This is a genomic window from Citrobacter sp. Cf072, from assembly GCF_030334485.1.
GTDB lineage: Bacteria > Pseudomonadota > Gammaproteobacteria > Enterobacterales > Enterobacteriaceae > Citrobacter > Citrobacter freundii.
Genome location: NZ_JAOWDX010000047.1, coordinates 689,673 through 805,015, shown reverse-complemented (window position 1 = coordinate 805,015; position 115,343 = coordinate 689,673). Strand labels below are relative to the sequence as shown.

Below are 115,343 nucleotides of genomic sequence, written 5' to 3'. Positions count from 1 at the left end.
CCGACAAGACCCGGTTTGGTCATTAACTCAATTGCAATATCCTCGCCAATTTTGACAAAATAAGATTCAAACCCAGGGTTGGTTTTACTGCAGTATTTCTCGTTGATCTTACCGTCAAAAAATGAGACCCAGAAGCGAGCTTGCTGCTCGAGATTCTGTGTCCATAACGCCATATGCGCAATTTTCATAGCTTACCTCTTTCCGTTGTATCCAGAATAGTACGGTCCCTGTAAGGGATGTTGACATCGTTAATCATAATGCACGATCATGCACTTTATTGCTCGATTTTTATTTTACCTGGAGTATCTATGCTCGATTACGCCGCATTCCCGGAACAGCGCCAGGCGCTTATCTATCAGATCCTGCAAGAAAACGGCAGAGTCATTTGTTCTGAACTCGCGAACCGATTAGGCGTTTCTGAACATACAATTCGTCGTGACTTGCATGAATTGAGCAAAGATGGCGTATGCAAGAAGGTCTATGGTGGCGCGGTAATTGCACTCCCTGAATCCGAAGACATTGCCGTGCGCAAGGGTATTAATGTGGCCAAAAAGAGCAACATCGCGCAGCGATGTGCCAGACTGGTCAAATCCGGAAGCTGTATTTTTATCGACACGGGTAGCACCAATCTGGCGATGGCAGAAGCTCTGCCCGCCGAACTGGCGTTAACCGTGGTGACAAATTCACCGGAGATTGCCGCCGTTTTGCTAAAAAAACCGCTGTTTGAGGTCATTATGCTGGGCGGAGCGGTACAGAGATCTTCAGGCGGGTGTGTGGGAGCTTCCGCCATCGCGCAAGTGCAGGACATTTTATTCGATCAGGGATTTATTGGCGGCTGTGCGATGTCGCCTGAATCCGGCTTAACGGGGTTTGATTACGCGGATTGTGAGTTCAAAAAAGCGGTGATCAAACAATGTAATGAAACTATCGTCGCGCTAACCGCTGAAAAAATCCCAGCCGTCGCCCGATATGTCGTTACCGAAAGCAGCAATATTGATGTGATTGTTGTAGAGGACAACATCAGCAAAGAGTACGCCACAGCATTCCAGGCGCACGACATTCGGATTTATACCGTCTAACCGTGTCAGGCTCTCTGAAAACTTACTGTGCTAAACGTCGCTCCTGGCGTCAGCGCGGTGATAGCTGACAGACAATCCAAACGGATTTTTTGCTGATTTTCAGATTGCCCCACTACCAGAAATTCTTCTTTTTCCACGGTGGTACACGTCGTCAACGCTTTAGCATCAAAACATGTGCCATCCGTTAGTTCAATGCGCAACCAATAGTGGTACATGCAGGCGATTTCCAGATAATCATGAAGATCGCAATCTATCGGGTGATACTCTTCGGTCGTTTTCATCGCGTTACCTTCCCCAACGTCTTGTATATTCGGGAAATCGCCAACGCAACTTCCCGAACTATCCAGCTATTTCAACGCTTCAATGGGAGCGCCAAAATTAATATGCAGCACATTGCCGTCAATCACCAGCGCCGGAACAGATTTCACGCCAGCCACTTCAGCCTCGGTAACCCGATCAGGATGCTCTCCCAGGTGAACCACATCGATTTCAACATCCGCAGACAAGTGCTGCAGAAGAGCTTGTTCTGCGGAAACACAAACCGGGCAACCTGCATGATAGAAACGAGCTTTAGTCATGATACATCTCCTTTAAATTATAGTATCGACTCGATACTATAATTTATAGTACGTTGCTTTTATTCTTTGTCAATATAGTTTTCAATCGATACTATATGCCGAGGAGGATTTGTTATGCCCGACATGTCACTTTTCGACGTACTTGACCGGCTTTCCAGCCTGACACGGATGTGGTTTCGCCAGCATCCTTTACTGGTGGATCTCCAGCCAGTACAACTTAGTGCGTTAATGTATCTGGCCCGTTGTAACCGTTATTCCAATACGCCGCTTGGCGTGACAGACTACCTTGGTCTCACCAAAGGTACCGTGTCGCAATCGCTGAAGCTGTTGGAAAACAAAGGGTTGATTGTTCGCAAACCGGATGACCGTGATAAACGTAGCGTCCATCTACACTTAAGTGAGTCGGCCAATACCTTACTGGAAGCCCTGCTGCCCCCCACGTTTTTAGTGGAGGGTGAATCGGCAATGGGTGAACGGGCGAGCGTACTCAGAGAGCTGCTGTTAGAACTGTTACGCGGGATCCAGAGGACCAACAATGTGCCTGGCTTTGGTCTTTGCCATAGCTGTCGGTTCCACCAAAAAATTGATGGTCAGGGATTTTGTAATCTGACGAAAGATAGATTAACTGAAGAAGATTCGTCGCTGATTTGCCGTGAGCATCAACCGCCGGAAACGTAATGCGGTTAACAAAGGTTAACGAGAGGTGCTGGCGCTGAAATCCGCGCCAGCTCTGGTTTTAGATGAGGTTAACGAAGGTTATCAGGAGAGTGTATCCAACTAGTGCTTGGTTATGTACTCGCTCTGTAACAACATGTCTGATAATGGTTTTTTCTTATCTGCAAAAACTGATACCGACATTTTTACCGTAAGGAAAATAGTTTTCCGTTTTGTGATCTAGCAACGCTTTCAACAAAACGCTTTAGTCCATAGAGATAGCGTCACAAATACCTTCCAGCTCCGGCCAAAAACGGAATGCGTCCTCACGAATAAAGGCAAGAATGATACCTGGGTGCCCTGTTGCTCTCTCAACCCGAGGATAAACACCAAAAAGCCGAAGCTCGAATTACGATTGCGTGTGTCGTTCCCCTCATTATCCCATAACTTACACCGGTTACCTTCCCGACACTGAGTTAAACATCACTCATGCTTTACGACAACTGTCTTACGATCCCCTATTAAGATACACAGGAATGCAATGCCAACAGGGATAAGTGAACCCCACAATACGGCATTCCAGCCATAAAGATTCAGCAACGCACCGGATGAAAACGACCCGACAATCATTACGCCAAATACCACAAAATCATTCAGGGACTGCACCTGAGTCTTCTCTTCGGAGCGATGATAATCAATGATCTTCGCTGAAGCGCCGGTAAAACCAAAATTCCAGCCAACTCCCAGTAATATCAACGAGAGCCAGTAGTGGAAGATATCTGTTCCGCTGAGCCCGGCAAGAACAGAACCAGCCGTGATAAGCAATCCAGTTGCTGAAATCCGCATAGCGCCGAAACGGTTAATCAGCCTGCCGGTAAAAAATCCAGGACCATACATAGCAATAACGTGCCATTGAATCCCCAGATTGGAGGCTTGTTGAGAGATTCCATGCATATGCATTGAAAGGGGGGCGGCGGTCATCAGAAAATTCATCACCATATATGCAACTGCGCCACTGAACACGGTCTTCAGGAAACCCGGCTGCCGAACAATTTCCTTCAGAGAACGCCCTCCTGATTTGGCTGTCACAGTTGGCTCAGCGGGAATCACGCCCTTAAGACTGAAAGCTGAAATAGCTGCTACCAGAGCCTGAGCTATAAAGGTAATAACAAATGTGTGTGGTGGCAGAAGATTCATTGTTCCCGTCACCAGCATTGGCCCAATGACACCTGCTACCACGCCGCCCCCCATTACCAGAGATAATGCACGGGCTCGCCTTTCTGATGTCACTCCATCCGTTGCAGCAAAGCGAAAACTAAGTGCCACTGCAGCGTAAGCCCCTCCCAGGAAAGCGGCAAGGCAGAATAGCAAAAATGAACTAATAAAAACCGCAAGGGCAGCAATCAAGCCAGTAACCACTCCGGCCCCCGTCCCGACCATAAATGCGGCTTTACGTCCCTTTTTTTTCGCCAGTGCGCCAAAAGGAAGAATGCAGGCGGCCATGCCCAGGACAAACATGGTGATGGGGAATGTGGACAGAGCGCCGCTGGGAGCTATGGCATTACCAACAATGGCACCGGTAGCGTAGAAGACCACAGAGTTAGCCCCGGCAAGCGCCTGAGCCGCAGATAAGCGAATGATATTATTATTCTGCGCAGCCACTGGCAGTGTGTGTTCCAATGTCATTAGTTTAATTACCCTGATTCATGGTGAGTACAATCCGATAGCGTGCCTTTCCTGCTTTTAGCCTGTTAAGTGCGTCATTTGCCTGTTCGAAAGGTATAAGCTCAGTAATTGGCAGAGCCTGAAACAGATGGCTGAAATGTAATGCACGCTCAGTTTCCGCAGGAGTACTGATAAAAGATCCAGAAAGAGAGCGCTCAGCGCCAATTAACATACCAGGCATTATCTGCATTGGCTTTCGCCCCGTACCAAGGAGAATAACTTTTCCTTGTGGTGCCAGGGCAGGAACCAACAACGAAATGGTTTCTGAATCAGGTGCTGTAGCCACAATAAAATCTGCTCCTCCCAGACTTTTCAGTCGTTCAGTCACATCCTCACGGTGGCTATCAATATAGTGATGACTACCCAATTCCCGCGCCACAGCTTCCTTTTCATGCCCACGGGCAATGCCAACAACTTCAAACCCCATTTTTCGCGCATACTGAATTGCCATATGCCCCAGACCTCCAATACCCAGAATTGCCACTTTGTCGCCTGCTCTGGCCCCCGACTTTCGCAGTGCATTAAAAGTTGCAGTCCCCGCGCAGAGGACAGGTGCGGCATGGACTGAGGACAATTCTGAAGGTATGTTAATCAATGCGGTATGCCGAATAACGACATACTCCGCATAGCCGCCATCACAGCTGAGACCGGGTGTTACCTGGTTTTCACACAGATGAAAAAACCCGTTACGACAGGGCTTGCAATACTGACAGTAGCCGCCCAGACGCCCCACCCCCACGCGCTGTCCAATATTCCAGTGCGCCGGTACGGCCTCGCCTTTACTAGCGATATGCCCGATAATTTCATGTCCTGGAATGCGTGGAGGGTTTAAGCCTTGTTGTGTTTTTTCACAGTCACGAAGATCGGCTCCACAGACACCGCATACATCAATTTTAATCAGTACTTCATTGAAACCGGGAATTGGCATCGGCCTTTCAACCAACTCCAGCATCCCAGGAGAAGCGATCTGCATAGCACGAAAAGTTGTTTTCACGAAAAGTTACCTGTAGCGCACAGTTCTGACAGTGTTGTTATATGGCGAGGGCGACGAGAAAACGTGACACCATGTTATAAGCGGCAACAGTTGCAACAGCCTCTACCGTCTCTTTTTCACCCAGCCGTTTTTTGAGCCCTTCAATAACCCCTTCTTCCACAAAAACATCATAGGTGGATTGATCGGTAAGACTGATTAACAGCGACTCTGTCTCATCAAACAGAGATGAAATATCTGCTAACTGCAACGCATTCGCTTTTTCAGGTGTACCACCCGCATCAAGATAGGCCGGATAATGCACATTCCATTCAAACTCAGCTTTATTTAGCCATGCCACGCGCAGCATGATTAGCTCTCTGTATTCAAGATTCAGAGAAAATGCCTGACGGACACGGACTAGCAATTCATTCCAGCCGGTCGCAAGAGGAAAGCTTTTCAGTAATACACGATCAATACCAATTAGATTACCGCCGGGGCGACGCGCCTTTATCGCCTCGAGAAGTGCCTGCTCTACAGGTTCTCCGTCTTGCCAGGGTATAACGCGAGGGGTCGTCATAATGTGTTCCTATTTTTATTTTGAGTACAATGGTCATTGCCTCAGATCAGAATTAGGTCGCCTTCAATCGTCATGTTTTGTGCCAGAAGCCATCTGTTTGGAGAAGCACTAATAACCCGGCAATGGATCTGCTCAAACTGGCGGATATTTCCATTTCCACTGACACGAATAACGTATTGCAGCCTATCAGAGCTATTATCTGCGGATGATTGGCAACGCGCGGATATATTTGTCATGAGTTCTCCGCACGTCTGAATTTCAAGATACGTAAGGATGATCCCAACCTGCTCTGCCTCATGAGCAAAAGCAGTTGTCATACAGGCATTAAAAGCAGCCAGCATGAGTTGCTGAGGATTCGCAGCCAGCCCTTGTCCGCCCAGCATTTCAGGTTCATCTGAATCAATAACATAATGTGAAGAGGGTTGAATTTGTTCCCCGATAATGCACGATCGGCAGCATGTTTGGCTGGCTTTGCCCCCCTTCCACGTCGTTACAAGATCATATTTCGCAACGTCGTGTTCCATATAACCTCCTGCGCCGCACACGGTTGTCCGCGTGCGGCATTGTTATCAGGCGTTACGACCGGCCATCACACCACCGTCGATATCCCAAATCGCGCCAGTAACCCAGCCTGTCTTGTCAGACAGCAGGAATGCTACCGTTTCAGCTATATCAACCGGTGTCCCTACACGACCAATCGGATGGAAGCTATCGAAGCTGTTCATTACATCCTTCACATCGTCTTTAGGGATAAAACCTTCGTAAATCGGTGTATGTACGACCGCAGGAGAAACTGCGTTCACACGAATCCCGTTGCTGCCCAACTCAATCGCCAGATTTTTAGTCAACGCATGAAGACCCGCTTTTGCCATGGAGTAAGCTGAAGAAGGTGTAGCGCCTATAGCTTGCTGTGCCCACATAGAGCCAATATTGACGATAGATCCCTTGATACCTGCCTCAACCATATTGCGCACAACATCACGGGTAATGAAGAAAGTGGCACGGTTAATGCTCATATACATGTCGTAATCGGAAGCTTCATGCTCGGTAAACGGTTTCGGGAAGAACACGCCAGCCGCATTCACCAGCAAGCTAACGTCTTTATGCTCTGCATTGATGGTATCCAGCACATGTTTCATTCCTTCTTCGGTCATCAAATCGGCAACAATAATGGCAACCTGACCTTCTGCCGCAAGAGCCTGACGGGCTTGCTCTGCTTTGTCCTGGCGATTGCCAATCAGCACCACGCTACCACCGTTTTTCAATACCAGTTTCGCTGTTTCGAAACCCATACCGCTGGTACCACCTACTACTAACAATTTTTTACCTGTAAATAATGCGCTCATCGTTAACCTCTTGAAGGATTGATTACTGCTTTTGTGTGAACGAATGATGGCATCAACGACGAGGACTGACGAATCAGAAGATTTTGCTGGCCGCTAAAGAAAATCTTTCTCGCAATTAGCAACATCTAAGAGCCAGATTATCTCTTAGATGTTATACCGTTTAAGGACTTGTAAAACCTTTATTTTTCAAGGAGCTTAAATAATGGTGATACAACCAGCATAAAGCCCATAAGCGATACGAAAATCACCGCAGGGGATTTATATTTTTGTAAAGATGGCACTCGCCAGATCAGGTAGCATGGAATAAGGCAAGAAACTAACCCAAAGGTTCCCACAGTCCATTGGAGTAAAGCCATTGTAGACACATCGGCAACAACCCATCCCCAAAGAAGAATGATCGCAGTAAGTGTAACCAGATAAGGGAGAAAATTATTAAATTTCTTACCACGTACAATGAAGCGGTCTGCAATATTGATAATAATTCCTGATAATGCATCGTAAAAACCGAGATAAATACCGAAAAAAGAAGTTAAAATAGCAGAAATACTTAATAAAACTGATAGTACTGGTATAAATCCACCAGTGTTTTCAGGGATAATCTTTGCCATCAGCGCCAGAGCTGAGGTATTTTGAGAAATCCCCATCTCTGCTTGCTCAGGTGTGGTCGAAAACATAAATGAAAACGCAAAAAACAGGACAGACACAACAAGGATAATATATGCTATTCGACTTGCCCGGAGAGCGCGAAATGTAGCGATTTTAGGGTCTGATTCAATTTTTCTGAATGCAATATTCATTGGATTAAGAACCTGAATAAATACAATCGAAAATAATGCAAAAGGGAGAGAAACCAAAACATCTCTCATTAAATCAATTAAACTGTCAGGGCTTGTCATACTGACATTATTGATGTTCCAATAAGGGACCATCAATGCACCTAACACAATTATAACCATGAGTTTAAATACAATAAATGGCCCAGAAATTTTAAAGAGCAAACGTTCCCCACGAGAGGCAACCAGAACCATTGCTACCAACAATACCAGAGGAAACCATAACGTATCGGATAGTGAATGTTGAGTAACACCAAAACGCTGCAAATAACTCGATGTATCATTAGTTATAGTAGCCGCATAACCCAACATCCCCTTCAATATTGTAAAAAAATAGAGAAAGCTCAAAAAAGCCCCCCAGTTTCTCCCTAAATATTGCGTTATAGTTCCCGCATAATCTGTCTGTTGTGTTTCGGAAAGAGAGGTAATATACAATTTTGTTAATAGATAAACTATAGGATATGTAATGAGTAATGCAATCGCAGTTGCCCAAAAACCTTTAACACTCATTTGCAATGGCATAAATACAATTCCGGAGCCAATTGCCATGCCGATACACATGATTACCCAACCGACATCATAAGAAGTAAATGGGATTTTATTTTTTCCAACATTTTCCTTAACATTGTCTAATGCCATTTCTTGTTTCATTTATTAATAAACTCCAGGACAGATGTTCAGTAGGCAAAGCTTTATATTAGATCTTATTACTTAGATCATATGGGAAGAAAAGATTCTGCTATCAGATCTATTTCCCCCATACTATTTAATTAGCAAAAATTTATTTTACCAATACTTATTTTTCACAGATGGTTACTATATTCATCCGTTTTTCGGCATCTTTTCTAAGTGTCATACCAAAACCGGGGGTTACAGGAACAGCAATTTTTCCATTTACTGGCTGTAAATCTTCTTCAAACAACTCCCGGTTACAAGATTTAAGATTAAAAGAGTGGTGCTCATGGATCTCAAAATTTGGAATAGCTGCTTCAAATTGTAATGCCATCGCGATAGCAAGTGGCGAACCACAATTATGCGCCTGAACCCCGACGTCAAAAGCATGTGCCAAATGAGCAATCTTCATACCTTCTGTGATACCACCAACCAGGCCAATATCAGGTTGAATCATGTCGATGGCACCTTGTTGAAGATACGGCAGGAATCCCCATCGGGTATATAATCGCTCCCCTGTTGCAACAGGAATGGATGATTCCCTGGAGACTTTTATTTGCGCCTCTGGACTATTGTAGTGGGTAGGTTCTTCCATGAACAAAATATTTAAATCAGAAAAGTGATCGGCAAGCTGTAACGCTCCGGAAGTTGAAGTAAGTGAATTCCATTCAATAATGATGTCACACTCCTCACCAATTCCTTCACGGACCGCCTCCATACGAGAACGCGCCAGTTTGCGTTCGGCTGGAGTAAACACCCCCCGTTTACGAATACGTTCCCCATTAGCATCAACATAAACAGGGCAAAGCTTCACGCAATCATAGCCTTCAGCTCGCGCAATTTGTGCTGTTTCTCGAAATTCAGCAGGATCGTTAAGCATCAATGATTCATCGGTCCAACCAAAGTGAAGCTGGCTCGCATAGCAACGCAAAGGTGCTGGTGTTTTTGCTCCCAGCAGGCGATGAACCGATAAGCCTGCGGCTCTGCCTTTTATATCCCAAAGTGCCGCATCCAAAGCGCTCATAGCCCCAAATATCACGGGTCCTCCCCCTAAGGCCCAAAATGAACGCTGTCGCATGATTTCCCATAGCGTTTCAGTATCATTAGGGTCTTGTCCCAGAAGAAAACGTTCAGCAAGTATACGAATCATCGGAGCAATAGCCTCTGATGCCGTACCATAAGCAAGGCTCGCTTCCCCCATACCAGAGATTCCTTCATCAGTATGTATTCGCACGTAAATTGGTCGCCACAAATCAAGTCCATTTTGCCCGGACAGATCAATTTCAAGTGTTTCTATCTTCGTAATCTTCACTCTAAAAACTCCTTTAGATAAAAATTTTCATCTGGCCGAATTTATCGCCCTGACTTTTGTTATTACTGAGTTCTTTCATTTATATATTATTTGGTACCGGAAAATTCTATACGCCCAATAGCTACTTTGTCATTTCTAAAAAAAGACAGATGATGTAGAGCAGCCGCCATTTATGTTACAGCGAAGAATATAAAAATTAACATACTTATTCAGTGAGTGAGGCAAGTCACATTTATAAAATAAAACTAATACCTTTTCTTCATATAATCCAGAGGAGCATGTCCCATAGTAAGATGAAATGCATAAACAAATGCAGAACTAGAGCTATATCCTAATTCTATCGCGGTTTCTGTTACTCCTTTACCACAGTCGAGTAACTCAATAGCTTTCATTAACCGCAGACGTTTTTTCCAGGAACGTAAACTCATTCCTGTTTCGATAGTAAAACGTCTTGATAATGTACGCTCCGACATTCCCAGTTCATGGCACCATTCTTCCTGTGATCGTGTATCCGAAGGGTTTTCGCATAATGATTCACATATTTTTACCAATGATCGATTTTGAGGCCAGGGTAAAATAAATTGAGCACTACGAACATTTTCCAGATGGTATAAAATTAACTGTATTAGTTTCTCTATATAATCTTCATCATTTATTCTTCTGTCTGATATTTCTAAGATAAGCGCCTTAAGGAATGGGGAAACATCAAAAATGGTGGGTTCCGATATGTCAAATTGATTGTGAGCATCGTTAGCTATCCATAAGCTATTAAAATAAGCTCCTTGTGATGAGCCGACCTGATGTTGAGTTCCCGCAGGCAACCAGACAGCCTGTGATTTCGGTGAAATCAAAAATGATTGTTCAATTGTTTTAACCATTAAATCACCTGCTGTCGCATAAACGACCTGATGCCATTTGTGCTTATGCTCAGGAAAACAATGATTTGCAGGTATAAATTCTTTCCGTATGGTTAACGGATTCGGAGCGGTGATATGGTGCGCTATATTCAGTGAAGTCCATTCCATAATATCGCCTAAAATATAAAATTATTACATTAAATATACTGTCACTGTTAATGAATGCACACCAATGAAAAAACATTTCAACATCAAATAGAATAAATTACTTGACAGATAAAGCAAAACACGATAATGAGATTTTTATATCAGCATCACAGATGCCAGAAAAAAAATCATCATAAACAAAGAAATAAATCATCAGCTTATTATTTTATTCAAGATAAGCAAAACAACGTTTATTCGGTTCCGAATGAGTATTTAGATTGAAAATTGAGGAAGAAAATCTATCTCGATCACGTATACTAGTTCCATCGTATGAGATGGAGAATAAAATGCGTTCGCTTAATCGCTTGAAATGGCTGCACGCTTTCGAAGCAACTGCGCGTCATGGTAGCTTCACAGGTGCAGCCAAAGAGCTAGGCGTCACCCCAGCAGCCGTAGGACAACTGGTTCGAGCACTTGAAGACTGGGTAGGCCACCCCCTTTTGCACCGAACACGTTCTGGTAAAGAAAGGCTCACGCTCGTGACTGAGGCTCAGGATGCGCTTAAAGAGATCACTCAAGGGCTCGATAGCCTTGAGTCAGGACTTAATAAACTGCGCGGTCGTCAGGCTCGATCCGTCGTCATCCTCACGGCCTCACAAGTTCTGGTGATGAACTGGTTAATGGAAAAATTAAATCGTTTTTCCGAAACGCATCAAAATATCGAGCTACGCCTGAATGTGACGGAAAAACTCATGGATGTGGCTCACGGAGAGGCAGATATTGGTGTTCGTTGTGGCAAAGGAGACTGGTCGGGGGTAAATAAGACATGGTTAATGGATGAGGAAGCTGTTCTGGTATGCAGCCCACGCATTGTACCGCCTGAGAAAATTACGTGTGGCGAATGGCTGGCAGAACAAAAACTCATTCATGATGATACCCTGCACCCTGGTGCAAATTTTCCTTCATGGGAAGAAGTCTTAGCAGCAACGCAAGCTCCAGCTACGCGTTATACAGGATTGCATATTAACTCTACCTCAGCGGTTATTATGGCCACGCTTAGCGGCCAGGGTGTGGCAATTGTCCGCCGTGCGTTGGTTGAACAGTTAATTGCCACAGGACAACTGATACAACTTCATCCAAATATACGCTGGCCGCTAACATGGTCCTATTACATTGTTACACCACAAAAAGCAGTGATGCGTCCTGAAGTAAAAGTTTTTCATGACTGGTCAATTAATGATATTTTGATTAAAAATAGCCCAACCTCCTGAATTTCAGGAGGTCATCCTTTTAATTTTAGTGACAAAAGCCATCAAAGGCTATTTTTCATACACTTAAGATAGAAAATCTTTACTGCCACTAAAGTTTATCTCCCTTGCCCGTGACATTATCCACTTCGATAATACCCACAATGAAGTAAAGGGTTCGTTTTCAGAATAGAGAAAAATTTGAATTTTACTCGTCAGGTAAATAGCTCAAACTTTCTTCGCCCTTAACTCAAATATATTATATAAAACCAGCCTAATGTTAATTAATATCATTCATTATTACACAAAAATGAATATTGATATTTTAACACTGGCTATTTTTGTATGCTTTTCAAACAATGTCATAATAACAGGTGAACGTAATGGATCGTTGCGAGGAAGAACGGTTAATCGAAGTTCCTGTCTCCCGGAGAAAGCTAATTCAGGCTGGGGCAACAACAGGACTAATGGCCGCAGTGGGAGGATTATCATTACCATTCAGTTTCACAAGTCAAGCCGCGAACAAAACCGCTATCGTCGAAGATAAGGCCGTCTGGAGTTCCTGCACAGTAAACTGTGGAAGTCGCTGCCTGCTTCGATTGCATGTAAAAGATGATTCTGTTTACTGGGTAGAATCTGATACCACAGGCAACGATGAGTACGGAAACCATCAGGTCCGGGCCTGCCTTCGTGGACGCTCCATTCGTCGTCGTATGAATCATCCTGATCGATTGAAATATCCCATGAAACGCGTTGGTAAGCGCGGAGAAGGTAAATTTGAGCGGATATCCTGGGATGAAGCACTGGATACTATCGCGGATAATCTGAAACGAATTATTGCAAACTATGGCAATGAAGCAGTACATGTTATTTACGCCACAGGTGTCGCTGGCGGAAATATTACTAAATCATCAATGCCCTTCCGCCTGATGAATTCCTGCGGTGGCTTTTTAGGTCGTTACGGAACCTACAGTACTGCACAAATCACAGCGGGCATGAATTATCTCTATGGTGGCAGAAGCGGAAACAGCCCGGATGATATCGCTAATACTAAATTGGTTGTAATGTTCGGAAACAATCCAGCCGAAACACGTATGAGCGGCGGTGGTGTTACCTATTATGTTGAACAAGCGCGCGAACGCTCCAATGCGCGGATGATCGTTATCGATCCTCGCTACAACGATACCGCAGCCGGACGAGAAGATGAATGGCTCCCCATTCGTCCAGGAACGGACGCCGCCTTAGCTGCAGCACTTGCCTGGGTTCTCATCACCGAAGATATGGTAGATAAACCCTTTCTTGATAAATATTGTGTAGGCTATGACGAGGTTACGTTACCAGCAAGCGCACCAAAAAATGGTCATTATAAAGCTTATATACTCGGCGACGGTCCGGATGGTATAGCAAAAACACCTGAGTGGGCAGCTCAAATCACAGGTATTCCGACAGACAAAATTATTAAGCTGGCACGTGAGATCGGCCAGGCGAAACCAGCTTATATTTGCCAGGGATGGGGGCCACAGCGTCAATCAAACGGAGAACAAACGTCAAGAGCCATTGCAATGCTCGCCATTTTGACCGGCAATGTCGGTATTTCTGGCGGCAACTCTGGCGATCGAGAAGGCACCTTTGATCTCGGTGTTGAAATGTTTTCCCCTCTAAAAAATCCTGTTAAAACTGAAATATCCTCCTTTACCTGGACCGAAGCTATTGAGCGCGGAACTGAAATGACCTCTACTCGTGATGGCGTACGAGGTAAAGACAAACTGGATGTGCCAATAAAATTCATGTGGTGCTACGCCAGCAACACGCTGATAAATCAGAACAGCAATATTAGTCGCACACATGAAATTTTGCAGGATGAAAATAAGTGCGAAATGATTGTCTGCATTGACCATTTCATGACCGCCTCAGCAAAATATAGCGATATTTTACTCCCTGACCTGATGCCTACTGAGCAGGAAGATCTTATCCCGCATGAAGAGGCCGGTAATATGGCATATGTTATTTTGGGGCAACCATCAACATCGCCAAAATTTGAACGCAAGTCCATTTACTGGACAATGAGTGAAATAGCAAAACGTCTTGGACCTGATGTTTACCAGACCTTTACCGAAGGCCGTACACAACATGAATGGGTTCAATATCTTTGCGCCAAAACGAAAGAACGTCATCCCGATATGCCGGATTATGAAGAGATGAAAACGGCAGGTATTTATAAACTTAAATGTCCGGATGAGCATGTTGTCGCGTATAAGGATTTTCGCAAAGACCCTATTGCCAATCCCCTTAAAACACCATCGGGAAAAATAGAAATCTATTCTGAGCGACTGGCCAATATCGCAAAAACATGGGAACTGAAGCCTGATGAAGTCATCGATCCTTTACCCATTTACACTCCAGGCTTTAATGGCTGGGAAGATCCAGCTCGTCGCAAGTATCCATTGCAAATGACCGGGTTCCACTTTAAAGGCCGCGTACATTCAAGCTACGGCAATATTGATGTTCTGAAACAGGCCTGCCGACAGGAGATTTGGATAAACCCCATTGATGCCCGGGATCGTGGAATCAAAAACGGAGACACCGTTCGGGTATTTAATCAGTATGGCCAGACGTTGATTCCCGCAAAAGTCACACCGCGTATCATGCCTGGCGTTACTGCTATGGGCGAGGGAATGTGGCTGAATGCCGATATGTTTGGTGACAAAGTCGACCACGGTGGCTCAATTAACATCCTGACAACACATCGCACTTCACCGCTGGCAAAAGCTAATCCTTCGCACAGTAATCTCGTTCAGGTCGAAAAGGCATAAGGAGTAACCGATGACAACCCAGTATGGATTTTTTATTGATTCCAGCCGTTGCACCGGTTGTAAAACCTGCGAACTGGCCTGCAAGGACTACAAAGATTTAACCCCGGACGTCAGCTTCCGTCGCATTTATGAGTATGCGGGTGGTGACTGGCAGGAGAATAACGGCGTCTGGCATCAGAATGTCTTTGCCTATTATCTCTCTATTTCATGCAACCATTGTGCCGACCCGGCCTGTACCAAAGTCTGTCCGAGCGGAGCGATGCACAAAAGGGAAGATGGTTTTGTAGTGGTGAATGAGGAGGTATGTATTGGCTGTCGCTATTGTCATATGGCCTGCCCATATGGCGCGCCACAGTACAACGTCACCAAAGGTCATATGACCAAGTGCGACGGTTGCCATGACCGGGTGGCGGAAGGCAAAAAACCGATTTGCGTGGAATCCTGCCCACTGCGTGCCCTGGACTTTGGCCCTATCGAAGAATTGCGCAAAAAACATGGCGATCTTGCCGCTGTTGCACCTCTACCTGGGGCACACTTCACCAAACCGAGCATAGTGATTAAACCCAATGCCAATGCACGTCCGTGCGGCGATACCACTGGCTATCTGGCCAATCCGAAGGAGGTGTAAAATGGGAAATGGATGGCATGAATGGCCGCTGGTACTATTTACGGTACTGGGACAGTGTGTAGCGGGTGCGCTGGTTGTCAGCGGACTTGGTTGGCTGGCGGAAAAAAACGATCCGCCCGCCAGGCAGCGTATTGTACGCGGTATGTTTTTTCTTTGGGTGGTGATGGGGCTGGGCTTTCTGGCGTCAATCATGCATCTGGGTTCACCCATGCGGGCGTTCAACTCGCTCAACCGCATCGGCGCGTCCGGATTAAGTAATGAAATTGCCGCAGGGTCGATCTTTTTCGCTGTCGGCGGTTTCTGGTGGCTGGTGGCTGTTCTGGGGAAAATGCCAGAAACGCTTGGTAAACTCTGGCTGCTGTTCAGTATGGTGCTCGGTATAATCTTCATCCTGGCGATGACCCGTGTTTATCAGATTGAAACCGTCCCCACCTGGTATACTGGGTACACGACTCTCGCCTTTTTCCTGACAGCAATCCTCGGCGGCCCACTGTTTGCCGCACTCCTGTTCCAGGCGTCCAGAGTCCCCTTTAACAGCACGATATTTGCCAGCATCAGCTTACTTGCTCTACTGGTCTGTATTGCTGTCATCGCATTACAGGGTATGGCTCTGGCCAGCATTCATAGCTCAGTACAGCAGGCCAGCAGTCTGATACCGGATTATGCTGTATTGCAGGTCTGCCGTGTGGCGCTTCTTGTCATCGGCCTGGGCTGTTGGATCTGCCCATTGGTGCGTCGCAAAGAGCCACATATCGTTGGGTTACTACTGGGTCTTATCCTGGTGCTTGGCGGCGAAATTTTAGGCCGCGGCCTGTTTTATGGGCTACATATGACTGTCGGTATGGCAGTGGCAGGTTAACAAATTAGTGCGGGGAAACCCGCACTTTACGGAATGGTTTTATGACTGATTTCACACAACGTGACAATTTTTCCATGACGGCACGCGTACTGGGCGCCCTCTTTTACTTTGCGCCAGAGAGTGCTGAAGCCTCTCCGCTGGTTTCAGCATTCACATCTGATGAATGGCAAACACAATGGCCGCTGCCGTCGGAGGAGTTGCCTCAACTTGCAAGAATGTTTAAAGATGGCGGCGATGACTCTCTTACTGAGTCCTTTCAGCATTTATTTATCGGGCCTTATGCCTTACCGTCACCGCCATGGGGCTCCGTCTGGCTGGATCGTGAGAACGTTTTATTTGGTGAATCCACACTGGCGCTGCGCCAGTGGATGCGGGAGAACAGTATTCAGTTCGAGATGCAGCAAAATGAGCCAGAAGATCACTTTGGTTATTTATTACTGATGGCGGCCTGGCTTGCAGAGCAGAGTCGGCACAGCGAATGTGAACAGTTACTGGCATGGCATCTGTTCCCATGGTCATCCCGTTTCCTCGAGGTGTTCATTGAGAATGCCGGACATCCTTTTTATCTGGCTTTGGGAAAACTGGCGAGTTTAACACTGGCAAAGTGGCAAACCATGTTATCAATCAATACTAAAAACCTACCTCTCCACCGCTAATATTGCCTATACAAGGGGCTTTGTTCAAAAAAAATATTCTAATGAGGCCCCTATATTCCAGCCCCCCAGGTGAATTAAGTCCTCGTCAGCACAATACACAACATAGAAAATCTTCTCCGCCACACAAGAATATGTGATTTGTTAGATCAGACGGTCATGTTGATAATTCCCCTACTGTCATTCGTCAATGACTGTGAATACTTTGCACATCTCGGTCCCTTTTGAAGGAGAATACTATGGCTTACTTACAAATCACGCTTAATATCAGCAACCACAACCGCCCTGCCGCAGCAAATGTTTATCAAAAATATAAAGCGCCATTTTTAAATACCATTGCCGGAGCGACCTCAAAAGAATTGCTTATTCGGGATGAAGATGTGCAAGTTTTACATGGCTTTGAAACTACTGCTCAAGCGCAGGCGTATCTTACCAGTGAATTATTTACAAAAGATGTTGTGGAAGAATTAAAACCTTTTCTGAACCAGGCACCAGGTATTCGCATTTATGATGTAATCTGAATACACAATTCTCTAATATAAAACAGGAGCAGATATGCTTTCAAACTGGAATGAATATCGTAGTGGCCTGCTGGCTGCCATTGGTAAATTTGCAAAATTACAGCCGGAGTTCATGAAAGGCTTTCAGCAAATGGACAAGGGGACTTTAGAAAATGGGCATCTGGCCCCCAAAACACAGGGATTGATTGCGCTGGCCGTGGCGGTTACTACCCGTTGCGATGGTTGTCTGGCAGTGCACGTCGATGCGGCCGTGAAACATGGCGCAACCCGGGAAGAGATTGCTGAAGCATTGTCCGTGGCTATAAAAATGAATACTGGGGCAGCCCTCACCTACACAGCGCGCGCACTGGATGTATACGACAACCTGCCGAATAAATAACCCTTCATACGGCATCCAATGGATGCCGTCTAATGGCAACATATGATGCAACTTAATTCTGATTTCTCACAGCACACTATCGTCACGCCAAATAATTACCAGTGGGTTTGCTCACCTCGTTCGGGTATAAAGCGAATGATGTTTGACCGGATAGGCAATGAACAGGCAAGAGCAACAAGTCTTGTCAGATATGAGCCAGGTTCAATTTTTCCAATGCATAATCATCCCGGTGGTGAAGAAATTCTGGTATTAAGCGGCATCTTCACTGAATACAACACTGACTATTCAGCAGGATGGTATTTGCGTAGTCCTGACGGTTCTTCACATCAGCCCTCCAGTAAAGATGGGACGACCATTTTCGTAAAACTTCGTCAGATGACTGCTGAAGAAAACCAGTATGTCAGGATAGACACTAATGACCCCAAAAACTGGCATTACTATGCACAAGGTGAAGTATGTCCTTTGTATAACAGTGTCCGTGAATGCGTGGTATTACTAAAAGTCAAAGCTGGAGAACGTCTTTTTTGCTCACCATTGAATGGTGGAGCCGAAATTCTTCTTCTGGAAGGCGAATTGACAGATCCATTTGGTCGTTATGAAAAGGGAAGCTGGCTCAGGTTACCGCCAGGAGATATGCCCTCCCTGATAGCATCAGCATCAGGCGCTAAATTGTACTTAAAAACAGGACATTTGAGTCCAGCGACGTTAACCGGAGCTATACCATGAGTAAAAGTAAAGTTCTTATCATCGGAGCTGGGGTGAGTGGACTCTATGCTGCCACGCTTCTCGAAAAAGCAGGGATCGATTACCGACTTCTTGAAGCACGGGAGCGTGTTGGTGGTCGCGTATTGTCGAGCCAGATTTTAGATGGTACCCATATCAATACACATATTGATATGGGCGCTACGTGGTTCTGGCCTGATATTCAACCTGATCTTTCTCATCTGATTCGACAACTTGGTATTCCGATCATTCCTCAAACCAGAGCTGGGGATATGCTCTTTGAACGTCAAAATAACGTTGCTCCTGAACGTTTTCCTGCCTACGCATCCGCACCAGAATCATTCAGATTAAAAGGCGGCATGCAGGCATTCACGACCCAACTGCTGCAGTTTTTACCGGCAGAACGCATCCTGCTCAATGAGCAGGTTGATGCAATTACCTGTTCCGGCGAGGATATTTTGGTCAGAACATGCTCTAATGAGGGTAAAAACACAATCTTCACCTGTGGACATGTCTTTATAGCAATGCCTCCAGCACTTGCAGCCGGAATCAAATTTACGCCTGTATTACCGGATGGTCTCCAGTCGAACTGGGAGAAAATACCGACCTGGATGGCCCCCCAGGCTAAGTATGCCGCTATTTACCAAGGGGATTTTCTCACAGGAAAGAATCTGTCCGGGGATGCCAGTAGCCGGACAGGACCAATGGTAGAGATACACGATGTATCAGAACCTGATACCGGATTTACTGCAATATTTGGTTTTATCGGTGTTCCTGCAAAAACACGATGGACTGTTTCCGAAACCGAGCTTAAACAACTGTGCCGCAATCAACTCATACGATTATTTGGGCCTGAGGCTTCGGACCCTATTGCAGAATTTATCAAAGATTGGGCATCAGACCCATTAACAACAACAGATTTTGATCTTTTGCAGGAGGCCAGCCACGTCTTACCATTCCCGGCCCCAAAACAAGGTATATGGAAAGGTAAAATCACGTGTATTGCTAGCGAGTGGTCTCCAGGATTTTCCGGGTATCTTGCTGGCGCTATTGATTGCGCATTCGAAGGTGTTCAAAACTGGTTGTTGCATTCCAGATAGTAATGAGTGCAAATTAAATTTCACCGATATAACTGGCAGCCAGCCCACAGATTGCCAGTTAATCTGCTGTCAAATCTATCCTGGCAGGCTGCTTCGTGTCGGGAGCCGACATGACTAATTTAGGGCAGAGAGAATAGTCGAAACAAGTCAACTAAGAAATCATGTCCAAAAGGGATAAGTGGTTAGGAATGTTTAGATGACTTTTCGGGTGAACTGTTGCTCAGTAATAGTACTCCCCCACTGATCGCCATCCCATTCTTTCGATAATTCAAATCCGAATGATTCATACAATCGTCTTGCCACTGTAAGTTTGTTGAATGTCCACAATTGTACCGAAGTGAACCTCTGCTCATCACAAAACTTCATCGCTTCTGCAATGAGTCTCCTGCCCAATCCGCTACCACGGCATCCATCGTCAAGGATGAACCACCGCAGATGCGCCTCATTATTTCCCAAATCCTCACCGTCGATTGCAACTGAGCCGACGATGCGCTCGTTAACCATTGCAAGCCAAATCTGATTACATGGTTTGTCCAGACGTCCTGAAAAATCAGCAAGGCCTGCTGCAACCTTCCCTTCAAAAAAATGGCCGAAGTTATGCTCTCTGGCGTAATAGCCACCATGCATTTCAGTAATGCGTCCAATCATACCTGCATGATAACCCGTAACAATTTTGAAGCTGTTTCGCACTTTGCCTTCGATGTTTTCGCGACAGGCTTTCAACGCGCTGGCATAAGAAGAAAGGCCCCGTGATAAAACTTCCTGGGTAAACGGATCGAGCTGACCAAGTGCTGCTGACACACGTTCGTCAGCGTAAGTATTTATGCTATGCACGGTCTCTGTGCCCTTCCCGGTGAGGCTTAGCTGTTTCGTCCTCGCATCTTCAGCGGAAGGGCTTTCTTTGAGTTCTCCTGCTTCGACAAGTTTAGCGAGCATGCGGCTGACGCTGGACTTCTGCTTTTTGTTGAATACGTCAAAAATACCGTCAGAAAAGTGATGTTTTCTGCTGTGGCGGGTGATGGTCAGAAGGAGAAACTGGCGCTGCAAGCCGCGCCAGTTCTGGGTTTAGCCATGGTTATCTTGCGTTAACAGGCAACCGGTACTGATTAGTGCTTAACGATATACATTGTGCGGCTATAGGCCACATCTTCAGGGTTAGTAATCGGATACCCTTTCAGCCACGGTTTAATTAAACGCCCATTAGTGTACTGATAGATCGGCGCAATAGGCGCCTGTTCCATCAGAATTTTCTCCGCAGCGTTATAATCAGCATTCCGCGCTTTTTCTGTATTCTCCAGAGTAGCCTGGGTCAACACTTTATCGTATGCCGGATTATTAAAGCGGGAGATATTGCCCGTATGGGTCGATGTTAATAGCGACAAGAACGTAGAAGGTTCATTGTAGTCACCCACCCAGGAGGCACGGATCACATCAAAGTTGCCGGTATTACGACTATCAATATAGGTTTTCCACTCCTGGTTTTGCAGTTTCACGTCAACACCAAGGTTTTTCTTCCACATAGAAGCCACTGCGATAGCAATCTTCTGATGATTTTCTGAGGTGTTGTACAGCAGCGTCAGTTTAAGCGGTTTCTGTGGACCATAGCCCGCCGCACGCAGCAGCGTTTTCGCCTGCGCATTCAATTCTTCCTGACTCATTTGCTCAAACGGTGAAGGTTCAGGCACAAATCCTGCCGTTACATCCGGCGTAAAATGCCATGCAGGCTTCTCACCGGTACCCAGCACCTTCTCCGCCATCAGGCGACGATCGATAGTCATGCTGAGCGCCAGACGCACGCGTGAATCGGCAGTCGGTCCCTTCTGGGTATTAAAGGCATAATAATAAGTACCAAGCTGCGGCGGGGTGTAAACCTGACCCGGGATATCCTTCAACAGTTTCTGGTACATATTTTTCGGGAAGGATTCCGTGATATCAATATCACCAGCAAGATAGCGCTTGGTCGCTGCCGATTCCTGGTTAATTGGCAGGAAGGTAACTTTTTGCAGCACTGTTCTGGCGTTGTCCCAATAATGCGTGTTCGGGACAACTTCCAGTTTTTCGTTCACGACGCGATTTTTTAGCACATAGGCGCCGTTACCAATCAGGTTACCCGGTTTGGTCCACTCTTTGCCGCTCTCAACGTTGGCTTTTTGTACCGGATAAAATGCAAAACTCGCCGTCAGATTGGCAAACCAGGGCAGCGGTTTATCCAGTTGAACTTTCAATGTCCGCGCATCGACAGCACTAACGCCAAGTTTATCAGGCGTTGCTTTGCCATCGATAATAGCCTGAGCATTATTAATACCCGCCAGCGCAGCAAACCAGGCAAACGGCGACAGCGTTTTTGGATCAACCAGACGCTGCCAGCTGTAGACAAAATCCTGCGCCGTTACGGGCGTACCATCCGCCCATTGCGCATTGTCGCGCAGCGTAAACGTCCAGATGCGGTTATCGTTACTCTTCCACTGGGTAGCGACGCCAGGTACGATCTCACCCTTCTCATTCTGGTTGACCAGCCCTTCAAATAAATCACGAATTACCTGAATCTCAGGGAGCCCGACGGCCTTTGCCGGATCAAGCGACGCCGGTTCGTCTTTTATATGACGCACCAGTTCTTGTTTCTCTGCCAGTACCGTTCCGCTGGGAACATCAGCAGCCCAGGATAAAGAAATGCTGCTAACCAACAACGCACAACAGGTTACTGAAACAGAATGCTGCATAAGATACCCTCGATTCCGGCTACTAAGTGAATGTGTAATTATTTGTATCGCCAGCAGGAAATGCAATTAACTTCCGACAAGAAAGTGATATTACACCTGAAAAGATAAGTGTGTGAAAACGATTTGATTATCCATACATTTTGCACAACACTGCGAGTAACAATCCAAGCATTCAGAGATGACTATGACCGTTACCCGTCCCCGTGCCGAGCGCGGCGCATTCCCACCTGGAACCGAACATTACGGACGTTCATTGTTAGGCGCACCGCTAATCTGGTTTCCTGCACTGGCAGCCGATCGTGAAAGCGGCCTGATACTGGCGGGAACGCACGGCGACGAAAACTCCTCGGTCGTTACCCTTTCCTGCGCATTGCGTACGCTTAACCCTTCCCTGCGTCGCCATCATGTGGTGCTAGCCGTAAACCCTGACGGTTGCCAGCTTGGGCTGCGCGCAAATGCGAACGGCGTCGATCTTAACCGTAACTTTCCCGCCGCAAACTGGAAAGCAGGCGAAACGGTGTATCGCTGGAACAGTAGCGCAGAAGAGCGTGATGTGGTGTTGTTGACCGGCGATCATCCGGGCTCGGAACCAGAAACCCAGGCATTGTGTCAGCTTATTCACCGAATTCATCCCGCCTGGGTAGTCTCTTTTCACGATCCACTGGCCTGTATTGAAGATCCCAGAAGCAGCGAGCTGGGCGCGTGGCTGGCACAATCGTTTGAATTGCCTCTGGTCACCAGTGTAGGTTATGAAACGCCCGGCTCTTTTGGTAGCTGGTGCGCAGACCTAAACTTACACTGTATAACCGCCGAATTTCCGCCCATTTCCTCGGATGAAGCGAGCGAAAAATACCTGCTGGCCATGTCCAATCTCCTGCGCTGGCACCCTAGAGATGGAGCTGCCCGGTCGTAAAATGCAGGGCTGGCACCGCATCGGTGGCAAGCCACGTTGGGCCATCAAGATCGGCAAAGCTAACCAGTGGCGTAAGGGGTAATGCCGCGCCGATCGCCCGGGAGGTACACAGCATGCAGCCCAGCATCAGCGCAAATCCCTGCTCGCGTGCTTCGGTTGCCAGCGCGAGCGCTTCCGTCAGGCCGCCTGTTTTGTCCAGTTTGATATTGACCATTTCATAGCGTCCGTGCAGCGCTTTCAGACTGCTACGGGTGTGGCAGCTTTCATCTGCGCAGATGGGCAGCGGATGTACAAAATTCTCCAGCGCGGCATCATCCTGCGCCGGCAGCGGCTGCTCCAGCATCGCAACCCCTAAATCAGCCAGCAGCTGACAGCGTGCCGCAAGGCCTTCTGCCCGCCAGGATTCGTTGGCGTCGACAATAATCGTGGCGTCAGGAACAGCTGCACGAATGGCAACCATTCGCTCACTAATCAAGCGAGCATCCAGTTTAACTTTCAGCAATTTCGCGCCATTTTCCCACAGCGCAGCCGCGCTCGCAGCCATTTGTTCCGGCGAGCCAATCACTACGGTTTGCGCCGTAGTCACCACTTCCGCCAGTTCACTTCCCACTAATTCCGCCAGCGACTGCTGCTGTTGACGCGCGCTTAGATCCCACAACGCGCAATCCACGGCATTACGCGCTGCCCCCGCTGGCAGCTGCTTTTGCAGCTCTTCACGCGTCATTCCGTTTTCCAGTTGTGGCGCAATGCTCATAATTTGCGCCAGCACTGAGGCATCGCTTTCACCGTAGCGCGGGTACGGTGTGCACTCGCCTATACCTGTGACGCCGTTTTCTTCCACTTCGACAACCACCACATGCGCTTCGGTCCGGCTCCCACGGGCAATGACAAAGGGAGTGTGCAGCGGCCAGGCTTCCTCATATACCTTAACTGTTCTCATTTGTTTTCCTTAATGCAGTCCCTGAAGCGGATATCCGCAAATAGCGTTTGCCGTGTTAACTGCTGATGGCATAAACTAGCCTCGACGTTAACTATATGTAAACAGGAAGATAACCATGTCACAAACCGTTCATTTCCAGGGCAACCCGGTTGCAGTTGCCGGCTCTATTCCTCAGGCTGGAAGCAAAGCTCAGGCTTTTACCCTTGTGGCTAAAGACCTGTCTGACGTTACGCTGGGCCAGTTCGCAGGCAAGCGCAAAGTGCTGAATATTTTCCCAAGCATCGATACCGGCGTTTGCGCGGCATCGGTACGTAAGTTTAACCAACTGGCGACAGAAATCGACAATACCGTCGTACTGTGCATCTCAGCCGACCTGCCATTCGCCCACTCTCGTTTTTGCGGCGCGGAAGGTCTGAGCAACGTTATCACGCTGTCCACCCTGCGCAACGCAGAATTCCTGAAAAACTACGGTGTTGAAATCGCTGAAGGCCCACTGAAAGGCCTGGCCGCACGTGCCGTGGTCGTTATTGATGAAAATGATAACGTTGTTTTCAGCCAGCTGGTCAATGAAATCACCAACGAACCAGACTACACCGCTGCGCTGGACGTACTGAAAGCGTAAGCTGCGTCTGCATACAAAAATGCCTCCACATGGAGGCATTTTCATTTACGGCATTACTCTTCGCTTTTTTTCTGCTGGCTCAGTCCATACTCACGCAATTTGTTAGCAATCGCAGTATGCGAAACACCTAGGCGCTTGGCCAGCTTGCGCGTGCTGGGATAATTCATATACAGCTGCGTCAACACGGAGCGTTCAAAGCGGCTGGTGATTTCATCCAGCGACCCTTCCATCACCTCTTCTCCGACAGCAACCGTTGCCGCATCGTAATCCGGCAGCAAAATATCCTGTGGTCGCAGCTCATAGCCTTCTAGCTGGGTCAGAGCCCGGTAGATCGCATTTTTAAGCTGACGCACGTTGCCCGGCCAACCATAACGAGTTAGTACCGTGCTGAGATCTGCGGACAGTTTCGGACGCGGCACGCCCTGCTCGTCGGCAAAACGCGCCACAAACAGTTCGGTAAGCGGCATAATATCTTGTGGGCAATCGCGCAGCGGCGGCAGGTTTAGCGTTAGTACATTCAGACGATAATAGAGGTCTTCACGGAAAAGTCCTTTCTGCACCAGTTCCACAAGGTTCTTTTGCGTTGCGCAAATCACGCGAACATCAACATGAACTTCGTGATCTTCTCCCACACGACGGAACGTGCCGTCATTGAGAAAACGCAGCAATTTGGTCTGCATACGCGGCGACATTTCGCCAATTTCATCTAACAGAACCGAACCGCCATTCGCCTGCTCAAAGAAGCCTTTTTTACCTTCCGGCGCATGGCCAAACAGCTCGCTTTCAACCGCATCTTCAGGAATTGACGCGCAGTTCAGCGCCAGATACGGTTTCGACGCACGCGGACTTGCCAGGTGGCAGGCATGAGCAAAGAGATCTTTGCCGGTGCCGGTATTACCTGTAATCAGCAGCGGCGCGCTCAGCGTCGCCAGCTTGCGCGCCTGTTCCACCACGTGTTTCATTTTGGCGCTGACGGCAATAATCTGGCTAAACGCGCTGAGATCCTGCGTAGTCATATTTTGCAGCTGGCGTCCCATTCGGATAGTGGAGCGCAACATCACCACCGCACCGGTCAGCATCTGCTCCTGATTTTCGCCCTGCAAATGGACAGGCGTAATTTCCATCAGGAAATTCTGTCCGTTAATCACGACATGTTCACTATGGGAATCCTGCGGATTGCTTTCCAGCCAGCGCTGGAAGTTAAACCCATTGATTAACTGGGCAGCGGTATGATTGCGCATCCGTTCCTGACTGTGGGCGAAAAGCTGACAGCTCGCAGGATTCGCCATCTCGATTTTGCTTTTCATATCCAGAGAAAGGACCGGTTCTGGCAACGCTTCAAGCAGCGCGCTCAGCGCCAGATGTTCACGTTCGGAAGGCATCCAGGGTACAGTACGCACATCCGTAACGCCTGATATACGGCGGATTTCAGCCATCAGACTGCTGAAGTTGGTGAACTCCAGCTCCGCAAAATTAAGGTAAATTCGCCCGATGGGGTCAATCTCGATACCGCGTAAATCAATGCTTCTCAGCACCAGTAAATCGAGCAGTTCGCGGGTCAGACCAAGACGGTCTTCACAAAAGACTTCCAAACGCATAGGAACCTTCACCTGGACAAGGGATTATGTGTTAAATGATAAGCCAGTATTTGGTTTGCAGGAAGAACTCTGTCAACAAATATTGACAGCGAGCTGGAAAATTGGGCGCCGGGGCGTAAAGTTAAACGATCGGCGCCTGTTTTATAGTTAACTTTCGCGCGGAGATTTATTCTTTTGTAAGGTCTCTTTCACCTGACCAATCAGTTGGCGGCGGAAATCGCCCAGCCGTGGCTTATCATCATCGATCCACGGCAATGGTCGGCAAAGTTCCATAGCTTTAATGCCCAGACGCGCCGTTAATAACCCCGCGCCAATGCCCTGAGCTGCACGCGTTGATAAGCGGGCGGCTAAATCCTGCGACATCCAGTCCATTCCTACTTCCCGCACCAGTTCACTGGCCCCGGCAAAAGCGATATTCAACAGCACCAGACGGAACAAACGCAGGCGGCTGTAATAACCCAGCTCAATGCCATACAGCGAAGCAATACGATTAATCAGCCGCAGATTGCGCCAGGCGATAAACGCCATATCCACCAGCGCCAGCGGACTGACGGCAATCATCAGTGTGGATTCTGCCGCTGAACGGCTAATCTCACGCCGGGCTTGCGCATCCAGCACCGGCTGCACCAGATGGGCGTACAGACTAACCACTTCACGATCGTTCTGCGTTTCATGAATTGAGGCATACCAGCGCTGCAATGCCGGATGAGACTGATCGATGCCCGCCCGCTGCGCCAGCTTTTCACAAAATGCACGGCCTTTTCCGGTTCCATGGCTGTGGAGCAGATCTCGCGCTTCATCGCGCTCGTGCGCGCGCTGACGCAATCGCCATAGCCGACGCCATTCGGTCGCCACCGATCCAACCCCTGCACCGATAATCAATGCGCCTGCGGCACATCCTCCCAGCGCGACCCAGTCCTGAGTCTGCCAGGCATTCATGGTCCACTGCACACCCTGAGCGACAACGCTCACGCCAAACAGCGCCAGGCCACCCATCACCATCTTACGCCACAGACTACGTTTAGGGCGAAGGGCCGCATCAATAACGGCTTCTGCCTGACCTTCGTCTTCCAGTGGTTCATCCACTGTAGCCGGAGAAAAAGTTTGCGCCTCCGTTTCGTTAAACATCTGCTGCGCTTTAAACGCCGCATTTTGTTCCACGTCCAGCGGACCTGAGAAATCGATACGCGGTTTTAACGGCTCGCTCATCGCAATTTATCTCCTATTAAAAACTCCAGCGCGGCATCAAGACGGATATGCGGTAAGGGCTTATCGACATCCATAACCTGCGGGCGAAACGCCTCAAACTGAAAGCCCTGGTTGTCCCAAAATGCCTGTCCAGGTAAACGCGCGGGCACTTCCCCCGGATAAACGGTTAGCGGTTCGCCATCGCTCAGACGATTACCACGCAGCGCGGGGATCTTTTCACCTTTCACATCGATAAGGCCGCTGGTGGTTGCCTGCACCGATGCCAGGCCCAGACAATCCATGCTGATACCTTCGAACGCAGCGTTTTGCCAGGCATCCTGGATCAACTGCTGTAAAAGCGACACCATATTGGCGTGCTGATCGACCGTAACATGGTCAGCTTTGGTGGCGGCAAACAGCAGTTTGTCGATCACCGGAGAAAACAGCCGACGAAACAGCGTGCGCTGTCCATAATGGAAACTTTGCATCAGTTGGGTCAGCGCCAGACGCATGTCGTTAAACGCCTGTGGCCCGCTGTTGAGCGGTTGCAGGCAATCGACCAGCACAATCTGACGATCAAAGCGCAGGAAGTGATTCTTATAAAATCCCTTCACGACTTTTTCACAATAATAATTAAACCTGTCGCGCAGCATGCCCGCATTGGTGTGTTTATCTGCCTGCGCCAGCTTCGATTCTCCCCAGGCATCGACGTCCGGCCACGGGAAGAATTGCAACGCAGGCGCGCCCGCCATATCTCCTGGCAGAACAAAACGGCCCGGCTGAATAAAGTGCAGTCCCTGCTGCTTGCATTGATGCAGATACTCCGTCCAGGCAGCAGCAATTTCCGCCAGACGGTTTTCGTCAGCAGGTGCCAGTGGATCCAGCCCGTGGCTTAACTGCCGCCATTTTGCCGACCATTCGCCACGCTGACCCTGTAATAATCCGGTCATTTGTCGCGACCAGCTCAAATAATCCTGGGCCAGCATCGGTAAATCGAGCAGCCACTCCCCCGGATAATCGACGATTTCCAGGTACAGCGTGGAGGTGTCTTTAAAGTGGCGCAGTAATGAGTCATTAGACTTGTAACGCAGTGCCAGACGAATTTCACTCACACCACGCGTTGGTGTCGGCCAGGTCGGCGGAGAGCCATACAGCTGCGCCAGTCCTTCATCATAGGTAAAGCGCGGAATACCAAAATCGCGTTGTGGAACCCGTTTCACGCCAAGCAGACGCTCTTCGCGCACGCAACTGAGCAACGGCAAACGCGCACCGGCATGAATATTGAGTAACTGATTAACCATTGCGGTGATAAACGCCGTCTTACCACTCCGGCTAAGTCCGGTGACAGCCAGGCGCAAATGCCGGTCTACGCCACGATTAACCAGCGAATTGAATTCATTTTTAAGTCGCTTCATCGCCATCCCGTTTTGCTGAAGGAACCGAAGAAATTATAACAAACAGGAAGTAAAGATAGGGGTCAATTCTTACTTATCAACTACCTGAGCTGTATCAGGCGGCATTATTCTTACCGCCTGTAGCAGAATGAATGTGGGCGGTTTATTTATTCTCTACTTTAGGAAGCGCTATCTGATTGATGCCACCTTCGTTGGTCACCTGCGTGTAGCCCATTTCAGTCAGCATATCTTTCGCCTGCCCTGATTGACGCCCGGAGTTGCAATAGAGCTTCACGGTATCGTTCTTATCTGGAACTTCAGTTACGATACGCGCCTTGATCTCTTTTAACGGGATGTTGACAGCCCCCTGAATATGCTGCTGTTGGTACTGTTCAGGAACGCGAACATCAATCCAGTGCTCGGCAGCATAAACCGGCATGCCAATAACCAGTGCCAACGCTAATACGCTTTTCTTCAACATAATATCTTCCTGACTGATAGTTGGATTTAACCCTTACACTATACGCCAGTTCTTAAGAAAATATTGCGACCGCATTATCACCGTCCGCACCCGTGTACGCTTGTTCCTCAGCACGCACATAGTGCGGTTAGCCTTTTGATTTTCCTACTCGCATTCCGAGATTGTTGTCATTCGCCACTTAACTCCATAATATGTCCGCCATTGACTCTCGGACGGAGCTTGGGATCTATGTCTCCTACCATTTATGATATTGCACGAGCCGCTGGTGTATCAAAATCCACAGTATCGCGCGTGCTTAATAAGCAAACCAACATCTCGCCGGAGGCGCTTGAAAAGGTGCTGCGCGCAATTGATGAGTTACAGTATCAGCCTAATAAACTAGCTCGCGCGCTTACCTCTTCCGGATTTGATGCAATAATGGTGATATCTACCCGTTCTGCAAAAACAACTGCCGGTAATCCGTTTTTCTCTGAAGTATTGCATGCAATTACTGCCAAGGCTGAAGAAGTCGGTCTTGATGTCATATTGCAGACGTCGCGAAGCACCGAAGATGATTTACAAAAATGTGAGAGCAAAATTAAGCAGAAGTTGATCAAAGGGATCATTATGCTGAGCTCTCCTGCCGATGAATCATTTTTTGCTCGGTTGGATAAATACAACGTCCCGGTTGTGGTTATCGGGAAGGTTGAAGGTGACTACACTAATGTCTATTCTGTAGACACCGATAATTATCGCGACAGTATTACGCTGACAAATGCACTGATTGAGAGTGGCCACCGTAATATAGCCTGTTTGCATGCACCGCTTGACGTTCATGTTTCTATCGATCGCGTTAACGGTTATAAAGCCAGCCTTCAGGCACATAACATTAAAATGCGCGATGAGTGGGTTATTGACGGGGGGTATACTCATGAAACTGCCCTACTTGCTTCTCGAAAATTACTGAGTCAGCAACCGTTACCCGATGCCGTATTTGCGACAGACAGCTTAAAGTTAATGAGTTTATATCGCGTAGCGGCCGAGAAAAACATTTCCATCCCAAAACAACTTGCCGTTGTAGGCTATAGTAATGAGCTACTTTCTTTTATGCTCACACCAGTTCCTGGTGGAATTGATGTACCTACTCAGCAGTTGGGTGAGCAAAGTTGTAATTTATTATTTAATCTGATTGCAGGTGAAAAAGGATTACAGAATATCACGGTGAGCACGCAAATATCGTTGGCGGGCTCACTGGTGTAAAAACAGGGGCATAATAATGCCCCTGTTCATTTTTAGAATGCGTAGTTCACGCCTATGCCAGCATAATGGAACCTGTCGCTTTCACCTTCGTCATGATCTTCCCATTCATAAGCATACTCCAGAGACATTGATAAACCGTTCTGGAAATCATACGCATACAATAAACCGAGGCGATTGAAATCATGGCCTTCGCGTTCAGGATCATCCTGCCAGTCCCAGTTTGACCAGCGATCAAGTCCGATACGGGTATACGGCGTCAGGGTTGTATTGCCGAAGGACAGAGGCAGATAAGCCCGAATTTCCTGGGTTGAGAACTCACCATTATTACGCGAATCTGCCAGATTAAAGCCGCGTTCAAGGTAATAGTTGACCGTTAACCCTATTGTTTCGTTAAACGTATAATTCAACCCGCTCTCACTTTCGACGCGGCTATCAGAGTAGCCAGTGGTGCTCAAATCATTAACGAATTGATACATCGCAAACCAACCGCTAAAGCGTAGGTCATCGGTAAGTTTAACATCCCAATCTGGCTGCACTTTCCAGCGCTGCATATTAGCTGTGTCTTTTCCGGGTTCATTGACATAGTGATAACCGTAATTACGGAAGCCACCGGTCAGGCCGAAATTAACATTCTCGCTTTCAAGGAATTGATAGCGGACTTCCAGTTCAGGGCGGTCAAACCACGTACCGCGCTTACCCTCGCTGTAATCAACCGGTCCTTCCTGGTAATAGGCCAGTGATATTTTCCACGGTCCATTGGACGCATTAAAATAGACGGACGGCTCAGCCAGTCCATCCATATCTTCGCCCTGACCTTCAACGTTTTCTATTTCGTACATAGCTCCGATATTAAAGTGCCAGTCATTCTTTTCAGCAGCCTGCGCGCAGGCCATTCCTGCGCTCATAATCAGCGCAGTCGCGGACAGTAGGGTTTTCATTATTATTCCTTGTTAAAATACTCGCAAAAATGCCCCAAGGCTTGGGGGGGATATCCCCCCGAAATTTTATTGAATAGCCACTTCAGTTTCAGCATCAAAGAAATGGCATTTCGCCATATCAAAATGAATAGTGATATTTTCTCCTGCGTGATAATCATTCACTGCACCGGCACGGACCACCAACTCATGCCCCCCAACAATGGTATAAAGCATAAATTCAGCGCCAGTGAGTTCTGCAACGCTAATTTTTGCCGATACACTATTTTCATTATTAAGCTGCGGATGGATATCCTCAGGGCGAATACCCAGCGTGATCGCCTGATGTTCATAACCCTGCGTTTTTAATTGTGCTAATTTATTCTCTGGAATCGTTAATTTTAGTGTTTCAGTAACAAACTTATCACCGTCAATCGCGCCACGAATAAAGTTCATGGCCGGTGAGCCAATAAATCCGGCGACAAACATATTGGCTGGGTGGTTATAAACTGTTTTCGGCGCACCAACCTGCTGAACAATACCATCCTTCATAATCACAATACGCGTCGCCATCGTCATGGCTTCTGTTTGATCGTGGGTAACATATATCATGGTGGTATTGAGTTTCTGATGCAGCTTGCTTATTTCTGCCCGCATCTGTACGCGAAGTTTGGCATCGAGATTCGATAAGGGTTCATCCATCAGGAAGACCCCTGCCTCACGAACAATCGCACGCCCAAGTGCCACACGTTGACGCTGACCACCGGATAACGCACCCGGTTTACGTTGCAGATAATCGCGCAGGCCAAGGATTTGCGCCGCCCAGTTGACACGTTCCTCAATCACTGCAGGGGCAATTTTCTGCATTTTCAGGCCAAACGCCATGTTGTCATAGACTGTCATGTGCGGGTACAACGCATAGTTCTGAAAGACCATCGCAATGTTGCGCGATTTCGCCGGCACATCGTTCATCCGTTTACCGTCAATCAGCAGATCGCCACCGCTGATCTCCTCCAGACCGGCGATCATGCGCAACGTCGTTGACTTCCCACAGCCTGAAGGGCCAACAAAAACAATAAACTCTTTATCTTCAATTTCCAGATTGAAGTCTTTAACGACGTGTACCTGGTTGTCGTAAATTTTTTGAATGTGTTGCAACGAAAGCTGTGCCATGTTGAATCCTTTACTTGTCGTGTTGCCAGAGAGCCGATAAGCACGGCCACGTCAGAAATTCGGTTGAAGGAAGTTGCAAGCTTGCTCCGTTCAGCCCCGTACCAATGCCAACAGAGAGCATGCCGCAGGCGTTGATCGCATCAATACCCGCCTGAGCATCTTCTATGCCAATGCACTGCTGCGGGTCAGCGCCAAGGCCCGCACAGGCTGCCAGAAAAATCTCCGGATCCGGTTTCGAGCGAGAAATTAACGCGGCATCCGCACAGAAATCAAAATAAGATTTAAGATCAAGCGCTTGTAAAATCGCAGGGGCATTGAGCGACACAGAGGCCAGCCCCACCGGAATCCGTTCTTCCCGCAACGTCATCAGCAGCTCACGTATTCCCGGCAATACCGAGTTCACCGTCAACTGGCGCAAAGAATGGACATATAGTCTGTTTTTTCTCTCGGCCAATTGTGCGCAAACCTCAGGTGTAAACTCCCCCGCTTTCCCGCCATATTGCAAAATACGCTGTAGCGATTCGCCGCGACTAATCCCTTTCAGGCTGTCATTAAATGCCTCGTCAATCGCAATCCCTATTTCACCGGCTACCTGCCGCCAGGCGAGAAAATGCAGATGTGCAGTGTCGGTAATCACGCCATCTAAATCAAAAATGATGGCCTGTGGTTTGAGGATCATTCATCACCCCTTTCTGTGGTAGCGGTCCCATAAGTGGGCGAAATAATGGCGTCATTGCAGATAACTATCTCCCCCTGAAAAGAGATCTTTTCCCCTTTTACCCAAAGAGTAATCTGCTCGGCGCTGTTAATGCGGATTTCAGTTGCATTGATGGTTACCTGCAAATCGATACCCTGCCAGCGCAGTGGGAAAGACAGTGTTTGCCAATGTTCCGGTAATGCAGGGGCAAGATGTAACTCCCCATGGCGAACATTCACTCCGGCAAATCCCTGGATAGCGCCCAACCAGATTGCGCCCGTTGCCGCCGCATGAATACCATCATCGCAGCTGTGCGGGTCATCCCCGAGATCGATTAGCGAACCTTCGCGCCAAAACCGATACCCCTGAGCCGAATCACCACAACGCGCAGCCACAATCCCGTGAATCGCCTTACTCAAAGAGGAGTCGTGAATCGTACGTGGCTCGTAATAACGCAGGTTAGCCAGACAGGTTTGCGGGCTAAATTGCTCCGGCAACATGTAGGTCAGCATCACGACATCAGCCTGTTTGAGAATTTGCATCTCATTGACTTCTGCACGGGAGTAATCGAGCAAAATGGTCTGCTTGCCCGCTTTGGCTTTGTACTGCGACAGATCGATAACCGGTTTGTTCAGGAAGGTATCATCCTGAGGAAGCACGCCATCGGGCTGCACTTCCGGTCGCCAGAGATACTGTAAAAAATGCTCTGCGCGATGAATAAACGTGTCATCGCCACAGCCCAACCGACGGGCAAAACCCAGCGCCTGCTCTACGTTGTACCAGGCCATGTAGTTGGTGAACGCATTGTTGTTCACATGCTCAGTGTATTCATCCGGGCCAATCACATCGTGGATCTCTAAACGATCGTTGACCATGACAGCCCTGCTAATCCAGAACTTCGCCGTTTCCAGCAGCAGCGTCATGCCCTCACGGGTCATGAAGTTTAGATCCCCTGTGGCATGCCAGTAATTGATTACCGCCCAGGCAACATCCGCCACGAGGTGATGTTCAGCCTGTGCGGAGGCCACTTTTTGCCGCAGCCCGGTACGGATGTTGATCGCCGCGAATTCAGGCGTTTCCTCATCACCGCTGCGAGCGCTTTCCCACGGGAACAACGCGCCCTGCCAACCGTTACGGCGGGCTTTCTCACGCGCGCCCGGCAAATTATGCCAGCGGTAACGCAATAGACCTCTCGCGGTTTTCGGTTCGGTAAACAAGTGAAACGGTAACAAAAAGACCTCAGTATCCCAGAAGATGTGGCCTTTATACCCTTCACCCGTCAGACCTTTGGCCGCAATACTGCTGCGCTCATCATGGTCTGGGGTCATCACACGCAGATGATAGAGCGCATAGTCCAGCGCGCGCTGATCGCTAATATCAGAGCTGGTAACCTGAACGCGACGAGTTTGCCACCAGGCATGCCAGTTGGCGCTCGACTCAGCCAACAGAGCGTCATATCCCTGTTTCGCGCATGCTTCAATGTTACGCAGCGACTGGCGTCCCCAGGTCTCAAGCGACAGGTTGCGTTCGCTCGTCCAGTCAACCCAACTCATTTTCGTCAGCGTGACGCGCTGCCCGGCTTGCGCCTGCACGGTGTTGTGTTGTAACAACCGACGTTCTTTCGCCGTGAAGCAGCGCTGCGCTGCGCCGTCGACGTCACAATATGAGGTGATCGCGATATCGTTGCGATTGTCCTGGGTTGTGTAAATGCCCTGCAGAAGATGCTGACCAAATACTCTAATCTGTGTTTCATCCAGATGCTGACGACCATGATTGGTGATCGTGGCATCAATACCGGTTGAGATACCAATGCTGGCATCGGCATCCAGTGGCGTTACGACCACTTCCATAGCAACCAGCGGCAGCTTCTGTGCCGAGACAAACCGCCGACTCTCAATAGCAAAACGCGCCCCGCCAGGTGCATGCCAGATAAACGCACGGCGCAATTCCCCGCTGGCAAAATCCAGTTCGCGATGCCAGCTTTCAATCACGCCGCTGGTTAGCGAGAAAATCTCGCCATTAAGCGTGATCTCCACTCCGACTACATCGGGTAGATTAACCAGTTCATTAATTTCGCCTTTACCCGCACGGTGATACAACCCAGCCAGATACATGCCACGAGTCTGTAAGGTGTAAGCTTCCTCGTGGCTGGCGCGAATTCCCATATACCCGTTACCGGTCGTCATGAGTGACGCATATTTATTCAGGCTGTGTGGGCAAAAAGCCGGTTCAGTTAGCATTACTGGCTTCGTCATAAGTCTACGTAGATCCCTGTTTCAGCCGATTGGTACAGTGCGGCAACCAGTTGTTGAATAACGACGCCCTGCTCTGCGTCAGCAATAGTGACAGGCTCGCCCTGGACATGGTTAACGAAGGCTTCCATGCTGCGATAATGACGGTTGTCATCAGCCATCTCGCGCGCAAGCAGCACGTCAAGCGTACCATCACGGTCGGTGTAAACCTGGGCCGGGAATAACGTCGCCCCCGCCAAATCGCCGCAGAAATTAACGTTCATAATCGATTGTTCAGGAATATTCAGCGCGAAAGAGGTTTCCAGGCGCAGGATACCGCCGTTATGAAATTCAATCGTGCCGAACAAAGAATCCTCCACGGTATATGTAGTGGGATCCCATTTCCCAAACTGACCGCTGTTTTTAAGCGTGCCAATGCGTTGATAGCTGTGCGCGTTAACACGCTTTACCGCCGGGAACCCCAGCACATACATGGCGGCATCAAGCATATGAATACCGAGATCAATCAGCGGCCCGCCGCCCTGCAGTTCTTTGTTGGTAAACACTCCCCAGCCGGGCACGCCGCAGCGGCGCAAAGCGCGGACATTGGTGACATAGATTTCACCAAGAATACCGGCCATCACCTGCTCACGAAGCAGTTGCGTATCCAGCGCAAAACGATGATGAAAATCATAAGCCAGTACTTTTCCCACCCGACGCGCCGTTTTACACATTTCCAACGCCTCGTCTGGCGTCATTGCCGGAGGTTTCTCGCACATCACATGGCATCCAGCGTTCAATGCCAACATGGTGTGTTCATAATGAAAGCGATTGGGCGAGCAGATGCTGACGATATCTGGCTTAGCTTCGCGTAACATCGTTTGCGGATCGTCCCAAACCTGCGGATTACCGTATTTTTCTGCAAACAACCGCGCCTGTGACAGGCGGCTGTCGCAGACAGCCACCAGTTCCAGATCGTTGCGAGTGCAGTAGTACGAAGCATGAACTTTATCCGCCACCTGCCCGGCACCAATAATGGCGACACGTAACGGAGCGCTTGTCAGTGCACTTTTCACGGAAATCCTCTTAGCAAGTACGCAGCCAGGCCAGTGACTGACGATACGCTTCCGGCAGATTCTCTGCTCGTACGCGCCCTTCGTACACAACGTAGCCCTGATAATTATCTTCACGTAACTGGTCAAACAGTGCAGTGAAATCCAGCGTACCGCTTCCCGGCTGATAACGATGGTTATCCGCAATATGGACGTGACCCAGCAGATCGCGATTGTCGTGCAGCGCCTGTGCCATATCGTCTTCTTCGATATTCATATGGTAAAAATCACCAATGATTTGCACATGCTTCAGATTATTTTCCACGATATAGCGACGGGCATCCGCCAGGGTGTTGATCATATGATCCTGATAGCGGTTGAGCGGTTCCAGATACACCACCGTACCCGTACGCTGGGCAACTTTATCAAGATAAATCAATGAATCACTGATAGCTTTACGATCGCCTTCCTGGCTACGCGGAGAGGTCATCGGCGGTAGGCGGAAGGTAAACATGCCCCATGCAGCAGGTACAATAATGCCTTGTCCGCCAACTTCGGCCAGCGCTTCGAGAATGCGGGTAATCTGCCGCAACCCGTTTAAACGACGCTCTTCGATAAAATCACCGATCCAACCGTCATAGCCGCCGCAGACAGTAGTAACGGGCAGGCCCGTTTCTGCGATCGCCGCTTTTACTTCCGCAAGATTGTTGACCAGCAATTTGCCGTCAATTTCAAAACCGTCGAATCCCATCTCTTTGATGTAACGGAATTTCTCGATAATATTTTCCGGGAAAAAAGCCTGATTCTGTGTTCCAATTTTCATCTTCTGCATTCCTTAATTAAAACGTCACGCCCATTTTGATGCTTTTTTCCGGATGGCGATCGACATACTGCATATAGCTTTCCGGGCTGTTGGCGAAAGTCACTACCGGGTCAATGAGTTCTTCACAGTCCAGGTAACCGTTCATCAACAGTTCCCAACAGGTTTCCTCGATGCGCTTGCGGCTCCAGCGCGGATAATCTGGATTAGGTTCACTACCAGCACGTGAGAAGACAATTTTGGCATTGTTGAAGTGCGCTTCACGCCCCAGGTTGAAACCTTCAGCAAAAGGTTTCGCGAAAGCGACATAGGAAATGGTTCCACCATAGGCCAGACCGCGTAACGCCGACTGCAGCGCATCTGCATAGCCGCTGGTTTCGATGATCACATCTGCGCCCTGCTTACCGGTCAGCTTCTTAATTTCCATGCCTACATCGGTGCCAATCGGATTCAGGCAGAAATCCGCGCCATGGCGACGCGCGATATCGCAGCGATGGGCAATAGGATCGACGCCGATGACCACTGAGGCTCCCGCTTTCTTAGCCAGTTGCACGGCAATCTGGCCAATTGCGCCTAAGCCCACGACGACCACAAAGTCACCGACGCGCACATTGGCGTCGCGCACACCGCTCATGGCGAACTGTGCCGGGTCATAGCACACGGCATTTTTCCACGAACTGCCTTCAGGCATTTTGCGTAGTTTGTAGTTGTTCACCGCATTAAAAATAACCGTTTCTGCCAGAGGACCGTAGCCGCAAACTGAATCGCCAACGGCGTATTCGGTCACATCGCTGCCACACTCAATAACATCGCCCACCACCATATTGCCAAGCTGGAATTTACCGAATTCGATCCCGCGCGGAGCCCCTTCCGGACGCGGCATAAACATTTGCCATTCACCGTTAAAATCTTCGTCAATAAACGGGCTGGCAGCGCGAAAATCGACCACTTCCGTGCCATGTTTCGGCGCGCCAAATTTAACGCGAACTTTAACTTCATTGGCGGATACCGCTCTGTCTTCATATTCCACCAGCGCTGCAACGCGCGGTTCTGTGGCAACTAACTTCTTCATTTACAACTCCTTAATTAAACTGGCCGCTTAGCCTTTCACGCCGCCAGCGGTCAAACCACTTTTAATAAAACGTTCGGAAAGCGCATACATAATGACCACCGGCAATGCAGTGACTAACGATGCAGCCATCATGCGTCCCCAGATATAGTCAGGTGTACTGAACAGCGCGTTCAGACCGACCGGTAAGGTAAAATTGCTGGCGCTGGAAAGGAAAATCGAAGCAAACAGATAGTCATTCCACGCCACCATAAAGCAATACACAAAGACCGAAACCAGACCAGACATTGCCAACGGCACGGTAATGCGAAAGATGATCTGCAGACGATTCAACCCATCCATCATCGCGGCTTCTTCGATCTCGTCCGGAATGGTGTCGAAATAGCTTTTCAACATGAACACTGCGGTCGGCAGCGTCTGGGTGACCATAGTGATAATCAACGCCATTTCGGTGTCGTAAATGCCGAGTGCCGTAATGATCTTGAATAACGGCACCACCAGCAGGATCCCCGAAAACATGTACACCGTGTAAAAACTGGCATTGATGGTCATTCGTCCCTTAAAACGCAGGCGGGAAAGCGCATACGCCCCGAGCACGCCCAGAAATACCGCCACCACCGAAGAAGTCACCGATACCACCAGGCTATTACGGAAGTAGTCAACAAACGGGAAAATCATCGGGTTGAAGATGTCGATGTAATGTTCCAGCGTCCATTGCTGCGGTAACAGCGTCGGATGCAGCGAAATCGCCTCTTTTGCGCTTTTAAATGAGGTCATCAGCATCACAAAAAATGGAAATAACGTGATGCCCAGGAAGACAATTAATCCACAGTAAAAGCCAATGCGGCCAAGCGTGCGCTTATTTGTTGCCATTGAGGTTCACCCGTTTTCTGGTCAGCAGGATAACAGCGAAAATGATGACGAAGAGGACAACAGAAATCGCGGCTGCTTTACCTAAGTCATTAAATGCAAACGCTGTTTTATAGAGATAGACCCCGAGAATATCGACTTTAGTGGTCAGCAGATAAACATCGGCGAACATATAAAACATCCAGATCGTACGCAGCGTGACTACGGTCGCCAGTACCGGCATGATCGCTGGCAGCGTGACGATGCGAAACCGTTGCCAGGCGTTCGCGCCATCCATTTCTGCCGCCTCATACAACGATTTATCAATAGTCTGTAAAATCGCCAGAAACGAGATAAAGGCATACGGGAAGTAGCGCCAGATGGCGAACAACACGACCAGCGCGAAGCTGCTACCGGGATTGTCGAACCACAGCGGAGCCTGATCGTAGAGATGCAACAGATCCACGCCGAGGTAGTTCACAATGCCGTAGCCGTTGTTGAACATGTATTTCCAGGCAAACACCAGCGAAATTGATGGCGTTACGTAAGAGAGGATGACCAGTGAGCGCGCCGTTTTCCGCAGACGAAACTCACGGTTAAAAAACATCGCCACTCCCAGCCCCAGCACCGTGCTCCCTGCCACAACCAGCGCGGTATACCAGACTGTCATCCACAGCGAATGCCAGAATCCGGGATCGGATAAGATACGGATATAGTTGCTCAGCCCGACAAACGTAGACTCAATTTGCGGATTAAGCGGCAAACGCATAAAGCTGATTTCGATGTTAGATATCATTGGCCACGCCACTAAACCGCCCAATAACAGCAAGCTGGGCGCCAGCAGCAGCATGGCAAATGGCATATCAGATCGACCTGAAAAGAACTTATTCATCACGGCTTTCCATTTCCCCATTAGCGCTGTTCAACGAGGTCATCCAGTTTTGTCTGGCTTGCCTTGATGGTCGATGAAAGGTCAGCTTTTCCTACCGTGACGTTGTGCACCATGGTACTCACGATGCCGGAGCCGGTTACGTCGCCCATGCGGGTAAAGTTCTTATCTCCGACGGCGCCAAAGACCTGAATATTTGGCAGTTCGGCAATCAGTTGATCGGGTAATTCACCCAGCGCTTTGATAACAGCGTTATCTTTCCACGTCGAAGTATTCACCACCGCTTTGTTGACCGGCAGCGCCGCCCCTGGCGACATCATGACCCAGTCCGCAATGTTGTCTGCCTGCTCCATAAAGGTGACAAATTTCTCTGCTGCTTCTGTTTCTTCGGTTTTTTGACCTGCGGTAATGGTCAGCGACGTCAGCATGCCGTAAACAGCGGAATTTTTTTCCGTCGGCACCATAAAGCCAACATTTTTAGGATCGCCCTCTTTGATCACCGCCGGGAGGATATAGGTGGAATAAATCGCCATTGGCGCCGTGCCGTTCATGAAAGCATCTTTGACTTCCATGATGTCGTTCGAGCCAGGCATAGTGTTCATGGCAAGTTGGCGGTAATACTGCAACGCCTGCGCCATTTCAGGTGTGTCGAGCGTAATCTTTCCCTGCGCATCAAAAACGTTGGCCTGGTTAGAGAGCGCAAACTGGGAGAATGACTGTTCGGTCAAAACGCTTTCTGCCGTCGGCAGCGCAATGCCGTATTTCTTACTGCCAGGATTGTTGAGCTTCTGCGCCACGTTTAGCAATTGCTGCCAGTCTTTTGGCTCTTCCAGTCCGGCTTTTGCCAGCACATCTTTGCGGTACCAGATCCCGCCAATCCAGGCGCTGACCGGAACCCCGGTCCATGCACTACCGTCTTCAGTGCGTACAATACGCAGGACACCATCATAAAAAGTACCCTCACCTACACCGTTGATGACCTGCGCTACCGCTTTACGGTCGATGAGGGATTCTTTATCCATAACTTTCGCGTAGTCATGGCTGGTTTCAATGACTTCAGGTAGTGAACCGCTGCGCGCCAGGGTGATGACCTTGGTGTTGTAAGCATCTTCTTCCACAGGAACCTGTTTGACGCTAATGCCCGGGTTTTCTTTTTCAAAACGCTCAATCAGTTTTGCAATGACCGCCTGCCGCTCCTGCTCAACAGAAGAGTGCATAAATTCAATCGCGACAGAGGACTTTTTATCATCCTTACACCCGGAAACCAGGGCGCAGGAAACCAGTGCTGAAATCAGCACAATTTTAGCTTTAAGCATGAAATGTTCCTTTTTATTACTTAACCCACATGACCTGCCAGGCGTACAACGTTAATTCCTTACCGGAAATAGTTTTACCGCTAATCAAATCAACTCCATTTTCTATATCAATACGAATGGTTTGAGTATGACCGCTGACATTAAATAACCCGGTAATTTCCTCACCTGTTTCCGCAGTACGTTTAATTTGCATTACGGCCGGTGTAATACTGTTAATTTGAAAATCACTATCAGGATGAAATGCTTTATTATTACGACGTATTACAATTAGTCGGGATAACTCATGATAAATAGCGTGACGCAAACTGGTTTCATCTGCCAGCTCCGCTTCTATTTGTCTCACCTGATATTTTTTGCGGTTGATCGCGCGGTTATAACCGAACGTCTCAACACCTTTATAATCATTGCGTGATCCAAGTATGCTTTGAATGTAAACCGCCGGCACGCCTGGAAAACTCAGCAAAATGGCATGTGCGAGAATAAAGCGAGAAAGCCGTTCGGCATCGCTACAATTACCAGGGGTTAGCGCATCCATATATGTCACGTTAATTTCATACGGGCTGCGACTGCCATCAGGATTATTTTTCCAGTTAACCAGCGCACCTTCCTGTTGTAGTTCTGTCACCAGCCGCATGATCTCGTCTTCAGGCAACAAACCGCGTAATGGGTTGAGACCAATGCCATCATGTGATGCGAGAAAATTAAACCAGGTCGTCTCACCAGACGGCAGCTCCAGTGATTGCGCCCACTGGCACAATATCGACGTGTCCTGGCGTTGTACCGCATGCAGCACCAGCGGCGGCAGCGAGAACTGGTACACCATATGCGCTTCATCATGGCCATTACCGTAGTAGGACACGTTATCCTTATGCGGGACGTTGGTTTCGGTAATAATCGCCGTACCAGGCGCCACGCAGTCCGCAATAGCGCGGAATAGTTTGATAAGCTGATGCGTTTTTTCCAGATGAATACAGCTCGTTCCAGGCTCTTTCCACATAAAGCCAACCGCATCCAGGCGAACATAATCTGCGCCCTGCTCAAGATAGCTCAGCAGCACATCGACCATCGCCAGTAATACCACCGGGTTGGCATAGTTGAGATCGATCTGGTCATCGCTGAACGTCGTCCATAAATGGCGCACGGTGTTATCTTTTAGCGTAAATGGTGTCAGTAACGGTAATGCGCGTGGACGTGTGACGTTGCTCAGGTCCGTATCAGGATCCATTGCAATAAAGAAATTTTCATAACCGTCAAGCTGTTGCAAATAATTATTAAACCACTCGCTTTTAGCTGACATATGGTTACAAACAAAATCAAACATCAGTCGACTGGACTCACCTAATTCCTTAATATCATTCCAGTCACCGGTTTCTTCGGCAACCTGATGGTAATTAATCACGGAAAAACCATCATCCGATGACCACGGATAAAATGGCAGAAGATGCACATGAGAAAATGTCGACTTAAACCATTCATTATAAAACTGATTAAACGTCGGCAACGGTTTTTTACCAACCCCGTGGAATTGATCGGCGTAGGTAATAAGCACCACATCGCCCTCATCCCAATGCGCTTTACGGATTTTTTTAATTAATCCCTGTGATTTCTCTAAACGTGCAAACAGCGCTTCATAGTGGCATGAAGTAAATGTATGACCATAAACTTCTGTCAGGCATTTTTGGATTTTTTGGTTCACCTTCGATTCTCGTGGTAGCGGTCCCATGAACCAAGAGACTACTCTGCGTAAAATAAGCTGTCAATTAGCTGAGGTGGTCTGAAGGGGGGTAAAAAAAGAATTTTGGCAGCCAAAAAATCGTATTTGTGAGCTGCCGCAAATTAACTGAGGGAATGTTGATTAATTGTTGCTTGCTTTTACTGATTCAAATATCAGGTTCGATTACCGGAATATCGTTTCGACAATTTTGCCGCAGCCCGACTCAACACAGGTTCCAGAACCAACGCCAGCAGCATTTTTAGCGGGCGTCGGGCGACGGATTTCACCGCCCACCCTGCTACCCCCGCCGGGCCGTAGCGAAGCGCCGTTAAAAGCACCAGCTTACCTGCTATTTTAAAGCCCGGCTTAACCCTTTGCCCGGCACGTTGCCAGCGATTGTTCATTTCTAACCTCACAATTGGCGGAAACGACTACGTAAGGAAAAAGTATCGGACGTCACATAACGTTCCATTTCACGCAAACGCTTTTCACTAGCCGCCAGCTCGCGATCGACGGCATCCAACAGCTCACCGCTTGATGGCTGCTGCTCGCCGGAAACTACATTGTCCGGCATCGGGTCCAACACAAATGTCAGCACGATATAGGCGACGAAGGTGAAAAAGGCCAGACCAAAAAAGACTGACAGCACCACCAGGATCCGTACCAGCTTCACAGGTACATCGAGATAATGCGCAATACCCGCACAAACCCCCTTCACCATGCCCTGCTGAGGAATACGCCACAGTTTTTTGTTCAGATTAACGCCTCCCATTAGCGGTCCCTCCAGTTTGGATGTTCAGCATCAAGGATGTCTTCCAGCGCCTGAATGCGCTCACGCATCCGCTGTGCGTCGTCGTTGAGTTCGACCAGACGTTGCTGTTCACTTTGCGACAGTTCACCACGGCTGGAACGGTTGCTGTAATGCAGCCAGAGCCAAATCGGTAAAACAAACAGCACAAAGATAGTTAACGGGATAGCCAGAAATAGCGCGCTCATGAGTACTCCTTACAGGTGATGAGCGGCGGCGCGATCGGGCGCCGCCAGATGTTATTATTGCTTGTCTTGCTGCATTTTGGCTTTAAGTTGCGCCAGCTGCTCGCTGATTTCATCATCTGCTTTCAGGTCAGCAAATTGCTGATCCAGGGACTTCTGTTTACCGAAATTATGGCTTTCAGCCTCAGCTTCCATCTGATCGATACGACGCTCGAAAGATTCAAAGCGCGCCATCGCTTCATCAAGTTTACCGCTGTCCAGTTGACGACGAACATCACGTGAAGAACTCGCTGCCTGATGACGTAACATCAGTGCCTGCTGACGAGCACGGGTTTCACTGAGTTTATTTTCCAGCTCACCAATCTCTTTTTTCATACGCGCCAGCGTATCGTCAACCAGCGTGACTTCATGCTCCAGAGAGGCAATCAGGTCAGTCAATTTCTGTTTTTCGATTAACGCAGAACGCGCCAAATCTTCTTTCTCTTTGCGCAGAGCCAGCTCAGCTTTTTCTTGCCACTCTGCCTGTTGCGCGCTGGCCTGTTCGATACGACGAGATAATTGTTTCTTTTCTGCCAGAGCGCGTGCGGAGTTTGAACGCACCTCAACCAGCGTATCTTCCATTTCCTGGATCATTAACCGCACCAGCTTCTGCGGATCTTCAGCCTTTTCCAGCAACGCATTAATGTTGGCGTTCACGATGTCGGCAAAACGAGAAAAAATACCCATAATGTAATCCTCACTTACTGTTCTGATATCGGGCTATGCCCTGCTGATTTCGTAATGCACTTGGCGTGCCAACTTTTTATCTCATTGATTTTACTAATTATATCTAATTTTACCTGGCAAGAGAATTAGGGTAAATTGGTGAATAACACTAACAAATGGTGAATTTCATCATGGCAGGATACAAAGATAATCTTCTGGGTGAAGCAAACAGCTTTATTGAAGTGCTGGAGCAGGTTTCTCATCTGGCGCCGCTGGATAAGCCTGTCCTGGTTATCGGTGAGCGAGGTACTGGGAAAGAGCTTATTGCCAACCGCCTGCACTATCTCTCCACCCGTTGGCAAGGCCCGTTTATTTCACTTAACTGCGCAGCGCTCAACGAGAACTTGCTTGATTCCGAACTGTTTGGTCACGAAGCAGGTGCCTTTACCGGCGCTCAAAAACGCCATCCTGGACGTTTCGAACGCGCCGACGGTGGTACGCTGTTTCTCGATGAACTGGCAACCGCCCCGATGTTGGTGCAGGAAAAATTGCTGCGCGTTATTGAATATGGAGAGCTGGAACGTGTTGGCGGCAGCCAGCCGTTGCAGGTTAACGTACGACTTGTTTGTGCAACCAATGCCGACTTACCTCGTATGGTCAACGAAGGCACTTTTCGCGCGGACCTGCTGGATCGTCTGGCCTTTGACGTAGTGCAACTCCCACCGTTACGCGAACGCCAAAGCGACATAATGTTAATGGCCGAGCATTTTGCCATTCAGATGTGCCGCGAGATCGGGTTACCACTGTTTCCAGGGTTTAGTGCCGAAGCCAGAGAAACGCTCCTCCACTACCGTTGGCCGGGCAATATTCGTGAACTGAAAAACGTCGTGGAGCGATCCGTTTATCGACATGGGACCAGTGATTACCCGCTGGATGAGATAATCATTGATCCCTTCCGCCGTCATGTCGTGGAATCTCAGGTGCAGGAAGCAAAACCAACATCTGTAGCATTACCGCTGGATCTTCGTGAATTCCAGCAGCAACAAGAGAAAGACTTTCTACAAACCAGCTTACTGCTGGCTAAATTTAACCAGAAAAAAGCCGCTGAATTACTGGGTCTCACTTATCATCAGCTACGAGCCTTGCTGAAGAAGCACCAGATCTAGCACGCATTTGCAAGTGTCATACTGGCGGGTTTGACGCATAACCTCATCTAAGCTACGCCAATTTTTCGAAAGTCGTGTTGGAAAAGTGTGAGCTGCGGGAGAACCGCTGGATGGGGACTCAGGTACTGGGTGCGACATTCAGTGGCTCAGATCTCTCCGGCGGCAAGTTTTCTACTTTCGACTGGCAAGCAGCAAACTTCGCACATTGCGATCTGACCAATTCGGAGTTAGGTGACTTAGATATTCGGGGTGTTGATTTACAAGGCGTTAAGTTAGACAACTACCAGGCATCGTTGCTCATGGAGCGGCTTGGTATCGCTGTGATTGGTTAGCCCAGCGTTTACACCGGGAGATGCGTTTGACGATTTACTTTTAACCAGTACGACTCCTGGCAAGCATTGTGAAACGTTTTCTCCAGTGGACGAATATCCTGACCTGCCGCATCAACGACATGCCATCTAATGCTGCATTCTGGACAGGCATTTGATGAATATTTAACCAATTCATTTTCGCGAGAACAACGAATAACCACTCCCGAATCATGAAGCCATGTCTTATTTATAATCTCAACTTCAGCCATGTCATCCCGTTTACTGACATCCTCAATACAAATAACATTTTTGCCTATTTTTATAGCATTGACATAATCCGCTAAGTTGCTCATTTATTAAATATTCCCGTTGATTCGTACACTAACGCATTGTAATCGCTTACGCATTTTGTCACAGCGAGGAAACCGTAACAAATTACGCCAACTGTCCACATCCTGCACCGCGTTTATAGCAAGTCAGATGGGGCATGAAAATGCTAAGATAGTTAACAGAGTAGATTCAAAGTGGATAGCAGGTATGAATTTTGACCATGACGCGGTGTTGAACTCGCGCTTATCGAACCTGTTGCTCCCAAAAACAAACGGTAATGGCAAATGTCATTAAGTATTAGTAAGATAGCCTCTTTATATAATCCATTAAAATTATGCGCCTGGTTTTATCATCTCTGATCGTGATGGCTGGATTTCTGAGTGGTCAGGCTGCTGCTGCGCCTGAGCAAGCTTCGCACGCTGATATCCGTGACAGTGGGTTTGTCTATTGCGTCAGCGGGCAGGTCAATACGTTCAACCCGCAAAAAACGAGCAGTGGTCTCATCGTCGACACGTTAGCGGCCCAATTGTATGACCGACTGCTTGATGTAGATCCCTACACCTATCGACTGGTGCCTGAGCTGGCTGAAAGCTGGGAGGTGCTGGATAACGGCGCAACCTACCGCTTCCATCTGCGTCGTGACGTACAGTTTCAAAAGACCGCCTGGTTCACTCCCACCCGCAAACTGAATGCAGACGATGTGGTGTTTACCTTCGAGCGCATCTTTGATCGCCACCATCCATGGCACAATGTGAACGGCAGCAATTTCCCCTACTTCGACAGCCTGCAGTTCGCCGATAACGTCCAAAGTGTGCGCAAACTGGACAACAACACCGTTGAATTCCGCTTAACTCAACCTGATGCCTCCTTTATGTGGCATCTTGCCACACACTATGCCTCCGTAATGTCGGCGGAATATGCGGCTAACCTGGCAAAACAGGATCGTCAGGAACTGCTCGACAGACAACCTGTCGGCACAGGACCGTACCAACTTTCGGAGAATCGTGCCGGCCAATATATTCGGTTGCAGCGGCATGAAAAATTCTGGCGTGGTACTCCTCTGATGCCGCAGGTGGTAGTGGACCTCGGTTCTGGCGGAACCGGACGGTTATCAAAGTTACTGACCGGCGAATGTGACGTTTTAGCCTGGCCTGCCGCCAGCCAGCTCAGCATATTGCGTGATGACCCTCGCCTGCGTCTGACGCTGCGCCCGGGGATGAACATTGCCTATCTGGCGTTCAACACTAATAAACCGCCGTTGAATAACCCTGCCGTGCGGCATGCGCTGGCGCTAGCGATCAACAACCAACGGTTAATGCAGTCTATCTACTACGGGACGGCAGAAACCGCGGCATCTATTTTGCCTCGCGCCTCGTGGGCTTATGATAACGAAGCTAAAATTACAGAGTACAACCCGGCAAAATCGCGCGAGCAGCTAAAAGCGCTGGGGCTGGAGAATCTGACGTTACAACTTTGGGTTCCTACCAGCTCTCAGGCCTGGAACCCCAGTCCGCTGAAAACCGCAGAGCTGATTCAGGCAGATATGGCTCAGGTGGGTGTGAAAGTGAAGATCATCCCGGTAGAAGGCCGTTTTCAGGAGGCAAGATTAATGGATATGAACCATGATCTGACGTTATCCGGCTGGGCGACGGACAGTAACGATCCTGACAGTTTTTTCCGGCCGTTGCTCAGCTGTGCCGCCATCAATTCGCAGACCAACTTTGCCCACTGGTGTAATCCGCAGTTTGACAGCATTCTGCGCAAAGCCCTCTCTTCGCAGCAGCTTTCATCGCGAATAGATGCCTATGACGAAGCGCAAAATATTCTAGCGCAAGAGTTACCGATCCTGCCGCTGGCCTCTTCACTGCGTCTACAGGCTTACCGCTACGACATCAAAGGGCTGGTGCTCAGTCCGTTCGGCAATTCCTCTTTTGCCGGGGTGTCCCGGGAAAAGAAAGATGAGGTGAAAAAACCATGATTATCTTCACCCTACGTCGATTTTTGTTGCTGCTGGTCACCCTGTTCTTTCTGACCTTTATTGGATTCAGCCTGAGCTACTTCACACCTCATGCGCCGTTACAGGGCGCATCGTTGTGGAACGCCTGGGTATTCTGGTTCAATGGTCTCATTCACTGGGATTTCGGCGTATCCAGTATCAACGGTCAGTTGATCTCAGAACAGCTGAAAGAGGTGTTCCCGGCCACAATGGAACTGTGCATTCTTGCCTTTGGTTTTGCACTAATGGTCGGGATCCCCGTTGGGATGCTGGCAGGCATCACGCGCAACAAATGGCAGGATCGTTGCATCAGCGCATTGGCTCTGATGGGGTTTTCTATCCCCGTTTTTTGGCTGGCTCTGCTGCTGACATTGCTCTTCTCACTGACCCTCGGCTGGTTACCCGTTTCCGGGCGTTTTGATCTTCTCTACGAGGTGAAACCCGTTACCGGTTTTGCCATTATTGATGCGTGGATCTCCGACTCACCCTGGCGCGATGAAATGCTGGTCAGCGCTATCCGTCATATGGTGCTCCCGGTGCTAACGCTCTCCGTTGCGCCCACCACCGAAGTCATCCGCCTGATGCGTATCAGCACTATTGAGGTCTTTGATCAGAACTACGTCAAAGCGGCAGCCACACGCGGTTTGTCACGCTTAACGATTCTGCGCCGTCACGTTCTGCACAACGCCCTCCCGCCGGTGATCCCGCGTCTGGGCTTACAGTTTTCCACCATGCTGACGCTGGCGATGATCACCGAGATGGTCTTTAGCTGGCCTGGTCTTGGTCGTTGGTTGATTAACGCGATTCGCCAGCAGGATTACGCGGCGATTTCAGCGGGCGTTATGGTGATTGGCTCACTGGTTATCATCGTCAACGTTATCTCTGATATTTTGGGTGCTATGGCTAACCCTCTGAAACATAAGGAATGGTATGCCTTACGATAGCGTCTATAGCGAAAAACGCCCGCCAGGTACGTTGCGCACCGCATGGCGCAATTTCTATGGTGATGCAACTGCGATGATCGGCCTGTATGGCTGCGCGGGATTGGCTGTTTTGTGTATTTTTGGTGGTTGGTTTGCCCCTTATGGCATCGATCAGCAATTTCTCGGCTATCAGCTTTTACCACCGTCATGGTCACGCTATGGCGAAGTCTCTTTCTTCCTCGGAACTGACGATCTGGGACGAGACGTTTTAAGTCGTCTGCTCAGCGGCGCGGCCCCGACCGTTGGAGGCGCGTTTGTCGTCACTCTTGCCGCCACACTGTGTGGCCTTGTATTGGGCGTAGTTGCCGGTGCGACGCACGGCTTGCGCTCCGCTGTGCTGAACCACATTCTGGACACCCTGCTGTCAATCCCTTCTCTGCTGCTGGCGATTATTGTGGTGGCCTTTGCCGGACCGCATCTGACACACGCAATGTTTGCCGTCTGGCTGGCTTTGCTACCGCGCATGGTGCGCTCCGTTTACAGCATGGTGCATGACGAGCTGGAGAAAGAATACGTCATTGCCGCTCGCCTGGATGGTGCAACCACACTGAATATTCTGTGGTTTGCCGTTCTGCCCAATATTACCGCCGGTCTGATTACTGAAATCACCCGCGCACTGTCGATGGCGATTCTGGATATCGCCGCGCTGGGTTTTCTCGACCTTGGCGCACAGCTGCCATCCCCGGAATGGGGGGCCATGCTCGGCGACGCGCTGGAGCTGATTTATGTCGCACCGTGGACGGTCATGCTGCCAGGCGCAGCAATTATGATAAGCGTGCTGCTGGTTAACCTACTGGGTGACGGCGTGCGCCGCGCAATTATTGCGGGGGTGGAATAATGCCATTACTGGATATCCGCAACCTGACGATAGAATTCAGAACCGGTGACGACTGGGTTAAGGCAGTTGATCGCGTCAGCATGACCCTCAACGAGGGTGAAATCCGCGGACTGGTCGGCGAGTCTGGTTCCGGCAAAAGTCTGATCGCTAAGGCCATTTGCGGCGTCGCTAAAGATAACTGGCGCGTAACCGCAGACCGTATGCGTTTTGATGATATCGATCTGCTACGCCTTTCCGCGCGTGAACGACGCAAACTGGTCGGTCATAACGTCTCTATGATCTTTCAGGAGCCACAGTCATGTCTCGATCCGTCTGAGCGGATCGGACGGCAGCTAATGCAAAATATTCCTGCCTGGACTTACAAGGGCCGCTGGTGGCAGCGCATCGGCTGGCGCAAACGCCGTGCGATTGAACTCTTACACCGCGTCGGGATAAAAGACCATAAAGATGCCATGCGCAGCTTCCCATATGAGCTAACCGACGGCGAATGCCAGAAGGTCATGATCGCTATCGCATTGGCGAATCAGCCGCGTTTGCTGATTGCCGATGAACCGACGAACGCGATGGAGCCAACCACCCAGGCGCAAATTTTCCGTCTGCTAACCCGTTTGAATCAAAACAGCAATACCACCATTTTGTTGATAAGCCATGACCTGCAAATGCTCAGCCAGTGGGCTGACAAAATCAACGTGATGTACTGCGGACAAACGGTGGAAACCGCGCCAAGTAAAGATTTGGTGACCATTCCGCATCATCCTTATACTCAAGCGTTGATTCGCGCTATTCCTGATTTTGGTAGCGCAATGCCGCACAAAAGCCGCCTGAATACCATGCCAGGAGCAATTCCATTGCTGGAACAATTACCCATCGGCTGTCGTCTGGGGCCGCGCTGCCCTTATGCACAACGCGAATGTATTGAAACCCCAAGACTGACCGGAGCAAAGAATCATCTCTACGCCTGTCATTTCCCGCTGAACATGGAGAGAGAGTGAGATGGTAGAAACCCTGCTCGAAGTTCGTAATCTGAGCAAAACCTTTCGCTACCGGACAGGTTTATTTCGCCGCCAGACCGTTGAGGCCGTCAAGCCCCTGAGTTTCACCCTGCGCGAACGTCAGACGCTCGCCGTCATTGGTGAAAACGGTTCAGGGAAATCTACGCTGGCAAAAATGTTGGCGGGTATGATTGAACCTACCAGCGGTGAGCTGCTGATTGACGATCATCCGTTAAAATATGGTGATTATTCATTTCGTAGTCAGCGGATCCGTATGATTTTCCAGGATCCGTCAACATCGCTTAATCCTCGGCAACGTATCTCACAGATCCTCGATTTTCCACTACGTCTGAATACCGACCTCGAGCCTGAGCAGCGTCGTAAACAGATCGTGGAGACCATGCGCATGGTCGGACTGCTGCCGGATCACGTAAGCTATTACCCGCATATGTTAGCGCCGGGGCAAAAACAGCGTCTGGGCCTTGCCCGTGCGCTCATTTTACGACCCAAAGTCATTATCGCCGACGAAGCCCTGGCTTCTCTGGACATGTCGATGCGTTCGCAGCTCATCAATCTGATGCTGGAATTACAGGAAAAACAGGGGATTTCATATATCTATGTGACTCAGCATATTGGCATGATGAAGCACATCAGCGACCAGGTATTAGTCATGCATCAGGGCGAAGTTGTTGAGCGCGGCAGTACAGCGGACGTTCTGGCCTCCCCGTTGCATGAACTTACCCGTCGCCTGATTGCAGGTCATTTCGGCGAAGCGCTTACCGCCGACGCCTGGCGGAAAGATCGCTAACAAACGACTGCCCCCTCAACCGGGGGGCATTCTGCCATCAGTGACACAACGTAGGTAAGAGCAGCGTATCAACTTCGGTAAACGTGACTGACGGGTAAAGGGCACCCTGCATTGCCCAGACACCTGCAGCACTGGCCTCGTCGACAAGTTGTGCTGTTTCGACTCCCTTCACTACAACACGGTCGCAATATTCCCTGATATTTTTGATCAGCACCGGGAACATCGGTTTTTCTACCTGTTCCAGGAAGAAACCGCGATCCAGTTTAACAACGTCAAAATGACCGCAAACCAGCGGGCTGGCCCCTACGCTGCCGGAGCCAAGATCGCCTAACCACAATGCGTTTGGGCCGTCGCGAAGTGAATTAATCAACAGACTATTCAGGCACACGGTATTCGTCAGAAAACGTTCTGAAAGTTCCAGCGCAATAAATGGTAGTGCCTGTAAGGCCGACTTGATGGCTGGATCACCAATCGCCAACAGCGCCATTTCGTCAATGAGTTTCAGGGTACAAATAAGGCTGTTGCGCTCAAACCAGTCACGCTTTTCGGCAATTAATCGAATTTGCTCGAGCATGAAATTACGCTTTTGTTCGCTATCCCACGCTGAAATGATGAAATCTGGATGCAACGGTTGAACCGTATCTGAAGTAAACCGGGCGTTGATCTCTACGCCCAGTAATTTATCTGTTGTGTCTCTCATCGTTTCCGCGATGAAATGATAGTGCATAAGACCACTCCAATTGATCATAACGTCATGATAATGCACTTCTAATCACAATCAATCAATAATATCGATCAATGTGTCGATATTGATCGATAAAAACAATATATCATAACAAGCTGAATATTGTCATATTTTTTGTTTTAAGAAAGTTCCTACCTTGCTATGTTTATTAACATCAGCTAGCAATGAAATAATACCATTTCAATGCCTTTGAAACCTTGCATTTTCTCTGATTCACCGACGTTAAATGCCTGAACGAAGCATAACCGGAGGGGAATGATATACTCCCCACATGCAATGAAGTGACAGGTCACGTGAGGTTGATAACCATTCCTCAGGGAAAAGGCGTGGGATATAATTTCAGACCAATTTCGAGTGAGCTTAACGCGTCAATCATAATTCATTGATTGGTAAAAGATAAGTGTTAACAAAAAGGATTAAAGCCATGGGTTTTTTATCAGGTAAGCGTATTCTGGTGACAGGCCTTGCCAGTAAATTGTCTATCGCATGGGGAATCGCTCAGGCGATGCATCGCGAAGGTGCTGAACTGGCGTTCACCTACCAGAACGACAAGCTGAAAGGTCGTGTGGAAGAATTTGCAGCGCAATTAGGCTCCAACATTGTTTTGCAGTGTGATGTGGCTGAAGATGCCAGCATTGACGCCATGTTTGCTGAACTGAGCAAAACCTGGAAGAAATTCGACGGTTTCGTACACTCAATCGGCTTCGCACCTGCTGACCAGCTGGATGGCGATTATGTGAACGCAGTTACCCGCGAAGGATTTAAAATTGCGCATGACATTAGCGCTTACAGCTTTGTAGCGATGGCAAAAGCATGTCGTTCCATGCTAAACCCTGGCTCTGCGCTACTGACGTTGTCCTATCTGGGCGCAGAGCGTGCAATCCCTAACTATAACGTCATGGGCCTGGCGAAAGCCTCCCTGGAAGCGAACGTCCGTTATATGGCTAATGCGATGGGACCTGAAGGCGTGCGTGTGAATGCCATTTCCGCGGGTCCAATCCGTACACTCGCCGCTTCTGGCATTAAAGATTTCCGTAAAATGCTGGCGCACTGTGAAGCGGTTACACCGATTCGCCGCACCGTTACCATTGAAGATGTGGGTAACTCCGCAGCATTTCTGTGCTCCGATCTCTCTGCCGGTATCTCTGGTGAAGTCGTACACGTTGACGGTGGCTTCAGCATCGCCGCAATGAACGAGCTGGAACTTAAATAATCCTAAGACCTCGATGGGCGGTCTTGCACCGCCCATGACACTCCCCTCAGCCACCACATATGCCTTTCTGATATTTATTATCACGTAACAATCTTTCATCCCCTCATTTGCTTACGTCAGGATATTGCAGCGCAAACGATCCGGCGTAGTAGTATGACGACAAGTCCGGGTCGCCACTTTTAGACCAAGGAACGCCCATGGAACAACGCCGAATTGAAGGCAAAAGCCACTGGTATCATGAGACGCAATCCAGCACGTATCCGCATGATGTTCTGCCGCTGGTCCCGGAAGCCGCTCATGTCGACGACAGTTTTTTACTGGATCTGGCATTACCTGATGACGTTCTTTCGCCCTTTCAATCCTGGTTAACCCCTGCCCGTAGACTTGCCCAGACGCTCTTCCCGGCTCATGTAAACCTGAATCAGATGCATACGTTCAGTGCCTATGAACGTATGAGTACAGCCCTGACCGTCGCTCAAGTGTATGGTGTGCAGCGATTGTGTAATCACTATGCCGCGCGTTTAACACCGCTTCCCGGTCCGGACTCCTCGCGGGAAAGTAACCATCGACTGGCACAAATCACCCAATATGCTCGCCAACTTGCCAGCTCTCCTGTCGTGATAGGCGAACGCGACCGTCAGCATCTGGAAGCGGTCGGACTGACCACCAGCGATAATATTCTGATGAATCAAATCATCGGCTTCGTCGGTTTTCAGGCCCGAACCGTGGCCCTGTTTCAGGCCTGGTCTGGTCATCCGGTACGCCGAATACCGGGGCTGGATATTCAGCAATTTGCTCACGCTTCGTTATTTAACGCCACAAAGACAACCTGGCATGCTGCACCATTCCCGATCGAAAAATATCCCCCCCATGCTGAGAACTCTGCCAGAGGATATCCCGATGAACTGCAAGCGTTGGTGCCATTATTGATACATTCACCGGTCATTTTAGATTTACTCACGACGCTGATTTCCGCTGTCCGGCGCAGCGCTGTATCAGTACAGGAATTTTCACTGGCAGCGCTGGTGACGTCACGAATTAACGGCAGCGTGGCCTGCTTTAACGAGCAGGCGCATACAGCAAATGAATTAGTCGACGTTATCGCCCTGCTTCGCCTGGATGAACGTGAATTACAACGTTGGGAACAACGACATCCGGTTGAGTGCGTCACCCTACAGGCGGTACAATGGCTGACCCGGGCGCCCGACCGCTTTAGCACCGCACTGTTAACGTCTTTGTTCGATCAGGGAATCTCTTCAGAGCAGGCTATCAACCTGCTAGCTTGGAGTGGATTGTGCGGATGGTTGAATCGCTTGAAAATCGCGCTGGGCGACACTGATTAACCGATCCACTTACTGAAAGAGCGCTTGCTGCCACTGGCAGAATCGCGTAAAACTGTCAGCCGCTCTTTTAGCCACGAAAATAGACAATTATGCTTCAGGACAACCCGCTGCTAGCGCAGCTTAAACAGCAACTACATTCCCAGACGCCACGTGCTGAAGGGGTGGTAAAAGCCACGGAAAAAGGCTTTGGCTTCCTGGAAGTCGATGCACAAAAAAGCTATTTCATTCCACCGCCGCAGATGAAAAAAGTGATGCATGGCGACCGCATTGTTGCGGTTATCCATACAGAAAAAGATCGTGAGTCTGCAGAGCCGGAAGAACTGATCGAACCCTTCCTGACGCGCTTCGTGGGTAAAGTTCAGGGCAAAAATGATCGTCTGTCCATCGTGCCGGATCATCCGTTACTGAAAGATGCTATTCCTTGTCGTGCCACCCGTGGCGTTGAACATGAATTTAAAGAAGGCGACTGGGCAGTTGCAGAAATGCGCCGTCACCCGCTGAAAGGCGATCGCACCTTCTACGCCGAGTTAACCCAATTTATCACTTTTGCTGATGACCACTTTGTCCCGTGGTGGGTCACACTGGCACGCCATAATCTGGAAAAAGAAGCACCGGACGGCGTAGCAACCGAAATGCTGGACGAAGGCCTGGTTCGTGAAGATTTAACCGCCCTTAATTTCGTCACCATCGACAGCGCCAGCACCGAAGATATGGACGATGCGCTGTATGCTGAAGAACAAGCTGACGGCACGCTACAATTAACCGTCGCCATTGCCGACCCAACAGCCTGGATTGCAGAAGGCAGTAAGCTGGATAAAACGGCAAAAATTCGCGCGTTCACCAATTATTTACCGGGGTTCAATATCCCGATGTTGCCACGTGAATTGTCTGACGATCTCTGCTCTCTGCGCGCGAACGAAGTGCGCCCGGTTTTAGCTTGTCGTATGAGCATTACCGCCGATGGCGCGATTGAAGACAACATCACCTTTTTCGCTGCGACAATTGAGTCAAAAGCGAAGCTGGCCTATGACAATGTTTCCGACTGGCTGGAAGGTACAGGCGAGTGGCAACCAGAAAACGACGCGATTGCGGAACAGATCCGTCTGCTGCATCGTATTTGTCTGAGCCGAGGAGAGTGGCGTCATAACCACGCGCTGGTCTTTAAAGATCGCCCGGATTACCGTTTCGTTCTCGGTGAAAAAGGTGAAGTACTGGACATCGTCGCTGAACCACGTCGCATCGCAAACCGTATCGTGGAAGAATCCATGATTGCGGCAAATATTTGCGCCGCCCGTGTGCTTCGCGACAAGCTGGGCTTCGGTATTTATAACGTCCATATGGGATTCGACCCGGCCAACGCCGACGCTCTGGCCGCGCTGCTGAAAACCCACGGTATGCACGCCGATGCCGAAGAAGTCCTGACTCTGGAAGGTTTCTGCAAACTGCGCCGCGAACTGGATGCTCAGCCATCAGGCTTCCTCGACAGCCGAATTCGCCGCTTCCAGTCTTACGCTGAAATAAGTATTGAGCCAGGTCCACACTTTGGGCTGGGTCTGGAGGCATATGCCACCTGGACTTCCCCAATCCGTAAGTATGGCGATATGATCAACCACCGTCTGCTTAAGGCTGTCATCAAAGGCGAAACCATCGCCCGACCTCAGGATGATACCACCGTGCAAATGGCAGAACGTCGTCGCCTGAACCGGATGGCTGAGCGTGACGTGGGTGACTGGCTTTACGCCCGTTTCCTGAGTGATAAAGCCGGTACCGACACCCGCTTTGCGGCCGAGATCATTGACGTCAGCCGCGGTGGCATGCGCGTGCGTTTAGTTGATAATGGCGCTGTTGCCTTTATTCCGGCTCCCTTCCTGCACGCCGTTCGTGATGAACTGGTATGCAGCCAGGAAAGCGGCACCGTGCAAATTAAAGGTGAAGTTGTTTACAAAGTCACGGATGTGATTGACGTAACTATCGCTGAAGTACGGATGGAAACCCGCAGCGTTATCGCGCGTCCAGCCGCGTAACACGCATAAATCAAGCGACCTTTCTCATTTTTGAAAGGTCGTTTTCTTTTTACCTCCCAAATTTCAACCGCGCACTACACTTCTTTCATCCAGTCAAAAAATTTATTTACTATTTTTCAGCTCCGTTGGCTTTGCTTTTTACGGATTCTGGATTACACATAAATATATAAAAAAAACAATACGTTCAGCCATAATCACCCTGAATGAATCATGGCTACCCATACTTTTGAGGCTCTATGCGCTTTAAACGGGATAGTACACATCATGAAAGACGTCCGGGAGCTGATTACGTTGTATAGCTATGTTGGCACTAATAACCCTTACTGGCGTTTGTCAGAGGATTGCAACATCCTGCATTTCTCTGTCGAAGAAACGTCAGAGGCCGATCAGACCATCGAATTATCCCCGGAACAAGCCGAACGCATTCGCGAGATGACGGTAATTACGTCAAGTTTATTAATGACGTTACCGATTGAAGATGACAACATTCCCGTACATCTGGTCGGCCGAAAAATCAATAAGCGTGAATGGGCCGGTAGCGCATCCGCCTGGGATGACACCCCTTCCGTCGCCCGTGACCTGGCTCATGGCCTCTCTTTTGCCGAACAGGTGGTTTCTGAAGCCAATTCAGTCATTGTCATTCTTGATCGCATGGGCAACATTCAGCGGTTTAATCGACTGTGCGAAGAGTATACCGGACTCAAAGAACGTGAAGTCATTGGCCAAAGTGTATTCACATTATTTATGAGTCGACGTGAAGCTGCCGCGTCACGACGCAATATCGAGGTCTTTTTTCGCGAAGGTAACTCATATGAAGTTGAACGCTGGGTGAAGACCTGCAAAGGACAGCGTCTGTTTTTATTTCGTAATAAATTTGTGCATAACGGTAGCGGCAAGAACGAAATATTTCTGATCTGTTCCGGGACCGATATCACTGAAGAACGCCGCGCCCAGGAGCGTTTGCGGGTGTTGGCGAATACTGACTCGATCACTGGATTACCCAATCGCAACGCTATTCATAATCTGATCAGCAATGCGATTGAGAACGCGGGCGATACGCAGGTCGGGATTGTGTACCTCGATCTGGATAACTTCAAAAAGGTAAACGATGCCTACGGGCATATGTTTGGCGATCAGCTATTGCAAAGCGTATCGCTGGCAATACTCAGTTGCCTTAGCGAAAACCAGTTACTGGCACGGTTTGGCGGCGATGAGTTTATTGTCCTTGCCACCGAAACATCCCAGGGTTCACTGGAAGCCACCGCGTCGCGTATTCTGACACGCCTGCGTCAACCTTTTCGCATCGGCCTGATTGAAATCTATACCGGATGCTCTATTGGTATTTCCCTCGCCCCACAACATGGTCAGGACTGCGAGAGCGTCATTCGTAACGCCGATACGGCCATGTACACCGCAAAAGAAGGTGGCCGTGGACAGTTTTGTGTTTTCTCTCCGGAAATGAATCAGCGGGTATTTGAATATCTGTGGCTGGATACTAATCTGCGCAAGGCGCTGGAAAACGATCAACTGGTTATCCATTATCAGCCAAAGATAACCTGGCGAGGCGAAGTGCGCAGCCTGGAGGCGCTGGTTCGCTGGCAGTCTCCGGAACGAGGCCTCATTCCACCACTGGAATTTATCTCCTACGCCGAAGAATCAGGGCTTATCGTTCCTCTGGGTCGCTGGGTTATTCTGGACGTTGTGCGTCAGATAGCAAAATGGCGCGCAAAGGGAATCAATCTGCGTGTGGCGGTAAACGTTTCTGCCCGGCAGCTCGCCGATCAGACGCTATTTACCGATCTCAAGCAGGTGCTTCATGAACTCGACTTTGAATATTGTCCCATCGATGTCGAGTTAACGGAAAGCAGTTTAATTGAAAATGAGCAGTTGGCACTGTCCGTCATTCAGCAGTTTAGCCAGATGGGGGCGCAAATCCATTTGGATGATTTTGGTACCGGTTATTCGTCACTGTCTCAACTAGCCCGGTTCCCACTTGATGCAATTAAACTGGATCAAACCTTTGTCAGGGATGTACACAAACAACCTGTTTCGCAGTCGCTGGTACGTGCCATTGTTGCGGTCGCACAGGCACTCAACCTGCAGGTCATCGCCGAAGGTGTTGAAAGCGCGAAAGAGGATGCGTTTTTAACCAAAAATGGCGTCAACGAGCGTCAGGGTTTTTTGTTTGCCAAACCAATGCCAGCCGCCGCGTTTGAGCGTTGGTATCGACGGCACCTCAATAAAAAAACACGCTAATGCAGTGGGATCAAACGTTGAAAATAGCCATAAATGGACATTACGTAACGATCCTATCTGCATGTAATCACAGAATATATAATATTCTTCTATCGTTGATAGTTAATACTATTTTTCCCTTCTCTTTTGCCATGAAATTCTGCATCATGAAATTCAAACTCTATTGCCATTAGGATGATAACCATGTCTGATATCGACGCTCAGCGTCTGGCCGAACGCATTGATACCGTGCTGGATATCCTCGTTGCAGGTGATTACCACTCAGCTATCCATAATCTCGAAATTCTGAAGGCTGAGCTGCTAAACATGACCAAAGAAGATGCCGAATCCTTGCCCAAAAAGCACAAGGCTCCCTGGGAGATCTGACGACATTAACCCTTTAATGTCGCTGCTATAAGCAAACTGCACGTGAGGCAGTTTCCGTTTAATTTCCGATACGATATCGCAATAAAATTAATATTATGAATTCCCGACAACAATCTATTTTGCAGATGGTGACTGATAAAGGTCAGATGAGCGTTGCCGAACTGGCAAAAATCACCGGTGTCTCAGAAGTGACGATTCGACAGGATCTGAACACACTGGAAAAACAGAGTTATTTACGCCGTGCGCACGGTTTTGCTGTTTCATTGAACAGCGATGATGTGGAAACGCGCATGATGACTAATTTTACGCTGAAGCGTGAGCTGGCTGAATTCGCCGCATCGCTGGTAAGCCCAGGCGAGTCCGTATTCATTGAAAACGGCAGCAGCAATGCGCTCTTAGCCAGAACGCTCGCGGAGCAAAAAGATGTCACCATCATTACCGTCAGCAGCTATATAGCCCATCTGCTGAAAGAAACCCCCTGCGAAGTGATTCTCCTTGGCGGCATCTATCAGAAAAAAAGCGAAAGTATGGTTGGGCCCTTAACTCGCCAGTTTATCCAGCAGGTACACTTCAGCAAGGCCTTTATCGGCATTGATGGCTGGCAGGCTGACACCGGCTTCACCGGACGCGACATGATGCGTTCTGATGTGGTTAACGCGGTGCTGGAAAAAGGTGCAGAAGTTATTGTGCTTACTGACAGCTCAAAATTCGAAGCCATTCACCCGTACACGCTGGGTCCATTAGAGCGATTCAGCCGCGTAGTCACGGACTCCAGGCTTAGCGCCAGCGTACAAATGCAGCTTGAGCATTCCGGATTAACCGTCAATATCATTGATGCCCACGCGTAACATCTTCAGCAGATGATTTGTCAGTTGGCAAATCATCTCCTCTCTGAGAGTTATCTGACAGTCCAATTAAGACTTTTTACCTGTCGTTAACAGGATTAAGTCGTAAAATTAATGTTAGCGATATAACAGGAACGAACCTCCAACTTCAGGATAGTGTTTGTAATGCCTTCGCTAAACGGTTTCACGGAAATATCTTCGTTAGCCTAAATTTAGCGCTATTCTTAAAGAACACTGGATTCCGTGAATCAATAATTCAGGAGAAAGTATTATGTTAGTAACGAGCAAAAAAATGACCGCTGCCATTCTGGCGATTACTCTGGCAATGTCGCTGAGCGCCTGCTCTAACTGGTCCAAACGCGATCGTAACACTGCAATCGGTGCTGGTGCAGGTGCAATAGGTGGTGCAGTCCTGACTGACGGCAGCACGCTGGGTACGCTGGGTGGTGCTGCAGTAGGTGGTATCATTGGCCATCAGGTGGGTAAATAATCTACGGTTGAACGGCTCGATATAATAATACGTTTACTTTTTCAGGTCTGTATTATTAAAAAGCCACGGAAATATTCCGTGGCTTTTTTTATTAACCGCCAGCCAGTTTAACTTTCATTCCTTTGGCTTCCAGCAGCGATTTAATCAAGTCGCGTTTATCACCCTGTATCTCAATCACGCCATCCTTCACTGCCCCGCCACAACCACATTTTTTCTTCAGTTCCGCAGCTAATTTGGTCAGTTCGGCATCGTCTTGATCAATACCGGTAATCAAACACACGCCCTTACCTTTGCGGCCACTGGTCTGGCGCTGGATACGAACAATGCCATCGCCTTGTGGGCGCACAGGAGCAGCTTTTGGTTCATCAATGCGCCCGGAATCGGTTGAGTAGACCAGGCGAGAGTTTGAATCGTTCATTTACGCACCTCGTTTCAGTGAGGCATTAATCATCTTCAGCGTCTGAGCCGGATCTGCCGACTGCGTGACCGGACGACCAATAACCATATAATCCACACCAGCTGACTGTGCTTGTTCCGGCGTCATAATGCGACGCTGGTCGCCCGCCTCGCTGCCTTCAGGACGAATACCCGGCGTAACCAATTTAAATGCCTGGCCAAACGCCTGCTTGAATCGCACCGCTTCCTGCGCGGAGCATACAACGCCATCCAAACCACAATGTTGGGTTAAGCGCGCCAGCCTTTCAGCATGCTCTGCAGGTGACAACGTCACGCCGAGATCGGCGAGGTCGCTGGCTTCCATACTGGTCAGAACCGTTACCGCAATCAGCAGCGGTGCGTCCTTGCCAAAAGGTAATAAGGCTTCACGTGCGGCGGTCATCATACGCGCCCCACCAGAAGCATGAACGTTAACCATCCACACGCCAAGCTCAGCCGCTGCCGCAACGGCATGCGCGGTAGTGTTGGGAATATCATGAAATTTCAAATCAAGAAAAACGTCAAAACCACGCTGTTGTAAATCGCGAACCAACTGAGGTCCAAAAAGCGTGAACATCTCTTTGCCCACTTTCAAACGGCAATCACGAGGATCAATTCTGTCGACAAAAGCTAATGCTTTATCACGATTGGAATAATCGAGAGCGACAACGACAGGAGAATCAGTAACAGCACGAGAAGAAGATGAAGCAGTAAACGTCATGACCAGACCTTCTTGAGGATGGGCGCCGACAGTAGCGCGAAATGGGTAAACGGCGTGCATTCTACCTGCGGTAATAGAAAATTAACAGGCGCGATTCCATTTCTGCCAGGCGAATTTGGCAACGGTGGCTGAGGATGGCTTTGTTACTCATCATTAGTATGTTGTAACTAAAGTAAGATTTTTTTAAAAATTACAACCCATCAAGTCCGCGAATAGGCTTAATGGTTGACCATGAGCGACAAGATGGGCAGTGCCAGTACAGTGTATATGCGGTAAATCCGCACTTCTGGCAACGATAGCGCGGCTTGCTGCGCACCTGCTCCCCGACCATATCGCGCAGAACCATCAGGCTCTCTTTCGCGCGCCCTTCTTCTGCTTCGTTAAGATGGTAATCCATTAATTTGTGGAAAACGCGCATCGTAGGATGGCGTTGTAGTTGGCGGGTAATATAAACCTGAGCGGTATCAGTCCCCTCACGCGCTTCAAGAATATCGGCCAGCATCAGCTCGGCGGCGGCGCCAGTATTCTCTTCAACGGCCCGACGTAAAAACTCTGCCCACTCATCGGTTTTCCCCAGATGCTGGTAGCAGCTTTGCAGCATTTCCAGCGTTTCGCTGACCAGTTCTTTATCCTGAGAAATCACGCGTTGCAGACTTTCAACGGCCTTCGCGTACTCGCCTTTCACCATGTACACACGGCCCATCATGATAGAAACCCGGGCACTGTTTTTGTCTGCCGCAGCCCCTTTTTTCAACAGCGCCATGGCGCGATCCATATCGTCGCTGCCCATCTGCTGTAAGGCCAGTTCGCAGTAGAAGTGGGCTATCTCAATACGCTGTTTATCTTTGCCTAGCTTCACCAGACGTTCTGCGACATCAATGGCTTTCTGCCAATCGCTGGTCGCCTGATAAATTTGCAGCAGTTGCTGTAATGCACCGACGCGAAAATCTGTTTCATCGGTAAGCTGATTGAACATGTCTTCCGCGCGGTCGTACAGACCTGCGGCCATGTAATCGCGCCCCAACTGTTGTACGGCCAACAAACGCTGCTCGTAGGTCAGCGAAGCACTTTCCATTAACGTTTGATGGATGCGGATTGCGCGATCGACTTCACCGCGCGAGCGGAACAGGTTTCCGAGAGTGAGATGAGCCTCAACGGTGCCCGTATCCTCTTTTAGCATATCAAGGAACAGATCCACCGCTTTGTCTTGTTGGTTGCTCAGGAGGAAGTTAACCCCGGCGACATAGTCACGGGAAAGACGGTTAGCTTCATCCTGCTTGGTTTGTTGCGCACTTCTGCGACCCATATACCACCCATAGGCAGCGGCTACAGGTAAAAGCAGAAACAACAACTCCAACATAAATAATTATTCCTTCACAACCGACGAATCGGCAGAAACCGCAACGTCGGTCGCAGGCGTAAGCTGGTTTTCCAGTCGTTTGATTTTACGTTCGGCGCGCGCAAGAGACACACGAACCTTCAGCCAGAAAAGGCCGCAAATTAACCAACCAATCGCAAAACCTGCGGCAAACAATACAGCAAGCAGCGTAGAGATACGATACTCACCCTGAGCCAGCAGGTAATTAAACGTAACCTGTTGATCGTTTTGCGCACCTAATGTCACCGAAATAACAAAAATCGCCAACACCAGTAAGAAAATGAGTAAATATTTCACATTACTTCCCGTTATGTGGTTTAAGCGAATAAATCGTGTACAACTTACCGCGTTGAGCCCTTTAAATTACCATTTTCACAACGAGTGCGAAATGGAAAAGCGCTTTCCGCTTTCTGATTTAAGGGCAAAATTTGAAAAATCAATCATAGCTAGCTTTCTTGCTCGCGTTGCGCGATTTCTTTTGCCTCCTGCACAGGCGGTGTAAGTGGTCCACATACTCGCTGCGCGAGCCAGGTCGCCAGCGTTACCAGCAGCCATGAAATCAGCGTTGCAACGACCAAATCACGTGGCCAGTGCATGCCCAACAGCAAGCGGCTACCCATAACACTTGTCGCCCAGATAAGCAAAAACACAATCGTCAGCGTACGTCTGCGTGGCCATAACAGCCCTACTGCCAGTAAAGCCCAACTGGCAGCAAACATCGTATGTCCTGACGGAAAGGCAAAACCCGTTTCTTTTTGCCAGTGCTTACGTAGAAACGTCGGAATATCCTGTTGTTCGGCCAATTGCTCTTTAACTAAGTTGCCACGATCTTTACGTTTTAAAGTGTAGAACTCATCAACCGGGATATGGTGCGTTTTTTCCAGCCATACGACAAAGGGCCGAGGTTCCTGCACCCTGTCTTTAACCCAGGACTTCACACCCTGACCGACTAAAATTGCCGCGGCCAGGATCGCAAACAGCATTACCGCAGCTTTCAGACGAAAACGCAGACACCACAGAAACCATGCGCAGAGCACAACATGAGTGATAATCCCCCACGGCTGCGTCACCGTTTCCGTTACCCAGTACAGAGATTTTAGCCACCAAACGTTGTGTCCCGGCTGCCAGTTCCAGCCCGATACCCATACAGCAACCGGCATAATAAGTAGCAGCCCGGCCCCGACCGCAGTGCGCTTTGCAATTGACAGCATTACCTCTCCTTTCGTCGATAAGTCTCACAATCATAACTGAAAAAAGTGCATGCCGGGAAAATTGACATTTTTGTGCCATTCCAAAGGCGAATCCGTTGTCGCGATTAGGTGAACATCGTTGCCTTATGGCAAAATAGTGCAATACAGAACAAGAAGCCAACAGGCGACGGCACGACAGTGCCAGCATAATCTGGAGAATTACATGCAGCTTAAACGTGTGGCAGAAGCCAAACTGCCAACCCCCTGGGGTGATTTCCTGATGGTGGGATTTGAAGAACTGGCAACCGGACACGATCACGTCGCACTGGTTTTTGGCGATATCACTGGTCAAACGCCTGTTCTGGCGCGTGTCCACTCCGAATGTCTGACTGGCGATGCATTGTTTAGCCTGCGTTGCGATTGCGGCTTCCAGCTCGAAGCGGCTCTCACCCACATTGCTGAAGAAGGGCGCGGTATCCTGCTTTATCATCGTCAGGAAGGACGCAATATCGGCCTGCTCAATAAAATCCGCGCCTACGCGTTGCAGGACCAGGGTTATGATACCGTTGAGGCTAACCATCAGTTGGGCTTTGCGGCAGATGAGCGTGATTTCACGCTGTGTGCGGATATGTTCAAGCTGCTGGGCGTGGACGAAGTTCGTTTGCTGACCAATAACCCGAAAAAAGTGGAAATTCTGACCGAAGCGGGAATCAATATTGTTGAACGCGTGCCGCTGATTGTGGGTCGTAACCCGAACAATGAACATTACCTGGACACCAAAGCCGCCAAGATGGGGCATTTGCTGGGCAAGTAATGGTTGTTACCGCCGATAATAAAGCCTGCTCTCGCAGGCTTTATGCATTTTAATTCAACATATTACGAATCACGTAGTGCAGAATACCATCGTTTTGGTAGTAAGTTAGCTCCGTCGCAGTATCGATACGGCAGCGGCATAAAATCACCTCTTTACGTCCATCTGAGCGAACCATATTCACCAACACTGTTGCGCCCGGCTTGATGTTTTGCAGGTCCGTAATATCGATCGCTTCCTCACCGGTTAGTCCCAGCGTTTTGCGCGTGACTCCCTGTGGAAACTCCAGCGGCAAAATCCCCATACCAATCAGGTTAGAACGGTGAATTCGCTCAAAGGACTCAGCGATAACCACGCGAATCCCCAGCAAGCGCGGGCCTTTTGCCGCCCAGTCGCGACTGGAGCCAGAGCCATACTCTTTCCCGGCAATAACCGCCAGGGGGATATTCTCCTGTTGATATTGCATAGCCGCATCATAGATAGCCACTACCTCGGTTCCCGGCAAATGACGCGTCATCCCACCTTCCACTCCGGGTACCATCTCATTACGAATACGAATATTGGCAAAGGTACCGCGCATCATCACTTCATGATTCCCGCGGCGTGAACCATAGGAGTTGAAATCTTTACGCTCAACGCCGTGGCTTTGCAGATAACGACCTGCCGGGCTATCCGGCTTAATACTGCCGGCAGGAGAAATATGGTCGGTGGTGACGGAATCCCCAAGCATTGCGAGGATACGCGCACCATGAATGTCCTGGACCGGATCCGGCGTAGCCTGCATACCATCGAAGAACGGCGACAAGCGGATATAAGTTGAGTCAGACTGCCAACCATAGGTATCAGCCCGATCAACCTGGATAGCTTTCCATTCTGGCGTACCTTCAAAGACTTCAGCGTACTCTTTATGGAACATGGCGGTAGAAACCTGCTCCACGGCACGGGCAATTTCCTGAGCCGTCGGCCAGATATCTTTCAGATAAACGGGATCGCCCTTTCTGTCATGGCCTAACGGATCTTTCGTCAGATTGATATTCATATTCCCTGCTAGCGCATAGGCCACCACCAGCGGCGGAGACGCCAACCAGTTGGTCTTCACGAGCGGATGGATACGCCCCTCAAAGTTTCGGTTGCCGGAAAGCACGGCGCCAACGGTGAGATCGCCTTTTTTGATGGCTGTCTCGATAGGATCGGGTAACGGACCCGAGTTACCAATACAGGTGGTACAGCCATAACCTACAAGGTTAAATCCCAGCTCATCAAGGTACGGCGTGAACCCAGCCTGTGCCAGATAATCAGACACCACCTTCGATCCTGGCGCCAGCGAGGCTTTCACCCACGGCTGACGTTTCAGACCAAGTGTCACTGCTTTTTTCGCCAGCAGTCCCGCCGCCATTAATACGCTTGGGTTGGAAGTGTTGGTACAGGAAGTGATAGCTGCTATCACCACCGCACCGTCCGGCAGCTTATACTGCTGGCCGCTCATGGTGTAGTCCACGGGCTGACGGTCTTTCAGCGAGCTATTTACTTCGAGTTCATTACTTGCCGAAAACGCTTTCGGAACATCAGCCAGTGCCACCCGATCCTGCGGGCGCTTCGGTCCGGCAAGGCTAGCTTCCACACTGCCCATATCCAGCTCCAGTGAACTGGTAAATACGGGTTCATCCCCTGGATTACGCCACATTCCCTGCGCTTTGGCATAGGCGCTGACCAACTCAACCTGCTCCTCACTGCGTCCACTCAGACGCATATATTCAAGAGTGATGCCATCGATCGGGAAGAAACCGCAGGTTGCGCCGTATTCCGGTGACATGTTCGCAATGGTTGCCCGATCGGCCAGCGGTAAGGTGTCGAGGCCATCACCGTAGAATTCAACGAATTTACCGACCACGCCGTGCTTACGCAGCATCTGGGTGACGGTTAAAACCAGGTCGGTAGCGGTGATACCTTCCCGCAGTTTGCCCACTAGTTTAAAGCCCACAACATCCGGGATAAGCATAGAGACCGGTTGACCCAGCATTGCTGCTTCAGCCTCAATGCCCCCAACGCCCCATCCCAGCACACCGAGGCCATTAATCATTGTCGTATGGGAATCGGTACCGACCAGCGTATCGGGATAAGCCACCCACTCACCGTCCTGTAACTCGCTCCAGACGGCTTTGCCAAGGTATTCAAGGTTTACCTGGTGGCAAATACCCGTTCCCGGCGGTACAACGCTGAAGCGACTAAATGCCTGCTGTCCCCATTTCAGGAACACATAACGTTCATGGTTTCGTTCCATTTCCAGGCGAACGTTTTCTTCGAAAGCATCATCATCACCAAAACGGTCCACCGTTACCGAGTGGTCAATGACAAGGTCCACTGGCGAAAGCGGATTCACTTTTGCCGTATCTCCCCCCAGACGTTTCACCGCTTCGCGCATGGCGGCAAGATCGACCACCGCCGGCACACCGGTAAAATCCTGCATCAGAACACGAGCGGGTCGATAGGCAATTTCACGATCGGCATGGGCGGTCTTCAGCCAATGCGCGAGAGCATGAATATCATCTTCGGTAACGGAATTACCATCCTGCCAACGAAGCAGATTTTCCAGCAACACTTTTAGCGATTTGGGTAGTCGGGTGATATCACCCAATGATTTAGCAGCCAGGGGTAAACTGTAGTAGCGGTAGGTTTTATCTTTAACCTGCAATGTGTCCTTACTGGCTTCTCGTAGGGTCGACGACATAGCTCCTCCTTAAATGACAGGGTTGGATCCCCTGACTTTCCTCAGGGTTAGTATTAAAGATAACACAAACAAAATGTAACGCTTTGATAACAACTCAAAATGATAAAAGTAGCGGGCGATATAAAAGCGCGAACTGAGGTCGATGGTAAGGAGGAAGGTCTAACCGTGTAGATTAATAGGATGAATATTCAGCAGGCAATAGAGCAATGGATAATACGTTGATTAGGTTGTTGATGACGATTACATGGATAAATGATTCGATATTCAAGGGCACAAGGTAATCGTTATTATTATAAAATACGTACGAATTATTGTTTCTGTTCATCATCATCAGTTAACAGATCAATAAACGCCCGTTGTTCAGGAGAAAGGTTCCAGGATTCGGGTACCTTCTGCCCCTTCTCTGCGACGGTTTTGCTCTCTTGTTCATGGTCATGAGGCGATAGCGTTTCAGTAGAGTGCTGCTCTGGTGCGGACATACTTACCCCCACACATTCCAGGCCACGAGTGCGACAATAATCCAGAATATCGCAGAACCAAGAAATACGGCGAACCAGGCTTTACGTTTCATCACCGGATCCCTGCGTGCTGGCTGGTTTCCTGAAGGCATCGCTAACCTCATACTATCGAAATCACTTATCATTTAGGCACCAAACAATCGGTACAATTAATCATCAGATAGGAGGAATCCTAATAAAAAAGGCGAAAAAAAGCCAGTTAATTTTCAGACTCGTCCTGATAAATAAATCGATTGTTTGATCGATTATAAATATTTGAAAGGAATTTTTGGCAAGCTGACTAATTTGAAACTACTTTAGTGAACTTTTTCCACAAGCTATATATGGTTAATTTATCCACGGTAAATTATCATTTAATTCAGTGTTTCCCGTCGGTATCGCTTTATGCTTATGGATACCGACGAGGTTACAGTCGTTATTATTTCTCAGGCAATTTAATATCTTTAAACATGGCTTCAATATCATCGTTGGAACGCAGCGCCACCGCCGTGTCCACCACATCACGCGTCAGATGCGGCGCGAAACGTTGAATGAAATCATACATGTAACTACGTAAGAAGGTGCTGCGACGAAAACCAATTTTGGTGGTGCTATGGCTGAAGATATCGTGAGCATCCACGCGTACCAGGTCAGGATCGGAAACAGGATCAACCGCCATACTGGCAATCACACCCACGCCAAGGCCCAGACGGACATAGGTTTTAATGACATCAGCATCGGTCGCGGTAAAGACAATACGTGGCTCCAGACCCGCGCGGTTAAACGCGGTGTCCAGCTCCGAGCGTCCGGTAAAACCAAACGTGTAGGTCACCAGCGGATACTGTGCCAGTTCCTCAATAGAAACCGAAGGTTTTCCCGCCAACGGATGATCCGGCGTGACGACGATCGAGCGGTTCCAGTGGTAGCAAGGTAACATCACCAGGTCGTCATACAGGTGCAAAGCTTCCGTCGCGATAGCAAAATCTGCATTTCCTTTCGAAACGGCTTCGGCGATTTGCGTCGGCGATCCCTGGTGCATATGCAATGAGACGCGAGGATAGCGCTCAATAAAACCTTTAATCACGTTCGGTAAAGCGTAACGCGCCTGAGTGTGCGTAGTGGCGATATATAACGAGCCTTTGTCCGGCCAGGTATGTTCGCCAGCAACGGACTTAATGGCATCCACCTTCGACAGAACTTCTCGCGCAATACGAATAACTTCCTGCCCCGCTGGCGTAACCTGCGTCAGGTGCTTACCGCTACGGGCGAAAATCTGGATGCCAAGTTCATCTTCCAGCATACGAACTTGCTTACTGATACCGGGCTGCGAGGTATAAAGCCCTTCCGCTGTTGAGGAAACATTAAGGTTGTGGTTCACCACCTCAACAATGTAGCGAAGCTGCTGTAATTTCATGTTATGCCATCCCGATTCGCGCCATCAAATCATCGTTTCAGTGCAGGCTCGCGGGCGCTGCTAATACGATTTAATAATAAAAACTCTGTTAACTATAACCACTATATCATTTATATGTACGCTGTATAGGTATGACAAAAAATAATATGCGAGAAACAAAAAGGGCCGCTTACGCGACCCTTTGAGGAGAAATTCAGCCGAAACGCTGTTATTTCTTCCCTTCTACCCATTTGCCGTCAACAAAGAACGCGGACCAGCCAGTCGCCTTACCGTCTTTCTCAGCGGCAACGTATTGCTGCTTGGTTTTACGGCTGAAACGAACCATGGACTTGTTACCATCCGGATCAGTTTGCGGCGCATCTGCCAGATAACGCAGTTTTTCCGGCAGGCGATCGCGGAAGCGGTACAACTCTTCCACCAACGGCGCACGAGTCTCACGTGATTTCGGGAACGTATTGGCCGCCAGGAAGATACCTGCAGCACCATCACGTAACACGAAATACGCGTCAGATTTTTCACACGGCAGTTCCGGCAACGGAACTGGGTCTTCTTTCGGCGGAGCGACTTCACCGTTACGCAGGATCTTACGGGTGTTTTTGCACTCGTCGTTAGTACACGCCATGTACTTGCCGAAACGTCCCATTTTCAGGTGCATTTCAGAACCACATTTTTCGCACTCGACGATAGGACCGTCATAACCCTTGATACGGAACTCGCCCTCTTCGATCTCGTAGCCGTCGCAGGTTGGGTTATTACCACACACATGCAATTTACGCTTAGGATCGATAAGATAACTGTCCATTGCCGTACCGCACTTCTGGCAGCGGCGTTTGGCGCGCAATGCGTTCGTTTCCGCGTCGTCGCCTTCCAGCACGTTCAATACTTCGTTTTCCGGCACCAAGTTAATGGTGGTTTTGCAACGCTCTTTCGGGGAAAGTGCATAGCCGGAGCAACCAAGGAAAACGCCGGTACTGGCGGTACGAATACCCATCTTGCGTCCGCAGGTCGGGCAATCAATGCTGGTCAGCACCATCTGGTTCGGACGCATACCGCCTTCTTCAGGATCTTTCTCGGCTTTATCCAGTTGCTGAGTAAAATCAGTGAAGAAGTTGTCGAGTACGCCCTTCCATTCGGCTTCTTTATTCGCCACCTGGTCGAGGCTATCTTCCATCTGCGCAGTAAAATCGTAGTTCATCAGTTCGCGGAAGTTTTCTTCCAGACGATCGGTGACGATTTCACCCATTTTTTCAGCGTAAAAGCGACGGTTTTCAACGCGAACATAACCACGATCCTGAATCGTAGAAATGATCGACGCATAGGTAGATGGACGACCAATGCCACGCTTTTCAAGCTCTTTAACCAGCGAAGCTTCACTGAAGCGCGCAGGCGGTTTAGTAAAGTGCTGTGCTGGCGTCAGTTCGATAAGCGTCAGCGTATCGCCTTTGTCCACCGCCGGTAAGATGCGATCTTCATCGCCTTTACGCAACGCTGGCATCACTTTCGTCCAGCCATCGAAGCGCAGAATACGACCGCGCGCCTTCAGGCGGAAATCACCCGCACCCACGGTGAGCGTGGTGGAATCATATTTAGCTGGGGTCATCTGACAGGCAACAAACTGGCGCCAGATCAGCTGATACAGTTTTTGCGCATCAGCTTCCATATCTTTCAGCGATTCCGCCTGTACGGCGACATCAGAAGGACGGATAGCTTCGTGCGCTTCCTGCGAGTTCTCTTTGCTGGCGTACTGGTTCGCGTTTTCCGGCAAATATTTTTTACCAAAATTATCGCTGATGTAATCGCGAACCATGGTCACTGCATCCTGGCTCAGGTTGGTTGAGTCAGTACGCATGTAAGTGATGTAACCCGCTTCATACAAGCGCTGCGCCATCATCATGGTTTTCTTCACACCGAAGCCGAGACGCGTGCTCGCAGCCTGCTGTAGCGTGGAGGTAATGAACGGTGCGCCCGGCTTGCTGCTGGTCGGTTTATCTTCACGTTCCAATACGCTATAGCGCGCTTTTTCCAACAGGCTAACAGCGGCAAGCGTTTGTTCCCGATTTACGGGACGGAACGGCTTATCATTTTGATGCGTCACCTCAAGCGGCAACGCGTCGCCGCCCGGCGTGGTCGTATTAGCATCAATTTCCCAGAACTCTTCTGGAACAAATGCTTTGATTTCGCGTTCACGCTCAACCACCAGGCGCACAGCCACAGACTGTACGCGACCGGCAGACAGACCGCGTGCAATTTTTTTCCACAGCAGTGGCGACACCATATAGCCCACAACACGGTCCATAAAGCGGCGCGCCTGTTGCGCATTAACACGATCGATGTTCAACTCGCCCGGTTTTTCAAACGCCTGGCGAATAGCATTTTTGGTAATTTCATTAAACACCACGCGGCTGTAGCGGGTGTCGTCGCCACCGATGACTTCCCGCAGGTGCCATGCAATGGCTTCCCCTTCGCGGTCAAGGTCAGTTGCGAGATAGATGTGGTCGGCTTTTTCAGCCAGTTGCTTCAGTTCAGAAACAACTTTCTCTTTACCAGGCAGCACTTCATAGCGCGCATCCCAGTTGTGCCACGGGTCAACACCCATACGGTTGACGAGAGCGCCACGTTCATCCTTTTTGGGCTTTTTAGCCGTTTTGGTGGAGGTTGAGTCGGCGCTCTTTTTAGTTGCTGAGCCACTGGTCGGCAAATCACGGATATGACCGACGCTGGATTTCACCACGTAGTCATTACCCAGATACTTGTTGATCGTTTTGGCTTTTGCCGGGGACTCAACGATGACAAGAGCTTTACCCATATTCACCTTTACCTAATTTGATTCTTCCAGAATGCGTCGCACGTTGATTCACCTTCCACTGGCGACGAGACATCGATATGGTCTCTGCGTCGGCGGATATCAACCCTTTAAACTGATTCGCGCTTGTAATGTAACTCTCATGTAACTGAGTTAACAGGCTTTTTTTCTCACAAACGCTCTAGCACGACGAAGTATTGGTCGAATGTCAAGCAAATCTGTTGCCAGATTGACGAAAGCGTCACACTGTACCTGATAAAATGCGTTACGCAACTTTATTAGCATGCAAAAACAAATCTCGCCAGTTGTAACACTGTCGTAAAACCTTCATTTATGTCAGGGAATATTTGCCCATAAGGCGGGCTCAGCGTAGACTAATGTCCTTGTTTAAGGAGTAAATCATGCATAAAGACACTCAACCCATCGATCGCGAAACACTGCTGATTGAAGCCAACAAAATCATTCGTGAGCATGAGGACACGCTGGCGGGGATTGTCGCCACCGGCGTTACGCAGCGAAACGGCGTGCTGGTTTTCAGCGGAGATTACTTTTTAGACGAGCAAGGGCTACCAACGCCCAAAAGTACGGCGGTGTTTAATATGTTTAAACACCTGGCGCACGTACTTTCCGAAAAGTATCACTTGATCGATTAACACGAGTAATAATTTGCCGGATGGCGGCATCGCCTTATCCAGCCTATACTGGTGCATATTTGTAGGCCGGATAGGAGATATGTGAGCATCGCTATCCGGCAATGACAATTTTACATCAGTGGCTTCTGCCCCCGCTGCCACCAGCGCATCAGCAAACGATCGGCGCTCTCCGCCGCACTACCGGTGAAACGATCCATCAGCTTTTTACGCTGCAGATAGCGAACGTTCAACACTTCACGACCTTCCATCAGCCCGAGGATCACCTCATCGCTGGTATTGATCTCATCCACCAGCCCATTTGCCAGCGCCTGTTGACCAAACCAGTGTTCACCGGTGGCAACCTGCTCAATGTCCAGAGTCGGACGCATGCGCTGCACAAAATCTTTAAACAGATGATGCGTTTCGTTCAGATCTTCGCGGAATTTCTGCCGCCCTTCTTCCGTGTTTTCACCGAGTAAGGTCAACGTACGCTTATACTGTCCGGCGGTGTGCAGTTCGATATCAATATCTTTCCCTTTCAGGAAGCGGTTAAAGTTCGGGATCTGCGCCACCACGCCAATTGAGCCGACGATAGCAAACGGTGCCGAGACAATTTTATCCGCCACGCAGGCCATCATATATCCGCCGCTCGCAGCGACTTTATCTACCGTAACGGTCAGCGGGATCTGCTTATCGCGCAGACGTTGTAACTGGGACGCAGCCAGGCCATAACCATGTACCACACCACCCGGACTTTCCAGACGAACCACCACTTGATCCTGAGGTTTAACAACCGCCAGCACAGCCGTCACCTCTTCGCGTAATGCGCTGACCTCATGGGCATCCATACTGCCTTTAAAATCAAGCACCCATACACGAGGTTTATCTGATGACGTACTGTCACCCAGTTTCGCTTTTGCCTTAGCCGCTTTCGCCTCCAGCTTTTGTTTCTTTTTCTGCGCCTTATGCCAGAATTTTTGCTGATGCCCATCCAATAAGGCTAGCGACAGGTCTTCCTTCATCTCTTTATATTGATCGCTGAGGTTAATAACCCTCAATTCCCCACGCTGACGTTTGCGTTGTGTCGCGTTTACGATCAGCATCACCACCACTGCAATAGCCACCACGACAGTGACAATTTTTGCCAAAAACAACCCATATTCAGACAACAATTCCACGAGATCCACCTTGGTTAAACAACGCGACTTCCGCTCAGTGTACAACAGGCGTGTCACCTCGTCTTGCTTCATACATCCAGTGCTGAATCAGTAAAAAGCATGACAAAGCGTTCATTTTGCGGTGTTATTGCCTTTGGCTGATTGAAAAAGTACAGGGTTTAAGGCATAAAGCCCAAAAGTTATCGCGAACGAGATATCCAGGACGTCGCCGAGGAGTTGCCGTGCATTACCAACCTAAACAAGACCTTCTACAGGGCCGCATTATTCTTATCACCGGTGCCAGCGATGGTATCGGACGCGAGGCCGCGCAGACCTATGCACGCTATGGCGCGACCGTTATCCTGCATGGGCGTAACGAAGAAAAACTGCGTCAGGTTGCCCGCACTATCGCCGATGAAAACGGAACACAACCACAGTGGTTTACACTGGATCTACTGACCTGTACCTCTGAAGAATGTCACCAGCTTGCGCAGCGCATTGCTGCACATTTCCCGCGTCTGGATGGCGTACTGCATAACGCCGGATTACTCGGCGATATTTGTCCAATGAGTGAACAAAACCCGCAGATCTGGCAGGATGTGATGCAGGTAAATGTAAATGCCACTTTTATGCTGACTCAGGCATTACTGCCGTTGTTACTCAAATCCGATGCCGGATCGCTGGTCTTTACCTCTTCCAGTGTCGGTCGCCAGGGACGCGCCAATTGGGGAGCATATGCCACCTCAAAATTTGCGACCGAAGGGATGATGCAGGTTCTGGCTGATGAGTATCAAAACCGTCATCTGCGCGTAAACTGTATCAATCCTGGTGGGACGCGAACTGGCATGCGAGCCAGCGCATTCCCAACGGAAGATCCGCAAAAATTGAAAACTCCCGCCGATATTATGCCGCTCTACCTGTGGCTAATGGGCGATGACAGCCGCCGTAAAACCGGTATGACTTTTGATGCCCAGCCGGGCCGTAAACCAGGAATTGCCCAATGAGTGAAGAACGCTATCAGCAACGTCAACAGCGCGTAAAAGATCGGGTTGACGCACGCGTTGCCGCAGCGAAAGATGAGCGCGGAATTATCATCGTGTTCACCGGAAATGGTAAGGGTAAAACCACCGCCGCATTCGGTACCGCCACGCGCGCGGTGGGCCATGGTAAAAAAGTCGGCGTCGTACAATTTATTAAAGGTACGTGGCCAAACGGAGAACGTAACTTACTTGAACCCCACGGCGTAGAGTTTCAGGTTATGGCGACAGGATTTACCTGGGAAACGCAGAACCGCGAGTCTGACACCGCAGCCTGTATGGCCGTGTGGGAACATGGCAAGCGGATGCTGGCCGACGATGAACTGGATATGGTGATACTGGATGAGCTGACCTACATGGTGGCATACGACTATCTGCCGCTTGAAGAGGTCATCAATGCCCTGAACGCGCGCCCAGCCCATCAAACGGTCATTATCACCGGCCGTGGATGTCATCGCGATATTCTGGAGTTAGCAGATACAGTCAGCGAGCTGCGCCCAGTCAAGCATGCGTTTGAAGCGGGCGTGAAAGCCCAAGCAGGGATCGATTATTGAGTGTAGGCCGGATAAGGCGTTTGCGCTGTATCCGGCTCCACGCTAACGCCTGATGGCGCTTTGCTTATCAGGCCTGGTTATGATTAACCGTTGTTGCTGCGACCACCCGGACGACGGCTGCCGCCGACCTGAGAGTGGCGCTTCACCGCACGACGGATCTGATTCGCCTTCATGCGACGACGATCTTTCTCGACGGCCACTTTAGAGGTCGTTTCCGGCTTCAGGTCCACCAGTTCACGCAGATAGTTGGTCTGAGCAAGATCAAGCTCTGTCCAGCCACCACGCGGCAGGCCTTTCGGCAGCGGGATATCACCATAACGGACACGAATCAGACGGCTTACCTGTACACCTACAGCTTCCCACAGGCGGCGGACTTCACGGTTACGTCCTTCGGTCAGCGTGACGTTATACCACTGGTTGATCCCTTCACCACCGCTGAACTTGATCGTTTTAAATGCCGCCGGACCATCTTCCAGCTGCACGCCACGACTCAGATCGCGCAGTTTTGCATCATCAACCTGACCAAACACACGTACCGCATATTCACGCTCAACTTCGCGGCTTGGGTGCATCAGACGGTTAGCCAGTTCACCATCGGTTGTAAACAGCAGTAAACCACAGGTATTCACGTCCAGACGCCCTACGGCAATCCAGCGCGCATCACGCAGTTTTGGTAAACGATCAAACACGGTCGGACGACCTTCCGGGTCGTTACGGGTACACAGTTCGCCTTCTGGCTTGTAATAGGCCAGAACACGGCAGATTTGCTCCGCAGACTCTTTAACCGAAATCAGATGACCGTCGATACGGATTTTCAGACCCGGAGTGACTTCAACGCGATCGCCGAGCGTGGCAATTTTGCCATCAACGCTCACGCGACCCGCGGCAATAATAGATTCGATTTCACGGCGAGAACCGTGGCCAGCGCGCGCCAGCACTTTTTGTAACTTTTCGCTCATAGAGCTTCCTTTAGGTGTCGCCTTCACAGGCGTCGAACAGGAGAATCAACGGCGCCAGTCAGCGCCATTTTAAGGCCGCGTAGTATAGCGGTTCGCGCCCTTATAAGAAAGGTTTAACGTCACCGACGCCTTCACGCAACACCACCGGAGAATCATCGGTTAAATCAATGACCGTGGTCGGCTGCTGGCCGAGATATCCGCCGTGGATAATTAAATCCACCTGTTTCTCCAGGCGGTCTTTAATTTCTTCCGGATCTGACTCGGTAAATTCGCTACCCGGCAGCATCAGTGACGTGGAGAGCATCGGCTCGCCCAGCGCTTCAAGCAGCGCCAGTGCTATCGGGTTTGAGGGTACACGCAGGCCGATGGTCTTACGTTTTTCTTGCAACAAGCGGCGCGGAACCTCTTTCGTCCCCTTCAGGATGAAGGTGTAGTTGCCCGGCGTGTTGTTTTTAATTAAACGGAAGGCCACGTTGTCGACAAACGAATAGGTCGACAGTTCAGACAGGTCACGGCACATCAGCGTAAAGTTGTGCCCGTCCGGCAGGTGACGGATGCGGCAAATGCGCTCCATTGCGCCTTTATCTTCAATTTTGCAGCCCAACGCATAGCCGGAATCGGTTGGATAGACGATCACCCCACCTTTACGCACGATTTCAACGGCCTGATTGATCAGGCGCTGCTGCGGGTTTTCGGGATGAATATAAAAAAACTGGCTCATACTTTCCTCTCTGTGATCTCGGGCTGCTCCCAAAGTTGCCAGACGCCTTCCACGCCTGCGGGCAACCAAAGTTTACGACCCAACTCAATCCATGGGCAGGGTAGATGAAAATCAGACCCTTGCGATGCCCATAATTGATGCTGACGCGCAAGCGTCGCCAGATGGGTGCGTTCATTGGGAGACTGCTGACACTGCGCTACTTCCATCGCGTCGCCGCGATGTTCAGCAAAATGTACAACCAGTCTTTTCAGCCACTTAGCGCTAAGATCGTACCGCCCAGGATGAGCCAGAACAGCCTTACCGCCAGAATGATGAATGACATCAATAGCTTGTTCTATTGTACACCACTGTGGCGGAACGTAACCGGTTTTCCCACGGGCAAGATATTTTTTAAAGACATCCGCCATGGTTGTGGCTTTGCCACATTCCACCAGGAAACGCGCAAAATGGCCTCGCGTAACCGCCCCGCCATCAGCCAGGCGCAACGCCCCTTCCCACGCGCCGGGGATATGCGCTTTGTCGAGTCGTTCGGCAATCAGGCGCGCACGCTGCTGACGACGTTCCGTTTGTTGCGCCAGAAACTCGCACATCATGGGATGGGCGATATCAATGTTCAGACCCACTATATGGATCTCATGGTTTTCCCAGACAGTTGATATCTCGACACCAGGGATCAAATTTAACGCTAAACCCGAACGTGAAATTTCTTCTCTTGCCGCCGCAATGCCCGCCGTGGTGTCATGATCGGTGATCGCCAGTGTACCGACTCGCATCTCTACCGCACGGTGTACTAAGGCTTCTGGGGTTAATCGCCCATCGGAGGCTGTAGTATGACTATGCAGGTCATAAATCACTGCGTAATTCGTGTCGCTCAAGGCGGCTCCCGTTTCAATAAATGTCGTAACACGCCCATCATAGCGGTTTCGGCAAATATACTGAAATCAGGTGTTGACTTTACCCCACCGAACTAGTTAACTAGTACGCAAGTTCACATGAAGAAGGTATCTGCAATGAAAGCAACATTTTTTCTGCACGGTTGGTGGCGCACTTCCTGATTTCGGGCAGTGTCTTACGTCTGCAATTTGCAACCAGATACCCGGCCCGCCTAATGAGCGGGCTTTTTTTTGAACAAAATTAATGAGAATAACGATGCAAACACAAAAACCGATACTCGAACTGCTTGCCTGCGATGCCGCCTACCGTGAGAATCCGACGTCGCTGTTTCATCAGGTGTGTGGCGCACGTCCGGCAACGCTGCTGCTGGAATCTGCAGATATCGACAGCAAAGACGATCTGAAGAGCTTGCTGCTAGTCGACAGCGCATTGCGCATTACCGCTCTCGGTGACACCGTCACTATTCAGGCGTTATCCACAAACGGCGCATCGCTGCTGCCCTTGCTGGATGCTGCCCTGCCCGCTGGCGTTGAGAATGAAAAACAGCCGAATGGTCGTCATCTGCGATTCCCTGCCGTCAGCCCGCTGTTGGATGAAGACGCCCGTTTATGTTCTCTTTCCGTATTTGATGCTTTTCGCATACTGCAGGGGCTGGTGAATGTTCCTGTGCAAGAACGTGAAGCGATGTTCTTCGGCGGTCTGTTTTCCTACGACCTGGTTGCCGGTTTTGAAGATTTACCTCAGCTTGAAGCGGGCAATCGTTGTCCTGACTACTGCTTCTATCTGGCAGAAACGCTGATGGTTATCGACCACCAGAAAAAAAGCACCCGAATTCAGGCCAGTGTTTTTACCCCCAATAATGCGGAAAAACAGCGACTTAACGCCCGTCTGGCGCAGCTGAGCCAGCAGCTTACCGAGCCTGCGCCGCCGTTGCCGGTCACTGAAGTCCCGCAGATGCGCTGCGAGTGCAATCAGAGCGATGAAGAGTTCGGCGCCGTAGTACGTGGCATGCAAAAAGCGATTCGCGCGGGCGAAATTTTCCAGGTAGTTCCGTCCCGACGTTTCTCGCTGCCCTGCCCGTCACCGCTGGCAGCCTACTATGTGCTGAAGAAAAGTAACCCCAGCCCATACATGTTTTTCATGCAGGACAACGATTTCACGCTGTTTGGCGCCTCCCCGGAAAGCTCGCTGAAATACGATGCCACCAGCCGCCAGATTGAGATCTACCCGATTGCCGGCACTCGCCCGCGTGGTCGTCGTGCGGACGGTTCGCTTGACCGCGACCTTGACAGCCGAATCGAGCTGGAGATGCGTACCGACCATAAAGAGCTTTCTGAGCACCTGATGCTGGTTGACCTTGCGCGTAACGACCTGGCGCGCATCTGTACGCCTGGCAGCCGCTATGTTGCTGACCTCACCAAAGTCGATCGTTACTCCTTCGTAATGCACCTGGTTTCGCGTGTGGTAGGCGAGCTGCGTAGCGATCTGGATGTGCTGCACGCTTACCGCGCCTGTATGAATATGGGCACGTTAAGCGGAGCGCCAAAAGTTCGCGCTATGCAGCTTATCGCCGAGGCAGAAGGTCGTCGCCGTGGCAGCTACGGCGGCGCGGTAGGTTACTTCACGGCTCATGGCGATCTGGATACCTGTATTGTCATTCGTTCCGCCCTCGTGGAAGACGGTATTGCCACCGTACAAGCCGGTGCCGGGATTGTTCTGGATTCTGTACCGCAGTCTGAAGCCGATGAAACCCGTAATAAAGCGCGCGCGGTTCTGCGTGCTATCGCCACCGCGCACCACGCACAGGAGACCTTCTAATGGCTGACATTCTGCTGCTCGATAATATCGACTCTTTTACCTATAACCTGGCGGATCAGCTGCGTACTAATGGTCACAACGTGGTGATTTACCGCAACCATATTCCGGCCCAGACGTTGATTGACCGCTTAGCAACGATGAAAAATCCTGTGCTGATGCTCTCTCCAGGCCCAGGTGCGCCAAGCGAAGCAGGTTGCATGCCGGAGCTGTTAACCCGTCTGCGCGGCAAGCTGCCAATCATCGGCATTTGTCTGGGACATCAGGCCATTGTTGAGGCCTATGGTGGATATGTGGGCCAGGCTGGAGAAATCCTGCACGGCAAAGCGTCCAGCATTGAACACGACGGTCAGGCAATGTTTGCTGGTCTGGCGAATCCGCTGCCGGTGGCACGCTATCATTCGCTGGTTGGCAGCAACGTTCCGGCAGGATTAACCATTAACGCACACTTTAACGGCATGGTGATGGCGGTGCGTCACGATACCGATCGCGTCTGCGGCTTCCAGTTCCATCCGGAATCCATTCTGACCACCCAGGGCGCGCGTTTGCTGGAACAAACGCTGGCCTGGGCGCAACAGAAGCTTGAACAAACCAATACGCTGCAACCAATTCTGGAGAAACTGTATCAGGCCCAGACGCTGTCCCAGCAGGAAAGCCACCAGTTGTTCTCTGCCGTGGTACGCGGTGAACTGAAGCCGGAACAACTGGCTGCGGCACTGGTGAGCATGAAAATTCGTGGCGAACACCCGAATGAAATTGCCGGTGCGGCAACCGCGCTGCTGGAAAACGCAGCCCCATTCCCGCGCCCTGATTATCTGTTCGCCGATATTGTCGGTACCGGCGGCGACGGCAGCAACAGCATCAATATTTCTACCGCCAGCGCCTTTGTTGCTGCGGCTTGCGGACTGAAAGTTGCCAAACACGGCAACCGCAGCGTCTCCAGCAAGTCAGGTTCTTCGGATCTGTTAGCGGCATTTGGCATCAATCTGGATATGAACGCCGACAAATCCCGTCAGGCGCTTGACGATCTCGGCGTGTGTTTTCTGTTTGCGCCGAAATACCACACCGGTTTTCGCCATGCCATGCCGGTACGCCAGCAGTTGAAAACCCGCACGCTGTTTAACGTGCTCGGCCCGTTGATTAACCCGGCACATCCGCCGCTGGCGCTGATCGGCGTTTACAGCCCGGAGCTGGTGCTGCCGATTGCCGAAACGCTGCGCGTGCTCGGATATCAGCGGGCAGCCGTAGTGCACAGCGGTGGCATGGACGAAGTTTCGCTGCATGCACCGACCATTGTGGCAGAGCTGCACGATGGGGAAATCAAGAGTTATCAACTGACGGCAGAAGACTTTGGCCTGACGCCTTACCACCAGGAACAGCTGGCTGGCGGCACGCCGGAAGAAAACCGTGACATTCTTAGTCGCTTGCTACAAGGTAAAGGTGAAGCCGCTCATGAAGCCGCTGTTGCCGCGAATGTCGCCATGTTAATGCGCTTGCACGGTGAAGAAGATTTAAAAGCCAATGCGCAAACCGTGATTAATGTACTGCGCAGCGGTGCGGCCTATGACCGTGTCACTGCACTGGCAGCAAGAGGGTAAATGATGCAAACCGTTTTAGCGAAAATTGTCGCAGACAAGGCGATTTGGGTAGAAGCCCGCAAACAGCAACAACCGCTGGCCAGCTTTCAAAATAATGTTCAACCCAGCTCTCGTGATTTCTACGATGCGCTGCAAGGTGCGCGCACCGCCTTTATTCTGGAATGTAAAAAAGCATCTCCGTCAAAAGGCGTGATCCGTGATGACTTCGACCCGGCACAGATTGCGGGCGTTTATAAACATTATGCTTCCGCGATTTCCGTACTGACCGATGAGAAATATTTCCAGGGCAGTTTTGATTTCCTGCCTATCGTCAGCCGCATCGCGCCGCAACCTGTTCTGTGTAAGGACTTTATTATCGATCCTTACCAGATTTACCTGGCGCGTTTCTACCAGGCGGACGCCTGTTTGTTGATGCTGTCGGTCCTCGATGATGAACAATATCGTCAACTCGCCGCCGTCGCCCACAGTTTGAAAATGGGCGTACTGACCGAAGTCAGTAATGAAGAAGAACTGGAGCGTGCTATCGCACTGGGCGCCAAAGTCGTTGGTATCAACAACCGCGATTTACGCGACTTGTCGATTGATTTGAATCGCACCCGCCAACTTGCGCCGCGCCTGGGCCACGGTGTGACCGTCATCAGCGAGTCCGGGATCAACACCTATGGTCAGGTGCGCGAGCTCAGCCACTTCGCCAACGGTTTTCTGGTTGGTTCCGCGCTGATGTCGCATGGTGATCTGCACACCGCCGTTCGTCGCGTACTGCTCGGCGAGAATAAAGTCTGCGGTTTAACCCGGGCTCAGGATGCCAACGCGGCGTATAAATCCGGCGCGATTTATGGCGGACTGATATTTGTACCCACATCGCCACGCGCGGTTAGCGTTGAGCAAGCGCGAGAGGTCATGACCGGCGCGCCGCTGCAATACGTCGGGGTGTTTCGCAACACAGATATTATCGACGTACGTGAAACAGCGGCTGCTCTGGGACTCACTGCCGTGCAACTGCATGGTAGCGAAGATCAGGCCTACGTAGACGCGCTACGCAATGCGCTACCCGCACAGGTACAAATCTGGAAGGCGCTCAGCGTCAGCGATAAGTTGCCAGCCCGTGATTATCAGCATGTCGATAAATACGTCTTCGACAACGGTCAGGGCGGCAGCGGGCAACGCTTCGACTGGTCACTTTTAGGCGGACAATCGCTGGATAACGTATTACTGGCTGGCGGACTTGGCGCAGATAACTGCGTTGACGCGGCAAAAACCGGCTGTGCCGGTCTCGATTTCAATTCTGGCGTAGAGTCACAGCCGGGCATCAAAGATGCACGTCTTCTGGCTTCGGTCTTTCAGACGCTGCGCGCATATTAAGGAAAAGGACATGACAACATTACTCAATCCGTATTTTGGTGAATTTGGCGGTATGTATGTGCCACAGATTCTGATGCCTGCCCTGCGCCAGCTGGAAGAAGCTTTTGTCAGCGCGCAAAAAGATCCTGAATTTCAGGCGCAGTTTACAGACCTGCTGAAAAACTATGCGGGTCGCCCAACCGCACTGACCAAGTGCCAGAACATTACTCAAGGCACCAACACGACGCTGTATCTCAAGCGTGAAGATTTACTGCACGGCGGCGCGCACAAAACCAACCAGGTGCTAGGCCAGGCGTTGTTGGCGAAGCGCATGGGTAAAACGGAAATTATCGCCGAAACAGGCGCGGGGCAGCACGGTGTTGCATCTGCTCTCGCCAGCGCACTGCTGGGGTTGAAATGCCGTATTTACATGGGCGCGAAAGATGTTGAACGTCAGTCGCCGAACGTTTTCCGTATGCGTTTGATGGGTGCAGAAGTTATCCCCGTTCACAGCGGTTCCGCAACGCTGAAAGATGCCTGTAACGAAGCGCTGCGCGACTGGTCTGGCAGTTACGATACTGCGCACTATATGCTCGGTACAGCGGCAGGTCCGCACCCCTTCCCGACTATTGTGCGTGAGTTCCAGCGGATGATCGGCGAAGAAACCAAGGCGCAGATTCTGGAAAAAGAAGGTCGTCTGCCGGACGCCGTTATCGCCTGCGTGGGTGGCGGTTCTAACGCAATCGGTATGTTCGCCGATTTTATTAATGAAACCAGCGTCGGTCTGATTGGCGTAGAGCCAGGCGGTCACGGGATTGAGTCTGGAGAACACGGCGCGCCGTTGAAACATGGGCGTGTTGGGATTTATTTCGGCATGAAGTCCCCGATGATGCAGACCGAAGAAGGACAGATTGAAGAGTCTTACTCTATTTCCGCCGGGCTCGATTTCCCGTCGGTGGGGCCACAGCATGCGTACCTGAACAGCATTGGTCGCGCCGATTATGTTTCAATAACCGATGATGAAGCACTGGAAGCCTTCAAAACGCTGTGTCTGCACGAGGGGATTATTCCGGCACTGGAGTCCTCCCATGCCCTGGCGCACGCGTTGAAAATGATGCGTGAAAATCCGGAAAAAGAGCAGCTACTGGTGGTTAATCTCTCCGGTCGCGGCGACAAAGACATTTTCACCGTACACGATATTCTGAAAGCGCGAGGGGAAATCTGATGGAACGTTACGAAAACCTGTTTGCACAGCTGAAGGACCGCAAAGAAGGTGCTTTTGTCCCCTTCGTAACCCTGGGCGATCCGTCTGTTGAGCAGTCACTGAAAATCATTGATACGCTGATTGAAGCTGGTGCCGACGCGCTTGAACTCGGCATTCCGTTCTCCGATCCGCTGGCCGATGGCCCAACCATTCAGGAAGCCACTCTGCGTGCGTTTGCCGCCGGCGTCACACCATCGCAATGCTTTGAAATGCTGGCGCTGATTCGCCAGAAACATCCGACGATTCCCATTGGGTTGCTGATGTATGCCAACCTGGTCTTCAGCAAGGGCATTGACGAGTTTTACGCCCAGTGCGAAAAAGTGGGGGCGGATTCTGTGTTGGTAGCCGATGTCCCTGTTGAGGAGTCTGCGCCATTCAGAACTGCTGCACTGCGTCACAACATCGCACCGATTTTCATCTGCCCGCCGAACGCTGATGAAGAACTGCTACGCCAGATTGCCTCTTACGGCCGCGGCTACACTTATCTGCTTTCACGTGCAGGTGTGACCGGTGCCGAAAATCGTGCGGCATTACCGCTGCATCATTTGGTTGAAAAGCTGAAACAATATGATGCACCGCCTTCTTTACAGGGCTTCGGTATCTCTGCGCCTGAACAGGTAGCCGGAGCTATTGAAGCCGGTGCTGCCGGTGCAATTTCCGGCTCGGCAATTGTGAAAATCATTGAGAAAAATGTTGCGGCACCGGAACAGATGCTGGCTGAGCTGAAAGCGTTTGTCAGCACGATGAAAGCCGCCACCCACCAGTAAGTTAAATCAACCGCCAGAGACGTCTGGCGGTTTCACCCTTCTTTCGTGTGCTTCATTCTATACATAGCGCTATCCGCATTCTGAATGGCCACATCCAGTTCACCGTTCACTTCTGCAATTCCCCACGATACTGACAATGGTACGGTATGCCCATCCACCACAAACACATGACTGGTCACCTGCCCGCTAATACGTTGCGCGATTGCTATGGCGTCAGTTGCCTGCGATCGAAACAGCAGGATCATAAATTCATCCCCGCCGGTACGAATTACAATATCGTGGCTGGTGCGAGTGTTTGACAGCATCCTGTTGGCGATAATTTGCAACGCGCGATCGCCTGCCGCGTGGCCCCAGGTATCATTGACGGCCTTAAATTTATTGCAGTCCAGTAGCACCACCGAACAGTGTGATAAATCCCGACGCTTGATAATGTCGAGTATTCGGCGGTTAAAACAGCCGGTCAGAGTATCGATATAAACCTTGAGGTCGCTTTCGTTTAGCCATGACTTTAACGAGAAGCTAATGATGATGAAAAAGAACGGCGCCAGCAGGATAACAATCCCGGCATGTGTATCGCGCGCCATAAAACGGCCTAATGAAAGCGAATAGTGCAGCGCATATTTCTCCGAAAAATTGCGCACCAAATAGCTGGATTGTCCCGCACATTTGCCGGATAAGCAGAGGCTCTCTTTGTTGGTCAGATTCACCAACTCCACGTTCAATCCGGGAAGGATTTGATTATCAAACGCCTCGGCTAACGCTTCCTGCAGCTCAGGCTTCGAATGATCATAGACCAGATAGGCAACGATTTGGTCTGATATCTCTTTACCCGACAGATCGTAGATATAGCTCACTACGCTGTAGGCTTTTTCACCGGTAATTTTATCGGTATAGAAGTTTGTTGAACTGAGAGCTTTGTTTTTGACGTTTTTTTGCAACAACCGGGTATAGAAATCGGTGGGTGGATAGAAAAAATGCGTTATATCCATCGCCATTTCAGAGTCAGAAAAACTGAAATTGCGCGAGTCGGAAGCCATAAACCAATAAAAATAATCTGAATTGCTGGCGATAATGTAACGGTGTGCATCGAAGCTGCCTGGATTTAGCTCATTAACCATTCCGCGAATGAACTCCGCCGCAGTATACATACACAGCGCATTATGGCTGGGTTGCTGAGCAATAATTGTCCCCGTTGCAGAATGAACCCGCTTTGGGTCGGCGTTAATTCCCCATTCATCTTTGTTTCGCGGAACAAACTGCGCCATAACACCACACTGTTCGCCGGTTTTGATGTGGTAATAACGCTCGCCAATCGCATCGGCAATCAGTTCATTATCGTTAAAAATGTCCAACATGTGAGCTTGCAGGCGGCTAACGCCTTCACTGGCGGCCGCCATACGCTGTTCATAAATGATAAACAGAAACAACGAGGTAAAAATCAACGTAATGAGCCCGGATACCAGCAGAGCCTGCCTGTTTCTGAGCTTATCCTGCACAATCTTCACGAGTCCACCCTGATAGTTAACAGTATTGCCAAATCGGTTACCCGTTTATGTTGTTGCATAACAGCGTTGTACGTTGATAGAGAATGTTTGCCACTCCGAAGCAGGTAAGTTGATGTAGCCCGCAGCAGCGCGCGTAGGTTACAGATTTATACAATAAAAGCACATATTTGTTAACATAAGCGCAAACTAATCATCACCTTCGATAGGATACCCTGCCCGCCGGATGGCCTCGCGGCAGTCGTTTACGCCTGCGGCATAGCCCGCCTCAATCTCACAAACCGGACTTGCGCTGCAATAAGGTAGTGTAACCGGAGTCGCAATAAGTTTCTCCAGCGCCTCAATTTTATCCATGCAAAGCAATAATTCACGTGCAACACTCACGGCAAACGCTGCCGTTTGATCCTCGTAGAACGGTTCCAGAAGTGTGATTTTTTGCTGTAGCAGATGGCGGGTCAACATCATCAGCAATACCCTCAAAGTTGGTTTGCTTAAAGAGTAGCACTACATCAAAGGGGAGAAAGGCAGGATGTTTTCCCCAGAATTTTTTAAATGAAGAACGAGGGGAATTTTTCCTGGCTGCTAACCACGGGCAGGTATGCCCGGAATCTATACAGTTCAGTCGTTTTGGTTGTGCAACCATTAATGAAGTTGACTTCAAAAAGTCCCTTGCGAGACACTGAAGGAAAGCATGCCAAATATGGGTGAACTTGTTGAGACATCTGTTGATTAAATTAGTTATGTTAAGCGTTGGATTTTTAAGCGCTGGGGACATACTGGCAAATACTCCGGAACAGGTAATCACCGCTTTCCAGAGGGATTATAAATATTGGAATGACCAGTCATTTCAGAGAAATCAGAACTACGAAAAGCAAGAAGTTATGCTCCTGGCCCAGAAGGGTTGGAATGAGCTTTTGAATAAATATACAAAACCTGGTTTTCAGGGCGAGCCTATAGCTTTTGGTTCTGAGTCTAGTCATGATCCTGAGCAAGAGAACATCATATCGGTTCATATTTCTGAAAAAGTAGCGACCGTGACGACCAGATTATCGAGGCAGTATTATTCACCTGTTTATGAATATCAATTGTCCAAAGAGAATGATACCTGGTACCTATCTCAGATATTTTTAGTTGATGATGATGGAAAATATCCGAGTTTGTAATAAATAGTGCACTCATTACAACTTTATGAGTTAAAAAAATCTGCCATAATGACAGATTTCTTTAATCTATCATTAGAGATTTGCAACGTTATGATATACTTTTTGAACATCATCGTCATCTTCAAGAGCATCAACAAGCCCTGCAAAGACTTCTAAATCTTCTGGTGAAAGTTCAATTTCTGATTGAGCAATCATCTCTAATTCTGTAGTTGAGAACTCAGTAATTCCTGCTGCTTTTAGAGCTGCAATGCCTTTATGAAGATCTGTAGATTCAGTATAAATAACGATGTTTCCTTCTTCCTCGGTTACATCACGAACATCTACTTCAGCATTAAGCAGAATTTCAAAAATATGGTCAGGGTCTGTCCCTTCAAATACAATTACTCCGGTATTGTCAAACATATAGCTGACAGAACCCGCCGCTCCGATATTCCCGCCTTTTTTATTAAAAATTGAGCGGACATTAGCAATCGTACGGTTAACGTTTGAAGTCAATGTTTCAGCGATAATCAGTGAGCCACTGGGACCAAAGCCTTCATAACGCCCTTGCACGAACGTTTCATCGCTGCCGCCTTTGGCTTTATCAATGGCTTTATCAATAACGTGTTTTGGAACCTGAGCTTGTTTCGCACGTTCAATAACGAATTTTAAAGATGTATTTAATTCTGGGTCTGGTTCGCCTTGTTTAGCAGCAGCATAAATTTCTACACCGAATTTTGCATATACATTAGACGTTGCACCGTCTTTAGCTGTTTTTTTAGCAACAATATTTGCCCACTTACGTCCCACTGGAATGATCTCCTCGAAAATTCATTTACATTATTGAATGGTAAATAATCTGCCATCACATTATATCATGATGTATAAACCTTAGTCCATGAAAAATAAAATATCCAAATTTTACGATATGTTACTTTAATTTTATCAATAGTTAACATTTTGGATAAGTTATCCCCTGATTATCTGCAGGTTCTTTTTTGTACGTAATAAATGAGCCGCAGTAATAATGCATAAGAGAATAGAAACAAAAGCGATATTCCAGATAAACACACTGGCTATTAAAGTTACCGCGGTACTGCTTAAAGAGAGCGCTACAAGTCATCTTGCACTGCGCCTTATTTGATAGTGTGTTCGTTTAGTACCGGGACAAGATACTTAGCCTATATTTACTCCACCACTCCAACAAAGGGAAATGCTAAATGGGTGGAGCGGTACAACCAGCATCTCTGACTGATGTATTCAGAAGCACACGTGACTCAGTTGACTACGGCTGGTCAAAATAACGATACGCGTGGAAAAGAATGGAAAAACTGGTCATTTGATGACCAGTTTTGCAGAGGAGTTTTGCAGAAGAACTTAAAAACGATAACCCGCAGAGAACATAAACACCCACGGATCGAGGCGTACACTGTCGCGCTGCTGGACGCCACCCATTTTATAGCTTGCGGTGGTGTCGATATCCATGTACCAGACCGACATGTTAATCAGCCAGTCGCGGTTAATCAGATAGTCCATACCGACTTGCCCTGCTGCACCCCAGGAATCTTTCAGACTCAGGTCCGATAATCCTGTTTCTTTACCGTTATCGTTAAAGCCTTCATCGAAGAAGGTCGTGTAGTTCACACCAACACCTACGTACGGACGCAGTTTACTGCTGGAGTCACCGAAGTACCACTGTGCCATTAACGTCGGCGGCAAATGATGTACGGTGGCAATATCACCCGTTGCTGCAGTACCAATTTTATGGCGGAACGGTGTAGCCGCCAGTAATTCAACACCGATATTGTCGGTTGCCATGTAGGTAAATGTCAGACCCAACTGCGTGTTATTGCTGACATCAAAGCCACCTAAGCTGCCCAGCGTACCACCTGCACCTTCCGTCGGTCTGACGGTGGCAGAACCTGCACGAATAAAGAACTCTCCAGCTTCATGCGCAAATGCGTTACCAGAGAGAAGAGTTGTTAAAGCCAATGCTGCAACTGTTAATTTTTTCATGTCCGCTCCATCGTTATGGTTATAAAAGCGGAATGAATATACCTACTTTGGAGTAATAAATGATCTAACATGGATCACATTGACTTTGATAATTTAACATTTATTGATCCAGATTAAGTTAGAACTTGCATTCAAAATCCTGGTTAAATTAATTCAGATCAATTTTGATATATTTTCAATGTGCAAGTACCTCCAGCTCATTGCTGATGGGTGATGGTTATCTGCACGCTATGCGCAGATAACAAACAGCGTTCATGCACGACGCTGAAGTCATAGCCAAAAATTACCGCAGCTTTACAAAGATATGCTTTTCCATACATCGCGCGATGCTGCCACTGTAGAGTTATCCAGGGTACAATTGCCCGCAAATGAACACCTGCAAAACTCAAGGAGAGTGCATGTCTATCACGGCGAAATCCGTTTACCGTGACACGGGAAACTTTTTCCGTAATCAATTCATTACCATCTTGCTGGTATCGTTGTTGTGCGCGTTTATCACAGTGGTGTTAGGGCATGCCTTTTCCCCCACTGACGCACAAATTGCGCAACTCAGTGAAGGCGATCAGTTAACCAGCAGCGTGGGGTTGTTCGATCTGGTGCAAAACATGACCCCGGAGCAACAGCAAATTTTGCTACGCGCTTCCGCGGCGTCTACGTTTTCTGGTCTGATTGGTAATGCCATCCTTGCCGGTGGGGTCATCCTGATGATTCAGCTGATTTCAGCAGGTCATCGGGTCAGCGCATTACGTGCCATCGGCGCCAGTGCGCCAGTGTTGCCAAAGCTGTTTATTCTGATTTTTTTGACTACTCTGCTGGTGCAAATCGGTATTATGCTGGTTGTTGTTCCCGGTATTCTGCTGGCCATCCTGCTGGCACTCGCACCTGTGATGTTGGTACAGGACAAAATGGGTGTCTTTGCCGCGATGCGCAACAGTATGCGTCTGGCGTGGTCGAATATGCGACTGGTTGCGCCGGCAGTAATCGGTTGGTTGCTGGCAAAAACGCTGCTGTTGCTTTTTGCGCCAAGTTTTGCAGTACTTACGCCGAATGTAGGCGCGGTATTGGCGAATACGCTGAGCAATATGATCTCCGCGGTGTTGCTGATCTATTTGTTCCGCCTGTACATGCTGATTCGCCAATAAACCCTGAACGCATTCCGGGCTTGTACCCGGTGCTTTTGATGACGGAATCGAAGAATGAAGCAGTTTCTTGATTTTTTACCGCTGGTTGTCTTTTTTGCTTTTTATAAGCTTTACGACATCTATGCGGCGACCTCGGCGCTGATTGTCGCGACGGCTGTAGTGTTGATTTACAGCTGGGTTCGCTATCGCAAGGTCGAGAAGATGGCGTTAATCACCTTTGTCCTGGTGGCCGTATTTGGTGGCCTGACTATTTTTTTCCACAACGATGAATTCATTAAGTGGAAAGTAACGGTGATTTACGGGCTGTTTGCTGGTGCATTGCTGGTAAGCCAGTGGGTGATGAAAAAGCCGCTGATCCAGCGCATGTTAGGTAAAGAACTGACCCTGCCGCAGCCAGTGTGGTCGAAACTAAATTTAGCCTGGGCAGTCTTTTTCATCCTGTGTGGTCTGGCGAATATCTATATTGCATTTTGGCTACCGCAGAATATTTGGGTCAACTTCAAAGTGTTCGGCCTGACCGCCCTGACTTTATTCTTTACGCTGCTGAGTGGAGTCTATATTTACCGTCATCTGCCGCAAGAAGATAAATCGTAATACATGCTCGCCAGATCTGCGGATCTGGCGAATTTTTATCCCCTCGCGTTCCATAGAGCTGACAACCTGACTTACATCTGCTCTGCATGCCGCATCCCCTCTGTTCTCGACGCACAAATTCTAGTAGCATCGCGCCTGTAATCTTTCTCTATAGTCGGTTCTACAATGACAACAACGAATAACACTCCCCAGGGTGAACTGGTTTTACGCACTCTGGCCATGCCTGCCGATACCAACGCGAACGGTGATATTTTTGGCGGCTGGCTGATGTCACAAATGGATATAGGTGGCGCGATTCAGGCCAAAGAGATCGCACATGGTCGTGTGGTAACGGTGCGGGTTGAAGGAATGAGCTTTTTGCGCCCGGTCGCCGTAGGTGATGTAGTGTGTTGCTATGCTCGCTGTGTGAAACGCGGGACAACCTCAATCAGCATCAATATTGAAGTTTGGGTGAAGAAAGTCGCTTCTGAACCTATTGGCCAGCGTTATAAGGCCACCGAAGCTCTGTTTATCTACGTTGCCGTTGATAAAGACGGGAAACCGCGTCCAATCCCCACGTTGGCCTGATAGCACACGCCAGTAATGCTATCCGGCAATCATCACTCTTGATCATTGCCGGACGGCCTGATGCTTACTCGATCTGCGTTGTGCCGTTTAATTTGAAAACAATATTCACCACGAGTCCGGAACCGGGTTTACCTGCTTCATAACGCCATCTACGCATCGCGTTTTTCACTTCACGCTCAAACATATTGGCAGGCTGTGCAGACAGGATCTCCACATTTTCAACCCGACCATCCGGCGTTACATTAAATTTGACCTTTACCCGCCCTTCAATGCGTAGCGCCTGAGCTCGCGCCGGATACTGAGGCTGATTACGGCTTAAAGCGCGTGGGCCCGATGGCGCACTGACCACCGGTTTGCTGGTAGTTGCCGGCGCGGTATTGGTCATTGTGCGCGTAGGTGCCGTATTTTCCAGCGGGGAGGCCGGCCGCGGTTCTGCTGGTTTAACATCGCGTTTCGGCTGCTCTTCCACCTTTTTCACCGGTTTTGGCTTCGGTTTAGGCTTGGGCTTCGGTTTTTCAATCACCACCGGCGCCTCTTTTGGTGGCTCTGGAATCGGCTCTGGTTCCGGTTCAGGCTCGACAACGGGTTCCGGCGGCGGCTGAACGGCCTGAGGTGGTTCGAGATCGGCAGGCGCGACCATCGTGACAGAGATCGGCTGCGCTGGCGCAGGCAGTTCAATAACCTGATGTACCGAGGTATACAGCAAACCAGCCACCACGGCACCATGAATGCCGACAGACAGTAACGTTGGCCAGGGAAAGCTACGAGGTAAATCAAGGGTCATTGAAGTCATAATCGTTTCAGTAAAAAAACCAGGCCCTGATTTTAAATGCAAATAGCAATCATATTCAATAAGCCCATGGCGGTAACTGACATTTAGAACGCGATTTTATGATAAAAAACCACTTTCAGAGTATGGCCTTAACATATCAGTTATCTTTCCGTTGCAGTTGTTAGGCCTTTCCAATAACGTTATTAACGACTTTTACCGTTCAAGGAGTTCTACCCGTGCTGTATGTTATTTACGCCCAAGATATCGCAGACTCTCTCGAAAAACGTCTTTCCGTGCGCCCTGCTCATCTGGCTCGCCTGCAACTCCTTCATGACGAAGGTCGTTTGCTCACGGCGGGCCCCATGCCAGCGGTCGATAGTAACGATCCCGGTGCAGCGGGTTTTACCGGCTCAACGGTGATTGCCGAATTTGAATCTTTGGAGGCGGCACAGGCGTGGGCGGAAGCCGATCCGTATGTTGCAGCGGGCGTTTATGCTCAGGTTTCAGTAAAACCTTACAAAAAAGTATTTTAAAAACAGAACAAAAACAGACATTGGGCACCGCCAGCGGTGCCCTTTTGGGATCAGATGCTGTGGATCGCAAACAGCAACGAGTTGCGTTGATGGTTGAGAATGCACTTTCTGATAGTGTGGATACGCATATTACGACGCGATTGTCCTTCAAGCCAACGTGCTTTACGGCGGCTAGCCTGACGCAGCATCCGCCAGCGTCCCACTTCCGTTCTACTACGCTTCATGTTTACTACTCTTTCAGTCACTGAGTGGCCATTATAACGCCACACCGAATGCAGACCAGCGGTTTTCCCGTGTTTTTATTTGCCAGATTAATCCTGATGCGTAAACTCTTAACAATACGCTTTCAAAAGGATTTTTAAATTTATGACAACCTTCTACACCGTGGTGAGTTGGCTGGTCATTCTGGGTTACTGGGTACTCATTGCTGGCGTAACATTACGCATTCTAATGAAACGACGCGCAGTGCCCTCCGCAATGGCCTGGCTTTTGATCATCTATATTCTGCCATTGGTAGGGATCATTGCTTATCTGTCCTTCGGTGAGCTCCACCTGGGTAAACGCCGCGCCGAACGCGCCCGGGCAATGTGGCCGTCAACGGCCAAGTGGCTGAACGATCTTAAAGCCTGTAAGCATATTTTTGCGCAGGAAAACAGCAGCGTCGCCTCCTCCTTATTTAAACTGTGCGAGCGTCGTCAAGGAATCGCCGGCGTTAAGGGAAATCAGCTGCAGCTGCTCACCAGTTCAGATGACGTGATGCAGGCATTAATCCGTGATATTCAGCTGGCGCGCCACAACATAGAGATGGTGTTCTACATCTGGCAGCCGGGTGGTATGGCCGATCAGGTAGCCGAGTCGTTAATGGCTGCCGCGAGGCGTGGCATTCACTGTCGCCTGATGCTGGACTCCGCCGGCAGCGTGGCGTTCTTCCGCAGCCCTTGGGCGGCGATGATGCGTAACGCAGGTATCGAGGTTGTAGAAGCGCTGAAGGTGAACCTGATGCGTGTATTTTTACGCCGTATGGACCTGCGTCAGCACCGCAAAATGATCATGATCGACAACTACATTGCGTATACCGGCAGCATGAACATGGTCGATCCGCGCTTCTTCAAACAAGATGCAGGCGTTGGGCAATGGGTTGATTTAATGGCAAGAATGGAAGGCCCGGTAGCCACCGCTATGGGCATCGTCTATTCTTGCGACTGGGAAATTGAGACCGGAAAGCGCATTTTGCCCCCGCCACCGGACGTCAATATCATGCCGTTTGAGCAGGCCAGCGGGCACACCATTCACACAATTGCCTCGGGTCCTGGTTTCCCAGAAGACTTGATTCATCAGGCGCTATTAACCGCAGCTTATTCAGCGCGCGAATATTTAATTATGACCACGCCTTACTTTGTTCCCAGCGACGATTTGCTGCATGCAATTTGTACGGCAGCACAGCGTGGGGTCGACGTCAGTATCATTCTTCCGCGTAAGAATGATTCCCTGCTGGTTGGCTGGGCAAGCCGGGCCTTTTTCACTGAGTTGCTGGCAGCTGGCGTTAAAATTTATCAGTTCGAAGGCGGCCTGCTGCATACCAAGAGCGTACTGGTCGATGGCGAGCTGAGCCTGGTCGGTACCGTTAACCTGGATATGCGCAGTCTGTGGCTCAATTTTGAAATCACGCTGGTCATTGACGATGCTGGATTCGGCGGCGATCTCGCCGCCGTGCAGGATGATTATATTTCGCGTTCCCGCCTGCTTGATGCCCGTTTGTGGGTAAAACGACCACTCTGGCAGCGGATAGCAGAGCGACTGTTTTACTTCTTTAGTCCGTTGCTGTAAAACGTGCCCATCAGACAGTAAACAGGTAGTCATTATGGATATGGATTTGAACAATCGCCTGACCGAAGACGAAACGCTTGAGCAGGCTTACGACATTTTTCTCGAACTGGCTGCGGATAACCTCGATCCGGCAGATATCATTCTGTTCAATTTGCAGTTTGAAGAACGCGGCGGTGCCGAGTTATTCGATCCGGCAGAAGACTGGCAGGAGCATGTTGATTTTGACCTGAACCCTGATTTCTTTGCCGAAGTGGTGATTGGTCTGGCAGATACAGAAGACGGCGAGATTAACGATATTTTTGCGCGCGTTTTATTATGTCGCGAAAAAGATCATAAGCTCTGCCATATTCTCTGGCGCGAATAATCAAACAAAAAAGCTGCTCTCGCAGCTTTTTTTATTTTTAGCCCGGTAGTTTGCTTCCGCAACGGTTACAAAACTGCGCGCTATGTTCGTGCTGCGCCTGCTGACACTGGGGACATTTTCGTTGGTGCCCGCGATGCTGGAACGCACTGCTCATGTGCGTGGTAATCAATCCCGTCGGTATCGCAATCACCGAGTAGCCAATCAGGATAAGCACGGACGCCACCATGCGCCCCAACGGGGTGTGCGGTGTGATATCGCCATAGCCGACGGTGGTTACAGTAACAATCGCCCAATACACCGACGCATTCAGCGTAGTAAATCCATATTTTGGCCCTTCAATCAGATACATCATCGCACCAAAAACCACCATCAGAATGGCGATAAAGGAATAGAACAACATCAGCTGATGTCGGGCACTTTTTAACGCATTCCAGAACACCCGTAGAGAAGGCATAAAGCGCAACAGCTTGAGAATACGCAGTACGCGCAGGACACGCATCGCCCGCCAGGCGAAAACATAACTCAGACTGATTTCCGGCCATAGCCACATCACATACAGCGGCAGGATGGTGGCAAGGTCAACTATCCCCCAGAAACTAAACACATATTTGGCGGGATTGGCCCAACAGCATAAGCGCAGAAGATATTCGAGAGTAAAGACCAGAGTAATAAAGATCTCCAGCCAGACAAAAACGCGCCATTCCTCAAATGTTAAATGGTATTGCGTCCCTACTCCGGACTCAATGAAGATAACAATAACGCTGAGCAAGGCGAATAGCGCGCACATACCTTCAAAGCGACGCCCTGAACGGGTGTTTAAATCGAATAATTTGCGAAAGAGCGCGCGGCGGACAGAAGAGACTAAACCTGGCACAGATACCTCACCAAAAAAAGGGCTGACTTTTGTCAGCCCTCGGAATTATAGCGGGTCTACTTTCAGGCAGGAAACTGCGTGTCGGAAACTTCCTTCGAGAACCGGGCGCGTTTTTGCGCATTCCGGCCCTGCAATCGGGCAGCGCGTACGGAACACGCAACCGGAAGGAGGGTTAATCGGGGACGGTAACTCGCCTTCCAGCAACTGGATAACCTTGTTCCTTTCCTGATCCGGATCGGGGATCGGCACCGCAGACATCAGCGCTTTGGTATAAGGATGCAGCGGGTTATGGTACACCTCGTCATAGGTCCCTAATTCCACCGCATGTCCGAGATACATAACCAGCACACGGTCGGAGATATGTTTAACCACCGCGAGGTCGTGGGCAATGAAGATTAACGATAATCCCATTTCTCGCTGAAGTTGTTGCAGCAGGTTAACCACCTGGGCCTGGATTGACACGTCCAGCGCCGAAACGGGTTCATCGCAGATAATCAACTTCGGTTCTAGGATCAGCGCGCGGGCAATACCAATACGCTGACACTGGCCACCTGAAAACTCATGTGGGTAGCGGTTAATCAGGTTGGGCAGTAATCCTACCTTCATCATCATCGCTTTCACACGATCGCGGACTTCCTGACCAGGAAGATTCGGATGATAAGTACGCAGCGGTTCGGCAATGATTTCACCAATGGTCATGCGCGGGTTTAACGATGCCAGCGGATCCTGGAAAATCATCTGGATATCACTGCGTACTTCCCGCCACTCATCGGGTTTCATGCCGAGTAAATCTTTACCCAGCCAGGCAACCTTTCCATCGGTGGCCTTCACCAGGCCGATAATCGCACGGGCAAAGGTCGATTTCCCGCAGCCTGATTCACCGACCACGCCCAGGGTTTCGCCCTCATACAGTCGCAGGGTTACGCCATCAACTGCCTTAAGGGTTTTAGATGGTTGCCAGAACCACTGTTTGCCATCTTTAATATCGAAATGGACTTTAAGGTCAGCAATCTCAAGGAGCACTTTACGTTGTTCGGTTACCGCATTCATACCAGTTCCTCCACCGGCTTAAAGCAGGCGCGCAAACGGCCTGGACTAAATTCCTCCAGTGGTGGAGCACTGCTACAGATTTCCATCGCATGCGGGCAACGCGGCTGGAATGGACAGCCTTTTGGCAGACGCAGCAGGTTCGGTGGGTTGCCCGGGATCGTGAGCATCTCTTCCCCTTCTGCATCCAGACGAGGTACGGCATTCAGCAAACCAATCGAATACGGATGAACGGGCTTATAAAAGACATCCCGCGCACTGCCGTATTCCATCGTACGACCGGCGTACATCACCAGAACTTTATCGCAAATACCGGCAACAACCCCCAGATCGTGGGTGATCATGATAATCGCGGTGTTGAATTCGCTTTTCAGTTCATTCAGCAGCGTCATGATTTGCGCCTGTACCGTCACATCGAGCGCAGTGGTCGGTTCATCGGCTATCAGTAATTTGGGCCTGCACAGCAACGCCATAGCGATCATAACGCGCTGACGCATACCACCGGAGAATTCATGCGGATACATTTTCATGCGCTTACGCGCTTCCGGCATTTTCACCGCATCCAGCATTCTGACCGACTCTTCAAAAGCTTCCGCTTTGCTCATGCCTTTATGCAGCATCAGAACTTCCATCAACTGCTCCCCGACCCGCATGTACGGATTGAGAGACGTCATCGGGTCCTGGAAAATCATCGAGATCTGCTCGGCGCGCAGTTTGTTCAGTTCACGTTCCGGTAAGTTCAGAATTTCACGTCCGTTGAACGTAGCGGAGCCCCCGATACGACCATTAGCCGCCAGCAGGCCCATCAGGGCAAAGGCCGTTTGCGATTTACCTGAGCCGGATTCTCCGACAATACCCAGCGTTTCTCCAGCTCGCAGAGAAAAGTTTAAATCGTTGACCGCAGTTACATCGCCGTCGGGGGTAGCGAACGTCACACGCAAATCTTTTACGTTCAGCAGTGCGTTAGCCTGTTGTTGCGCGAGCGGCGCGGTTGAGGTTTCAATTACGCTCATGGCTGCACTCCTTAACGGTCTTTCGGGTCGAGGGCATCACGCAAGCCATCGCCAATAAAGTTAAAACAGAACAAAGTGACCACCAGGAAACCTGCCGGAAACAGCAGCAGCCATGGTGAGACTTCCATTGAGTTGGCACCATCACTGAGCAGAGCGCCCCAGCTACTTAACGGCTCCTGCGTACCTAATCCCAAAAAGCTCAGGAAGGATTCAAACAGGATCATGCTCGGCACCAGCAATGAAGCGTATACCACCACCACACCCAGCACGTTCGGCACAATATGGCGGATAACGATACGCACGGTAGACACCCCACCCACTTGCGCCGCTTCAATAAACTCTTTGCGCTTGAGGCTCAGCGTTTGTCCACGCACGATACGCGCCATATCCAGCCAGGAGACCATCCCGATAGCGACAAAAATCAGCAGGATATTTTGCCCAAAGAAGGTGACCAGCAGGATCACGAAGAACATGAACGGGAAGGAGTTGAGAATTTCCAGCAGACGCATCATCACCGAGTCGATTTTTCCGCCGAGGTAGCCCGACAGAGAACCGTACAGTGTACCGACAACCACCGCGACCAACGCCGCCGCAATGCCGACCATTAGCGAGATGCGCCCGCCAATCGCCACGCGTACCAACAGGTCACGTCCCGACGAGTCAGTACCGAAATAGTGGCCTGATTCCGTATCCGGCGCGCTGGACATCATGCCCCAGTCAGTATCGAAGTAGGTAAACTGCGACAGCATCGGCGCGAGCGTCACGAACAGCGCAATAATTACCAGCACCACCAGGCTTGCTACCGCAGCTCGGTTATGCATAAAGCGTCGACGCGCGTCCTGCCACAGGCTGCGGCCTTCGACCTCCAGCTTTTCACTGAAATTCTCCAGCGCTTCGCTGTTTTTCTTACTTAACATCATAGCGAGCTCCAGTATCAGTAACGAATTTTCGGGTCGATAACGGCATAAAGCACATCGACAATCGCGTTAAACACGATGGTCAGAGTACCCACCAGTATGGTCAGACTCAGAACCAGCGAATAGTCGCGGTTTAACGCGCCATTGACGAACAACTGACCAATGCCAGGTAAACCATAGATGGTTTCAATAACCATCGAACCAGTGATAATGCCGACAAATGCCGGTCCCATATAGGACAGCACTGGCAACAGCGCAGGTTTTAACGCATGGCGGAAAATAATCCGCCGCATCGGCAGCCCTTTGGCGCGCGCGGTACGAATAAAGTTAGAGTGCAGCACTTCAATCATCGAACCGCGAGTAATACGAGCGATACTGGCGATGTAGGCCAGTGACAAGGCCACCATTGGCAGGATCATAAATTTCAACGCCCCACCGTTCCAGCCCCCGCCGGGCAGCCATTTCAAAGTTATGGCAAATATCATGACCAATAAGGGAGCGACCACGAAACTGGGGATAACTACCCCAGTCATTGCCACCCCCATCACCGTGTAATCCCAACGTGTATTTTGCTTCAGCGCGGCTATCACCCCGGCGCTAACGCCGACGAGTACCGCCAGAATAAAGGCTGCCGCACCCAGCTTCGCAGAAACCGGAAAACTCGAAGCAACGAGGTCGTTAACCGTGTAGTCTTTATATTTAAAGGATGGTCCAAAATCGCCATGCGCCAGCTGTTTCAGATAGCTGAAATACTGCGTCGAGATAGGATCGTTAAGATGATATTTCGCTTCAATATTCGCCAGCACCTCTGGCGGTAACGCGCGTTCCCCGGTGAATGGGCTTCCGGGCGCAAGGCGCATCATAAAGAATGAAATCGTAATAAGAATAAACAGCGTCGGAATCGCTTCCAGACAGCGACGTAATATGAATTTTAACATTGCCCGTACCTTCTGGCGTGTGCCTTTATACCTCTTTAACCCCGACGTTCAGGTAAAGCGGTATTAATAGTTCGAAGAAAAAAGACACTGTGGGGCAAAAATGATTGCCCCACGTCTTGCCATTAATGCTTGATAATATACAAGTCTTTAACGTGGATATTATCCATCGGGTCTTTACCGGAGTATCCGCCAACCCATGGTTTCACCAGGCGGGCATTGACATAGTAATAAACCGGTACAATCGCAGAATCTTTATCCAGCTGCTGTTCCGCTTTCGAATACAGTTCGCTGCGCTGCGCTTCATCCGTCACTTTCAGCGTATCCGCAATCAGCTTATCAAATGCCGGGCTCTTATAGTGGACGGTATTATTGGAGCTGTCGGACAGCACCATATTCAGGAAGGACGTCGGTTCGTTATAGTCCGCACACCAGCCCGCACGTGAAACATCATAGTTGCCCTGATGGCGCGTATCGAGGAACGTTTTCCATTCCTGGTTTTCCAGCTTCACATTAGCACCCAGATTTTTCTTCCAGATAGATGCCGCGGCAATAGCCAGCTTCTTATGCAGATCTGAAGTGTTATACAGCAGGTCAAAGGTCAGCGGTTTCTCAGCGGTATATCCGGCCTCAGCCAGCAGTTTCTTCGCTTCTTCATTACGTTTTTCCTGAGACCACTTGAACCACTCTGGCTCAACCAGTTTCGCGCCATCGGTGTATGGAGGAGTAAAGCTATACGCCGGCAGGTCACCCTGGTTTTTCACTTTATTGACGATAATGTCACGATCCAACGCCAGCTTCAGGGCGGTACGAACACGAACATCGTTGAACGGTGCTTTCTGGTTGTTGATTTCGTAATAATAGGTGCACAGATACGGGTCAACGTGGACTTCGTTCGGGATCTCTTTTTTCAGTTTCTGGAATAACTCAATCGGCATGTTGTTATAGGTCATGTCGATTTCACCGCTGCGATAGCGGTTAACGTCAGTCACTTCAGAAGAAATAGGCAGGTAGGTTACCTGGTTAATAACCGTTTTGGCGTTGTCCCAATAGTTGGTATTACGCTCAAGCACAATGCGCTCGTTCACAACCCAGTCTTTCAGTTTATACGCACCGTTAGTAATGATGTTAGCGGGCTGGGTCCACTTCTCGCCGAATTTTTCAACAGCAGCTCTAGGAACCGGTGAAACGGAAGAGTGCACAAGCAGTTTGTAGAAATAAGGAACAGGTTCGCTGAGGGTGACTTCAAAAGTATGATCGTCGAGAGCTTTTACACCGAGATCGGTGATCGGTTTTTTACCGGCGATAATATCATCAATATTGACGATATGACCGTACTGCAAATAACTGGCGTACGGTGATGCAGTATTTGGATTAGCCAAACGTTGCCAGCTATACACGAAATCTTGCGCGGTAACAGGCGTGCCGTCAGACCACTTAGCATCTTTACGCAGATGGAATGTCCAGACTTTAAAATCTTTATTTTCCCATTTTTCAGCCACGCCAGGCGATGGTTTGCCATCGACATCACTGATTAATAAACCTTCAAACAGGTCACGGTTAATGTTGGATTCAGGTACACCTTCGATTTTGTGGGGATCGAGTGACTGCACTTCCGAACCGTTATTACGCACCAGAGTCTGCTTTTCAGCAAGCTGCACACCCGCTGGCACTACTGCCGCCGTGGCAACATTTCCAGCGACTAGCGCAGTTAAGATCCCCGCAGCTACTAAACTTTTTTTAGTGATGTTAGTCATTGTGTTGTACTCCCTCATTATTATGGCTGGTTTTTTAACCAGACTGTTAATCCTGTCAGGATCACTGTACGGCACCGGAGATTTTCTGCCGTCAGGTCGTTTTTTGTTTTACTGCTTGCTATCACCGACTTTATTTATTCTGGCGGTTCGTATGACTGCCTTACGTCGATTATCTACGTGCCTCCCCTGCCGGAAACACGCTATTACCCTGTTGAGAGAAACTAACTGCAAATGATTCTCATCAACGTGAATTCTTCTGCATAATACCTGGCCGGAAAGTATCAAATGCGTTTCTTAACCGCCAATACATTTTACAAATTTGTTAACCAATTCTCTTTTATTGGAAATAAATCTCACAAAGAAAGTCTTACGAATGAAGGTTTTCTATAATAAACCCATGAAAAACAATAAATTACATCAAGCCAGGTGTTAACTACCCTGTCAGGTGTCAACACCACGTCAAAATGCACATAAATTTAACAATTGGTTATTAATTAGCACATTCAACTGAAAAAAACGCTGAAATAACTAATAACATTTCGATAATCCTACAGCAAGCCCCAGAGTATGATGTTAATTAAATAACAGCGATATCAGGCTCTCTCTGGCAGATGGATGAGTGTTACATTCATAAAATCAATGAATAAACAAATGAATAACCATCAGCATTTTTTATTATCACTATGCTGATTTTCAACTTTAGTGAGAAGTTTTACTGATAATGAAAGGAAACGGAGCCGGGACCGACTCCGTTTGTACAGAAGAGAGATATCAGGCCAGCAAACCTGGGAAAATGGATTTGATACCTGTAACAATGAATTCGATACCCAAGGCCATTAACAGTAGCCCCATAATACGCGTAATGACGTTGATGCCAGTTTGTCCCAACAGTCGTACCAGCCATGGCGCCATGCGAAACAGCCCCCAGCAGCACAGGGCAAACAGCGCAATCGCGACAAAAAAGCCAAACAGGTTAATCGCACTGTGATATCGCGTACCCCAAACAATAGTTGAGCTTATCGCCCCCGGTCCAGCCATCAACGGCAATGCCAACGGTACAACGCCGATACTCTCACGGATTGCGGTTTCTGATTTTTCCTGTTTGTTTTGTTTATCTTCCCCTAGTTTTCCGCTAATCATTGACATCGCGATAGTCACAACCAGAATGCCGCCGGCAATCCTGAACGAATCTATTGAGATACCGAAAAGTTGCAGAATACCATCACCAAGAAACAGCGAAGTCCACAGAATGATAGCGACTGACAGGTTTGCCGTAAGGTTGGTTTTGTTTCGCGCTGCAGCAGTTTGATAACTGGTCATACTGATAAAGACAGGGATGATCCCTACCGGGTTGACCAACGCAAATAACCCAATGAAAAATTTAAAATAGACAGGAAAATCAAATAGCGTTTGGATCACGGTTAGCTCCGAAGCGTTAGCCGGATAAAATGAGTCATAAAAATTGATAAAATCCGCGCTGAAGATACGCCTTTTGTCAGCATACTTCACCTTCTATCTTCGTATATCTACGTAAATACGCTACCAATACTCAGTGTTATTAATATGTATTAATTATGCTAACGTTATTAGCATTCATTACGTCAATTTATTAACACTTGACGAGAAACGCTAAAAGGGCCTGCTGAAAGGTGTCAGCTTTGCGAATTTTTGATCCAGATCACGCAATTACTACTCAGAAGTGAGTAATCTTGCTTACGCCACCTGGAGGTAACGCGTTAGAGTTAACTGGCACTAGCGTATAAGCTCTTTTAGTAAATCAAAGTAAAGTGGACGTTAATTAACCGTTTGATTTTCAGACCGTTACACAAATTTTCGTCGGTCTGTCTATACTCTCGTATCGAGCAGATGATTTACTAAAAAAGTTTAACATTATCAGGAGAGCATCATGGCTGTTACTAATGTCGCTGAACTTAACGCACTTGTAGAGCGCGTAAAAAAAGCCCAGCGTGAATATGCCAGTTTCACTCAAGAACAGGTTGACAAAATCTTCCGCGCCGCCGCTCTGGCTGCCGCAGACGCTCGAATCCCTCTCGCGAAAATGGCCGTTGCCGAATCCGGCATGGGTATTGTCGAAGATAAAGTGATCAAAAACCACTTTGCTTCTGAATACATTTACAACGCTTACAAAGATGAAAAAACCTGTGGTGTGCTGTCTGAAGACGACACTTTCGGTACCATTACCATTGCGGAACCAATTGGTATCATCTGCGGTATCGTTCCAACCACTAACCCAACTTCTACTGCGATCTTCAAATCACTGATCAGCCTGAAGACCCGTAACGCCATCATCTTCTCTCCGCATCCGCGTGCAAAAGATGCAACTAACAAAGCAGCAGACATCGTTCTGCAAGCAGCAATCGCTGCTGGCGCACCGAAAGATCTGATCGGCTGGATCGATCAACCTTCCGTTGAACTGTCTAATGCGCTGATGCACCACCCGGACATCAACCTGATCCTTGCGACCGGTGGTCCAGGCATGGTTAAAGCGGCATACAGCTCCGGTAAACCGGCTATCGGCGTAGGCGCAGGTAACACCCCTGTTGTTATCGACGAAACCGCTGATATCAAACGTGCTGTTGCATCTGTTCTGATGTCTAAAACCTTCGATAACGGCGTAATCTGTGCTTCTGAGCAGTCTGTCGTCGTGGTTGACTCTGTATATGATGCAGTACGTGAGCGTTTTGCGACTCACGGCGGCTACATGCTGCAGGGCAAAGAGTTGAAAGCAGTCCAGGACGTTATCCTGAAAAATGGCGCGCTGAACGCAGCTATCGTTGGTCAGCCGGCATACAAGATTGCTGAACTGGCAGGCTTCTCCGTACCAGAAACCACTAAGATTCTGATCGGTGAAGTGACGGTTGTCGATGAAAGCGAACCGTTTGCTCATGAAAAACTGTCTCCGACGCTGGCAATGTACCGTGCGAAGGACTTCGAAGACGCAGTCATTAAAGCTGAAAAACTGGTTGCGATGGGCGGTATCGGTCATACCTCTTGCCTGTACACTGACCAGGACAACCAGCCAGAACGTGTTGCTTACTTCGGCCAGATGATGAAAACCGCACGTATCCTGATTAACACCCCAGCTTCTCAGGGTGGTATCGGTGACCTGTACAACTTCAAACTCGCACCTTCCCTGACTCTGGGTTGTGGTTCCTGGGGTGGTAACTCCATCTCTGAAAACGTTGGTCCTAAGCACCTGATCAACAAGAAAACCGTTGCTAAGCGAGCTGAAAACATGTTGTGGCACAAACTTCCGAAATCTATCTACTTCCGTCGTGGCTCTCTGCCAATCGCACTGGATGAAGTGATTACCGATGGTCACAAACGTGCGCTGATCGTGACCGACCGCTTCCTGTTCAACAACGGTTATGCAGACCAGATCACCTCCGTTCTGAAAGCTGCTGGCGTTGAAACCGAAGTGTTCTTTGAAGTTGAAGCTGACCCGACTCTGACCGTCGTTCGCAAAGGTGCTGAGCTGGCTAACTCCTTCAAACCAGACGTAATCATCGCGTTGGGCGGCGGTTCCCCGATGGACGCCGCGAAAATCATGTGGGTTATGTACGAGCACCCGGAAACTCACTTCGAAGAACTGGCGCTGCGCTTTATGGACATCCGTAAACGTATCTACAAGTTCCCGAAAATGGGTGTGAAAGCGAAGATGGTCGCCGTCACCACCACTTCCGGTACCGGCTCTGAAGTGACTCCGTTTGCGGTTGTTACTGACGATGCAACTGGGCAGAAATACCCGCTGGCAGACTATGCGCTGACTCCGGATATGGCGATTGTTGACGCCAACCTGGTGATGGATATGCCGAAGTCCCTGTGTGCGTTCGGTGGTCTCGATGCCGTCACTCACGCTCTGGAAGCTTACGTTTCCGTACTGGCTTCTGAGTTCTCCGACGGTCAGGCTCTGCAAGCGCTGAAACTGCTGAAAGAAAACCTGCCGGCGTCCTACCATGAAGGTTCTAAGAACCCGGTAGCACGTGAGCGTGTACACAGTGCAGCAACCATCGCCGGTATCGCGTTTGCTAACGCCTTCCTGGGTGTATGTCACTCAATGGCGCACAAACTGGGTTCTCAGTTCCACATTCCTCACGGTCTGGCGAACGCCCTGCTGATCAGCAACGTTATTCGTTATAACGCGAACGACAACCCGACTAAACAGACTGCATTCAGCCAGTACGACCGTCCGCAGGCACGCCGTCGCTACGCTGAAATCGCAGACCATCTGGGTCTGAGCGCACCGGGCGACCGTACTGCCGCGAAAATCCAGAAACTGCTGGGCTGGCTGGAAGAAATCAAAGCTGAGCTGGGTATTCCTAAGTCTATCCGTGAAGCTGGCGTTCAGGAAGCTGACTTCCTGGCACACGTGGACAAACTGTCTGAAGATGCGTTTGATGACCAGTGTACTGGTGCAAACCCACGTTACCCGCTGATTGCTGAACTGAAACAGATCCTGCTGGATACATACTACGGTCGTGAGTACAGCGAAGGCCAGACCACCGCTAAGACTGAAGCAGTAGCTGCACCGAAAGCAGAAAAGAAAGCGAAGAAATCCGCTTAATTTTCTCAGATAAGTTTTAGTTTCACCATAAACGGTCCCAGTTGGGACCGTTTTTTTTCGTCTTGTGTTATGAAAATTGAGTGATCCCCAATTTAACCATGTGAATAGAATGGCACGGTAAGAGATGTATTCAGGAAGATGTGAGAATAGCCGTCAGAAGAGAGTCTGACAGGGTAGAGAACATTGACGAATGTCCCGGCCTACCCTGTATTTATAAGCGCTCAGAAGCCTGCAGGGTTAATCGTGGCTGTGTCGTTCTTGTATCGCCGTCAGAGAGCCCTCAGACTGCGCCTGTTTGTAGTGTTTACGGCATACCGACACATAGCGTTCATTCCCGCCAATAACCACCTGCTCGCCCTCGTTATAGGGCCTTCCAGACTGATCAAGACGTAAAACCATGCTGGCCTTACGCCCACAGAAACAAATGGTTTTTAATTCAACGAGCTTATCAGACCACGCAAGCAGGTATTCGCTGCCGCCAAATAATTCACCACGGAAATCTGTGCGTAAGCCATAGCACAACACGGGAATATCCAGCCGATCGACAACTTCAGATAATTCATAAACCTGTTGTCGAGTCAGAAACTGTGACTCATCAACCAGTACACAGTGAATTCTTTGCTGCTCATTTTCAGCACGAATCTCTTCGTACAATGATGAATTTTGGTTAAACAATTTTGCAGGCGACGACAGACCTATACGTGAACTTACTTTTCCAGCACCAAAACGGTCATCAATTTCCGCTGTATATACAACAGCACGCATCCCACGTTCCTGATAATTGTACGAAGATTGCAGCAATGCAGTCGACTTACCGGCATTCATTGCAGAATAGTAAAAATATAGCTGTGCCATTGACCGAAGGCCCTCACATGGGGAAATAAATATGCGCGGGATTGTATCATATTTCACGAAAGTGTCGGTGTAGCGTTGCGCCCAAAGGCGTATAAATGCGCGGGCAAGCCCGCTCAGTGCCGCCTGAATTTCAGTAGCAGGTTGTGAGAGAGCATACAACCATCGACCATACAGCCCAAGCTCGGACGCGTATATACACTCTCTTTCACAAATAGTGCTCATGAAATTTATCAATGTCACTTATCATCATACGGCAATAAAGAAACCCTTCCCATATTGTTATTGAATCTACCCACTCTCACCATGTATTAGCGAATTCACGTAAGCAAAACTAATACAAAAGGTTGAAATCACTGCAAAGAGATACTATTTGTACGCCATAAAATGTGACCTGAATCTTGAATTTCTACTCTCAACCGCTGAGAAGCCCCCTCACCAATAAGCCTTTTTTATGCCCAACATCATGGGGAATTTAAGACAGGAGAATTAATTCTGTTACTAAATAAAGCGCAATTTTGAATTCCTTACATTCCTGGCTATTGCACAACTGAATTTATCGCTCTATTATTAGCTCAACAAACCACCCCAATATAAGTTTGAGATTACTACAATGAGCGAAGCACTTAAAATTCTGAACAACATCCGTACTCTTCGTGCGCAGGCAAGAGAATGCACTCTGGAAACGCTTGAGGAAATGCTGGAAAAATTAGAAGTTGTAGTTAGCGAGCGTCGCGAAGAAGAAAGCGCTGCTGCGGCTGAAGTTGAAGAACGCACTCGTAAACTGCAACAATATCGTGAAATGCTGATCGCTGACGGCATTGATCCGAACGAACTGCTGAATAGCATGGCTGCTGTTAAATCTGGCACCAAAGCTAAACGCGCTGCACGTCCGGCTAAATATAGCTATGTTGACGAAAACGGTGAAACTAAAACCTGGACTGGTCAGGGTCGTACACCGGCAGTGATCAAAAAAGCGATGGAAGAGCAAGGTAAACAACTGGACGATTTCCTGATCAAGGAATAATTCAGAAATACTTTGCTTAAAATCCCGCCATTGGCGGGATTTTTTTTACTGGTACTTCGCTCAGCCCTACCCGCATTAGGTATAAAAAAACGGCGCTGTTAATACAGCGCCGTTCTGACCAGATAATACCAGAAGGTCACTTCTTAATACCCATCTCGTCTTCCAGCCAGGCTTTAAATTCAGCGCCGAGAGTATTATGGCGGATACCATATTCGACGAACGCCTGCATATAGCCCAGTTTATTACCACAGTCATGGCTTTTGCCCTTCATGTGATAAGCTTCAACCGTCTCTTTTTCAATCAGCATATCGATTGCATCTGTCAGCTGAATTTCATCACCCGCTCCCGGAGGGGTTTTAGCCAGCAGAGGCCAGATATCGGCACTAAGAACGTAACGACCCACAACGGCCAGATTAGAAGGCGCTACATCAGCTTTTGGTTTTTCAACCACGCCAACCATCGGGACGCTTTCGCCCGGGGATAATTCAACGCCTTTACAATCAACAACACCATAAGCCGTAACATCTTCTACCGGTTCAACCATAATCTGGCTGCTACCTGTTTCATCAAAACGATGAATCATTTCGGCAAGGTTGTCGCGGGATAAATCAGATTCGTATTCGTCAAGAATTACGTCCGGCAGGATTACAGCAACCGGTTCATCGCCAACCACAGGGTGCGCGCACAATACTGCGTGTCCCAGACCTTTTGCCAGACCCTGACGCACCTGCATAATAGTCACATGCGGCGGGCAAATAGATTGCACTTCTTCCAGAAGCTGACGTTTTACACGTTTTTCCAGCATCGCTTCAAGTTCAAAGCTTGTATCGAAGTGGTTTTCAATAGAATTTTTAGACGAGTGAGTTACAAGTACAATTTCAGTGATGCCCGCAGCAATACATTCGTTTACGACGTACTGAATTAATGGCTTATCAACCAACGGTAGCATCTCTTTCGGGATTGCTTTCGTAGCCGGTAACATCCTGGTTCCTAATCCCGCAACTGGGATAACGGCTTTTTTGACTTTTGAATTAAGGGCAGCCATTTAAAACTCTCCTGGACTGTTCATGTATTGAACGTGTTCATCATTCTGTATCGCATCCGAGTATATCAGTACAGCGACAAACTTCTGGTCTGAAAAGGACGCGCGTCGGTATAATTAAGATAAATACGAATAAATCTGGCGCTGATAGTAGCACTCACAACACGGGGAGGGTGAACCAATTTCATTTGCACGCCTCTCAATTGTTCATTCCGCAGACAACATCAAGCGCAGGCGCCCCCCCGCCCCCCATATTTGGCATTGCCATGACTCACAATGTTGGCTCAACTGATTAAGATACGTATTACCTAAGGTACCCAGCGGAACGCCATTGCTGATTTGCACTTGGTGGGAACCTGTATTTAATGTCGCATTCAGCCCTGCAGATACCAGAATCAGATTTTTTAATCCGCTGTGGTAATACCCCACCAGCAAGGGAAACTGCCCTGGTAAATTTGCTTGCCGCAACAAATGATTTACCTGTTTCAATAACGTACCTAACTCCGGCAACCGCTGATTTTGTTGTGTCAGTTGCTCCTGCAGTAGACCATTAAATAGCGCCCGCAATAATAATGCAGCCAAAACACCATTATCCCCTGCCCGCGTCACATCAAGGCAATAGAATGCAAGGTCATGATCCGACAGCGGCGCAATATCCAGCACCAGCCCCGGTTGGTCAGCTACTACCAATTGTCGATAGTTAATGCGGCAGTGCGAAATCACTTGCGACACTGGAGGCTGTAATTCTTTTAGCAGCTTCGCGGCGGCGGCAGGATCGTCCACCATCGCATCCCAGTCGCGAAACAGCCGCTCTTCTTCTTCTACGCGTGAATTAAACATGTTGGGATAAAGACATGCAAAGACGGTTTCTCTCAAGCGATTAAGGTCTTTCACCGGCTTCAATAGGACATCATCCACCCCGAGTCGTAGCGCTTTGGCTATGTCGGACATGTTTTCCGTCGCAGAAATCACCAGTATCGGGGTCTGATCGCCACGATTGCGTAGATACTCAACCAGTTTGAGGCCGTTCATTCTTGGCATAGCCAGATCGCAAATCATCAGATCTGGCGTGAAGTGTCCAAGTAGTTCAAGTGCTTCAAGCCCGTCGCCAGCCACCGCCGTTGTCGCTCCCAAAGAGGAAAACCATGAGTCCATGAGTGAGCGAAATACCGGCTCATCCTCAACGATAAGAATCTGTTTTCCGACCAATGGCTGCGTCATATTCTCCCCCCTGACTGGCTTTAATAAATAGTGGCATGCTATTGCCACTCACGCCTGTCAGAATTAGCTTAAGTGTTGATAAAAAATGCGTTAGACGTTGGTTTTCACCAGGGGTAGAAGTTCATCCATTTTCTTCTCGACCGCCAACTGCCCGGCAGCAATTGCTGCACTGGCGCGGTGAAAATCCAGCGTGGATATTTGTGGACAAAACGGCTGAATCAGTATGTCTGGAGGGTCGCCGGCCATGCGGTTACGTTTCAGACGATTTTCCAGAACCTGAATAGACGTCGTCATGATCTCCATCGCTGTCGGTGCCGTGACCGCACGTCTGGCCGTAATGTTGCTCAATCGCTCTTTCAGACGGGCATGCCATGAAAGCTCGTCAGCATCATTACCCGATTCGGCATCGCTATTGACGTTGAAGGAGAGTAAATCTTGTTGCATGAGATGTGCATCGTGTTGCAGGTCGACCGCGATAACAATATCGGCCCCCAACGCACGAGTCAGGGATACAGGGACGGGATTCACCACCGCGCCATCGACCAGCCAGTAACCATTATGCGCCACGGGAGACATCAGACCAGGAATACTACAGGAGGCTCGGACAGCCAGATGCAAATCACCTTCGGTAAACCACAGCTCCCGCCCCGTACTCAGATTAGTAGCAACTGTTGCGAAACGGCGTGTGCATTGCTCAATTGCTTCTACCGGCATAACATTACGGTACTGATTGAATACCCGTTCACCGCGCAGTAAACCTCCCCTGCGCCACGAGAGATCCATCAGCCGTAAAACATCCCAATAGCTGAAAGAACATACCCACTTTTCAAGAGCAGGTAACTTATTGCAGGCGTAGGCAGCGCCAACCAGCGAACCGATGGAGCACCCTGCCACGATATCAACATCGATGCCCATATGCTTAAGGGCTTTAATAACCCCAATATGCGACCAACCCCGCGCCGCGCCGGAACCTAGCGCCAGCCCAATTTTTATTTTTCTCATTATACGTACAAACTTCCCCTGGCTTGCAGACGTAGCAACATCGCTACCGCTCAGTTAACATAGTGCCACTCTGGCGTTTTTACGCCGTTTTTATATTCCAGGGAGTACTTTGTGTCTCAGCTTTGTCCCTGTGGTAGCGCTGTCGAGTATAGCCTATGTTGCTACCGTTATGTTTCCGGCGCGCAAGTAGCACCTACGCCGTCACACCTCATGCGCTCTCGTTACTGTGCTTTTGTGATGAAAGACGCAGATTACCTGATCAAAACCTGGCATCCAGATTGTCATGCGGCCTCGTTTCGCGACGACATTATCGCAGGATTTAATCATACTGAATGGCTTGGGCTGACCGTTTTTGAACAAGAGACGGCAGACACAGAAGATATCGGCTATGTCAGTTTCGTCGCACGGTTTTCTGAACAAGGTAAAACAGGTGCAATTATCGAGCGCTCTCGTTTTTTAAAAGAAAACGGTCAGTGGTACTATATAGACGGTACACGCCCTCAAATTGGACGAAACGATACCTGCCCTTGTGGCTCCGGTAAAAAATTTAAAAAGTGCTGCGGCTAATCAACGCCCGACAGTATCAATTTTGCAAACATTCTCAACAGGATCACCGCTGCAAATGCATTCATTACAAAGAAAAGTGCTGCGTACTATTTGCCCAGACCAAAAAGGTCTGATCGCACGCATTACGAATATCTGTTACAAGCATGAACTGAACATCGTGCAGAACAATGAGTTTGTGGACCACCGCACCGGACGCTTTTTTATGCGCACCGAACTGGAGGGCATTTTTAACGACGTCACGCTGCTTGCCGATCTGGACAGCGCCTTACCTGAAGGCTCAATTCGTGAATTAACCCCAGCAGGCCGCCGCCGCATCGTCATTTTGGTCACTAAGGAAGCGCATTGCCTGGGCGATCTGTTAATGAAGGCCAATTATGGCGGGCTGGATGTTGAAATCGCCGCGGTGATCGGCAATCACGAGACGTTGCGTCCTCTGGTTGAACGGTTTGATATTCCGTTTGAGCTGGTCAGCCATGAAGGTTTAACACGTGACGAACATGATCAGAAAATGGCTGACGCTATCGACGCCCACCAGCCGGACTATGTCGTGCTGGCTAAATACATGCGCGTTCTGACCCCAACATTTGTTTCACGCTTCCCAAATAAAATTATCAATATTCACCATTCATTCCTGCCAGCATTCATTGGTGCTCGCCCGTACCATCAAGCTTATGAGCGCGGCGTGAAAATCATCGGCGCGACGGCCCACTACGTAAATGATAACCTTGATGAAGGCCCAATCATTATGCAGGACGTGATCCATGTTGATCACACCTACACTGCCGAAGATATGATGCGTGCGGGTCGCGACGTTGAAAAAAATGTTTTAAGCCGTGCGCTGTATCAGGTTCTGGCTCAGCGCGTCTTTGTTTACGGTAACCGAACGATTATTCTGTAATCGATTGATAAGTTAATTGGTTACCTTTACATCTTTGCGTGTAAAAATCAGGCAACCAGTTCTTTTTTATCAACGGAATGCTTTACAGGGGCGCATCATTTGATATGATGCGCCCCGCTTCCAACAGAAGCAGGCCAGTAATTAGCATTACCCCGTGGTGGGGTTCCCGAGCGGCCAAAGGGAGCAGACTGTAAATCTGCCGTCATCGACTTCGAAGGTTCGAATCCTTCCCCCACCACCATTTTTTACTACAGCGATGTAGTTATCCCGGCGAGCAATACAGAAGTTTGCACTTGTCGGGGAAGGGTGAGAACCTTCGATTAAGGTTCGACTCGAGCGAAAGCGAGAGAACGTTGCCAACGGCAACGGCCCGAAGGGTGAGGAGCGAAGCGACGAATAATCCTTCCCCCACCACCATTCATTCTTTTAGACTCACAAAATTAGTATACCCCTGGTGGGGTTCCCGAGCGGCCAAAGGGAGCAGACTGTAAATCTGCCGTCATCGACTTCGAAGGTTCGAATCCTTCCCCCA

114 protein-coding genes, 2 tRNA genes, 1 other RNA gene, 2 pseudogenes and 1 other annotated feature (1 of these 120 only partly in view) are annotated in these 115,343 nt (G+C 49.3%); of the genes and pseudogenes, 53 read left to right on the top strand and 66 right to left on the bottom strand.

The window, feature by feature from the left end:
- On the bottom strand, positions 1-188 hold the start of the coding sequence (locus OGX66_RS22640) for a VOC family protein (RefSeq protein ID WP_003840800.1). The gene continues 196 nt to the left of window position 1, outside the view; 188 of the gene's 384 nt are visible here — the first part of the coding sequence; the start codon lies at positions 186-188; its stop codon lies beyond the left edge, outside the window.
- A gap of 120 nt (positions 189-308) precedes the next feature.
- Between OGX66_RS22640 and OGX66_RS22635 the strand changes: the two genes are divergently transcribed.
- On the top strand, positions 309-1,079 hold the full coding sequence (locus OGX66_RS22635; RefSeq protein WP_003843948.1) for a DeoR/GlpR family DNA-binding transcription regulator: 771 nt from the start codon (positions 309-311) through the stop codon (positions 1,077-1,079).
- A gap of 5 nt (positions 1,080-1,084) precedes the next feature.
- Here OGX66_RS22635 and OGX66_RS22630 read toward each other — a convergent pair whose 3' ends face one another.
- The gene (locus tag OGX66_RS22630) at positions 1,085-1,360 is read right to left on the bottom strand and encodes a Rho-binding antiterminator (RefSeq protein WP_044710874.1); all 276 of its coding nucleotides are present in this window, start codon (positions 1,358-1,360) and stop codon (positions 1,085-1,087) included.
- Positions 1,361-1,426: 66 nt separating this feature from the next.
- A complete protein-coding gene (locus OGX66_RS22625; RefSeq protein WP_016150313.1) occupies positions 1,427-1,657 on the bottom strand; it encodes a glutaredoxin family protein in 231 nt (76 codons plus the stop codon).
- A gap of 114 nt (positions 1,658-1,771) precedes the next feature.
- Here OGX66_RS22625 and OGX66_RS22620 point away from each other — a divergent pair, with 114 nt between their 5' ends.
- The gene (locus tag OGX66_RS22620; RefSeq protein ID WP_270921826.1) at positions 1,772-2,335 is read left to right on the top strand and encodes a MarR family winged helix-turn-helix transcriptional regulator; all 564 of its coding nucleotides are present in this window, start codon (positions 1,772-1,774) and stop codon (positions 2,333-2,335) included.
- Positions 2,336-2,794: 459 nt separating this feature from the next.
- Here the strand turns inward: OGX66_RS22620 and OGX66_RS22615 are convergent, their stop codons facing one another.
- The 8 genes from OGX66_RS22615 to OGX66_RS22580 form a co-directional block, all read right to left on the bottom strand.
- Positions 2,795-3,997 carry an MFS transporter gene (locus OGX66_RS22615; protein WP_270921827.1) on the bottom strand — a complete coding sequence of 401 codons (1,203 nt, stop codon included), beginning with the start codon at positions 3,995-3,997 and terminating at the stop codon, positions 2,795-2,797.
- Positions 3,998-4,001: 4 nt separating this feature from the next.
- Entirely contained in the window at positions 4,002-5,030 is a 1,029-nt protein-coding gene (locus OGX66_RS22610; RefSeq protein ID WP_270921828.1) for a zinc-binding dehydrogenase, read from the bottom strand.
- A 37-nt stretch (positions 5,031-5,067) separates the two neighbouring features.
- A complete protein-coding gene (locus OGX66_RS22605; RefSeq protein ID WP_270921829.1) occupies positions 5,068-5,586 on the bottom strand; it encodes a carboxymuconolactone decarboxylase family protein in 519 nt (172 codons plus the stop codon).
- 41 nt (positions 5,587-5,627) lie between these two features.
- A complete protein-coding gene (locus OGX66_RS22600) occupies positions 5,628-6,110 on the bottom strand; it encodes an OsmC family protein (RefSeq protein ID WP_270921830.1) in 483 nt (160 codons plus the stop codon).
- Between the two features lie 45 nt (positions 6,111-6,155).
- Entirely contained in the window at positions 6,156-6,932 is a 777-nt protein-coding gene (locus OGX66_RS22595) for an SDR family NAD(P)-dependent oxidoreductase (RefSeq protein WP_058842679.1), read from the bottom strand.
- A gap of 179 nt (positions 6,933-7,111) precedes the next feature.
- Positions 7,112-8,416 carry an aromatic amino acid transport family protein gene (locus OGX66_RS22590; protein WP_270921831.1) on the bottom strand — a complete coding sequence of 435 codons (1,305 nt, stop codon included), beginning with the start codon at positions 8,414-8,416 and terminating at the stop codon, positions 7,112-7,114.
- Positions 8,417-8,561: 145 nt separating this feature from the next.
- Entirely contained in the window at positions 8,562-9,749 is a 1,188-nt protein-coding gene (locus OGX66_RS22585) for a mandelate racemase/muconate lactonizing enzyme family protein (RefSeq protein ID WP_058842681.1), read from the bottom strand.
- A 245-nt stretch (positions 9,750-9,994) separates the two neighbouring features.
- On the bottom strand, positions 9,995-10,774 hold the full coding sequence (locus tag OGX66_RS22580) for an AraC family transcriptional regulator (protein ID WP_270921832.1): 780 nt from the start codon (positions 10,772-10,774) through the stop codon (positions 9,995-9,997).
- Between the two features lie 326 nt (positions 10,775-11,100).
- Here OGX66_RS22580 and OGX66_RS22575 point away from each other — a divergent pair, with 326 nt between their 5' ends.
- The 9 genes from OGX66_RS22575 (at position 11,101) to OGX66_RS22535 (ending at position 19,676) form a co-directional block, all read left to right on the top strand.
- A complete protein-coding gene (locus tag OGX66_RS22575; protein ID WP_286512279.1) occupies positions 11,101-12,024 on the top strand; it encodes a LysR substrate-binding domain-containing protein in 924 nt (307 codons plus the stop codon).
- 359 nt (positions 12,025-12,383) lie between these two features.
- The gene (locus tag OGX66_RS22570; RefSeq protein ID WP_270921833.1) at positions 12,384-14,813 is read left to right on the top strand and encodes a DMSO/selenate family reductase complex A subunit; all 2,430 of its coding nucleotides are present in this window, start codon (positions 12,384-12,386) and stop codon (positions 14,811-14,813) included.
- A 10-nt stretch (positions 14,814-14,823) separates the two neighbouring features.
- Complete coding sequence (locus tag OGX66_RS22565; protein WP_270921834.1) at positions 14,824-15,441, top strand: DMSO/selenate family reductase complex B subunit; 618 nt, start codon at positions 14,824-14,826, stop codon at positions 15,439-15,441.
- 1 nt (position 15,442) lies between these two features.
- Positions 15,443-16,300 carry a dimethyl sulfoxide reductase anchor subunit family protein gene (locus tag OGX66_RS22560; RefSeq protein WP_058842686.1) on the top strand — a complete coding sequence of 286 codons (858 nt, stop codon included), beginning with the start codon at positions 15,443-15,445 and terminating at the stop codon, positions 16,298-16,300.
- A 41-nt stretch (positions 16,301-16,341) separates the two neighbouring features.
- Positions 16,342-16,956 carry a Tat proofreading chaperone DmsD gene (dmsD, locus tag OGX66_RS22555; RefSeq protein ID WP_270921835.1) on the top strand — a complete coding sequence of 205 codons (615 nt, stop codon included), beginning with the start codon at positions 16,342-16,344 and terminating at the stop codon, positions 16,954-16,956.
- 236 nt (positions 16,957-17,192) lie between these two features.
- Positions 17,193-17,474: a hypothetical protein gene (locus tag OGX66_RS22550; protein WP_058842688.1), complete on the top strand. Its 282-nt coding sequence runs from the start codon at positions 17,193-17,195 to the stop codon at positions 17,472-17,474.
- A 34-nt stretch (positions 17,475-17,508) separates the two neighbouring features.
- A complete protein-coding gene (locus OGX66_RS22545; protein ID WP_270921836.1) occupies positions 17,509-17,853 on the top strand; it encodes a carboxymuconolactone decarboxylase family protein in 345 nt (114 codons plus the stop codon).
- Between the two features lie 42 nt (positions 17,854-17,895).
- The gene (locus tag OGX66_RS22540) at positions 17,896-18,579 is read left to right on the top strand and encodes a cupin domain-containing protein (protein WP_081321255.1); all 684 of its coding nucleotides are present in this window, start codon (positions 17,896-17,898) and stop codon (positions 18,577-18,579) included.
- Positions 18,576-19,676, top strand: coding sequence for a flavin monoamine oxidase family protein (locus tag OGX66_RS22535; RefSeq protein ID WP_058842691.1), 1,101 nt, complete (start codon positions 18,576-18,578; stop codon positions 19,674-19,676). The genes OGX66_RS22540 and OGX66_RS22535 overlap by 4 nt, the downstream gene beginning before the upstream one ends.
- 192 nt (positions 19,677-19,868) lie before the next feature.
- Here the strand turns inward: OGX66_RS22535 and OGX66_RS22530 are convergent, their stop codons facing one another.
- Both OGX66_RS22530 and mppA read right to left on the bottom strand, forming a co-directional pair.
- Positions 19,869-20,612, bottom strand: a complete 744-nt coding sequence (locus tag OGX66_RS22530) for a helix-turn-helix domain-containing GNAT family N-acetyltransferase (protein WP_270921876.1) — start codon at positions 20,610-20,612, stop codon at positions 19,869-19,871.
- A 170-nt stretch (positions 20,613-20,782) separates the two neighbouring features.
- Positions 20,783-22,396: a murein tripeptide ABC transporter substrate-binding protein MppA gene (gene mppA, locus OGX66_RS22525; protein WP_270921837.1), complete on the bottom strand. Its 1,614-nt coding sequence runs from the start codon at positions 22,394-22,396 to the stop codon at positions 20,783-20,785.
- 184 nt (positions 22,397-22,580) lie between these two features.
- Between mppA and mpaA the strand changes: the two genes are divergently transcribed.
- Positions 22,581-23,309, top strand: coding sequence for a murein tripeptide amidase MpaA (mpaA, locus tag OGX66_RS22520; RefSeq protein WP_003020433.1), 729 nt, complete (start codon positions 22,581-22,583; stop codon positions 23,307-23,309).
- Here the strand turns inward: mpaA and ycjG are convergent.
- A complete protein-coding gene (ycjG, locus tag OGX66_RS22515; RefSeq protein WP_003840784.1) occupies positions 23,284-24,249 on the bottom strand; it encodes an L-Ala-D/L-Glu epimerase in 966 nt (321 codons plus the stop codon). The genes mpaA and ycjG overlap by 26 nt on opposite strands.
- Before the next feature lie 115 nt (positions 24,250-24,364).
- On the opposite strand from ycjG, the gene tpx reads away from it, so the two are divergent.
- The gene (tpx, locus tag OGX66_RS22510) at positions 24,365-24,871 is read left to right on the top strand and encodes a thiol peroxidase (RefSeq protein ID WP_003020437.1); all 507 of its coding nucleotides are present in this window, start codon (positions 24,365-24,367) and stop codon (positions 24,869-24,871) included.
- A gap of 53 nt (positions 24,872-24,924) precedes the next feature.
- Here tpx and tyrR read toward each other — a convergent pair whose 3' ends face one another.
- From tyrR to pspE, 4 genes are all read right to left on the bottom strand, one after another.
- Complete coding sequence (gene tyrR / locus OGX66_RS22505; protein ID WP_032935606.1) at positions 24,925-26,469, bottom strand: transcriptional regulator TyrR; 1,545 nt, start codon at positions 26,467-26,469, stop codon at positions 24,925-24,927.
- 147 nt (positions 26,470-26,616) lie between these two features.
- Positions 26,617-27,678 carry a YcjF family protein gene (locus OGX66_RS22500; protein WP_270921838.1) on the bottom strand — a complete coding sequence of 354 codons (1,062 nt, stop codon included), beginning with the start codon at positions 27,676-27,678 and terminating at the stop codon, positions 26,617-26,619.
- Entirely contained in the window at positions 27,675-29,072 is a 1,398-nt protein-coding gene (locus OGX66_RS22495) for a YcjX family GTP-binding protein (RefSeq protein ID WP_003020444.1), read from the bottom strand. The genes OGX66_RS22500 and OGX66_RS22495 overlap by 4 nt, the downstream gene beginning before the upstream one ends.
- Positions 29,073-29,214: 142 nt before the next feature.
- Positions 29,215-29,532 (bottom strand): thiosulfate sulfurtransferase PspE, encoded by a 318-nt coding sequence (gene pspE, locus OGX66_RS22490; protein ID WP_003020447.1) that lies wholly within the window; start codon positions 29,530-29,532, stop codon positions 29,215-29,217.
- A 228-nt stretch (positions 29,533-29,760) separates the two neighbouring features.
- Here pspE and OGX66_RS22485 point away from each other — a divergent pair, with 228 nt between their 5' ends.
- Positions 29,761-30,771: a LacI family DNA-binding transcriptional regulator gene (locus OGX66_RS22485; protein ID WP_286512268.1), complete on the top strand. Its 1,011-nt coding sequence runs from the start codon at positions 29,761-29,763 to the stop codon at positions 30,769-30,771.
- A gap of 32 nt (positions 30,772-30,803) precedes the next feature.
- Here the strand turns inward: OGX66_RS22485 and OGX66_RS22480 are convergent, their stop codons facing one another.
- The 15 genes from OGX66_RS22480 to pspA all read right to left on the bottom strand — a co-directional run bounded on the left by OGX66_RS22480 (position 30,804) and on the right by pspA (position 45,214).
- Positions 30,804-31,709 carry an OmpG family monomeric porin gene (locus OGX66_RS22480; RefSeq protein ID WP_049003190.1) on the bottom strand — a complete coding sequence of 302 codons (906 nt, stop codon included), beginning with the start codon at positions 31,707-31,709 and terminating at the stop codon, positions 30,804-30,806.
- Between the two features lie 66 nt (positions 31,710-31,775).
- Positions 31,776-32,858: an ABC transporter ATP-binding protein gene (locus tag OGX66_RS22475; protein WP_044700116.1), complete on the bottom strand. Its 1,083-nt coding sequence runs from the start codon at positions 32,856-32,858 to the stop codon at positions 31,776-31,778.
- 10 nt (positions 32,859-32,868) lie between these two features.
- Positions 32,869-33,537 (bottom strand): beta-phosphoglucomutase, encoded by a 669-nt coding sequence (pgmB, locus tag OGX66_RS22470; RefSeq protein WP_058842696.1) that lies wholly within the window; start codon positions 33,535-33,537, stop codon positions 32,869-32,871.
- Positions 33,534-35,810: a glycoside hydrolase family 65 protein gene (locus OGX66_RS22465; protein WP_248890855.1), complete on the bottom strand. Its 2,277-nt coding sequence runs from the start codon at positions 35,808-35,810 to the stop codon at positions 33,534-33,536. Before OGX66_RS22465 ends, pgmB begins: the two co-directional genes overlap by 4 nt.
- The gene (gene ycjS, locus OGX66_RS22460) at positions 35,807-36,862 is read right to left on the bottom strand and encodes a D-glucoside 3-dehydrogenase (RefSeq protein WP_049003195.1); all 1,056 of its coding nucleotides are present in this window, start codon (positions 36,860-36,862) and stop codon (positions 35,807-35,809) included. Before ycjS ends, OGX66_RS22465 begins: the two co-directional genes overlap by 4 nt.
- 10 nt (positions 36,863-36,872) lie before the next feature.
- Complete coding sequence (gene ycjR, locus OGX66_RS22455; RefSeq protein ID WP_286512259.1) at positions 36,873-37,661, bottom strand: 3-dehydro-D-guloside 4-epimerase; 789 nt, start codon at positions 37,659-37,661, stop codon at positions 36,873-36,875.
- A 16-nt stretch (positions 37,662-37,677) separates the two neighbouring features.
- A complete protein-coding gene (ycjQ, locus tag OGX66_RS22450) occupies positions 37,678-38,730 on the bottom strand; it encodes a D-guloside 3-dehydrogenase (RefSeq protein ID WP_032949404.1) in 1,053 nt (350 codons plus the stop codon).
- A 27-nt stretch (positions 38,731-38,757) separates the two neighbouring features.
- Positions 38,758-39,600 carry a carbohydrate ABC transporter permease gene (locus OGX66_RS22445; RefSeq protein WP_003020474.1) on the bottom strand — a complete coding sequence of 281 codons (843 nt, stop codon included), beginning with the start codon at positions 39,598-39,600 and terminating at the stop codon, positions 38,758-38,760.
- Entirely contained in the window at positions 39,587-40,468 is an 882-nt protein-coding gene (locus OGX66_RS22440) for a carbohydrate ABC transporter permease (protein ID WP_003840754.1), read from the bottom strand. The genes OGX66_RS22445 and OGX66_RS22440 overlap by 14 nt, the downstream gene beginning before the upstream one ends.
- Before the next feature lie 20 nt (positions 40,469-40,488).
- A complete protein-coding gene (locus OGX66_RS22435) occupies positions 40,489-41,781 on the bottom strand; it encodes an ABC transporter substrate-binding protein (protein WP_003840753.1) in 1,293 nt (430 codons plus the stop codon).
- A gap of 16 nt (positions 41,782-41,797) precedes the next feature.
- Positions 41,798-43,504 carry a sugar phosphorylase gene (locus OGX66_RS22430; RefSeq protein WP_270921841.1) on the bottom strand — a complete coding sequence of 569 codons (1,707 nt, stop codon included), beginning with the start codon at positions 43,502-43,504 and terminating at the stop codon, positions 41,798-41,800.
- Between the two features lie 164 nt (positions 43,505-43,668).
- The gene (gene pspD / locus OGX66_RS22425; RefSeq protein ID WP_003020493.1) at positions 43,669-43,899 is read right to left on the bottom strand and encodes a phage shock protein PspD; all 231 of its coding nucleotides are present in this window, start codon (positions 43,897-43,899) and stop codon (positions 43,669-43,671) included.
- Positions 43,900-43,907: 8 nt separating this feature from the next.
- The gene (gene pspC / locus OGX66_RS22420; protein WP_003020497.1) at positions 43,908-44,267 is read right to left on the bottom strand and encodes an envelope stress response membrane protein PspC; all 360 of its coding nucleotides are present in this window, start codon (positions 44,265-44,267) and stop codon (positions 43,908-43,910) included.
- On the bottom strand, positions 44,267-44,491 hold the full coding sequence (pspB, locus tag OGX66_RS22415; RefSeq protein ID WP_003020509.1) for an envelope stress response membrane protein PspB: 225 nt from the start codon (positions 44,489-44,491) through the stop codon (positions 44,267-44,269). The genes pspC and pspB overlap by 1 nt, the downstream gene beginning before the upstream one ends.
- Positions 44,492-44,545: 54 nt before the next feature.
- The gene (gene pspA, locus OGX66_RS22410) at positions 44,546-45,214 is read right to left on the bottom strand and encodes a phage shock protein PspA (protein WP_003020532.1); all 669 of its coding nucleotides are present in this window, start codon (positions 45,212-45,214) and stop codon (positions 44,546-44,548) included.
- Positions 45,215-45,369: 155 nt separating this feature from the next.
- On the opposite strand from pspA, the gene pspF reads away from it, so the two are divergent.
- Positions 45,370-46,359, top strand: coding sequence for a phage shock protein operon transcriptional activator (pspF, locus tag OGX66_RS22405; protein WP_161799276.1), 990 nt, complete (start codon positions 45,370-45,372; stop codon positions 46,357-46,359).
- 44 nt (positions 46,360-46,403) lie between these two features.
- Positions 46,404-46,691, top strand: a pseudogene (locus OGX66_RS22400) (pentapeptide repeat-containing protein); the annotation flags it as partial.
- Positions 46,692-46,699: 8 nt separating this feature from the next.
- On the opposite strand, the gene OGX66_RS22395 reads toward OGX66_RS22400, so the two are convergent.
- On the bottom strand, positions 46,700-47,023 hold the full coding sequence (locus tag OGX66_RS22395; RefSeq protein WP_003840736.1) for a hypothetical protein: 324 nt from the start codon (positions 47,021-47,023) through the stop codon (positions 46,700-46,702).
- Positions 47,024-47,334: 311 nt separating this feature from the next.
- Here OGX66_RS22395 and sapA point away from each other — a divergent pair, with 311 nt between their 5' ends.
- Genes sapA through sapF form a run of 5 tightly spaced genes read left to right on the top strand, consistent with a single transcriptional unit; the run spans position 47,335 to position 52,617 of the window.
- A complete protein-coding gene (sapA, locus tag OGX66_RS22390) occupies positions 47,335-48,978 on the top strand; it encodes an ABC transporter substrate-binding protein SapA (protein WP_003840735.1) in 1,644 nt (547 codons plus the stop codon).
- Complete coding sequence (gene sapB / locus OGX66_RS22385) at positions 48,975-49,940, top strand: peptide ABC transporter permease SapB (RefSeq protein ID WP_003020545.1); 966 nt, start codon at positions 48,975-48,977, stop codon at positions 49,938-49,940. The genes sapA and sapB overlap by 4 nt, the downstream gene beginning before the upstream one ends.
- Positions 49,927-50,817 (top strand): peptide ABC transporter permease SapC, encoded by an 891-nt coding sequence (gene sapC / locus OGX66_RS22380; protein WP_003020550.1) that lies wholly within the window; start codon positions 49,927-49,929, stop codon positions 50,815-50,817. Before sapB ends, sapC begins: the two co-directional genes overlap by 14 nt.
- Entirely contained in the window at positions 50,817-51,809 is a 993-nt protein-coding gene (sapD, locus tag OGX66_RS22375; RefSeq protein ID WP_003020556.1) for a peptide ABC transporter ATP-binding protein SapD, read from the top strand. The genes sapC and sapD overlap by 1 nt, the downstream gene beginning before the upstream one ends.
- A 1-nt stretch (position 51,810) precedes the next feature.
- Entirely contained in the window at positions 51,811-52,617 is an 807-nt protein-coding gene (gene sapF / locus OGX66_RS22370) for a peptide ABC transporter ATP-binding protein SapF (RefSeq protein ID WP_003020558.1), read from the top strand.
- Between the two features lie 37 nt (positions 52,618-52,654).
- On the opposite strand, the gene OGX66_RS22365 is transcribed toward sapF, so the two are convergent.
- Positions 52,655-53,344: an EAL domain-containing protein gene (locus tag OGX66_RS22365; RefSeq protein ID WP_016150328.1), complete on the bottom strand. Its 690-nt coding sequence runs from the start codon at positions 53,342-53,344 to the stop codon at positions 52,655-52,657.
- Between the two features lie 442 nt (positions 53,345-53,786).
- Between OGX66_RS22365 and fabI the strand changes: the two genes are divergently transcribed.
- The 7 genes from fabI to osmB all read left to right on the top strand — a co-directional run bounded on the left by fabI (position 53,787) and on the right by osmB (position 61,899).
- Positions 53,787-54,575 carry an enoyl-ACP reductase FabI gene (gene fabI / locus OGX66_RS22360; protein ID WP_171862823.1) on the top strand — a complete coding sequence of 263 codons (789 nt, stop codon included), beginning with the start codon at positions 53,787-53,789 and terminating at the stop codon, positions 54,573-54,575.
- A gap of 197 nt (positions 54,576-54,772) precedes the next feature.
- Entirely contained in the window at positions 54,773-55,918 is a 1,146-nt protein-coding gene (locus OGX66_RS22355) for a carboxymuconolactone decarboxylase family protein (RefSeq protein WP_239043060.1), read from the top strand.
- Positions 55,919-56,007: 89 nt separating this feature from the next.
- The gene (locus tag OGX66_RS22350; RefSeq protein ID WP_270921843.1) at positions 56,008-57,942 is read left to right on the top strand and encodes an exoribonuclease II; all 1,935 of its coding nucleotides are present in this window, start codon (positions 56,008-56,010) and stop codon (positions 57,940-57,942) included.
- Positions 57,943-58,206: 264 nt separating this feature from the next.
- Entirely contained in the window at positions 58,207-60,198 is a 1,992-nt protein-coding gene (gene pdeR / locus OGX66_RS22345) for a cyclic di-GMP phosphodiesterase (protein WP_003840724.1), read from the top strand.
- 183 nt (positions 60,199-60,381) lie between these two features.
- Positions 60,382-60,564, top strand: a complete 183-nt coding sequence (locus OGX66_RS22340) for a YciZ family protein (protein ID WP_003020577.1) — start codon at positions 60,382-60,384, stop codon at positions 60,562-60,564.
- A 95-nt stretch (positions 60,565-60,659) separates the two neighbouring features.
- Entirely contained in the window at positions 60,660-61,412 is a 753-nt protein-coding gene (yciT, locus tag OGX66_RS22335) for a DNA-binding transcriptional regulator YciT (protein WP_003020580.1), read from the top strand.
- Between the two features lie 268 nt (positions 61,413-61,680).
- Positions 61,681-61,899, top strand: coding sequence for an osmotically-inducible lipoprotein OsmB (gene osmB / locus OGX66_RS22330; RefSeq protein WP_003020583.1), 219 nt, complete (start codon positions 61,681-61,683; stop codon positions 61,897-61,899).
- Positions 61,900-61,990: 91 nt separating this feature from the next.
- Here osmB and yciH read toward each other — a convergent pair whose 3' ends face one another.
- From yciH to pgpB, 5 genes are all read right to left on the bottom strand, one after another.
- A complete protein-coding gene (gene yciH / locus OGX66_RS22325; RefSeq protein WP_003843984.1) occupies positions 61,991-62,317 on the bottom strand; it encodes a stress response translation initiation inhibitor YciH in 327 nt (108 codons plus the stop codon).
- Entirely contained in the window at positions 62,318-63,055 is a 738-nt protein-coding gene (gene pyrF / locus OGX66_RS22320; protein ID WP_003840720.1) for an orotidine-5'-phosphate decarboxylase, read from the bottom strand.
- A 190-nt stretch (positions 63,056-63,245) separates the two neighbouring features.
- The gene (gene lapB, locus OGX66_RS22315) at positions 63,246-64,415 is read right to left on the bottom strand and encodes a lipopolysaccharide assembly protein LapB (RefSeq protein ID WP_003020592.1); all 1,170 of its coding nucleotides are present in this window, start codon (positions 64,413-64,415) and stop codon (positions 63,246-63,248) included.
- A 6-nt stretch (positions 64,416-64,421) separates the two neighbouring features.
- A complete protein-coding gene (locus tag OGX66_RS22310; RefSeq protein ID WP_003020595.1) occupies positions 64,422-64,730 on the bottom strand; it encodes a LapA family protein in 309 nt (102 codons plus the stop codon).
- Positions 64,731-64,879: 149 nt separating this feature from the next.
- On the bottom strand, positions 64,880-65,644 hold the full coding sequence (gene pgpB, locus OGX66_RS22305) for a phosphatidylglycerophosphatase B (protein WP_088902211.1): 765 nt from the start codon (positions 65,642-65,644) through the stop codon (positions 64,880-64,882).
- A gap of 202 nt (positions 65,645-65,846) precedes the next feature.
- Here pgpB and ribA point away from each other — a divergent pair, with 202 nt between their 5' ends.
- Positions 65,847-66,437: a GTP cyclohydrolase II gene (gene ribA / locus OGX66_RS22300; protein WP_003020601.1), complete on the top strand. Its 591-nt coding sequence runs from the start codon at positions 65,847-65,849 to the stop codon at positions 66,435-66,437.
- Positions 66,438-66,486: 49 nt separating this feature from the next.
- On the opposite strand, the gene acnA is transcribed toward ribA, so the two are convergent.
- From acnA to topA, 5 genes are all read right to left on the bottom strand, one after another.
- Positions 66,487-69,162 (bottom strand): aconitate hydratase AcnA, encoded by a 2,676-nt coding sequence (acnA, locus tag OGX66_RS22295; RefSeq protein WP_088902210.1) that lies wholly within the window; start codon positions 69,160-69,162, stop codon positions 66,487-66,489.
- A gap of 308 nt (positions 69,163-69,470) precedes the next feature.
- Positions 69,471-69,641 (bottom strand): YciX family protein, encoded by a 171-nt coding sequence (locus tag OGX66_RS22290; protein WP_008322403.1) that lies wholly within the window; start codon positions 69,639-69,641, stop codon positions 69,471-69,473.
- 2 nt (positions 69,642-69,643) lie between these two features.
- Positions 69,644-69,784, bottom strand: coding sequence for a YmiA family putative membrane protein (locus tag OGX66_RS22285; protein ID WP_213083937.1), 141 nt, complete (start codon positions 69,782-69,784; stop codon positions 69,644-69,646).
- Between the two features lie 314 nt (positions 69,785-70,098).
- Positions 70,099-71,073 (bottom strand): HTH-type transcriptional regulator CysB, encoded by a 975-nt coding sequence (cysB, locus tag OGX66_RS22280; RefSeq protein ID WP_032935573.1) that lies wholly within the window; start codon positions 71,071-71,073, stop codon positions 70,099-70,101.
- 208 nt (positions 71,074-71,281) lie between these two features.
- Positions 71,282-73,879: a type I DNA topoisomerase gene (gene topA / locus OGX66_RS22275; RefSeq protein ID WP_003840713.1), complete on the bottom strand. Its 2,598-nt coding sequence runs from the start codon at positions 73,877-73,879 to the stop codon at positions 71,282-71,284.
- A gap of 398 nt (positions 73,880-74,277) precedes the next feature.
- Between topA and OGX66_RS22270 the strand changes: the two genes are divergently transcribed.
- Positions 74,278-74,529 carry a YciN family protein gene (locus OGX66_RS22270; protein WP_003020616.1) on the top strand — a complete coding sequence of 84 codons (252 nt, stop codon included), beginning with the start codon at positions 74,278-74,280 and terminating at the stop codon, positions 74,527-74,529.
- Positions 74,530-74,639: 110 nt separating this feature from the next.
- Here OGX66_RS22270 and sohB read toward each other — a convergent pair whose 3' ends face one another.
- Positions 74,640-75,686: a protease SohB gene (gene sohB, locus OGX66_RS22265; RefSeq protein ID WP_003843986.1), complete on the bottom strand. Its 1,047-nt coding sequence runs from the start codon at positions 75,684-75,686 to the stop codon at positions 74,640-74,642.
- Between the two features lie 221 nt (positions 75,687-75,907).
- On the opposite strand from sohB, the gene OGX66_RS22260 reads away from it, so the two are divergent.
- Together OGX66_RS22260 and cobO are read left to right on the top strand one after the other, a co-directional pair.
- Positions 75,908-76,669 (top strand): YciK family oxidoreductase, encoded by a 762-nt coding sequence (locus OGX66_RS22260; protein WP_003840709.1) that lies wholly within the window; start codon positions 75,908-75,910, stop codon positions 76,667-76,669.
- On the top strand, positions 76,666-77,256 hold the full coding sequence (cobO, locus tag OGX66_RS22255; RefSeq protein WP_071685618.1) for a cob(I)yrinic acid a,c-diamide adenosyltransferase: 591 nt from the start codon (positions 76,666-76,668) through the stop codon (positions 77,254-77,256). Before OGX66_RS22260 ends, cobO begins: the two co-directional genes overlap by 4 nt.
- Positions 77,257-77,339: 83 nt before the next feature.
- Here cobO and rluB read toward each other — a convergent pair whose 3' ends face one another.
- The 3 genes from rluB to rnm all read right to left on the bottom strand — a co-directional run bounded on the left by rluB (position 77,340) and on the right by rnm (position 79,811).
- Positions 77,340-78,215: a 23S rRNA pseudouridine(2605) synthase RluB gene (gene rluB / locus OGX66_RS22250; RefSeq protein ID WP_016150338.1), complete on the bottom strand. Its 876-nt coding sequence runs from the start codon at positions 78,213-78,215 to the stop codon at positions 77,340-77,342.
- Between the two features lie 100 nt (positions 78,216-78,315).
- Positions 78,316-78,936, bottom strand: a complete 621-nt coding sequence (locus OGX66_RS22245; protein WP_003020628.1) for an L-threonylcarbamoyladenylate synthase — start codon at positions 78,934-78,936, stop codon at positions 78,316-78,318.
- Positions 78,933-79,811 (bottom strand): RNase RNM, encoded by an 879-nt coding sequence (gene rnm / locus OGX66_RS22240; protein WP_088902208.1) that lies wholly within the window; start codon positions 79,809-79,811, stop codon positions 78,933-78,935. The genes OGX66_RS22245 and rnm overlap by 4 nt, the downstream gene beginning before the upstream one ends.
- Before the next feature lie 135 nt (positions 79,812-79,946).
- On the opposite strand from rnm, the gene trpL reads away from it, so the two are divergent.
- The 6 genes from trpL (at position 79,947) to trpA (ending at position 86,615) form a co-directional block, all read left to right on the top strand.
- Positions 79,947-79,991, top strand: a complete 45-nt coding sequence (gene trpL / locus OGX66_RS22235; RefSeq protein WP_191229385.1) for a trp operon leader peptide — start codon at positions 79,947-79,949, stop codon at positions 79,989-79,991.
- Positions 79,968-80,062 (top strand) — a sequence feature (Trp leader region). Its footprint overlaps the gene before it by 24 nt.
- 23 nt (positions 80,063-80,085) lie before the next feature.
- Positions 80,086-81,648, top strand: a complete 1,563-nt coding sequence (locus tag OGX66_RS22230; protein ID WP_061550103.1) for an anthranilate synthase component 1 — start codon at positions 80,086-80,088, stop codon at positions 81,646-81,648.
- The gene (gene trpD, locus OGX66_RS22225; protein ID WP_003020639.1) at positions 81,648-83,243 is read left to right on the top strand and encodes a bifunctional anthranilate synthase glutamate amidotransferase component TrpG/anthranilate phosphoribosyltransferase TrpD; all 1,596 of its coding nucleotides are present in this window, start codon (positions 81,648-81,650) and stop codon (positions 83,241-83,243) included. The genes OGX66_RS22230 and trpD overlap by 1 nt, the downstream gene beginning before the upstream one ends.
- Positions 83,244-83,246: 3 nt before the next feature.
- Complete coding sequence (gene trpCF / locus OGX66_RS22220; protein WP_088903345.1) at positions 83,247-84,605, top strand: bifunctional indole-3-glycerol-phosphate synthase TrpC/phosphoribosylanthranilate isomerase TrpF; 1,359 nt, start codon at positions 83,247-83,249, stop codon at positions 84,603-84,605.
- A gap of 10 nt (positions 84,606-84,615) precedes the next feature.
- Entirely contained in the window at positions 84,616-85,809 is a 1,194-nt protein-coding gene (trpB, locus tag OGX66_RS22215) for a tryptophan synthase subunit beta (protein ID WP_003020645.1), read from the top strand.
- Positions 85,809-86,615: a tryptophan synthase subunit alpha gene (gene trpA / locus OGX66_RS22210; RefSeq protein ID WP_044710930.1), complete on the top strand. Its 807-nt coding sequence runs from the start codon at positions 85,809-85,811 to the stop codon at positions 86,613-86,615. The genes trpB and trpA overlap by 1 nt, the downstream gene beginning before the upstream one ends.
- A 32-nt stretch (positions 86,616-86,647) precedes the next feature.
- Here the strand turns inward: trpA and OGX66_RS22205 are convergent, their stop codons facing one another.
- Positions 86,648-88,120, bottom strand: coding sequence for a GGDEF domain-containing protein (locus OGX66_RS22205; RefSeq protein WP_003841287.1), 1,473 nt, complete (start codon positions 88,118-88,120; stop codon positions 86,648-86,650).
- Positions 88,121-88,306: 186 nt separating this feature from the next.
- Positions 88,307-88,582, bottom strand: a complete 276-nt coding sequence (locus tag OGX66_RS22200) for a hypothetical protein (RefSeq protein WP_003841288.1) — start codon at positions 88,580-88,582, stop codon at positions 88,307-88,309.
- 260 nt (positions 88,583-88,842) lie between these two features.
- Here OGX66_RS22200 and OGX66_RS22195 point away from each other — a divergent pair, with 260 nt between their 5' ends.
- Complete coding sequence (locus OGX66_RS22195) at positions 88,843-89,280, top strand: hypothetical protein (RefSeq protein ID WP_225990946.1); 438 nt, start codon at positions 88,843-88,845, stop codon at positions 89,278-89,280.
- A 72-nt stretch (positions 89,281-89,352) separates the two neighbouring features.
- Here OGX66_RS22195 and OGX66_RS22190 read toward each other — a convergent pair whose 3' ends face one another.
- Together OGX66_RS22190 and ompW are read right to left on the bottom strand one after the other, a co-directional pair.
- Positions 89,353-90,069 (bottom strand): YebC/PmpR family DNA-binding transcriptional regulator, encoded by a 717-nt coding sequence (locus OGX66_RS22190; RefSeq protein ID WP_003020658.1) that lies wholly within the window; start codon positions 90,067-90,069, stop codon positions 89,353-89,355.
- A 567-nt stretch (positions 90,070-90,636) separates the two neighbouring features.
- The gene (gene ompW, locus OGX66_RS22185) at positions 90,637-91,275 is read right to left on the bottom strand and encodes an outer membrane protein OmpW (RefSeq protein ID WP_003833354.1); all 639 of its coding nucleotides are present in this window, start codon (positions 91,273-91,275) and stop codon (positions 90,637-90,639) included.
- A gap of 283 nt (positions 91,276-91,558) precedes the next feature.
- On the opposite strand from ompW, the pseudogene OGX66_RS22180 reads away from it, so the two are divergent.
- The 4 genes and pseudogenes from OGX66_RS22180 to yciA all read left to right on the top strand — a co-directional run.
- A pseudogene (locus OGX66_RS22180) lies at positions 91,559-91,645 on the top strand (YkgJ family cysteine cluster protein); the annotation flags it as partial.
- Positions 91,646-91,673: 28 nt separating this feature from the next.
- Complete coding sequence (locus OGX66_RS22175) at positions 91,674-92,417, top strand: YciC family protein (RefSeq protein WP_003020663.1); 744 nt, start codon at positions 91,674-91,676, stop codon at positions 92,415-92,417.
- 54 nt (positions 92,418-92,471) lie between these two features.
- On the top strand, positions 92,472-93,011 hold the full coding sequence (locus tag OGX66_RS22170) for a septation protein A (RefSeq protein ID WP_003020667.1): 540 nt from the start codon (positions 92,472-92,474) through the stop codon (positions 93,009-93,011).
- A gap of 165 nt (positions 93,012-93,176) precedes the next feature.
- A complete protein-coding gene (gene yciA, locus OGX66_RS22165) occupies positions 93,177-93,578 on the top strand; it encodes an acyl-CoA thioester hydrolase YciA (protein ID WP_003020670.1) in 402 nt (133 codons plus the stop codon).
- Positions 93,579-93,642: 64 nt separating this feature from the next.
- Here the strand turns inward: yciA and tonB are convergent, their stop codons facing one another.
- Complete coding sequence (tonB, locus tag OGX66_RS22160; RefSeq protein ID WP_270921844.1) at positions 93,643-94,371, bottom strand: TonB system transport protein TonB; 729 nt, start codon at positions 94,369-94,371, stop codon at positions 93,643-93,645.
- 215 nt (positions 94,372-94,586) lie between these two features.
- Here tonB and OGX66_RS22155 point away from each other — a divergent pair, with 215 nt between their 5' ends.
- Entirely contained in the window at positions 94,587-94,883 is a 297-nt protein-coding gene (locus tag OGX66_RS22155) for a YciI family protein (protein ID WP_003020675.1), read from the top strand.
- A gap of 50 nt (positions 94,884-94,933) precedes the next feature.
- On the opposite strand, the gene OGX66_RS22150 is transcribed toward OGX66_RS22155, so the two are convergent.
- Positions 94,934-95,107: a YciY family protein gene (locus tag OGX66_RS22150; RefSeq protein ID WP_003020684.1), complete on the bottom strand. Its 174-nt coding sequence runs from the start codon at positions 95,105-95,107 to the stop codon at positions 94,934-94,936.
- Between the two features lie 142 nt (positions 95,108-95,249).
- On the opposite strand from OGX66_RS22150, the gene cls reads away from it, so the two are divergent.
- Together cls and OGX66_RS22140 are read left to right on the top strand one after the other, a co-directional pair.
- Complete coding sequence (gene cls / locus OGX66_RS22145) at positions 95,250-96,710, top strand: cardiolipin synthase (RefSeq protein WP_003020687.1); 1,461 nt, start codon at positions 95,250-95,252, stop codon at positions 96,708-96,710.
- A gap of 34 nt (positions 96,711-96,744) precedes the next feature.
- A complete protein-coding gene (locus OGX66_RS22140; protein ID WP_003020691.1) occupies positions 96,745-97,074 on the top strand; it encodes an HI1450 family dsDNA-mimic protein in 330 nt (109 codons plus the stop codon).
- A gap of 37 nt (positions 97,075-97,111) precedes the next feature.
- Here OGX66_RS22140 and OGX66_RS22135 read toward each other — a convergent pair whose 3' ends face one another.
- From OGX66_RS22135 to ychE, 7 genes are all read right to left on the bottom strand, one after another.
- On the bottom strand, positions 97,112-97,948 hold the full coding sequence (locus OGX66_RS22135) for an ion transporter (protein WP_003020693.1): 837 nt from the start codon (positions 97,946-97,948) through the stop codon (positions 97,112-97,114).
- Positions 97,949-97,993: 45 nt separating this feature from the next.
- Positions 97,994-98,998, bottom strand: coding sequence for a murein tripeptide/oligopeptide ABC transporter ATP-binding protein OppF (gene oppF / locus OGX66_RS22130; protein WP_003020696.1), 1,005 nt, complete (start codon positions 98,996-98,998; stop codon positions 97,994-97,996).
- Positions 98,995-100,008, bottom strand: a complete 1,014-nt coding sequence (gene oppD / locus OGX66_RS22125; RefSeq protein ID WP_003833364.1) for a murein tripeptide/oligopeptide ABC transporter ATP-binding protein OppD — start codon at positions 100,006-100,008, stop codon at positions 98,995-98,997. The genes oppF and oppD overlap by 4 nt, the downstream gene beginning before the upstream one ends.
- Before the next feature lie 11 nt (positions 100,009-100,019).
- Positions 100,020-100,928, bottom strand: a complete 909-nt coding sequence (gene oppC, locus OGX66_RS22120) for an oligopeptide ABC transporter permease OppC (protein WP_003020701.1) — start codon at positions 100,926-100,928, stop codon at positions 100,020-100,022.
- Between the two features lie 14 nt (positions 100,929-100,942).
- Positions 100,943-101,863 carry an oligopeptide ABC transporter permease OppB gene (gene oppB, locus OGX66_RS22115; protein WP_003020708.1) on the bottom strand — a complete coding sequence of 307 codons (921 nt, stop codon included), beginning with the start codon at positions 101,861-101,863 and terminating at the stop codon, positions 100,943-100,945.
- Positions 101,864-101,985: 122 nt separating this feature from the next.
- The gene (gene oppA / locus OGX66_RS22110; protein WP_003844005.1) at positions 101,986-103,617 is read right to left on the bottom strand and encodes an oligopeptide ABC transporter substrate-binding protein OppA; all 1,632 of its coding nucleotides are present in this window, start codon (positions 103,615-103,617) and stop codon (positions 101,986-101,988) included.
- Between the two features lie 771 nt (positions 103,618-104,388).
- On the bottom strand, positions 104,389-105,036 hold the full coding sequence (gene ychE, locus OGX66_RS22105; protein ID WP_003020714.1) for an NAAT family transporter YchE: 648 nt from the start codon (positions 105,034-105,036) through the stop codon (positions 104,389-104,391).
- A 487-nt stretch (positions 105,037-105,523) separates the two neighbouring features.
- Here ychE and adhE point away from each other — a divergent pair, with 487 nt between their 5' ends.
- On the top strand, positions 105,524-108,202 hold the full coding sequence (adhE, locus tag OGX66_RS22100) for a bifunctional acetaldehyde-CoA/alcohol dehydrogenase (protein WP_003020717.1): 2,679 nt from the start codon (positions 105,524-105,526) through the stop codon (positions 108,200-108,202).
- A gap of 237 nt (positions 108,203-108,439) precedes the next feature.
- Here the strand turns inward: adhE and tdk are convergent, their stop codons facing one another.
- Entirely contained in the window at positions 108,440-109,057 is a 618-nt protein-coding gene (gene tdk, locus OGX66_RS22095; protein WP_003020720.1) for a thymidine kinase, read from the bottom strand.
- A gap of 610 nt (positions 109,058-109,667) precedes the next feature.
- Here tdk and hns point away from each other — a divergent pair.
- Entirely contained in the window at positions 109,668-110,081 is a 414-nt protein-coding gene (hns, locus tag OGX66_RS22090; protein ID WP_003020723.1) for a histone-like nucleoid-structuring protein H-NS, read from the top strand.
- A 136-nt stretch (positions 110,082-110,217) separates the two neighbouring features.
- Here hns and galU read toward each other — a convergent pair whose 3' ends face one another.
- From galU to rssA, 3 genes are all read right to left on the bottom strand, one after another.
- A complete protein-coding gene (gene galU, locus OGX66_RS22085; RefSeq protein WP_003020727.1) occupies positions 110,218-111,126 on the bottom strand; it encodes a UTP--glucose-1-phosphate uridylyltransferase GalU in 909 nt (302 codons plus the stop codon).
- Positions 111,127-111,330: 204 nt separating this feature from the next.
- A complete protein-coding gene (rssB, locus tag OGX66_RS22080) occupies positions 111,331-112,344 on the bottom strand; it encodes a two-component system response regulator RssB (protein WP_003841305.1) in 1,014 nt (337 codons plus the stop codon).
- Between the two features lie 90 nt (positions 112,345-112,434).
- A complete protein-coding gene (rssA, locus tag OGX66_RS22075) occupies positions 112,435-113,346 on the bottom strand; it encodes a patatin-like phospholipase RssA (protein WP_003020732.1) in 912 nt (303 codons plus the stop codon).
- A gap of 111 nt (positions 113,347-113,457) precedes the next feature.
- Between rssA and OGX66_RS22070 the strand changes: the two genes are divergently transcribed.
- From OGX66_RS22070 to OGX66_RS22050, 5 genes are all read left to right on the top strand, one after another.
- Positions 113,458-113,913 carry a YchJ family protein gene (locus OGX66_RS22070; protein WP_060854809.1) on the top strand — a complete coding sequence of 152 codons (456 nt, stop codon included), beginning with the start codon at positions 113,458-113,460 and terminating at the stop codon, positions 113,911-113,913.
- Positions 113,914-113,968: 55 nt separating this feature from the next.
- Entirely contained in the window at positions 113,969-114,811 is an 843-nt protein-coding gene (purU, locus tag OGX66_RS22065) for a formyltetrahydrofolate deformylase (protein WP_003020737.1), read from the top strand.
- A 156-nt stretch (positions 114,812-114,967) separates the two neighbouring features.
- Positions 114,968-115,052: transfer RNA gene (locus OGX66_RS22060), tRNA-Tyr, on the top strand.
- A gap of 44 nt (positions 115,053-115,096) precedes the next feature.
- Positions 115,097-115,228, top strand: a non-coding RNA gene (locus tag OGX66_RS22055) — RtT sRNA.
- 36 nt (positions 115,229-115,264) lie between these two features.
- Positions 115,265-115,343 (top strand) — tRNA-Tyr (locus OGX66_RS22050).

Coding starts and splice junctions, on each gene's coding strand:
- OGX66_RS22635 (WP_003843948.1), top strand. CDS start 309: ATGCTCGATTACGCCGCATTCCCGGAACAGCGCCAGGCGCTTATCTAT.
- OGX66_RS22630 (WP_044710874.1), bottom strand. CDS start 1,360: ATGAAAACGACCGAAGAGTATCACCCGATAGATTGCGATCTTCATGAT.
- OGX66_RS22625 (WP_016150313.1), bottom strand. CDS start 1,657: ATGACTAAAGCTCGTTTCTATCATGCAGGTTGCCCGGTTTGTGTTTCC.
- OGX66_RS22620 (WP_270921826.1), top strand. CDS start 1,772: ATGCCCGACATGTCACTTTTCGACGTACTTGACCGGCTTTCCAGCCTG.
- OGX66_RS22615 (WP_270921827.1), bottom strand. CDS start 3,997: ATGACATTGGAACACACACTGCCAGTGGCTGCGCAGAATAATAATATC.
- OGX66_RS22605 (WP_270921829.1), bottom strand. CDS start 5,586: ATGACGACCCCTCGCGTTATACCCTGGCAAGACGGAGAACCTGTAGAG.
- OGX66_RS22600 (WP_270921830.1), bottom strand. CDS start 6,110: ATGGAACACGACGTTGCGAAATATGATCTTGTAACGACGTGGAAGGGG.
- OGX66_RS22595 (WP_058842679.1), bottom strand. CDS start 6,932: ATGAGCGCATTATTTACAGGTAAAAAATTGTTAGTAGTAGGTGGTACC.
- OGX66_RS22590 (WP_270921831.1), bottom strand. CDS start 8,416: ATGAAACAAGAAATGGCATTAGACAATGTTAAGGAAAATGTTGGAAAA.
- OGX66_RS22580 (WP_270921832.1), bottom strand. CDS start 10,774: ATGGAATGGACTTCACTGAATATAGCGCACCATATCACCGCTCCGAAT.
- OGX66_RS22575 (WP_286512279.1), top strand. CDS start 11,101: ATGCGTTCGCTTAATCGCTTGAAATGGCTGCACGCTTTCGAAGCAACT.
- OGX66_RS22570 (WP_270921833.1), top strand. CDS start 12,384: ATGGATCGTTGCGAGGAAGAACGGTTAATCGAAGTTCCTGTCTCCCGG.
- OGX66_RS22565 (WP_270921834.1), top strand. CDS start 14,824: ATGACAACCCAGTATGGATTTTTTATTGATTCCAGCCGTTGCACCGGT.
- OGX66_RS22560 (WP_058842686.1), top strand. CDS start 15,443: ATGGGAAATGGATGGCATGAATGGCCGCTGGTACTATTTACGGTACTG.
- dmsD (WP_270921835.1), top strand. CDS start 16,342: ATGACTGATTTCACACAACGTGACAATTTTTCCATGACGGCACGCGTA.
- OGX66_RS22550 (WP_058842688.1), top strand. CDS start 17,193: ATGGCTTACTTACAAATCACGCTTAATATCAGCAACCACAACCGCCCT.
- OGX66_RS22545 (WP_270921836.1), top strand. CDS start 17,509: ATGCTTTCAAACTGGAATGAATATCGTAGTGGCCTGCTGGCTGCCATT.
- OGX66_RS22540 (WP_081321255.1), top strand. CDS start 17,896: ATGATGCAACTTAATTCTGATTTCTCACAGCACACTATCGTCACGCCA.
- OGX66_RS22535 (WP_058842691.1), top strand. CDS start 18,576: ATGAGTAAAAGTAAAGTTCTTATCATCGGAGCTGGGGTGAGTGGACTC.
- OGX66_RS22530 (WP_270921876.1), bottom strand. CDS start 20,612: ATGCTCGCTAAACTTGTCGAAGCAGGAGAACTCAAAGAAAGCCCTTCC.
- mppA (WP_270921837.1), bottom strand. CDS start 22,396: ATGCAGCATTCTGTTTCAGTAACCTGTTGTGCGTTGTTGGTTAGCAGC.
- mpaA (WP_003020433.1), top strand. CDS start 22,581: ATGACCGTTACCCGTCCCCGTGCCGAGCGCGGCGCATTCCCACCTGGA.
- ycjG (WP_003840784.1), bottom strand. CDS start 24,249: ATGAGAACAGTTAAGGTATATGAGGAAGCCTGGCCGCTGCACACTCCC.
- tpx (WP_003020437.1), top strand. CDS start 24,365: ATGTCACAAACCGTTCATTTCCAGGGCAACCCGGTTGCAGTTGCCGGC.
- tyrR (WP_032935606.1), bottom strand. CDS start 26,469: ATGCGTTTGGAAGTCTTTTGTGAAGACCGTCTTGGTCTGACCCGCGAA.
- OGX66_RS22500 (WP_270921838.1), bottom strand. CDS start 27,678: ATGAGCGAGCCGTTAAAACCGCGTATCGATTTCTCAGGTCCGCTGGAC.
- OGX66_RS22495 (WP_003020444.1), bottom strand. CDS start 29,072: ATGAAGCGACTTAAAAATGAATTCAATTCGCTGGTTAATCGTGGCGTA.
- pspE (WP_003020447.1), bottom strand. CDS start 29,532: ATGTTGAAGAAAAGCGTATTAGCGTTGGCACTGGTTATTGGCATGCCG.
- OGX66_RS22485 (WP_286512268.1), top strand. CDS start 29,761: ATGTCTCCTACCATTTATGATATTGCACGAGCCGCTGGTGTATCAAAA.
- OGX66_RS22480 (WP_049003190.1), bottom strand. CDS start 31,709: ATGAAAACCCTACTGTCCGCGACTGCGCTGATTATGAGCGCAGGAATG.
- OGX66_RS22475 (WP_044700116.1), bottom strand. CDS start 32,858: ATGGCACAGCTTTCGTTGCAACACATTCAAAAAATTTACGACAACCAG.
- pgmB (WP_058842696.1), bottom strand. CDS start 33,537: ATGATCCTCAAACCACAGGCCATCATTTTTGATTTAGATGGCGTGATT.
- OGX66_RS22465 (WP_248890855.1), bottom strand. CDS start 35,810: ATGACGAAGCCAGTAATGCTAACTGAACCGGCTTTTTGCCCACACAGC.
- ycjR (WP_286512259.1), bottom strand. CDS start 37,661: ATGAAAATTGGAACACAGAATCAGGCTTTTTTCCCGGAAAATATTATC.
- ycjQ (WP_032949404.1), bottom strand. CDS start 38,730: ATGAAGAAGTTAGTTGCCACAGAACCGCGCGTTGCAGCGCTGGTGGAA.
- OGX66_RS22445 (WP_003020474.1), bottom strand. CDS start 39,600: ATGGCAACAAATAAGCGCACGCTTGGCCGCATTGGCTTTTACTGTGGA.
- OGX66_RS22440 (WP_003840754.1), bottom strand. CDS start 40,468: ATGAATAAGTTCTTTTCAGGTCGATCTGATATGCCATTTGCCATGCTG.
- OGX66_RS22435 (WP_003840753.1), bottom strand. CDS start 41,781: ATGCTTAAAGCTAAAATTGTGCTGATTTCAGCACTGGTTTCCTGCGCC.
- OGX66_RS22430 (WP_270921841.1), bottom strand. CDS start 43,504: ATGGGACCGCTACCACGAGAATCGAAGGTGAACCAAAAAATCCAAAAA.
- pspD (WP_003020493.1), bottom strand. CDS start 43,899: ATGAACAATCGCTGGCAACGTGCCGGGCAAAGGGTTAAGCCGGGCTTT.
- pspC (WP_003020497.1), bottom strand. CDS start 44,267: ATGGGAGGCGTTAATCTGAACAAAAAACTGTGGCGTATTCCTCAGCAG.
- pspB (WP_003020509.1), bottom strand. CDS start 44,491: ATGAGCGCGCTATTTCTGGCTATCCCGTTAACTATCTTTGTGCTGTTT.
- pspA (WP_003020532.1), bottom strand. CDS start 45,214: ATGGGTATTTTTTCTCGTTTTGCCGACATCGTGAACGCCAACATTAAT.
- pspF (WP_161799276.1), top strand. CDS start 45,370: ATGGTGAATTTCATCATGGCAGGATACAAAGATAATCTTCTGGGTGAA.
- OGX66_RS22395 (WP_003840736.1), bottom strand. CDS start 47,023: ATGAGCAACTTAGCGGATTATGTCAATGCTATAAAAATAGGCAAAAAT.
- sapA (WP_003840735.1), top strand. CDS start 47,335: ATGCGCCTGGTTTTATCATCTCTGATCGTGATGGCTGGATTTCTGAGT.
- sapB (WP_003020545.1), top strand. CDS start 48,975: ATGATTATCTTCACCCTACGTCGATTTTTGTTGCTGCTGGTCACCCTG.
- sapC (WP_003020550.1), top strand. CDS start 49,927: ATGCCTTACGATAGCGTCTATAGCGAAAAACGCCCGCCAGGTACGTTG.
- sapD (WP_003020556.1), top strand. CDS start 50,817: ATGCCATTACTGGATATCCGCAACCTGACGATAGAATTCAGAACCGGT.
- sapF (WP_003020558.1), top strand. CDS start 51,811: ATGGTAGAAACCCTGCTCGAAGTTCGTAATCTGAGCAAAACCTTTCGC.
- OGX66_RS22365 (WP_016150328.1), bottom strand. CDS start 53,344: ATGCACTATCATTTCATCGCGGAAACGATGAGAGACACAACAGATAAA.
- fabI (WP_171862823.1), top strand. CDS start 53,787: ATGGGTTTTTTATCAGGTAAGCGTATTCTGGTGACAGGCCTTGCCAGT.
- OGX66_RS22355 (WP_239043060.1), top strand. CDS start 54,773: ATGGAACAACGCCGAATTGAAGGCAAAAGCCACTGGTATCATGAGACG.
- OGX66_RS22350 (WP_270921843.1), top strand. CDS start 56,008: ATGCTTCAGGACAACCCGCTGCTAGCGCAGCTTAAACAGCAACTACAT.
- pdeR (WP_003840724.1), top strand. CDS start 58,207: ATGAAAGACGTCCGGGAGCTGATTACGTTGTATAGCTATGTTGGCACT.
- OGX66_RS22340 (WP_003020577.1), top strand. CDS start 60,382: ATGTCTGATATCGACGCTCAGCGTCTGGCCGAACGCATTGATACCGTG.
- yciT (WP_003020580.1), top strand. CDS start 60,660: ATGAATTCCCGACAACAATCTATTTTGCAGATGGTGACTGATAAAGGT.
- osmB (WP_003020583.1), top strand. CDS start 61,681: ATGTTAGTAACGAGCAAAAAAATGACCGCTGCCATTCTGGCGATTACT.
- yciH (WP_003843984.1), bottom strand. CDS start 62,317: ATGAACGATTCAAACTCTCGCCTGGTCTACTCAACCGATTCCGGGCGC.
- pyrF (WP_003840720.1), bottom strand. CDS start 63,055: ATGACGTTTACTGCTTCATCTTCTTCTCGTGCTGTTACTGATTCTCCT.
- lapB (WP_003020592.1), bottom strand. CDS start 64,415: ATGTTGGAGTTGTTGTTTCTGCTTTTACCTGTAGCCGCTGCCTATGGG.
- pgpB (WP_088902211.1), bottom strand. CDS start 65,644: ATGCTGTCAATTGCAAAGCGCACTGCGGTCGGGGCCGGGCTGCTACTT.
- ribA (WP_003020601.1), top strand. CDS start 65,847: ATGCAGCTTAAACGTGTGGCAGAAGCCAAACTGCCAACCCCCTGGGGT.
- acnA (WP_088902210.1), bottom strand. CDS start 69,162: ATGTCGTCGACCCTACGAGAAGCCAGTAAGGACACATTGCAGGTTAAA.
- OGX66_RS22290 (WP_008322403.1), bottom strand. CDS start 69,641: ATGTCCGCACCAGAGCAGCACTCTACTGAAACGCTATCGCCTCATGAC.
- OGX66_RS22285 (WP_213083937.1), bottom strand. CDS start 69,784: ATGAGGTTAGCGATGCCTTCAGGAAACCAGCCAGCACGCAGGGATCCG.
- cysB (WP_032935573.1), bottom strand. CDS start 71,073: ATGAAATTACAGCAGCTTCGCTACATTGTTGAGGTGGTGAACCACAAC.
- topA (WP_003840713.1), bottom strand. CDS start 73,879: ATGGGTAAAGCTCTTGTCATCGTTGAGTCCCCGGCAAAAGCCAAAACG.
- OGX66_RS22270 (WP_003020616.1), top strand. CDS start 74,278: ATGCATAAAGACACTCAACCCATCGATCGCGAAACACTGCTGATTGAA.
- cobO (WP_071685618.1), top strand. CDS start 76,666: ATGAGTGAAGAACGCTATCAGCAACGTCAACAGCGCGTAAAAGATCGG.
- rluB (WP_016150338.1), bottom strand. CDS start 78,215: ATGAGCGAAAAGTTACAAAAAGTGCTGGCGCGCGCTGGCCACGGTTCT.
- OGX66_RS22245 (WP_003020628.1), bottom strand. CDS start 78,936: ATGAGCCAGTTTTTTTATATTCATCCCGAAAACCCGCAGCAGCGCCTG.
- OGX66_RS22230 (WP_061550103.1), top strand. CDS start 80,086: ATGCAAACACAAAAACCGATACTCGAACTGCTTGCCTGCGATGCCGCC.
- trpD (WP_003020639.1), top strand. CDS start 81,648: ATGGCTGACATTCTGCTGCTCGATAATATCGACTCTTTTACCTATAAC.
- trpCF (WP_088903345.1), top strand. CDS start 83,247: ATGCAAACCGTTTTAGCGAAAATTGTCGCAGACAAGGCGATTTGGGTA.
- trpB (WP_003020645.1), top strand. CDS start 84,616: ATGACAACATTACTCAATCCGTATTTTGGTGAATTTGGCGGTATGTAT.
- trpA (WP_044710930.1), top strand. CDS start 85,809: ATGGAACGTTACGAAAACCTGTTTGCACAGCTGAAGGACCGCAAAGAA.
- OGX66_RS22200 (WP_003841288.1), bottom strand. CDS start 88,582: ATGATGTTGACCCGCCATCTGCTACAGCAAAAAATCACACTTCTGGAA.
- ompW (WP_003833354.1), bottom strand. CDS start 91,275: ATGAAAAAATTAACAGTTGCAGCATTGGCTTTAACAACTCTTCTCTCT.
- OGX66_RS22175 (WP_003020663.1), top strand. CDS start 91,674: ATGTCTATCACGGCGAAATCCGTTTACCGTGACACGGGAAACTTTTTC.
- OGX66_RS22170 (WP_003020667.1), top strand. CDS start 92,472: ATGAAGCAGTTTCTTGATTTTTTACCGCTGGTTGTCTTTTTTGCTTTT.
- yciA (WP_003020670.1), top strand. CDS start 93,177: ATGACAACAACGAATAACACTCCCCAGGGTGAACTGGTTTTACGCACT.
- tonB (WP_270921844.1), bottom strand. CDS start 94,371: ATGACTTCAATGACCCTTGATTTACCTCGTAGCTTTCCCTGGCCAACG.
- OGX66_RS22150 (WP_003020684.1), bottom strand. CDS start 95,107: ATGAAGCGTAGTAGAACGGAAGTGGGACGCTGGCGGATGCTGCGTCAG.
- cls (WP_003020687.1), top strand. CDS start 95,250: ATGACAACCTTCTACACCGTGGTGAGTTGGCTGGTCATTCTGGGTTAC.
- OGX66_RS22140 (WP_003020691.1), top strand. CDS start 96,745: ATGGATATGGATTTGAACAATCGCCTGACCGAAGACGAAACGCTTGAG.
- oppF (WP_003020696.1), bottom strand. CDS start 98,998: ATGAATGCGGTAACCGAACAACGTAAAGTGCTCCTTGAGATTGCTGAC.
- oppD (WP_003833364.1), bottom strand. CDS start 100,008: ATGAGCGTAATTGAAACCTCAACCGCGCCGCTCGCGCAACAACAGGCT.
- oppC (WP_003020701.1), bottom strand. CDS start 100,928: ATGATGTTAAGTAAGAAAAACAGCGAAGCGCTGGAGAATTTCAGTGAA.
- oppB (WP_003020708.1), bottom strand. CDS start 101,863: ATGTTAAAATTCATATTACGTCGCTGTCTGGAAGCGATTCCGACGCTG.
- oppA (WP_003844005.1), bottom strand. CDS start 103,617: ATGACTAACATCACTAAAAAAAGTTTAGTAGCTGCGGGGATCTTAACT.
- adhE (WP_003020717.1), top strand. CDS start 105,524: ATGGCTGTTACTAATGTCGCTGAACTTAACGCACTTGTAGAGCGCGTA.
- tdk (WP_003020720.1), bottom strand. CDS start 109,057: ATGGCACAGCTATATTTTTACTATTCTGCAATGAATGCCGGTAAGTCG.
- hns (WP_003020723.1), top strand. CDS start 109,668: ATGAGCGAAGCACTTAAAATTCTGAACAACATCCGTACTCTTCGTGCG.
- galU (WP_003020727.1), bottom strand. CDS start 111,126: ATGGCTGCCCTTAATTCAAAAGTCAAAAAAGCCGTTATCCCAGTTGCG.
- rssB (WP_003841305.1), bottom strand. CDS start 112,344: ATGACGCAGCCATTGGTCGGAAAACAGATTCTTATCGTTGAGGATGAG.
- rssA (WP_003020732.1), bottom strand. CDS start 113,346: ATGAGAAAAATAAAAATTGGGCTGGCGCTAGGTTCCGGCGCGGCGCGG.
- purU (WP_003020737.1), top strand. CDS start 113,969: ATGCATTCATTACAAAGAAAAGTGCTGCGTACTATTTGCCCAGACCAA.